Source organism: Glutamicibacter sp. NPDC087661 (assembly GCF_044743275.1).
In the GTDB taxonomy this organism is placed as follows: Bacteria; Actinomycetota; Actinomycetes; order Actinomycetales; family Micrococcaceae; genus Glutamicibacter.
In genome coordinates this window covers 1-112,326 of record NZ_JBIUWE010000002.1, presented here as the reverse complement: position 1 = coordinate 112,326, position 112,326 = coordinate 1, and the positions used below count along the sequence as shown (strand labels likewise).

Below are 112,326 nucleotides of genomic sequence, written 5' to 3'. Positions count from 1 at the left end.
GGGGTGCATCCGATGACCCAGCCGCCGGCTGGCTATCGCGCCCATCCAACGGCTCGTCCGTGTCCGAGTCCTTGCGCACGTCGTCGAATTCAGAATTATTCAGTGACATTCCAGCTCCTTCTCGTGTTTCCAATCGGAAATGATTTCCAAGGTGGTCTTCAGCTTCTGCCGATGCTGCTTGCGCATGAATTCCAAGGTAGTCCCTTCGAAATCCGGGTCGGCCGATGCGGTGGCGTCGGTGGCCACCGCCACCGGCAAGTTCGCAGCGAAGGCATCGGCCGCGGTGGCGGAGATGCACGTCTCGGAGGAAACCCCGGCGAGTACCAGCGAACTAGCGCGGTGCTGCAGCAGCAGGTCCTTGAGCTCCGTATCCCAGAACGCGCTGTCCCGGCGCTTAACCACTTCGATGGCCCCGTCCAGTTCCAACTCCGCCAGGTACGCGGCCTGCTCCGTTCCTTCGAACAGGTAGCCCTGGTCGTCTTCGAGCATCTTCAGCGTCCAGGTGGATTTGTCTTCCTTGTGCACGGTGCGCACGCTGATCACCGGGTACCCGCAGGCCCTCGCCGCTACGGCCAGCTGGTTGCAGCGGGCTGCCAGATCCTGGCGGGCCAGCGCCAGTGCCGGGTCCTCGAAGAATCCTTCTTGCAGGTCAATGAGCAGCAGCGCGGGATGGCTGAAGTCGCTTGTCGCGCTCATTGCTCAGCGTGTTCGGCGCAGTGCTGGCAGCAGTACGCCTCCTGGCCGTGGTGTACGGCGTGGCCCAGAATGGCGCAACCGCAGTGCGTGCATCTTTCGGCCATGGCGTGGATGGCGCATTCGAAACTGTCGAAGCGGCCCGAATGCCCGTTCCGGCTGAGCGTGAACACCGTTTCGCTCGCATTTCCGCAGATATCGCAGGTCTGCATGGTTTGCCTCCTGAACTCGGTTTGGCCATGGGACAGCTAGCGGTCCCCGTCGCCTTCGGAATACTGGTCTTCCGGGGAATCGTCGAGGTCCGGGTCGGCTCCTTGGACAGGAGGCAGGTGATTGCCGGGCTGCTCCAAGCCCTCTTCTGCCGGTTCCCCGGAATCGGCTGGCAGGTGCTCGTCGTCGGGTTGCCCCAGCGGCCAGAGATTCTCAACCAGGTCCTTGTCGGGATCCTTGAATCTGTCGGCAGCATGCGAAATGGCATCTTTGGCTTTGTCGATGAATCCCATGGTCATTCTCCTCACGTTGCGTTTCCCGGTGCTCTACCAACTACCAGCTATCGGCTGCACAAGTACATGATTAATCGGCTGTTGCCAGAGTCGAGGGGGCGCATCTGCAAGCTCGCTGGCAATGGTTGAAGACGTGCTTGCTGTGCTGGAGCGTGGAGGGTGTCCCACAAAAATACGCGAAAGGAGCACGATCATGGTTGCAGCCAAGGAACTAATGACCTCGCCTGCCAAATGCGTCAAGGAGCAGGACTCGATTCAAGTGGCCGCCCAGATGATGAAGGACTTGCAGGTCGGCATGCTGCCCATCTGCGGCAAGGATGACCGGTTGGCCGGCACGATCACCGACCGGGACATCGTCATCAACGCCGTGGCCGACGGTGTGGTCACTTCCAGCACCAAGGTCGCCGATTACGCCCAGGGCAAGCCGGTCACCATCGGAGCCGATGATTCGGTCGAAGAAGCCATCCGCACCATGCAGGAGCACCAGGTGCGCAGGCTTCCGGTCATCGACGGGCATTCGCTGGTCGGAATGCTCGCCCAGGCTGATATTGCCCGCTATTACGACCAGCAGAGCACCGGCAACCTGGTCGAAGGGATTTCCCAGGACTAGGATCTCCCAGCCCAGCCGGACCACAACGCAGAGCGTCCGGGAAAACCATGGTTTTCCCGGACGCTCTGCCCTTGTTCTGCTGCGATTCTCCTGGAGGGAGCGCCGTCACCGTCCGTTGGCGTCGGTGCCGGCGCGTGGATCATCCAGGGAGCTCGGTCCGCGAATGATGCGGTACAGGCCGTAGATGAAGACCAATGCGCCCCAGCCGGCCACGATCCATAGCGGCCCCGAGGTGCTGTCCGGCGCTGCGAGCAGCGCATAGATGGCGAATCCTACTGCCACCAGTCCGCCCACAATCGCCAGCCATAGACCAGGCCGACGCCTGCGGGTGCTGTCCACTGGTTTGCCAGTCATGGCTTTTCCCTTCGCTGGAGGGAAAGTTCAGCCCGCGTCATAGCGTTCTTCCCTTTCCTCGGATTCATCTTCGGTGTTCTCGTTGATGCTGCCGCGGCGAACCACGCGCTCGTCCCTGGCTGGGCATCCTCATCCGGTTGGGTGGTGCGAGCCGGATTTTCAGGCTTCTCGCGTTCACTCATTGCTTCTCCTTCCATGGCGGTCTGCTACGAATTACGCAGGGCTTCGATGAGTTCGGCCTTGCGCATTTTCGAACGGCCATTAATCCCGATTTCCTTGGCCCGGTCCTGCAGTTCCCGGACCGTCCAGTCCTCGTAGTCCCCGGCCTTGCCTCCGCGCTGGCCCACTGCTGACCGGCCATCGCGGGCGGCGGCGTTGGCGATGCGCGCCGACTTCTGCTTGGAGTTCCCCTCCTCGCGCAGCTCCTCGTAGAGTTCTTCATCCTTGATCCGGCTCTTGCCTGCCATGGGTTTCCTCCCTCGTACGCTTCGCCAGCTGGCTCCTTGCAGTGCCAGCACTGTGCGTTCCACGCTAGCCACTTCACTGATCAGGGGACAGTGCCCCTGCCGGACTTTGCGCTGAATCCCAGACTTCAGCGGTAGCACAATTCATGCAGCGGGGTGCGAAACTGGATCTTCGCAGAAAAAAGTCTGGCTGTTGCCGCCGAAGGTGGAGGTGATCCTCGCGCAGCGGAAGGCCCGGAGCAAACTGGAATTGAACCCGGACGCCGCTGAGCGCACCGCGCCGGCGTCCTGCCGCAACAGCAGGAGGAGATCCCATGCCCGAGAAGAATCCCCAGGACCGCACTGAGCCGCTCGGTACCGGAAGCGAAGGCCGCGCCGGCAAGGAAAAGATCAGCCCGCCCGAACAGCGCCAGGAGGAACCCGGCCTGGACCGGGACCTGAAGCCCAAGGCGGATCATGGCGAGCGCAGCTACAAGGGCCGGGACCGGCTGGCCGGAAAACGCGCCCTGGTCACCGGCGGCGACTCCGGCATTGGCGCGGCGGTGGCTATCGCCTTTGCCCGCGAGGGAGCCAAGGTCGCCTTGGCCTATCTGCCCGCCGAACAGCCTGATGCCGACGCCATCGCCGGGGTCCTGGAAGATGCGGGAGTCGAAGTCCACCTGCTGCCCGGGGACCTGCGGGACCGCAATTACCGCGATTCATTGATCGATGAGGCGGTGACCGCGCTGGATGGCTTGGACATCCTGGTGAACAACGCCGGCAAGCAGATCAGCGTCGAGTCCCTGGAAGAGCTGAGCGACGAGCAGGTCGAAGCCACCTTCGATGTGAACATCTTCGCGATGTTCGCCTTGAGCCGCGCAGCCCTGCAGGTGCTTCCCGAAGGCGGCTCCATCATCAACACCACCTCCATCCAGGCCTTCGATCCCTCGGATCACCTGATGGACTATGCCGCCACCAAGGGCGCGATCAGCAACTTCACCAAGTCGCTGGCGTCCCAAGCAGCGAAGAAGGGCATCAGGGTTAATGCCGTGGCGCCCGGCCCCATCTGGACTCCATTGCAGCCTTCGGATGGCCAGCCGATCGAGGCGCTGCCTGAGTTCGGCCACGATACCTGGCTTGGCCGGGCCGGCCAGCCGGTGGAAGTGGCCCCGGCCTATGTGTTCCTGGCCAGCGATGAGGCTTCCTACGTGGTCGGTTCCACGGTGCACGTGAACGGCGGCAAGAACCAGCCGTAGGACGGTGAACCGGTCCCCGGGCGATTGGGCCCGGGGATCATTCCACGTCATCCTTGCTGATGGTGAATTCCATATTCCTCCGCTCGTATTCGCGCTGGCTGAAGGTGGCGCGCTGGACTTCCTTGACTTCGTCAAAGCTGGAGCCGATGGCCCCGCCCATGGTTCCCAGCGAGGATGCCAGCCAGGCAAGGTTGATGTATTCGGCCAGCGTGACATCATGGCGCAGCTGGTAGGCGAGATATTCCTGGTCAATGACAATCAGCGAGCCTGCCAGCAAGGCAAGGAACAAGAGCAGGTACATGACCGTCGCGGCAAACCCGACCGTCAGCACGGTGGCCGCGTTGTAGACGACCATCCGCTCGCGGCGGCGGTTGCCCTTGGGCCTCTCCCACAACCGGTTGTGCAGCAGCAGCCAGAGCGTGAGGATCAGGATGCTTGAGACCGTGATCAGCGAAAGCCGCCCGGCAGGCAGGTAGTCGGCCATGGCCCAGATGCTCGTGTAGAACACGCCGAAGGCACCGGTGGCCACCGCACCTGCCATCGCGGAGGAAAGCCGCGGCACCAGTTTCCACGGCTGGTTGCTGCGCACCATCCCGGCAATCAGCAGCAACCGCCCGCGCAAACCTTCGATGCTCGAGATGCGGTTCTGCTCGTTTTGCCCGTCCTGCCGGCTGGCGTGCACGCTCATCGCCCGTCCCAGCGGGGTCGGAGGCGGAGCCGGCTGCTTGCCGGTAGCCAATTCCCTGACCAGTTCGGCCAGTTCCCGTGCCACGGTGCGCGGCCGGGCCAACCCGAGGCTGGGCATGGAAAGCACGGCCGAGGCATCCTCGACGGAAATCACCGAACGCACGGGCCGGTTCTGCACATAGTGCGGGGCATCGGTGAGGTAGATGATGAAGTCCCAGCCATGCTTTTCCCGCAGCCTGGGCACCTTGTCGTTCAGCGCGACCCGTCCGCTCTCCCCCAAGGGCAGGGAAAAGGGAGCTACCTGCACGTCCCATTGCTGCTCGTGCTCCTGCAACTTCTCTATGACCCCTTCCAGCCGGGCAGCGATCCGATTGGCCATCGCGTCGGCTATGCCAGGGTCGGCAATTAATCCCACCGTGCGCTTCTCGGGCTCTTGCACGCTCATCAGCACCTCGCAGCTCTCAGGGCAGCAGTTTGGCCCGCTCCCACAGCACACACTAGGAAGTCGCGCCCGCGCCTGCAGTGCCGTTCAGCAACCTTGCAGGAATCAGCCCCGGCAGTGCACGCTTGATCCCCGGAATTCCGGGGATCCCCGACTCACAGGTAATGCCCATCAAACTTGCCTTGTTGCCTGCTGCCCGGTGTGGAATGGTCGGTGCCATCGCCCATCTGATGAAGAAAGGACCATCCATGGAATCCAACCAGCCAGACGAAGAGCAGCACCCGGGGATCGTTCCAACGCCCGATGAGCCCACGGAGGAAAAACAGAATTCTGTCGGGGACCACGAAGACGCGTTCGAGCAGCCAGCCGAGGAGCAAGACCCGGACCAGGTTGACACCGACCAGTTCAATACCGACTGATCCGCGTTTGTATTCCGCCGGCAACGATACGACTAGGAGATAACCTCTTGAAAGCATTGACATGGCAAGGCAAGCGAAAGATCGGTTTCAGCGATGTCCCGGATCCGGTGATTCAGGATCCCGGGGACATCATCATCAAGGTCACTTCCACCGCGATTTGCGGATCGGACCTGCATCTCTATGAGCTGCTGGGCCCCTACATGCATGCCGGCGACGTGCTGGGCCACGAAACCATGGGCATCGTCCAGGAAGTCGGCAGCGGCATAACCAAGCTGTCGGTAGGCGACCGGGTAGTCATCCCGTTCAACATCTCCTGCGGCCACTGCTGGATGTGCCAGCACGACCTGCAGTCGCAGTGCGAGACCACCCAGGTGCGCAAGCACGGCAAGGGCGCCCAATTCTTCGGATACTCCGAACTCTACGGACAGGTGCCCGGCGGCCAAGCCGAATACCTGCGCGTGCCCCATGCCGATTACGGTGCGGTGAAAGTTGGCGACCAGCTGCCCGACCACCGCTACCTTTTCCTCTCCGATATCCTGCCCACCGCGTGGCAGGGCGTGCACTATGCCAATGTCCCCGACGGCGGAACTCTCGCGGTCTACGGGCTCGGGCCGGTGGGCCAGCTCGCCGCGCGCATCGGCCGGCACCTGGGCTATGAGGTGCTGGGCATCGACCCGGTGGCAGAACGCCGCGCCATGGCTGAGCGCCACGGCATCCAGACCCTGGACTTCACCAAGGACACCGTGGGCGAATTGCGCGGGCGCACCGGTCGAGGCCCCGATGCCGTGCTCGATGCGGTGGGCATGGAAGCCCATGGTTCCCCGGTCTCCTCGATGTTCCAGCAAGCCACCGGGTTGCTGCCGGACAAGGCCGCGCAGCTGGCCATGGAGAACGTCTCCGCGGACCGCACCAGCGTGCTGGATTCGGCCATCGATGCCGTGCGCCGCGGCGGCACCCTGTCGATCAGCGGCGTCTATGCCGGGGCCGCCACCCCGATGCCGATGGTGAAGCTGTTCGACAAGCAGATCCAGATCCGACAGGGCCAATGCAATGTGCGCTCATGGACCCAGAAGCTGCTGCCGCTGGCCGAGGATGCAGCCGATCCGCTGGGCCTGGACGACTTGGTCACCCACGAGCAGCCGCTCTCGAACGGTCCGCAGATGTACGAGACCTTCCAGAAGAAGCAGGATGCGTGCATCAAGGTGGTGCTCAAGCCCTAGCGGCTAGGCGCTTTTCTTCCCGGAACCGGAGGCCTTCTTCTTGTGTGGCGAGGAGGAGGCCTCCTTTGCCGTTGCCTTCTTCGTGGCCGGCTTCTTGGCTGCCGTTTTCTTCGCAGGTTTCTTCGCTGCTGGCTTCTTCGCCGCCGCGGCCTTCCCATCCTTGGCTGCCTTGGCCGGGGCCTTGGCCTTGCGCCCGTCGATGCTGCGCTTGAGCGCCTCCATCAGATCGATGACCTCCCCGGACTCGCTGCTCTGGTCCGGGGAACCGAAGGTCGCCTCGGTATCCAGGTCCTCACCCTGCTCGATTTTCGCTTCGATCAGCGCCTGCAGCTGGACTTGGTAGTCATCCTGGAACTCGTGCGGCGTGAAATCACTGCTGTACTGGTCTACCAGGGAGGCAGACATCTTCAGTTCCTGCTCGCTGATCCGCGGTGATTTCTCCGGTGCCACTGCCTCGGCATCGCGCAGCTCGTCCGCCCACATGACCGCTTGCAGCACCATCACCTTGGATCGGACACGCAAGATGCCCAGCCGGGTCTTCTGGCGCAGGGCGAAGCGCACCACTGCCAGCTTCTCGGTGTCCTGAAGCGTTCGGCGCAACAGCTCGTAGGCCTTGGGCGATTTGGAGTCCGCCTGGAGATAGTAGCTCTTCTCCAGCATCAGGGGATCTACTTGGCTGGCCGGGACGAACTGGACCACCTCGATTTCGCGGCTCTTCTCCGCAGGCAACGCGTCCATGTCCTCATCGGTGAGCACAATGGTCCGTTCTCCGTCCTCATAGGCCTTGTCCAGATCCTTGTAGGCGATTTTCTTCCCGCACACTTCGCATCGGCGCTCGTAGCGGATCCGTCCGCCGTCCTTGTCATGGACCTGGTGCAGGTCGATGTCGTGGTCCTCGGTGGCGCCGTAGGCCTTGACCGGCACGTTCACCAGGCCGAAGGCAATTGATCCAGTCCAGATAGCTCGCATGGGCATAGTGAAGCATCTTTCCAGCCAGTGTGTCACTGCCCTAGTGATTCTGGCAGGCGGCGCTGAGGTTCGGCAGCGCGAAACGCAAAGCTTGCTTGGAACGCTGGATTCCCCGGCGCCGCTCGGGAAGATTGGTCCTCATAAGGCAAAGCAAAGGACAGCGCATGGCACGCAGGGAGCAAACCGTCACCGTCGCGGGGAACACGCTGAAGGTCAGCAATCTGGATAAGGTCCTGTACCCGCAGACCGGGACCACCAAGGGCGAAGTCATGGACTACTTCCAGCAGGTGGCCCCGGTGCTGATTCCGCATGCCGCGTGGCGCCCGGCCACCCGCAAGCGCTGGGTGGACGGCGTGGGGACCCCCGAAGAACCGGGCAAGGTGTTTTTCCGCAAGGATCTCGAGGACTCTGCCCCAGGCTGGATTCCCTCGGCCAAGCTGCAGCACAAGACCCACTCCAATATCTATCCGCTAGTCAACAACGAGGCGGTGCTGGCCTGGATGGCCCAGGTGGCTGCGCTGGAAATCCATGTTCCCCAGTGGCGCTTCGATTCCTCGCTGGAACCTGCCAATCCGGACCGGCTGGTGCTGGACCTGGATCCCGGTCCGGGCGCGGGCTTGGAGCAGTGCGCTGAAGTCGCCTTGATCTGCCGAGAGATTCTCGACGGCATGGACCTGCCCAGCTTTGCGGTGACCTCCGGTTCCAAGGGCATCCACCTCTATGCCGGACTGGATGGCAAATACACCTCGGAGCAAGTCAACGAGGTGGCCAAGGAATTGGCCTCCACCTTGCAGAAGGAGCATCCGCAACTGGTTCTCGCCAGCATGAAGCGCTCGCTGCGCGAGAACAAGGTGTTCGTGGACTGGAGCCAGAATAACGCCTCGAAGACTACCGTCTGTCCGTATTCGCTGCGCGGCCGGGCACGGCCCACTGTCGCGGCCCCGCGAACCTGGGAAGAAATCGAAGCGCCGGGTTTGGAGCAGCTGGACTTCCACGAGGTGCTGGACCGCATTGCTGATGGAATCGATCCGCTGGCGCAGCTGGCCTCGGGACAACAGCAGGACCCGGATCGTCTGGCGGTCTACCGCTCCAAGCGCGATGCGGCGCTGACACCTGAACCGGTGCCGGAGCAATCCGGGAATTCCCAGTCCGGTCAGCCGGGCGGAAAGGACGGCACCGGGCTGTCCTTTGTCATCCAGGAACATCATGCCCGCGCGCTGCATTGGGATTTCCGCCTGGAGCACGAGGGAGTGCTGGTCTCCTGGGCGGTGCCCAAGGGTCCACCCCTGGAACCCGGAATCCAGCGCTTGGCGGTCATGACCGAAGACCATCCGCTCTCCTACGCAAGCTTCGAAGGCAGCATCCCCAAGGGCCAATACGGTGCCGGGGAAGTATCAATCTGGGATTCGGGCAGTTGCACCATCGAGAAGTGGCGCGAAGGCAAAGAAGTCATCGCGGTGCTCACCGGCTCCCGCGAGGGCGGGCTGGGCGGAGTGGACCGGCGGTTCGTGCTGATCCAGGCCGCAGGGATGGGCGGCAAGGACAATTGGCTGCTGCAGCTGGCCAAGGAACAGCCGGCCGGAGCCGAGGCGGGAACGTCCGCTGATTCCGGTGGCGGAGAACCGGAGGCTGCTCGCGAGCCTAGCGCCAAGCAGGCCGTGGCTGATCTGTCGGGCCAAGCGTTGCGCCCCATGCTGGCCACTGCCGGCACTGCTCGGGAGATCTCCGGCGAGCGGGGTTGGAGCTTTGAAATGAAATGGGACGGCTACCGCGCGTTGGCAGTAGTCGATGGCGCCAAAACCAAGCTGATCAGCCGCAACGGCCACGACCTGACCGGAGACTTCCCGGAACTCGAAATCCTCGGTTCGCTGCTGCCGGAACGCTGTGTGGTGGACGGGGAAATCGTCGCCCTGGATTCTTCGGGCCGCCCTGACTTCTCGCTGCTCCAGCAACGGGTGGCCCACCAGCGGAAGAAACGCACGAAGCAGGCCTCGGCCATCAGGATCCAGTACCTGGTCTTCGACGTGCTGCAGCTGCCATATGACAAGGATGCAGGACTGGTGGATCTGACTGCTCTGACCTACGAACAACGCCGCCAACGGCTTGCGGGCCTGGATCTCGACCACCAGTACGTGCAGGTGCCACCGGCCCACACCGGGACCTTGGAGCAGGCCATCGAGACCAGCCGTGCGCTGGGCCTGGAGGGCGTGGTGGCCAAGGAACGCGACTCCGTCTACGAGCTGGGCCGGCGCAGCACCAGCTGGGTGAAGCTCAAGCACCAGCGGCACCAGGAAGCTGTGGTGATTGGCTGGCGGTCTGGACAGGGGTCGCGTAGCCGCAGCCTGGCATCGCTGCTGCTGGCCATTCCGGGAAATGGCGGCTTGGAATACGCCGGCCGGGTGGGCACCGGATTCAGCGACGCGCAACTGGCCGAAATCCGCGAGCGGCTTGAAAAGATCGAACGCAAGACTCCCCCGGCCAAGAACATCCCGGCAGCGCATCAAAGCGATGCGCACTGGGTGAGCCCGAAATACGTGGCAGAAGTCCGATACAGCGAACTGACCTCGGACCGCCTTCTGCGCCATCCGGTGTGGCGTGGCTGGCGCGATGAGAAGCAACCGGATGAGGTCCGCTGGGAACCGGCGGAGCCGACCGGGAACCAAACTCCAACTAACCGCTAACAGAGGAGCAGAACATGAAATTGCTGGTAAAGATCTTCGGAACCCTGATTTCGCTCGGTGCAGGCTGGCTCGGAGCCAAGCTCGTCTCCGGGGTCTGGCATAAAGCCATGGGTGAAGAACCGCCATCGCTGGCCAACCCCGAAAAGCAGCAGCAGGCCGCCGTAGGCAAGGTGCTGGCGTTCGCCGTGATCTCGGGGGCAAGCGCTTCTGCCATCCAGGCCATGGCCAAACGGTGGACGCGTTCCCTCGAAGCCAAGGCCGCCAACCGCTAGCAGGCCGCATTCTGGCCGGTAACCGGATGCACCGGGTCGCGCAGCTGTTGCCAGTTGCCCGCCTCGGTGTTTTCGTTGGTGCAGGGCAGCTTTCTGCGCGGTGTCCACTGCCCTAGTGCATCGCGGATGGCTGAAGGCCTGCGGGACTCGCATGGTGATCAATTGGCCGGGCGACAGTTTCGCCAGCACGCAGAACTGCCAACGGGAAAGCAATCTTTTGCACCAGCCAAGCCTTCCTTGATGCCTTGTAAGCGTGCCTCACGGTCAATGGCGAGGTTGTTGCCTTCCAGAAGTCGTTGGATCGCTCCCGGCTGGCGTTCTGCTCTGGCAGGCAGGAACACCCCGGAAAGTTCGGTAACCGCGAGGACACCAGAGCATCAGGGCGCGAATGCTCAGTGGTCCAGTCCGTTGGAAATATATCCCAGAAGTCTCTGGCATTGAGTGCATCCACTGAATTAGAATGAAAACAAAATATCACTATATGAAAGTTGAATCGATGACTGCCCATTCTTCTCCGCTCACCGCCGGCCAGCCAGCGCCAGCCTTCTCCCTGCAAGATGCCAAGGGAGAGACCATCTCGCTTTCGGATTATTCAGGGCAGAAAGTCATCGTGTATTTCTACCCCAAGGCCGCGACTCCCGGCTGCACCACCGAGGCCTGCGATTTCCGCGACAACCTCAATTCGCTGCAGGCCGCAGGATTCTCCGTTCTGGGCATCTCCCCGGACGCGCCAGAAGAGCTGGCAGCCTTCGCTAGCGATGAATCGCTGAACTTCCCGCTGCTTTCCGACCCGGGCAACGAAGTTGCCAAAGCCTACGGCTCCTACGGTGAAAAGAACATCGGCGAAAAGACCGTCGTGGGCACCCTGCGCTCCACCGCTGTCATCGATGAAGACGGCAGCATCCGCCAAATTGAATATGCCGTGGATGCCCAGGGGCATGTGGCGCGACTTCGCGATTCCCTCGGAATCTAGAGGATTCCGCACCCGGATCTTTCCGGTGCCAGCCCGGATGCTTCGAGCCGGGGCCAGCTTTCACCGGCCCCGGCCACACCCTGCAGTCTGCAGTCTGCGTTGAGGATCCCTGGACGGCAAGCTACATCTGCATCTCGGAATGGGCATTGGCCAACAGATGCGTGAAAGCACCACGCTCGAATGCAGCCCGCTGGCGAACCGCTCCATTGCCTGTCTCCAGCATGTTCCTGAGTGAAATCACGGCATAGTCGTAATCTCCATGAGCCCTCAATGCGTCCTCAATGAGTCGGAGCATTCTGCGGGCCAGTTCCTCCACAGCGACCTGCTCTCCGGTTCGCGTGTCCACGTGCACTCCGGTGATTCCGTTCTTGGCCGCTTGCCACAATGAGAGGTCCAGGACTTCGGGCAGATACTCGATCGCATCGAATTCGCCGGCCACCGCAGTCTCGACCAGCCCTCGCATGAGCACGGCCAGCAATACCGAATCCTGCGCTCTCAACTGCGAGTCCGCGACCCGAATTTCGAGTGTCGGGTACTTTTCCGACAACCGGGCGGACCATCCGATGTGGCCTGGGTCGGGAACTGCATCGGTTCCATTGATTCGCGCAAGCCGAGTCCCATAGTCTTTCGAATCCTTGAAGTACGGCGGAATTCCCTGGACGGACCACTTTCGATAGTGAATGGTTCTCCACGATGAAAAGTTGCTGTCGCCCCCTTTCCAATACGGAGAATTGGCGCCCAGGGCGCAAAGAAATGGCAGCCATCCGCGCAAGAAGTTCAGCGCACGAATTCCCGCTTCGGAATCAGGGATGGACACATGGACGTGCAAACCGCACATGTAATGCTCTGACGCTATTCCGGAAACGAAGTTGCCGATTTCCCGATACCTTGCATTATCGGTCAGCTCCGGAGCCTGCTGGGCAATCATCGGCGCCGCGCCCAAACCCGCGACCAGCAGGCCGCGGGAGGCCGCTTCGCTTGCCAGAGCACTGCGGAAACTTCCCAGCTCATGCAGGGCCTGATCCCGGTCTTCGCAGATGGCGCTGGCATGTTCTACTTGGCAAGCAAGCAGTTCGTTCTGCACTTCGCCATCGCGTTGCGAATCCAGCGCTTGCCGTAACGCTTCTTTATCCGTGCTGGCCGGCAACCCTGTTTCTGCGTCGAACATGAAGAATTCTTCTTCAATGCCAAAGGTGCTCATTTCGTGCCTCCCGGAACATGGCTGCTAGGGCGTCGGACCAGCAACCGGCCTGTGTTGACTTACTGCTGGCTAACCTGGTCTGCCTGATGCGAACTAGCGGGGAACTGCTCATCATTCTTCTTACGCGGAACGGATTGCCGCATGATCAATCCCCTTTCAGCTAGGCTGCGAATATCCGGATGGCCGCAGCTTCATCCGCCTCGGCGGCTTGCGTTCTGCGTAAGCGGATTCTGAAACAGTAGATCCCGCAGGTTGGCTGCATCTGCTTGCCCAGTGGATTCTCATGGTTTTCCCATCAACCCAGAATGAATCGGACATGAAATCTGAACTAGCTGTGAGGTCCAGGGACATTGTTTAGTCGGGCGAAGGGTGCGCAGCCAATCGCTGAGTGGTGTCGGTGGTGGTTGTAGAAGTGGAGCCAGCCGGGCAGAGCCAGGCGTCGCTCGGCGTTTGAACCGTAAAACTTGGCATAAGCCCACCCGCCCCCGAGTGTGCGGTGGAACCGCTCGATCGTCCCGTTCGTCTGCGGCTGGTAGGGAGGTGCTCGCTTGTGTCTGATGCCAAGCCGAGCGCAGAAGTCCCTCCAAAGGTGGGATCTGTAGGCCGACCCGTTGCCGGATAGGACTCGCTCGACGGTCACGCCCCGTTCAGCGAACCAGGCCACAGCGCGTTCGAGAACTCCCACCGCTGTGCTTGCCCGCTCGTCCATGCAGATCTCTGCATAAGCGGCTCGGGGGTGGTCGTCGATCACTGTGTGAACGAACGCCGTTCCGGTCCGCGGCTTGTGGTCTTTGCCTCTGGGCAGTCCCGGAGTGGCGGCTCTGTTCCGTGCGCCTTGCTGCCGACCAACGTAACGATGTCCACCACCGTCGGGGATATTCCCGAACTTCGTGACATCGACATGGATCAACGATCCCGGATAAGGGTGCCCATGTCGCCGCAAGGGCTCACCAGTGACACGATCGATATGGGAGAGGCGGTTCACGCGGCAACGGGCGAGGACCGCGTGAACCCTGGACGCCGGGAGACCAAGTCACGCAGCGATCTGGGCTGGACCAGCCGAAGTCGCAAGCGCAGATTGATGATCTGCTTCTTCTTGGCATGCTCGGGCGTCCTGCCTGGACTGCAATGCGGCCTGCTGGAGCGATGCTGCATCCCATGCCCACCCTCTTCCCGTCAACGACCGGCCCCCTTCCGGGCAGTGATCGGAGAGAGCATATACATCTTCGCTGCCATCGTGGCCGGATAGCCGTCTTCAACAATCAGACGGGCTATCCGAAGACGGGTACGAGGCGTGAGCAGCGCATTTGGATCAGTCATCGATTGGCCTCCGCAGTGGTTTCCAAAAGCGTGCGCCGGCTCAGCACCATGGTCAAGAGCGCGGCCGCCGCCAAAGCCGCGGCCACCCAGACCGGCGCGAGCACCCCCAACCCTGCCGCGAGCCCGGTCGCGCCAAGCACAGGACCCGCCGCGGCACCGAGGTTCAATGCCGCGGTTGCGTACGAACCGCCCATCGTTGGAGCAGCCGACGCTGCATACAGCACACGTGTGATCAAGATGCTGCCAACGCCGAACGACAGGAAGCCCTGAACGAAGACGAGGACGATAAGCGCAACGGGATGCGACGCGACCAATGCCAATCCGATCCATCCTGTCAGCAGCAGCGGGCCGCCGACTGCAAGCACGACGCCGGGGCGTTGATCTGACAGTCGCCCAGCGATCGTGACGCCAAGGAATGATCCGACGCCGAACATCACCAGTGCGAAGGACACCCACCCATCAGCCATCCCCGCAGTCTCGGTCACTACGGGGGCGAGGAAGGTGAACGCCGCAAAGGTCCCTCCGTTGATCAGCGCTCCAAGTGCCATGGCCAGGATGAGCCGCGGCTTCGCCAACTGGCTGAGCTCGGCACGAAGCCTTGGCGAGGACCCGGCAGTTGCGGTCTGACCGGCATTGTTCGTGATCCCTCGAACGACTCCGAAGACCGCCGGAATACAGAGGATGGCGACTGCCCAGAACGTCGTTCGCCAGCCCAACGCTGTGCCGAGCAGAGACCCAGCGGGGACACCCGCGACGGTTGCGATCGTCGTGCCGGAGAGCAGGATCGACAGTGCACGCCCCTTCTGGTTCGCTGGCACGAGAGTAGTGGCCGTGCTCAGTGCTACGGCGAGGAATCCTGCGTTTGCAAGAGCGCTGAGCACCCGGGTGATGAGGAGGATAGCGAACACGGGTGTCATCGCTCCGATGACGTGGCTTCCCGCGAACACGAGAAGGCAGACGATCAACGTGAGCCGCGGTGGCCAACGGCGAGCGAATGCCGCCATCACTGGCGCGCCGATGACCATACCGATCGCGAAGGCCGAAGTCAGCAGGCCCGCCGTGCCGACCGAGACGTCAAGCTCGGTCGCGATCGCGGGGAGCAATCCCGCGAGCATGAATTCTGAAGTGCCCATGACGAAAACCGCCAAGGCAAGCATGTAGAGAGCAAAAGGCATCGAGTACTCCGAGGTGAGAAATCAAGAAATGGTTCTTCTTGTCACCACGGCCAGCACCCCGGGTACGCCAGACATACGCCAACACAGATCGTGGGCGTCGTAACTACTGGTTGAAGGGGCTGGCGGTGTGACCGACAACCCCGGACTTGTCTGACTCGGGACTCGACATATCCCGAACTCTACAGCGCTCGACTGCGCGTGGTGTGGATAGACACGTCCCTAATCGGCACGACGTCGTTGCGCGCGGGGGCAGAACACTGTCCCTGGACATCACAACTGGCTCTGGAAGCGGCAACGATCTGCCCGCAGCTGCGGCGAACAGCAAGCACGGCTGTGGACCTTGGAAATGCGGTCCGTTCCGGCGTACATACGAAGCCTAGCGACGGGCAGTCCGCGGCAGACCAAACAAACTACTGACTAGGCCGGAAGCTAAGTTCAAAAAGCTCTCCTCTGAGCCTGAAAATTAGCTGAGAACCCAGGGGCACCCCTCCCGGTCGTAGACCAAGTGGCCTAGATTTAAAGCACACTCCGCTTCTCAACGACGGCGAACCTTGCCTGCTGGCAGACTCATCGGCAATCTGCGAAGTGGCGTGACTTATGGGGTGCACTCGAGAGTTACGAACAAAGTGGAGGTAGTACTAATGCCAGGACGTATAGTCAGGTCCAAGACTGCTGAACGTGTCGCCGAACTCCTGGGGTCGCGCGAAGGACGCTCCCATCTGAGCGAGTACGGGTGGATCCAAGGAATGCCCGTGATCATTGCACAACTCAACGAGCCGGTAGATGACGTCATGGGCCTCGCTTCCGTTCACAATTGCGCTGTTCTCGTGGCGATACTGGACGCCCAGGGCGAGCAGCTTCGTTTCATCCATGTCTCGCCTCCCAACGGTGCTCTTCGGATCGTCGATGAGACTCCTGCGAATACCCGGATCTGCACGCTCTTCGAGCAAGCGGAGGAAAGCGGCATGCTGGCCTTCCGAGTTCGGTATTGGACCCACACGGCAATTGCCAACGCCCTGCCAGTCTTCACCCCGGAAGAACAGTGGCCGGTGGCGATGACGCGCAGCTAGCTGCCGGGGCACTGGAGGCCCCGCCCAGGTGCCGCTGATTCAACGGCTCGCTGCTAACCGCATATAGGCCATTTTCGACTGACGGTCCTGGCTTACCCGGAATTCTCCGGGGAAGCCAGGACCGCTGCCGCAATCCCCTGTTCTTAGCGCCCGGCGATCTTCACCAGCTTGTGGTTGATGAATTCGTCCATGCCGTACTTGCCCAGCTCGCGGCCGATGCCCGAGCGCTTCACGCCGCCAAAAGGCAGCTCAGGGTAGGAAGCCGAAGGCTCGTTGACGGCCACCATGCCGCTTTGCAGCTGCACGGAAACGCGCTCTGCGCGTTCCATGTCCTGGGTGTGGATGGAAGCTCCCAGCCCGTAGTCGGTGTTGTTGGCCAGGGCCACGGCTTCTTCTTCGCCATCTACCTTGTAGAGCACGGCGACCGGGCCGAAGAGCTCCTCGGAGAAGGCACGCATCTCGGGGGTCACCCCGGCAAGGATGGTCGGCTCGTAGAATGCGCCCTCGCCCTGGATCGGCTTGCCTCCGGCCAGGACCTGGGCACCCTTGTCGATGGCGTCCTGCACCTGTGCGGCCAAGCCGTCGCGGGCCGCGGCCGAGGACAGCGGGCCGAGGAAGTTCTCCGGCTGGGCCGGGTCGCCCACCTTGATTCCGGCCACCTGCTCCACCAGCGCCTGGGAGAAGTCCTCGTAGACCGAGGAATCGATAATGAAGCGCTTGGCCGCGTTGCAGGCTTGGCCGGTGTTCCCGAAGCGGGCGCGCATGCCCAGCTTGGCGGTGCGCGCCACGTCCGCGTCGTCGAAGACCACGAATGGATCCGAGCCGCCCAGTTCCAGCACCACCTTCTTCAGGTTGCGCCCGGCAATCTCTGCCACGGCCGCTCCGGCGCGCTCGGAACCGGTCAGGGATACTCCCTGCACCCGGCGGTCGGCGATGATGTCCGCGACCTGGTCATTGGTGGCGAAGATGTTCACATACGCGCCTTGCGGGGCTCCTGCTTCCTTGAAGATCTCCTCCATGGCCAGCGCCGACTCCGGGCACTGCGGCGCGTGCTTGAGCAGGATGGTGTTGCCGTTCATCAGGTTCGGACCGGCGAAGCGTGCCACTTGGTAGTATGGGAAATTCCACGGCATGATGCCCAGCAGCGCGCCGACCGCTTCCTTGCGCACCAGCGCCTTGCCGCCCGAAGCGATCTCCAGCTCCTCGTCGGCCAGGTACCCCGGACCGTTCTTGGCATAGTAGCGGTAGATCGCCGCCACGATGCCGATTTCCCCCAGCGACTGCTTGATGGGCTTGCCCATCTCGCGGGTGATGATCGCGGCCAGCTGATCGGCGCGTGCCTCGTAGATGTCAGCCACCCGCTCCAGCAGGGCGACGCGTTCCTGAAGCGCGGAGACCGACCACTGGGTGTAGGCGTTGTGCGCCTCGGCGATGGCATCCTGGATCTGCGCATCGGTGGCAGTCGGGTAGGTTGCTTCGACTACGCCGGTGGCGGGATTGGTAACGGCATAAGTGGACATGGTGCTCCTTCGAAGATTCGCTTGTTGGACACTTAGCGCCCAGTCTTCCAGCTCCCGTCGCCAATGCCCCGGACTCGTCGGGTATTGGCGTGTTCGCCACGGAAACTGCCGCTGCTCCTCCAAAGCTGCGAACTGGGCCGCAGCAGGGATTGCAGTACTGCTGGACTCCTCGCAGCTGCGCCGGGTGGTGCGCTGGACGCTCGGGATCCGGCTCGATCCTACTCGCTTGCCTCCTGCTTTCCTGGAAGCTCCGAGCTGTCGCCACCGAACCTGAATGCTTCCTGCGGATTGGCCGCGATCTGTGACCTGCGGCGCGCTCTTGCCTAGCGTCGTAGGCAACCAGCAGCGCTCCGCACGGACTGCGGAGCCGGATGCGCGGCCACCTGCCGCGCCACCCGCAGCTGACGACAGCAGCAGAGGAAGGGAAGACATGAGCACCAACGATTACACCAGTTCGAATCCATTCCCCGATGACCCGCGCAGCACCCCGCAACCCGGAACCGTCCGCCACGGCTTGAACGATCCGGATCCGTTGACCGAGCCGCAAACCGACCTGTTCCCTTCGGGCACTGTCGAACCGGTACCGGCCGACGCGCATGATTCCGATGACCGGCAGTCCGCAGGAAGCGGCAGTACGTCGGGCAAAGCGCAGGCAGCCCAGGATCTGGCGCGCGAGGGCCAGGAATCCGCCACCCACGTGCTTGACAGCGCCAAGCAGGAAGCCTCGATGCTCGCTGAGCAGGCCAAGGACCAGGCCACCCACCTGTGGGATGAACTCGGCTCCGACCTGAAGGAGCAGACCTCCGCGCAGCAGCGGAAGGTCGCGGCCAACCTGCGCGACATCAGCGATGAGTTCCGCGCCATGCTCGACCAGTCCAGCGCGAGCGGAACCGCCTCCATGCTGGTGGACCAGGCTTCGCATCACAGCGGACAGGCCGCCGATTGGCTCGAACAGCGCGAGCCGCACGACTTGCTGGATGCGGTCAAGGGCTTTGCACGCAAACGCCCTGCGGCCTTCTTGGGGCTGGCGCTGGGCGCCGGCCTGCTGGCAGGACGCATGACCCGGAATGCCAGCGAGCCGAAGGAAGGCACAGTGCACCGCGACCAGGAACCGCGCCCCGGCACCACCAGTGCACCGAACGCGTCGGCCGGAGATGGGCCAGGTCCGGTGCGGGTTGACCCGTCCTTCCAGGGAACCACCCGCGTGGATTCGGCAGGCAACCCGCTACATGACGATTCGGTGGACGTTGACCCGCTGCGCTCCTACCCTCCTGGAGATCCGCGCAGCACCGACTACCGCTAGGAGCATTCGATGACTCACACGACGCCAGATCCCGATTCCGATTCCGCCGAACATGAACGCAGTTCCCTCGGCGCCCTGTTCAATGACCTGACCCAGAACGTATCGCTGCTGGTTCGCCAAGAGATCGAGCTGGCAAAGACGGAGTTGAAGGAGTCGGCCAGCTCCGCCGGCAAGGGTGCAGGCATGTATGCCGGTGCCGGTGTTGCCGGCCATTTCGTCTTGCTGTTTCTTTCCGTTGCGGCTTTCTTCGGATTGTCGCTCTGGATTGGCTACGGCTTCTCGGCCTTGGTGGTCGCCGCCCTCTGGGCGGTGATCGGTCTGGTCTTGGCAAGCGCAGCCAAGAAGAAGATGCAAGAGATCAAGGGACTGCCTAATACCGCCGAGACAGTCAAGAGGATCCCATCAGCTTTTACTCCGAAGGATGATGCACCATGAGCAAGAATTCAGAAGAACTCCGCGCGGAAATCGCCCAGACACGAGGCGACATGCAACAGGATGTGGATGCGATTGCCGACAGGGTCAGTCCCAGCCACATTGCCCACCGCCAATCCGAAAAGGTCAAGGACTCATTCAGGAAGGTGAAGGACTCCGTCATGGGAACCGGTGAATCAACAAGTGACCAGCTGCACCACTACAGTGAAGACGCCACGGAAGCCGTCAGGGACGCACCGCACAGGGTGGTGGAGCAAACCAAGGGCAATCCGCTGGCCGCCGGAATCATCGCCTTCGGGGCAGGACTGTTGGCCTCGTCGCTGCTTCCGGGGACCCAGAAAGAAGCCGAGCTGGTCCAGCGGGTCAAGGACAAGGCAGAACCGCTGGCCGAAGAGGCCAAGGATGCGGCGAAGCAGATTGCCGAAGACCTGCGGGAGCCTGCGCGGCAGGCCGCCGAGGACCTGCGGGATTCCGCCCAGGAATCCGTGCAGACCGTGAAATCCGAAGCCAACTCCGAAGCCGAGCATCTGCACGGCGAAGCGAAGGACACGGCCAAGGAGATGGATCACGGCTCCTGATCCCTAGGCGCGGCAAGAGGCTGGTGCGTGCAATCTCTGATTGGAACCACCAGCCTCTTGCTCTGCCCGGTAGGCGCTGAACCAGTCGGGGAATCCAACGTGATTTAGCTAGCTAAGCTAAATAACCACTAGGATGAGTCCATGGAGAATCCCAAATGACTCAGTCTGCTTTGCCTACGCATCTGGTATGGTTCCGCGATGATCTGCGCACCAGCGATCACCCCGCGTTGGATGCCGCGCTTTCTTCCGGTCCGGTAATCGCGGTCTATGTCCTGGACCAGGAATCTGCCGGCATCCGCCCGCTGGGCGGCGCGGCCAAATGGTGGCTGCATCAGGCGCTGGAGGACCTTCGCAGATCGCTGGAAAAACTGGGAATCCCGCTCATCCTGCGCCAAGGCCCATCCGCCGGGATCATCAGCGAACTCGTGCACGATGGCAACGTGCAGACCGTGCACTGGAACCGCCGCTACGGCCACGCCGAACGCGTCGTCGACATGCAGATCAAGCAGGACCTCCACGCGCGAGGCGTCCACGCCCACAGCTACAGCGGGACGCTCCTGCATGAGCCCTGGGAGCTGCTGACCAAGAACAACACCGGCTACAAGGTCTTCACGCCCTTCTACAACGCGTTGCGCGACAGCGAGATCCGGCCTCCGTTGCCCGCGCCACAGGCACAAGAACCCCTCCCGGACACTAATCTTCCCGCCAGCGACGAGTTGGAGAGCTTGGAATTATTGCCGGCTTTGGACTGGATTCACGGGCTCGCCGCGCAATGGGAACCCGGAGAAGCGCCTGCGCGCCAACGCCTGGAGCAGGTGCTGGAATCGATCGCCGAAGACTACCCGGAGCACCATGACCGCCCCGATCTGGACGGAACGTCTGCCCTCTCCCCCGCCTTGCGCTGGGGGCATGTCAGCGCAAGCCAGATGTGGGAGGCGCTGGGCCGTCTGGCCGCCGTAAATCCCGAGGCTTCCGACGGTGCCACCGCGATGCGCCGCCAGCTCGCCTGGCGGGATTTCTGCTGGCACCTGTACTACCATCACCCGCAGCTTCCGGAGCGGAATCTGCGTGCGCAGTTCGATCATTTCGACTGGGCCTGGCCTGAGGCAGACCCGCAGGCCGCGGAATATATGAGCTGTTGGCAACAAGGACGCACCGGTTTCGGTCTAGTGGACGCCGGCATGCAGCAGCTTTGGCAGACCGGATGGATGCATAACCGGGTGCGGATGGTGGCAGCCAGCCTGCTGGTCAAGAACCTGCAAGTGCATTGGAAGGTCGGCGAGCGCTGGTTCTGGGACACCTTGGTAGATGCGGATCTCGCCAGCAATACTGCCAATTGGCAGTGGGTCGCTGGAAGCGGCGCCGACGCGGCACCGTACTTCAGGGTGTTCAACCCGGAACTGCAGGCCAAGAAATTCGATCCCCAGGGAAGCTACACGGCTCGATTCGCGCCGCTGGCCGCGGAGCCCATTGTGGACCTGAAGCAATCGCGGCAGGCTGCATTGGATGCTTACGAGCAGATGAAACTCAGCTCATAGTCGCGAAGCGTCTGGCAGCGAGAAGATGAAGCCCGCAGATCCACGATGACCTGCTATTCGCTGTTTCGGCCCAACGCATCTTCGGCTCGCTCTCTCAACGCATCAGCTTCCTTGCCGAGGGATCCAGAGCGTCCCCAACCGAACACCAATGCGAAAACGCCTACCGCATCCTTGGGTGCCTCCGGTGCCGGCAAATAAGTCCAATCAAGACCAATCCGCCTTCCGTCCTTCTCCGAAGAACTTCTACAGGGTTCCTTCCGGAACCCGCAGAACTCGACACGGACTAGAATCCGTGTCCCAGGAAGGACTGATTGCCATGCGCACATCGCCTAACCGCTTGCTCGCAACGATTTTCGGGGCCGTGTACCTCCTTGTCGGCCTGCTCGGGTTCCTTGTCACTGCCGGCGTGGATTTCTTCGCAACAGAGGGCGGGAAGCTGATCATTTTCGAGGTCAATCCACTTCACAACGTCATCCACCTGGCCATCGGCGCAGCACTGCTCATCGCTGGGCTCGGATCCGTGCGTGCTTCCAAGCTCGCCAACACCACGGTGGGCGCCGTCTACCTCCTGGTTGGCATCCTCGGCCTCTTCTTGGCCTCTACAGCACTGAACATCATTGCCCTGAACGGTGCGGATAACGTCCTGCATCTAGCCAGCGCGATTGTCCTGCTGTCGGTAGGCCTGTCCCAGGACCGGACGCCAGCAGCCCATACTGCACGGTCATGATTTCCCATGAGGCCACGGAGCCTGCCACCGAACCTGCCATCCAAGGGCGAGATGTAGTTGCGAGCTCCGTTGCCTTCGGCGGCCTCTATGCCGGGATCGCCGGACTGGGAGTCGCGGCGCTGGCCGCGGCCTCCTCCGCCAGCCTGGCATCGGCATTCGGGGTCGGGTCCGCCCCGGCACCGTGGTGGGCGTGGCTCGGCGCGATAGCATCCGCGGCCTGGGCCGGGGTGGCGCTGGTGTACGCCGTTGCCAGCCTGCTGAAGGCAGCGGCCCCTGCCGTGAAGCTTGCGGTCCCCTGCCTGGCGCTCGTCTCCTCCGTGCATTTAGCCAGCATTGTTGCCGGCCTTTGGGGGTTCCCGGAGGGAGCGAAGAATCTGGATCTCACGATTGCTTCCTTGCTGCTGCTTGAGCTGTCGGTGCTGGCGGTCTTCGTGTGGCAGCGCAAGCGGCGGAAGAACTATCCGCACCGGGCAGTGCGTTCCAGCAGCCTAGTTGTCCTCGGGAGCATGTTTGCCGGTTCGGTTGCGGTTGCGGCGGTTGCCAGTTTGGGGTTGGCAGCTTCGTCCGCTGGAGAACTCGCGGTACCGCATTCCGAGCACGGCGCTCATCGTTCGGGAGACATCGACCCGGGAATCATTGGGAAAATGAAACAGGCAGACCACCACCACTAGCCGCAGCCAGGGGGCCAGTGCCAGTGATCCAACTGGCCCCGATAGCTGCAGGCTAGGCCCGCGGATCAACAATGATCTTCACGTGTTCCTCATTGTTGTTGATCAGCTGGTCGAACCCTTCGGAAACCAGCTCGTCGAGCCCGATGCGCCCGGTGATGAACGGGGCCAGGTCCAGTTTGCCGCTTTGCACCAGGGCAATGGTGTCCGGATGGTCATTGGCGTAGCCGATGGTGCCGCGCAGGTCGATTTCCTTCAAGACCAGCTTGGGCATGTCCACTTGCGGCTTATGCCCCCAAATCGAAACGTTGACGATCACCCCGCCGGGAGCCACCGCGTCCAGGAGCATATCCAGCACCACCGGGACCGAGGAGCACTCGAATCCGGCATCGGCCCCGCGTCCTCCGGTCGCCTCGCGCACCTTGTCCGCCACGTCCCCGTCCCTCGGATCAAAGACCTCGTCGGCAACCCCGGTTTCCCGCGCCTTGGCCTTGCGGGCCTCGGAGAGTTCCGAGATGTAGACCGTCAGCCCTTTGGCCTTAAGCACCGCTGCGGTCAGGAGGCCGATCGGGCCGGCACCGCCCACGATGGCTATCTGCCCTGCCTGGACGCCGGAGCGGACGAAGGCGTGGTGGGCCACCGACAGCGGCTCGATCAGCGCGGCCTCATCCAGGGGAATCTTGCCGATCGGATGCACCCAGCGGCGTTCCACGACAATTTTCTCCGATAGCCCTCCGCCGCGACCGCCCAGGCCGATGAAGTTCATGTCCTCGGAGAGCTGGTACTGCTGGCCCTTGCCGGTGTCCACATCTTCATGGATGATGTACGGTTCCACCACGACGTGCTCGCCGACTTCAAGTCCGGTGACGCCCTCGCCCAGGGCGGTAATGGTTCCGGAGAACTCATGGCCCATGGTCACCGGCGCGCTCTCTCCCGAGATCGGGTGCGGATGCCCGGCCGGCGGGATGAAGATCGGGCCCTCCAGGTATTCGTGCAGATCGGTGCCGCAGATGCCGCACCAGGCCACGTCGATGGCCACCGTTCCGGGCTTCAGCACCGGCTCATCGATGTCCTCGATCCGGATGTCCTTCTGGCCGTAGTACCGTGCTGCGCGCATGGCTCCCCCTCGATTCTTCTGCCTGTTGCCGACCGGCCCGATCCCGGCCGGCCATTCCAGCTCCAAGCTACTGCGGCAGCCAAGGTTTGGGAACCGTTGCAAGAGGTTTCATCCGATGGCACCGGCAAGCCATCCAGCCAAAGCCCAGCCAGCAGTGCGCGGCCTGTTCGCGGCGCACAATGGACTATGGACATCATGTCGGCGGCGCAGCGTTCGGCGCTCATGTCGCGCATCTCCAGCAAGAACACCGGACCGGAACTGGTCCTGCGCCGGTTGCTGCATGCCGCCGGGTACCGCTACAGCGTGCACGGCGTCCTGCCCGCACGGCAAGTTGCCCAGCTGCGTGCTGCGCATCCCGGCATCCCGCTGCGGGGCGGAAAGCTTCCCGGATCCCCGGATCTGGTCTTCAGCGCCCGGCGCAAGGCCATCTTCGTCAACGGCTGCTTCTGGCACGGCCACGACTGCCCGGTGGGCCAGCGGCGCCCCGCATCCAATACCGGGTACTGGAACCCCAAGCTGGATGCCAACATCGCCCGGGACCAGCGCAATCGCGATAGCCTGGCGGCACTTGGCTGGGAATCGCTGACGCTCTGGGAATGCGAGCTGAAGGCGATGGATGGCGTCTTGGACAGGGCAGCAAGTTTCCTCGGACCGGTACGGATCCTGCCGGGCAGCCCCGGCGGGCAGGACCCGTCCCAGGGCACCGGTGTTGGCTAAGATCAAAGAGTCCGCCCGATCTGCCCGCAGCGCACCTGCCCGTTCCCCGAGGTCCATGAAAACCAGCACGTCCCGCTTCGAAGTCCCGGTACTGCTGGGAACCCAGACGCTGTTCAATATCGGCTTCTACGCCGTGGTTCCCTTTCTTGCCGTAGTGCTGGCCGACGACTTCCTGCTGGCAGGCGCCGCGGTGGGCCTGATCCTGGGCATCCGGACTTTCGCCCAGCAGGGCCTCTTCCTGGCCGGAGGCAGCCTGGCCGATCGCTTCGGCGCCCGGCGCATGATCCTCATTGGCTGCGCAGTGCGCGCCGCCGGGTTCTTCACGCTGGCCGCCTCCCTATCCTTGGGTGACCCGAAGCTCTGGTTGTTCATCCTTGGCACATTGCTCACCGGATTCGGCGGGGCACTTTTCTCTCCGGGCCTGAGCATTCTGGTGGGTGCGGCCCAGACCGCGCGCGACAGGGGCCAGCCCACGGGAGCCAAGCGGGCCACGCTCTTTGCGTGGCTGAGCGTCACCGGAGAAATCGGCGCGGTGGCCGGACCGTTGGTGGGAGCGGCACTGTGGGACTGGGGGTTCGTGGCCGTTGCAGGTTTCGGGGCAATCTTCTTCATCGCCATCGGACTGTTCCTGGCTGCGGCATTGCGCCGCTACGCTCCGGAAGGCACTTCACCGGATCATGCCGGGCCACGAGCCAAGCGGCAGGCCCGGCCTGGCAGCCTGCGCCGATGCCTGGCGGACCGGAAATTCGTGGCCTTCTGCGCCTTGCATGCCTCTGACCTGCTGGCATACAACCAGCTCTATTTGGCCATTCCCCTGGAATTGGAACGCACGGGTCTGCCCACCCAGTGGCTGGGACTGGTTTTCGCGTGGATCTCCGTGCTGACCCTGGGCTTGCAATTGCCCATCGCATGGCTCGCCGCACGGATCGGCGCGGCAGCGACCCTGCGTTGCGGATATGTCTCCAGCGCCCTGGGTTTCGGCGTACTCGCCTTTCTCCCCGCCACGGCTTTTGGCGAGAATACCGCGGCGGTACGCATATTGTGCGCGGTCACCCTGCTGGCCTTGGGGCATATGAGCGTGCACCCTGCAGCTCTTTCGCTCGTTCCCGGATTCGCCGGACACCGGGGTACCGGATCCTACTTCGGCTTGCTGTCCAGTTGCGGCGGCCTGGCGGTGCTACTGGGGAATTTGCTGGTGGGCTGGCTCTTGTCCCAGGCCGGCCAGGGCCACGTCCCCGGATTCCTGCCGTGGCTGGTTCTCATCATTCCGCTGGTCGTTGCTTCTTGGCTTGGCGCATCGCTCCTGAGGCGTTCAGGCCTGCAGACCCAGGGTGCGTGAACTGCGACACATGACGCGCTGCCCTCGCAGAATTTCCACGGGGCACCCCAAGTTTGCACTACTCAGCTTCCACTCTTTCCAGGCTCTCTGCGGGGGCTTTTCCTCCGCTTTCCCTGCCGGGTCATAATCAGCAAAACGAGGCAACTAATTAGGGTACGCTTACCGAGGTTCTATTGCATTAGATGCCAATCCATCACGTAATACCGAAGGATTTCCATGAAACTTGGACGATTGAGCGTTGCCGCAGGTTTTGCGGCCATTGCCCTGGCGCTGACCGCCTGCAGCTCCACCTCTGCGAGCTCCGCCCCGGAACAAGCCGCGGACTCGGAAGCCCGCGTGGTCGTGGCCAATTTCCGGGCCCCGGTATCCAACTGGGCGTTGGAAAGCGACGACGCCTATGTGCTCTCCATCGCCGGTTGCTTGGAAACCCTGGCCAAATACAACCAGAGCACCAAAACCGTTGAACCGATGCTCGCTGCTTCCTGGAAGCAGTCCTCGGATACCGAATGGGATTTCGAGCTGCGCAAGAACGTACTGTTCCAGGATGGCACCGCCATGGATGCCAAGGCCGTTGCCGGCTCGCTGAACCACGTCCTTGAGGCCACCGCTCCAGCCCGTGCGGTGAACCCCAAGACCATCAAGAAGGTCCAGGCCCTCGACGCTGATACCGTGCGCGTCACCACACCCGCCGCGGATCCGTTGCTGCCCTACCGCATGGCCAGCGTGAACGCCGGAGTGCTTTCCCCTGCCGCGTACACCGGCAAGGGCATCGACCCGATGAAGCACTGCACCGGACCATTTGCCCCGGTCTCCGAAAAAGCCGGGCAGTCCCTGACCTTGGACCGCAACGCGAATTACTGGGACGGAGAGGTGAAGCTGGCCGGCGGCGAAATCCGCTACATCACCGAAGGCGCCACCCGCGCCACCCAGGTCCAGACCGGAGAAGCGGACATTTCCATGTCCATCCCGACCACCAGCCTGGCGGCTCTGGAAGCCGATAGCAAGATCAGCGTGCTCAAGGCCGACTCGCCTCGCACCTCGACCTTGTACCTGAACAACTCGCGCGCTCCATTCGAGAGCCGGGAGCTGCGCAAGGCCGCCACCATGGCCCTGGATCTACCGGCCATGGCCGCCAGCATCTACGAAGGCGCAGCGCAGCCTGCCACCGGCCCCTTCGCCCCGAGCGAGCCCTGGGCCAACCCGGATCTGGCCGTACCGCAGGTGAATATCGAAGAAGCCAAGAAGCTGGTGGAAGCTTCCGGATACCAGCAGGACAAGCCGCTGGAAATCATTGCGATCACCGAACGCGCGGAGTTCGCCGGCGTGGGGGCCATCATCCAGGAGCAGCTCAAGCAGATCGGCTTGCAGGCCAATGTGGTGACCAAGTCCTACGGCGCCGCAGAACCCGATGTGCTGGCCGGCAACTACGACATGATCCTCAGCCAGCGCAACCGGATGATCGACATTGCCGATCCGATCGGCTTCCTGCAGTCCGACTACACCTGCGAGGGCGGCTACAACCTGAGCCACTACTGCAACAAGGACTACGACCAGCTGATCGGCCAGGCAATGGCAGAGAAGGACGAGGCCCAGCGCCACGACCTGTACCGCCAGGCAGGCAATCTGCTCGCCGACGATGCAGCGAACGTCTGGCTGGTCAACGAGCAGGCTATCGACGGCGTGGGAGCCAAGGTCCAGGGCTACGTCCAGGACCCGCTGACTCGCTACGTGCTGACCAAGGATCTGGCGAAGACCAGCTAGCGTGTCTCCTCTAGCCACCATGCTGCGCCGGGCCATTGGACTCGGCGCAGCAGTTCTGCTTTCATCCTTCGCGGTATTCCTGGTCCCCTTCGTTTCCCCCGGGGACCCCGTGCGGTCCTTGCTGCGCGCCCGCATGGACATCGGGGCCGCCGACGAGGCAACGGTGCAGGCCTACGCACAGCAATTCGGCCTGCACGACCCGATGCTGGTGCAGTTCGGACGGTGGCTGGGCCGGTTCGCCACTGGAGACATGGGCATCTCGCATATCAGCGGCACCCCGGTAGCCGACCAGGTGCTGCCGGCCATTGGCGTCACCCTGTCCTTGGCCGGCAGCGCGTTGGTGGTGGCCATCGCCGTGTCCATTGTCTTGGGAGTGCTGTCGGCCACCCGTGCCGGGAGGTGGCCCGATAGGCTGATCACCTCGGCGACCCATGCGTTGATTGCCATCCCCGAATATGCGCTGGCTCCGCTGCTGGTCCTGCTCTTCGCGGTGCGCTTCTCGCTGCTTCCCTCGGCCGGTTTCGAATCCCCGGCCTCGATGGTGCTGCCGGTCTTCATTCTGGCCTTGCGCCCCATCAGCTTCTTCACCGTCGCGGTGCGCTCTGGGGTGCGCCAGGCATTGGACTCCGAGCACGTGCTGGCCGCCCGCGCCCGCGGGCTGAGCAGCACCCAGGGGCTGGTCCGCCATGTGGTTCCCCACGGTTTGCTGCCGCTGTGGACCATGGTGGGTGTCTGGTTTGCCGGGCTGCTGGGCGGGTCGGTCATCGTGGAAGTCATCTTCGCCATTCCCGGAATGGGCCGGCTGATCTTCGACTCCATCGTCGATGCCGATATCCCGGTCGCCCAGGGTGGCGTGGTGGTGGTCGTCACCTGTGCTGTAGTGGTGACCGGAATCGTTGACCTGGTGCACAGGATCAGCGATCCCAATGTGAGGATTGGTGTACGACATGGCTAGGAATCATTCCAGGGAAATCCTGCTTTTCCCTCCCGCGTTCATCTTGCTGGCGGTGGTCGTCCTGACCATCGCCGCTCCGTGGATTTCCCCCTACAACCCCGACGCCCAGAACCTGGCGGACCGGTTGCAAGGTCCCAGCCTGTCCCATCTGCTGGGCACCGATGCCCTGGGCCGCGACACCTTGAGCAGGGTGCTGCACGGTGGCCGGTTCTCGCTATCGGTAGCACTGATCACCACGCTGTTCGCACTGCTGGTTGGCACCGCACTGGGCCTGCTCAGCGCGGTGCGCGGCGGGTGGCTGGATGAGGTCTTCCTGCGCGTGAACGACTTGCTGCTCGCGCTGCCCGAAATCGTGATTGCGCTGCTGATCATCGCGGTCATGGGCCCCGGATTCTTCACCATGGTGCTTTCCGTGGGCGTGGTGGCATGGACCCCCACCGCACGGTTGGTGCGTTCCATGACGGCCCAGGCCTTATCCACCCACCATGTCGAAGCCTCCAGGCATGTCGGTGCTTCGCGCTGGTTCATCCTGCGCCACCACGTGCTGCCCTTCGTGGCTGGACCGGTGCTGGCCCAGGCGGCATTGCGCTTCGGTCTGCTGCTCGTATTGCTCGGCTCCTTGTCCTATCTGGGCATCGGCGTCCAGCCGCCGCAGTCCGACTGGGGTTCAATGCTCGCCGAAGCCCAGCCCCATGCCATCCGCTCCCCTTGGGGCCTGATTGCGCCGGGCGCAGCCATCTTCCTGGTCAGCTTCTGCGTCACCCTGCTGGGCAATCGAATCACCCACGTGCTGGGCGGGCAGGACGTGCTGGCCACCGACGCCAAGGCGGAAGCCCATGACTAGAGAACTTGAATTCATTGACCTTTCGGTCAGCTCCGGCGATCAGCGATTGCTTTCCGAGGCACGCGGCGCCCTGCGAGCGGGCGAATTGGTGGCGGTTGTCGGGCGTTCCGGTTCCGGCAAGACGCTGCTCACCAAGGCGATCATCGGCCTGCTGCCCCAGCAGTTGCGTGCCGAGGGGCAGATCCTGCTTGACGGCCTGCGCCTTGACCAGCTGGGCGAGAAGGCCATGGACTCGGTGCGCGGACGGCGTATCAGCATGCTGTTCCAGCAGCCCAAGCGCGTGATGAACCCGCGGCTGACCATCCGCGCGCATCTGCTTGAAGCCCTGGGAGCCCACGGCTGGGGCAAAGCCCGCCAGCACGAGCAGCAGGTGCTGTCCTTGCTCGAAGAAGTAGGCCTGTCCCCTGCCCAGCAGATTGCCGGCCAGCGCCCGGACCAGCTTTCCGGCGGGATGGCCCAACGCGCCATGCTGGCCATCGCCTTGGCCGCTGACCCGGAGTTCATTTTGGCTGATGAACCAACGTCATCCTTGGACTCGATTCTCAAGGCCGAAGTGCTGCAATTGTTGCGCCGCAAGCAGCAGGAACGTGGAGTGGGCGTCCTGTTCATCACCCACGACATCGCCAGCATCCAGCACATCGCAGACCGCGTCGTAGTAGTCAGCGACGGGCAAATTGTGGACCAGTGCCCCACCGCGCAGATCTTTTCCAGGGACCGTCACGCCAAGACACGCGAGCTGGTGGAAGCCAGCTTGCCTCCCCTGCGCACGCCACGCGTTAAGGATTCCGCATGCTTGCTGGAAGCGGTGGATGCGGGCAAGAACTACACGCGCCGCGCGAAGGGACCGGCAGCATTGAATCCCACAAGCTTGCGCCTGCACGGCGGCCAGGTCTTAGGAGTGGTGGGCCGCTCCGGCTCGGGCAAGAGCACCTTCGCCCGGCTGCTGGCCGGGTTGGAAGAGCCGACGACCGGACGGATCATCGATACGCACCGCAATGGCGAAGCAACACGGGTGCAGGTCATTGCCCAGGAACCGTACTCGTCCTTCGATCCTCGGCTTTCCCTCCGCACGTCGATGAGCGCGGCGGTGCACCGGCTGCCGGCAACCCAGGCCGGCGAGCGCATGGCGCAAGCCATGGCCCAGGTGGGATTGGCCGAGCAATTACTGGATCGTAGGCCGGGCCAGTGCTCCGGCGGCCAGCTCCAGCGCCTGGCCATCGCGCGGGCGCTGCTGACCGACCCCCAGGTATTGATCTGCGATGAGTCCACCTCGGCACTGGATTCGGTAGCCCAGCGCCACATCCTCGACCTGCTGCTTGATTTGCGCGAGCGCATGGGGCTGAGCCTGGTGGTCATCTCCCACGACATGGACGTGATCCGCTACGTGAGTGACGACGTGGCAGTGTTCTACGAGGGCGAGCTGGTGGAGCATCGTCCGCTCAACGAGTTCCTGGGCAATGCGGAACACCAGCACAGCAAGGATCTCGTGACCGCACTGGATATCACTGCGGCGGTTCCTGCTGCCGGCTGATTTCTGCTCGCGTAAGAAAACCCGGAACTCTTGTGCCCTGACTTGGACCGCTTATAGATTAATGGACTATGACCGACAGTTCGCAGAAGAATCCGTCCATTACCCGCCGGTTGCCATTGCTGGCCCTATGCGCAGCCTTGTTCCTTGCAGGCTGTTCGGCTCCAGCCCCGGATTCCGGCGACGCCCAGGAGCCAGCTTCCGAGAGCACCCGACTGGCCAGCGTAGCTGAAGCCGGAACGCTGAAGGTCTGCACCACCGGGGACTACCGGCCGTTCACCTATCTTGACCCGGACACCGGGCAATGGTCGGGAATCGACATCACGATGGCCAAGAATCTTGCCGAGTCGATGGGCGCAGAGCCCGAGTTCATCCAGACCTCATGGAAGGACTTGATGCCGGACTTCCTCTCCGAATGCGATATCGCCGTGGGCGGGGTATCCATTTCCATGGAACGCGCCCAGCAGGCCTACTACAGCGAAGCCACCCTGGACGAGGGCAAGACGCCCATCACCTTGTGCGAGAACGTGGAGAAGTACGACACGGTCAAGGAAATCAACCAGCCCGGGGTCCGTTCCATCACCCCGATTGGCGGGACCAACGAGAAGTTCGCTGATGCGAACTACCCGAAGGGCGAGATCATCCGTTTCGAGGACAACAACAAGATCTTCGATGAGATCATTGCCGGGCGTGCCGACGTGATGACCACCGACGCCTCGGAGACCCGCTGGGTGGCCAACGAGCACCCCGAGCTGTGCGCGGTGCACCCGGATCAGCCATTCAATTTCTCCCAGAAGGCGTACCTGCTGCCGCTGGGCGATGACGAGTTCCAGGAATACGTGAACCAGTGGCTGAACATGGCCAAGAACGATGGGACTCTCGCGGCTGCCGAGAAGCCCTGGTTCGGATAGCCGCCGCCAGAACATGACAATAGGCCAGCGGCCACGCCCCGAACTTTCTCGGGGCGTGGCCGCTGGCTTCTTCTTTTCCTTGTACTGGCACAAGTCAGGAACTGCTAATGCATGTGGCTGCCACCGTTGATGTCAATGGTGGTGCCGGTCAGGTAGGAAGCACCTTCTGAGGCTAGGAAGCCAATGACCGATGCGACTTCCCCAGTGGCTGCGGTGCGCCCAATGGGGATGCCCGCGGCAATGGCCGCCTCCTGCTCGTCGGTGCTGCCAACACGGATGTTGGTATCCACAGCGCCCGGCGCAATCGCATTGACGGTGACGCCGCTGGCCGAGATTTCGCGGGCCAGCGCCTTGGTGAACCCGAGGATTGCCGCTTTCGCCGAGGAATAGGGGACTTTGCCGAAGACTCCGCCGCCCCGCTGGGCAGAGACAGAGGACATGTTGATCACACGTCCCCATCCGCTCTCGATCATTTCCGGCAGGAATGCCTTAGTCACCAGGTACGTGCCCGTGGCGTTGACGTTCATGATCTTGTTCCAGATCTCCAAAGTCGTATCCAGGAAATCCACCGGGGAGGTAATCCCCGCGATGTTCACGACGGCACCGGTAGGAGGCAGTTCCCCCGCGGCGACGCGGGCTGCCACCGCCGCCTGGGCCGCGGCGACCGAGGATTCGTCGGCAACGTCGATCTGGTGGCCGAATGCCGGCACGCCAAATTCCTCTGCAATCTCCGTGGCTACGCGCTCGGATGCGGAGTGGTCCAGATCCAGAATCGCTATGCCCCAGCCTTCCCGGGCCAGGTGCCGGGCGGTTTCGATGCCGATCCCCTGTGGCGAGGTGGCACCGGTTAGTACTGCAGTGCGCTGGGTTTGATTCATCGGATTCCTGCTTTCAATACGGCCCGCCCGAACAACGATGAGGCGAACTTGGTGGTTGCGGTGCTCTGCTCTGGACAAACGCACCAGAAGTTTGTGGTGCACACCACGATAGTTTTGTTTACTGTTGACAGTCAACTGTTAAATTTTCTCTTGACAGAACTTGTGCCGTCGCTCACACTTCTATTAGTGTTGACTGTCAACAATGAAAATTGCCCGCATCCCACAACTCACGAAGGGAGCCACTCATGAGCAGCGAAGCTCTAGAAATGCGTGGCCCGATCCACGGCACCAAGGACGCCAAGCGCGTCGCGATAGGCTCCAGCGTTGGAGCCACCATTGAAACCTACGATTTCATCGGCTTCGGCACCGCGGCCGCCCTGTATTTCGGACACGTATTCTTCCCCGGCGCTGACCCGCTCACGGGAACGCTTGCATCCTTCGCCACTTTGGGCGTAGGTTTCGCTGCCCGGCCCTTGGGCGGGATCATCGGCGGCCATCTCGGTGACAAGATCGGGCGCAAGCCGGTGCTTGTCACCTCGCTGATCGTCATGGGCCTTGCTACATTCTTCATCGGCGTGCTGCCCACCTACGAGCAGGTCGGCGTGCTGGCTCCAGCGCTTCTGGTCTTCGTGCGCATTGTCCAGGGCCTGGCCTTCGGCGCCGAATGGGGCGGGGCAATCCTGATGACCTACGAACACGCGCCATGGAAGCAAAAGGGCAGGTTCACCGGGATTGTCCAGTCCGGATTCCCGGTAGGGCTGCTGCTGGCCAATCTGGTGTTCCTGGTCAGCGTGCAGTTGCCTGGCGACTGGGGATGGCGTGTTCCGTTCCTGGCCAGCCTGCTGCTGGTGATCGTGGGACTGGTCATCCGTTCGAAGGTCCCGGAGTCCCCGGTCTTCGATGACGTGAAGAAATCAGGGCAGATCGTCAAGTCGCCGATCAAGGATGTCATCCGCACCGACTGGCGCAATATCCTGCGCGGCATCGGGCTGCGCATTGCCGAGACCGCGGGCTACGCGGTCTCCATCACCTACATGATCTCCTACTTGCACACCACTGGCTTGGCCGCGAACTGGCAGACGCTGACCGCCTTGAGCATCGCCTCGGCCATCGGCATCTACGCGACCTACCGCTGGGGCCGGCTCACCGACCGCGTTGGACGTCGCACCGTCTACCTCTTCGCTTGCGCCTTTGCCGCGCTCTTCGGCATTCCGATGTTCCTCATGGTCAACACCGGCTCGTTCCTGATGATCATTGCCACGATCGTGATCTCCTATGCCATCTGCCAGAACTCCATGGCAGGTGCCCAGGGGGCCTGGTTCCCGGAGCTCTTCCAGGCCAAGACCCGCTCCTCCGGCGCCTCATTGGCTTACCAGATTTCGGCCATGGTTTCCGGTTTCACCCCGTTCATCACCACTTTGCTTTTCATGCAGTTCGGCTGGATGGGCCCGGCCGCGCTCTTCATCGGCTACGCGCTAATCGGCCTGTGGGCGGCTCTGGTGACCAAGGAAACCTGGGGCCCTCGCGAACGCCACCTTGCTGACCAAGCCATCGCCGAGAATCCGCAGGCAAGTTGCGTCTGACCCGGTGAGCCAACCCGAACCCCGACCCGTTGAATTCCTGAAAGGACTTCCCATGGCAATTGCAGCCACCGACAACCAGACGCTGACTTTGGGCCAGCGCACCGAAAGGGTCCGCGACGCCGCCTACCGCATCCGCCACCACTCGCTGAACATGGGCGAGGTGCAGGGCCAAGGATATGTAGGTCAAGCATTGGGCGCTGCGGACATGTTCGCGGCCGTCTACGCGGACCAGCTGGACTTCCGTCCGGCAGAACCTGACTGGGAAGACCGCGATCGCTTCCTGCTTTCCACCGGCCACTACGCCATCGGCTTCTATGCCGCATTGGCCGAAGCGGGCATCATCCCGGTGGAAGAGCTGGAAACCTACGGGTCGGACGATTCGAGGCTTCCGATGTCCGGGATGTCCACCTACACCCCGGGCATGGAAATCTCCGGCGGCTCGCTGGGGCACGGCCTGTCCATCGCGGTGGGCATGGCCCTGGGCCTGCGCCACCAGAACAGGACCCAGCGGGTGATCAATTTCCTCTCCGACGGCGAACTCGATGAAGGCTCCACTTGGGAAGCGGCCATGGGTGCCGCACACCACCAGCTGGGCCATCTGACGGCCATGGTGGACATCAATGCCCTGCAAGCCGATGGCGCGACCGCCGGCGTGCTGCGCACCGAACCGGTCACCGAGAAATGGGAAGCCTTCGGCTGGTATGCCCAGCGGATCAACGGCAATGACCCGCGAGCGCTGCTGCAGGCCTTCGACAACATCGCGGCCCAAGCGGCCCTCGCCTCGCGCCCCTCGGTCATCCTGTGCGACACCAAGGTAGGCCGCGGCGTTCCGCTGCTGGAAAACCGCGAGAAAGCCCACTTCATGCGCATTGAAGACAACGAATGGCAGATCTGCCGCGACCAACTCACCGAAGGCTTCGAAGGGATCAACTCCTAAATGTCTGCCACCGCTAAACCACGACTGAAAACCTCGGCCATGATTGCCTCCTTCGCGGAGCCCGGCCAGAAGACCGCGCCAGCGCCTTTCGGCCATGCCCTGGCCAAGGCGGCCGAGCAGGATCCGCGCATTGTGGGCCTGACTGCCGATCTGGGCAAGTACACGGATATGCACATCTTCGCCCAGCAGCATCCCGAGCGCTTCTTCCAGATGGGCATGGCCGAGCAGCTGCTGTTCGGGGCCGCCGCGGGCTTCGCCGAAACCGGCATGATCCCCTTTGCTTCCACCTATTCGGTGTTCGCGGCCCGGCGGGCCTATGACTTCCTGTGCCTGGATATCGCCGAGCCGAACCTCAATGTGAATATCGTGGGCGGCCTGCCCGGGCTGACCACCGGCTATGGCCCGAGCCACCAGGCCACCGAGGACATTGCCATCTTCCGCGGGATGCCGAACCTGACCATCGTGGATCCCTGCGATTCGGTGGACATCGAGCAATCGGTGCCGCAGCTAGCGGCTTCTGAAGGGCCAACCTACCTGCGCCTGCTGCGCGGCAAGGTGCCTACCGTCCTGGATGAATACGACTACAGCTTCGAATTGGGCAAGGCAAAAGTACTACGCGGTGGACGTGACGTCGTCTTCGTCTCCAGCGGCCTGATGACCATGCGCGCGCTGGACGCCGCGAAGGAACTGGCCAAGCACAACGTGGATGTTTCGGTGGTGCACTCCCCCACCATCAAGCCCTTCGACTCGGAAACAGTCCTGAAGGAGGTCAGCGGGGACCGCCTGGTGGTCACACTGGAGAACCACTCGGTCATCGGCGGGTTGTTCGAAACTCTGGCTTCCACCATGATCCGCGGCGGTGTTTCCTCTAAGGTCGTTCCCATCGGCCTGCCCGATGAGTTCTTGGATGCGGGCGCATTGCCAACACTCCATGACCGCTATGGGTTGTCGATCAGCGCGATTGTGTCCAAGGTCCTCTCCGAACTCGGCTAGCTCGCCGGGTAATCCACCAGAACGATCGCCTTTGGCGGGTGCGTTGCTCTCGACGCACCCGCCAAAGGCGCTAAAATCAACAGTTAACAATCAACAGTTGATCTCCAAGATTGAGGGGCGCTTTATGGCTATGGCCGATTCTTCCTTGGTGGGGCTTCGGAAAAAGAGCCTGCGCGAGCAGGCTCTGATCGCCCTGCGCCGCGCCATCACGACCGGTGAACTGGAGCAAGGCACCCATCTGGTGGAAACAGAGCTGTCTGCCTCCATGCAGATCAGCCGCGGCACCTTGCGCGAAGCCTTGCGCCAGCTGGAGCAGGAAGGCCTGGTCTCCGCAGGCGAACGCGGCCGGTTGTCAGTTCGCCACCTGGACAACAAGGAAATCCAGGACATCTTCGCGGTGCGTGCCTCGCTGGAAACCCTGGCGGCAACGACGTTGCTGCAGCGCGAAGACCTTTCAGACGCTCTCGCGCAACTGCGCTCCGCGGTCAGCACCATGGAGCAACTCGAGGGCCATGAAATCGAGGAGCGGATCGAAGCGGATCTCGAGTTCCACCGCACTCTGTGCCGGCTGTCTGAGAATGACACCTTGCTGCATGCCTGGGAGCAGCTTGAGGGCTCCATCCGCATGTCAATCATGTTCGGCGGCTACGAACGCGGGGTGCGCAATATGGATGTCGCACGGCATTTCAAGCTGGTGGACACCATCGAAGCTGGCGACAGGGCCGCGGTCAGCGCGGAAATCTCCGAGCATATGCGCATTGCCGCCGAAACCCTGATGGGCTCATAGGAATCTTCTGCGGTCTGCCCATCTCGCTCCTCGAGGTGTTTGTGCTACGCCTCGATGCGGCGGGGCCCAACCGGACTTGTACCGGTTACGGTAATACGGTCTGGAAAGCCGGACGTTCATCGAACAAAGCGTTCAGTCGCCCCTGACAATGGTGCCGGACGGGATCGTTGATCCGCTCCTTTTTCCACGTGCTGCTCCTCGACTGGTTACGTCGCCACCACGAACCACCAAGCGGATAGTGATAGCAACACGGATCCTTACTATCATTTTCTAAGAAAGTGATAGTAAGGGGAATGCATACCATCGCTTTGGAGGGACCCATAGCCGGCTCCCTTTACGCCTGGCCTGCGTTCAGCTCCCCTATTTTGAGGTACCAAGAGCACTTCTGACTGCCGAAAATCCTCATACTCTTTTCCGGTGCTGAAGTTCGGCGATCGTGATGACCTGGACTTTGCGCAAATGAAAAAGCTCATCAAGAGCGATTTAACGCAAAAGCTTTCGCTATTGAAACCTCCCTGTTGCCCAGTGACCTAAGCCTACGCGCACGTTCATTCACATTAATCAATGTGAACAAACGTATACTTTCGTAAAAGTGTACGTATATTCACCTTCTTGATTGTGCACGTACGTTCACTTATAATAATGTGTATATACGTGCACAACAGGAGGTTTCATGAATCGCGACGTTTCGACCCAAAAGGAACTCGGAGCATTCGTGCATGATGCCCGGATGAAACTCGGCCTCACTCAAGAAGCCCTAGCCGACCGCGCAGGCGTTTCGCGCAAATGGCTTATAGGCCTGGAGCAGGGTGTACGCACGAGAGCTGAACTCGGCAAGGTGTTAGATACCTTTGAAGCACTCGGGATATCAATAAATCTTTCTTTCAATGCTGAACCCGAAATCGAGTCATCAGATGAAGACCGCTACCATTCGATAGCTCGTATCTCTCCGGCCGCGTCGGAAGCAATTAGAAAAGCCTCGAGTTTGGATCAGTCCTCTTTCCCAAGATTGGCACCCTCGAACATAGGTCAATCGGCCTTCCGAAAACTAGCCGCATCGGGGCTCGGCGAATCCTCATTCCAAAAGTTCGCCAAAGAACTGCGCAACCAAACAGGCATCCGAAACCTAGCCGCCTCCGATCTCGGTCAATCGGCGTTGCAACAGTCCCTTAGAAAAGGGTTGCCTAGTTCAGATGCTTCGACTTTCGATCGCAACTCAAGCACCGCGAACGACGTAGAAAGCGAGCAGGATCAAGCACTTCTTGATAATGACGAATGCAATGAACCGGACAATAAAGATGAGAACAACGAACAGGGCCCGCGATGAAAGAACTCGTGACCTTTTTATACGGGCAGCCTGTCGGAATCCTTCAACAAGATCATTCCGGTAACAGAAAATTTTAATTCGTCCCACAAGATTCTAGACAAGCCAGATTATCCCTGGCAATGCCCTATCGAGAGACCCCTTACCAGCGCTCTATTACTGATCCGTTCATCGAGGGGCTAATTCCGGAAGGCGAAGCTGTCCGCCAGTCGTTCGCTGATGACTTTGGCATTTCGGCAAAGAATCCCTTCGCCTTACTTGAGCATATTGGGTTTGAATGTGCAGGAGCAGTGCAGTTCGTACGGCCGGATGAAATTGACGAGTTAACGCGTTCCGCAGGTGAACTCGTGGCTTGCAACGACAATGAAATCGGTCAACGCATCAGGGTTTTATCTTCGTCTCCGAAAGGATCGTGGACTGTCGGTCGTGAACGGTGGTCACTAGCTGGAGCTCAAAGCAAATTCGCTTTGAGATGGCAGGACGGATGGCATGAAGCCACTGGCAGCGAACCGACAACCCACATTTTCAAGCCCGGCATCCAAGATTTTCGAGATCAAGCACTCAATGAGCACCTATGCCTGAAGACTTTGGGACGCATGGGATTACAAGTTGCCGAAACCAACTTCACGCAGTTTGACGGGCAATCGACAATCGTGGTGAAACGGTACGATCGGCTTATTGAGGGAAACAACGTCTATCGGGTCCATCAAGAAGACTTCTGCCAGGCCACTTCGACCTTACCTACAAACAAGTACGAGTCGAACCGAGGACCCAGCGCACTCAAGATCATTAAGACCCTTCGAGAAGCTCGTGCTCCTGAAACTGAAGTTCAAAAATTCATTGAAGGCCTAATAGGAAATTACCTTTTGGGAGCTCCCGACGCACACGGCAAGAACTACTCGATACTCCATCTCCCTGATGGCCGTGTGCAGCTTGCGCCATTTTATGACATCGCATCTGGCTTGCCCTACGAACACGTTAGTAACGACGGTTTTCCGAAGAAAAACGATGGATTGCGGAAGGCCGCCATGTCCATCGGGGGCGAGCGACAGTTCGGGAGAGTCTCATCAAAGCATTGGTCAAGATTTGCTCGTGAAGCAAAATAGATGAAGAGTGGTTGCGGATGACAGTGAGTGCGATGACGTACGCTCTGCCTATCGCCATGGCAGAAGTTTTCGAAAACGAATCCGAGGCCATAGGCAACAGCGAACTACCGAGCAAGCTTTATCCAAAGGTCGAACATCTCTGTGCGACAACTCAAACTCTTCTAGAGCATGACGTGTAGCTCGCTGGATCTGGAGAAGCCACCGCTTCCGTTTACGAACGGAAGCGGTGGCTTCATCTAAACTAAGTCAGAAGTTTTAGAGGCTAGTTCTCCCAGAATGGGTAGTCGATGTAGCCCTTTGGACCTTCAGTGTAGAAGGTCGCAAAATCTGGTTCATTCAGCGGCAGCTGTTCCTTCCAGCGGCGCACCAGATCCGGGTTGGCAATCGCAGGGCGTCCCACGACAACCGCTTCGCCCCAGCCTTCGGAAGCCACGCGTGCGGCTTCCTCATAGGTGGTGATCTCCGCGAAGCCGGTGTTCAGCAGCACCGGTCCGCCAAATGCCTCGCGCAGCGACTGGACCAGCTCGCCGGCTGGGTCATGGTGCAGGATGCTCAGGTTGGCCAGCCCCAGTGGCGCGATGCCCTGGACCAGCGCAGTGTAGGTAGCCAGCACATCCGCACGATCGTTTTCCACGGCACCCTGGACATTGTGTTCCGGCGAAATGCGCAGGCCGGTCTTGCCAGCGCCAATGGCGTTGGCTACTGCGGTCACGACTTCGATGACAAAGCTGGCCCGGTTCTCCGGGGAACCACCGTAGTTGTCGTTGCGGGTGTTGGCCGAAGGCGCCAGGAACTCGTGCAGCAGGTAGCCGTTGGCCCCGTGAAGCTCCACGCCGTCGAATCCGGCGGCGATGGCGTTGCGCGAAGCGGTGACGAATTCTTCGATGATCCTTGGGAGTTCTCCGGTGGCCAGGGCATGCGGAACCGGGTACGCGTGCTTGCCGGTGTAGGTGCGTGACTCGCCTTCAACTGCTATGGCGCTTGGCGCCTCGACGTAGTTTGCACCGGTGGTTTCCGGGTGGGTGACTCGTCCGGCGTGCATGATCTGGGCAACGATGAGGCCGCCTTCGGCGTGCACCGCATCGGTGACCTTCTTCCAGCCGGCAATCTGCTCCTCTGTGACCAGGCCCGGCTGGCGGACGAAGCCCTGGCCGGCAAAGCTCGGGTAGGTGCCCTCGCTGACGATCAGGCCCAGGGACGCGCGCTGGCGGTAGTACTCGACTACATCTGCGTTGGGCACGCCGTCCTTGCCAGAGCGAGAGCGGGTGAGCGGTGCCATGACCAGGCGGTTGGACAGCTTGAGGTCGCCGAGGGCGAGAGGGGAAAACAGATCCATGGGGCGGGACTCCTGAATTGGAAATTGTAGTTGCACAGCGTAACTACCTCCGCAAGCAACTTATTCCGTTTCGGCTAAAAACATGAGCTGGCTAACGGCTCCAAGGCATTGGAATCGCCTGAGGCTCATTGCTTGGATTCGCGGGCTCGCCAGGAGCAATAAACCAGCGGATGCGGCACAGCTCCGCACCGCATCCGCTTGATCCGACGGGCTATACGGCGGTGTAGCCGCCGTCGACCAGGTGGTAGCTGCCGGTCACGAAGGACGCGGCATCGCTGGCCAGGAAGGCCACGAGCGCCGCCACTTCTTCCGGCTTGCCCAAGCGGGCAATCGGGTGCTTGTCGACCAGCGCGTCATAGGCTTTCTTGGGCATCTGCTGCAGCAGCGGGGTGTCGATGAAGCCCGGGGCCACGCTGTTCACGCGTACCCCTGAGGTGGCATACTCCACGGCGGCCGTCTTGCTCAGGCCCACCACGGCATGCTTCGTGGAAACGTAGGCGGAGCTGCCGGCGAAGCCCACCGAGCCGAGGATCGAGGCCATGTTCACGATGGACCCTCCCCCGTTCTCGCTCATGGCGTTGGCCTGGGCGCGGGTTCCGCGGAAGACGGCGTTGAGGTTCACGGAGATGACCTTGTCCCAGTCCTCGTCGGTCAGCTCGCCCACCTTGGCGGCGCGGCCGCCGATGCCTGCGTTGTTGACGCCGATCTTCAATGGAGCCATGGCGTTGGCGGCCTTGATGGTTTCGTCGATGACAGCCGAAGAGCTGGCATCTCCTGCAACAGCTACAGCTTCTCCGCCTGCGGCCTTGATGGTTTCCACGGTAGCGCCCGCGGCCTCGGCATTGAGGTCCTGGACCACCACTTTGGTTCCGTTGGCGGCTAAGAGGATGGCGATAGCCTGGCCGATGCCCGAACCGGCGCCGGTGACTACTGCCGAACGATCTGCTACATCATACTGAGCCATGATGGACCCACTTTCCGTTTCAAGATGGTCACGGGATTTCCGTTGGCCTCATACCTTGGACGCTACTCCGATCCATCTCGAAAGTCGATGACGTGTCAATCAAAGGTCTATGAGCTCAGTCACTGCTCCGCAGAGCCAACCAGGCGACGCAGGTTGCTGCACGCCAGCATTGCCCGGACCTATTCCCCGGTCATCGAAACGATGCGTCGGCGTACCATCTTGGCGCCTTCAAGCAGGCCCTCGATCTTCTGCATTTCCAGCTTTTCGGTGTCCACGCGGTGGCGCGGTGCCATGTAGGCGAGCATTCCGATGAGATCGTTGCCAGCGCCGCGGATCGGGACCGCCACGGAAATGATTCCCACTTCCAGCTCGTCAATGGTGCTTGCCCAGCCGCGTTCGCGAATCTGATCCAGCTCGGCGTCCAAGGCTTTCCATGTGGTGATCGTTTGGCTCGTCAGCTTTTCCAGCTTGCTTCCGGTAGCAATGCGGATCGATTCCTTATCCAGTTCGGAAAGGAGCAGCTTTCCGGTAGCCGAGGCATGCAATGGCCAGCGCTGGCCCTGCAGCTCGGTCATCGACATTCCAATGGCGCGCGGAGACGCTTGCTGCACGAGATCCAGGTCGTACTTCCCGTGGCGCACGCTCAGCGTCACCGTTTCGTTGAGCATGTCGGCGATCTCCACTACCACGTCACTGACCCTGGATAGCAACCCCGGTGTGGGATCAACGTCCTGGGCAATGCGGGCCAGATCCCAGCCGAGGGTGTAGTGCGTGTCCTGGCGGTCGACGAACCCTTCTTCTTCCAGGGTCAGCAAGAGGCGGAAGACCGTGGCCCGGGCCAAGCCGATCTGCTTGGCGATCTCCGTGACCGTCAAGGGTTCCCCCCTGGCGGCAAGGGCGCGCAGCACCGCGATTGCCCGTGAAACCGACCGGTTTGCCGCCATGCCGCCAGAGGATTTTCCACTTGTTTCTCCCATGGAGGGGAACCAGCCTTTCGAATAGTCTTCTATTCAGCCTAGCCGGTTGACCGCAGGGTGAACACTCTGCCCATAAATCGAGCCAAGGCCCGATTACCCTTCGAGTGCGGCGCGCACCTCACGGGATACCCGCAACCCGCTCTCGATAGCACCGTCGAAGAAGCCGGCCCAAAGGTTGGCCAGGTCGCTGCCGGCCAGGTGCACTGCCCCTTCGGCACGCTGCAGCTCGGCTTGGCCCGTGGTGTAGGCCTGCGGCCGGTGGATGAGCCAGGTTTCCTTGGCGTAGGGATCCGCGTTCCAGTCGTGGGCCGCGATTTCCAGGACTTCCAGGTCATCGCGCCAGGCACGCAGCGCTTCCTGCACGTCCTCGATACTGGTGATGTCCAAGCGTGAGGCGTCGGCGCCGAAGGAGACCAGAACTGCATCCTCTTCGCCCACGAATTCCGTGCGTACCACCGAGAGCGGGTGCTCCTGCGTGGAGTACGCGAAGAATGGCTTGATCGGACCCTTCACCCGGATCCAGAGCTTGAGCCCCTGTGATGCGGTACCTGCCTGGCTCACCTCGCGCTTGACCGGCGACAGCGCAGGCTGGATATCCAGCTCGTGCAGGATGTTCAGCGGAACGGTGACAATGACCCGGCGAGCGCGCAAGCTCTCGCCGCTTGCCAGTACCACGGTGGCGCCCTGCTCATCGTGGGCAATCGAGGCCACTGGCGCATTCAGGCGGATCTCTCCGGGAACGTCGGATGCAATGGCCTTGACCAGCTGGTCATTGCCATCTTCCAGCCGGTAAACGGCGCTGGCCTCATGCATGACGCGCCATGCTCCGGAGGTGGCCGCGGTCCAGCGGATCGCTGCGCTGAAGCCGACCTGGTCCAGCGGCCCATTGCAATGCCCCACCCAGGCCGCTTCATTGGCCTGCCGCTCGTCATCGCTCAGATCCAGGCGGTCAAGGGCCTGCTGCAAGGTCAGCTGATCGGCCTGCGCGAACTGATCGTCATTGGAGACCAAGTCGGGGCGCGGCAGGAGCTTTCCGCTTTCGCCTACCAGGGCGTGCATGCCGTGGTCGATCAGGTCCATGAAGCCGGCCAGGTCCCCGCGCTGCACCTTGCCATCGGCATACCAGAAGGTCTCCTCGGACTTCGGGCCGCGGCCCGCGCGCAGTCCGTAGCGGGTGACCTCGGCCCACACGTGCGGCTGGGTCCAGTGCAGCCAGTTTCCGCCCAGCTCCAGGTGCTTGCCCAGGCGGTCCTCGGTGTAGAGGCGGCCGCCCATGCGGTCGCGCGCTTCGAGCACGGTGACCGAGTAGTCGGCTGCGCCCAGTTCGCGGGCGGCGGTCAGTCCGGCCAGGCCGGCGCCGATGATGATGACATCTGAGTCGTAAGTGTTGTCCATGGTTTTCCGGTCCTTTTCATGTGCCAGTCGTGTACTGGTAGCCACTGTATGGTGCGGCATCCCGGAGATCACTTATGCGGATGTATGATATTCATACTATTTTCATCACTGCGCACAAAACCCTGGAGAAAAGATGGCGGAACTGCTCACGATCGCCAAACTCATTTCTGATCCGGCCTTGGATACCAAGGTGATCGCCGGCCAGTCAGGCCTTGGACGCATCGTGCGCTGGGCGCAGACCAGCGAATCCGCTGAGCCGTGGCGCTGGCTGGGTAACGAGGAACTATTGATGTCCCTGGGCCTGAATATCCCCGCGGAAGCCCAAGAGCAGGCCGATTTCGTCCGCAAGGCGGATGCTGCGGGGATTGCAGGGCTGATCATTGGCCAGGATGGGCTCGCACCCGAGCTCACACGCGAGATGCTGCAGGCGGCCGATGAACTGACCTTCCCGGTGCTGTCCACCGGACCGCAAACCCCCTTCGTGGTGATCGCCCGGACAGTGGCCGCCGTGACCACCAACCAGCTGAACCGCTCGGTCCTGCTACTTTCCCGGATGTACCAGGAAGCCGGATCGCAGAACCGGAAGGGCAAGCGCAGCGGCGACTGGGTGGAAAAGCTGTGCTCGGTGGACATTGCTGTCCAGGACACGATGACCGGATGCCCAGTGATCGGCACACTGCCCACGAATGCGCATCGCCGCCACTCCCTGTCCACCATCCGCCCCACCCAATTGCTCGTCCCGGCCGACGCGCAACTGGATGCCCTGCTGCTGGTGCACCTCAAGCAGATCCTCGCGGTCGATGCCAATTCGCTGCTCCAGGATGCCGGCAATGCCGTCGCCGCGGCCGAAACTTCCCTGCGGCTGGGCCTGGCCGGCAAGCTGGGCGAACAGGATATCGATGGCGGTGCATGGATCGCTGGGGAGCCCGGATTCCGGGTCGCCTGCGCCCCGGGAAAGCTGCTCGATGCCGTGGCGATGTCCCTGTCCTTGCACGGGTTGATGCCGCTAGCCACGTCGTGGAAGAACAACTCCATCGCCGTAGTGCGCGAGAAGGATCTTCCGGTGCTACGGACGATCGCCAGCGAATTGCAGGCCACTTTCGGACTAAGCTCACCGCAGCAGCGCTTCGCGGACCTCGAAGGCGCGGCGCAAGAAGCGCAGGGGGCGATTCCTTCTGAACCCCGGCCCGGAGAACTCGTTGAATTCTCCGGACTGCAGGTGTCACTGCTGGCCCGATCCGCCTCGGAAGCCGAGCGAATCGTCAGCATGGTGCTCGGCCCGCTGGCAGGCTCCAGCAACCAGGTAGCCGTGTACCGGGATTCCCTTTTCGCCTTGCTGGACCGCGACCTGCAATGGCAGCACACCGCGAATTTCTTGGGCATCCACCGGCAGACCTTGGCTTACCGCATCAAGCAAGCCGAATTGCTGACCGGGCGCAGCGTGCGCAAAGTCGTGGATATCTCTGATTTCTACCTCGCACGCAAAGCCTGGCCCATCACACAGACCGAATCAGCACGCACCAACTACAGCGGATAGGCCCCCGCAACGCGAACCGCCCGATACGCGTTCCCTCCGTCGGGAACGCCCACCGGGCGGTTGCTGCAATGCTTTTCGATTCTAGCTGCTCGTTTCTGGAGCTCGGGCTGGCACCGGGGCGAGAAGCATGGTGGAGGTATCCAGCAGCTCATTTTCATCCTGCCCATTGGCCAAGGCGAGCGCTTCTTCGCGCGTGCGCACCACGGGCGCCGAACCGAGCAGCGGACGGGATGCCGTCTCGCGCAGCTTGAAGGTGGCAAAAAGCGCGATGACCGAGAAGAACATGATGTAGTAGGCCGGTGCGAAGTGGTTGCCGGTGGTGTTCACCAGGATCTGGCTGACCAGCGGCGTGGTTCCGCCGAAAATGGAGATCGACAGGTTGTGTGTGACTCCCATTCCGCCGTACCGCGAAGCGGTGGGGAACAGCTCGGACATGACAGCTCCGGTCATGGCCAGGAAGAACGCGCTGGGCAGGGCCACCATGAACAGCGAGAGGTACAGCGACCACATCGTGCCAACATGCATCAGCGCGAAGGCCGGCACCAGTAGGACCAGGTTGCCGATGGTCGCGATCATGTAGATCGGCCGCCGACCGATCTTGTCCGACCAGTTGGCTATCACGGGGATCAGCACTGCCTGGAGGACCAGCACCACCACAGCTGCCACCGCGGTATGCACCGCTGGCGAGCCGATTTCCGCTTCGAGATAGGTGGGCATGTAGCTGGTGAGCATATATCCGGAGGTGCCGTCCGCGGCGATCAAGGCGCAGCCGATGAGGATCTGCGGCCAGTAGTGGCGGAAGATGTTCGGCAGATTGTGGCGGACGAACATTGGATGGACCTCGCCGACCTCGGCAGCCTCGCGGGCCGCTTCGAAGGTCGGGGATTCCGGGATCTTGCTGCGCAGCGAAATCGCCACGATGCCCAGCGGCAGTGCCACCAGGAACGGAATGCGCCAGCCGCCGGCGAGCATCGCATTCTCGCCCCACGCCGAGGTGGTGATCGCGGAGGTGGCAGCGACAACTGCCGCACCGGCAGCGAAGCCGAGCATCGATCCCGAGTTCAGCAGGGAGGTCATGAATCCGCGGCGGTCATCCGGGGAGAACTCGGCCACGTAGGTTGCGGCGCCGGAGTATTCGCCGCCGGTGGAGAAGCCCTGCAGCATCTTGAGCAGGTACAGCGGGACGATCACCCACAGGCCGACCTGCCCAGCGGTGGGAAGCAAGCCAATCAGCGTGGTGGCTCCGGCCATCAGGGCGATGGTGAAGAACATGACCTTGCGCCGGCCGATCTTGTCCCCGAGCGGGCCCAGGATCATTCCGCCCAGCGGGCGGACGATGAAGGACACGGCGAAACCGAACAGCGTCACCAGCAGGCCCATGCTCTGGTCCATGCCTTCGGTGAAGACCGCGGTCATGGTCACTGCCAGATAGCCGTAGACCCCGATGTCATACCATTCGATGAAATTGCCAATGCCCGCGCCGATCTGTGCGCGGCGCAATTCCTTCTTGTCGACGACAATGCAGTCATCGGCGCGGAGCCTGCGCGATACCTTGGGCAACGCGGGACGCTGCATTCTCGATGATTCGCTCATCGTATTCTCTTTCCTGCCGGGAATTGGTTTCGAGATCTGATGCTCTCGCTGCGCATGAACTGCTGTGGAATTTTCACTTGTAATAGCGAAACAAGAACTTCATAACGTTCACCAGATGATCATGCTAGTTATCTAGTGAACACGACACTCCGGTGATGCACAACACATTCAGCAAAACATTTCATCGTCGGACCCAGCTCCGGGGCCCGGAAATTCAAGGAGTTCAGCTGCACGAACGGAGCTGACAAGGAGACTGAGATGATTTTTGCCGCCCTGGGCGTTGCGCAGAAATGTCCCGGATTAAACCCGCGACGGCGCAGGAGCATTGCCCATATGACCGGGCCCATAGCGGCACGAGGGCACCAAGGCAGCGCCACAAAGCCGCGCGAGACAGCGGGATGATCCCGCGGAGATTCGCGCGGCTTAGTTGGAGAAGGTACCAGGAATTTTGCCGACGGCGCGTCAGTGCCGCGGCGTCCAGCGCCTGGGAGCCAGGGGCCCACTCCAGCGCGCCCGGTCGCTGCAGGAAGCTACTTCCCGCTGTCCATGTAGTGGATGCAACGGCGGGCCAGGCTCTTGCTCACCCCGGCTTTTTGCGCGATGCGCTTGGCATCGCGGATCGGCACCGGGATGCCCTGGCGTTCAATGACGGTCGCCACCCGCTGCACCGCCCAGGACGGCGGCGCAGCCGGGGGCGCCATTGCGATCCCGCTCATGCAAGGACGCTTTCCCGCAGCTGTGCCGCGCGTCGCGTCTCGGCCACATCCCGATGCAGCTGCTCCACCAGGGTTCCAGCATCCGCATATTCAACTTGCGGGCGCTGGAATTCCAGTAGGCGCACCACCAGGTGCTGACCGTAGAGGTCCCCGGAGAAGTCGAGCAGATGCGCTTCGAGCAGCACCTGCCCGCCGGTGCGGTAGAACGTGGCGCGCCGGCCGATGGACACGCAGGCAGGCACCTGGCGCCCATCGGGCAGCTGCACTTCGGCACCCCACACGCCATCGAGCTGGTCATCTTGCAGCATGGGGATATTCGCGGTGCGGAAGCCGAGTTCTCGCCCGCGGGCGTCTCCGTGCTCGACGATTCCTTCAATGGCATGCATGGGCTCTTCCCTCCTGGTGGTACTTCGCGGTTCCGGTCAGCGGCCGCGCGGCTGGCCGTTGACCAGCTGCGGAACGCTGTCCGGGTTGGCATCCTGCAGCTGTGCCGGGAGCAGATGCTGCGGGAAGTTCTGGTAGGCCACCGGGCGCACGAACCGCTCGATGGCGGCGGCACCGACCGAGGTGGTCCCCACCGCGGTGGTGGCCGGGTAGGGGCCGCCATGCTGCTGGGCGTAGGTCACCGAAACCCCGGTGGGCCACTGGTTCCACAGCACGCGTCCGGCCTTGTTCGCCAGCACCGCGACCAGCTCTTGGACGCGGTCGCCTTCTTCGCCGTGGATGGTTGCGGTCAGCTGGCCCTCGAAGGTCTGCGCCGCAGCCACCAGCTGCTGCTCGGAGTCGTATTCCACGACCAGTGCGGTCGGCCCGAAGCACTCGGCCTGCAAGGCCTGCGGATCTGCCAGCAGCTCGTCGATGCCGGTGATCAGCAAGGTGGGCGATGGCTGCTCGCCCAGCGGTTCGCCGCCCTGCGCGAGCACCTCGACACCGGGGTGCGCGGACAGCTGGTCCAGCACCTGCCCGTAGCCTTCGCGGATGCGCTGGTTCAGCAGCCCGGCCCCGGCCGGGAGCGCGGCCTCGGACAGCAACGGGCGCAAGCCCGAGCCGCGCGGGATGAACAGCGTTCCGGGCTTGGTGCACAGCTGGCCGGCGCTGGTGGTGAAGGAGCCGATGAAATCGGCGACGATCTGCTCGCCGCGTACGCTGGCAGCCTGCTCGGTGACGAACACCGGGTTGTTGCTGCCCAGCTCCCCGTAGAAGGGAATTGGTTCATCGCGGGAAACAGCCAGGTCCATCAGGGCCCGGCCCCCGGGGATGGAACCGGTGAATCCTGCGGCCTTGATCCGCGGATCCAGCAGGACGGTGCGCCCGGCTTCGGTTCCGAAGACGACCTGGAATAGCCCGTCTGGCGCGCCAGCCCCGGCCAAGGCCTCGTTGACCACCTGGGCGGTGAGCCGCGAGAGTTGAAGATGCCCATGGTGCGCCTTGACGATGACCGGGTTGCCAGCCGCCAGCGCCGAGGCGCTGTCGCCGCCGGCCACCGAGAAGGCGAAGGGGAAGTTGCTGGCCGCGAAGACCACGACCGGACCGAGCGGAATGCGGGTGCGCCGCAGATCCGGGCGGGCGGCTCCCATGGGCCACTGCGCATCGGCATGGTCGATGCGCGCGTCGAGGTATCCGCCATCGCGCAGCAGTTCCCCGAAGAAGCGCAGCTGGAAGGTGGTGCGCTTCAGTTCCCCGCGAAGACGCGGCTCGGGCAGGTTGGTCTCGGCCATGGCTACCGGAACCAGCTGGTCTGCGGCGGCATCCAGCGCATCGCCCACGGCGTCCAGGATTCCGGCTCGCTGAGCCGGGCTGGTTGCGGCCCAGGTGCCGAAGCTGTCCTGCGCAGCGGCCAGATAGCCTTCCAGCTGCTCGGTGCTGGTGTTTTCGGTAGTTGGCGCAATGCTCACGGCCATTTTCAAGCTCTTTTCTACTCTGTGTTTCGGTTCAGGAATGCGTTACGGAACTGGATTCCGGCGTGTAGTCGAAGGAGATTTCTCCCCAGCCTTCGAAGCGGCCGGTGATCGATGTGCCGGGAACCATCTTCTCGGCAGCCAGGCAACTGCCTGGCAGAATGAATTGGCCGGCCTTCAGGGTGATTCCGTATTCTGCGATGCGCCGGCATAGCCAGGCGATGGCCGATACCGGATTGCCGTGGATGGCGTTGGTGTTCCCGCGGGCCACTTCTTGGCCGTCGAATTCAATGCAACCGGGCTGGTTCGCGAGATTGACCTCGGAGAGCTTGCGCGGCTGCCCGCCGAGAATCACCCCTCCCACCGAACCGTTATCGGCCAGGGTGTCGAACAGGCCGATCTTCCAGTCCTTAATCCGGGAGTCGATGATTTCCAGTGCGGGCACCACGAAGTCGGTGGCGGCCATGACGTCCGCTGCGGTGACATGCTTGCCGCCCAGGTCCTTCTTCAGCACGAAGCCAGGTTCAAGCTCAATGAAAGGCTCGATGAAGTCGGCGGCGCTGATCGGCAGGTTCTCCGGGTAGAACTGGCTGGCCAGCAGGTAGCCGTAGTCCGGTTCATCCACCCCGAACTTGCTCTGCATGGCCTTGGCGATGTTGCCCAGCTTGAAGCCGGAGATGCTGTCTCCCGCTTCGACATTCAGCCGGATGATCTCCTGCTGCACGCGGAAGGCATCGGCCACCGTGGGGCCTGCGGAATGATCGATCAGGCTTTCCAATGGCTGGCGTGATTCCTTGGCGGAAATCAGGCGCTGGGCAGTCTGGGTAATGTTGATTGGCAAAGGGATCTCCATCCTCACCTCGGGCGGCGCGGGCCGCCGGAATGTCTTGGGCAGACGGGGCGGCGGCTTGCCTGCCGCCCCGTCGCTGCTGCTTGCTACTTCTTGATCCGCTGGTCGCCCAGATGCCAGATGCTCATGGCCGAAAGCATTTCGCGTGGATCCCAGACCACCGATTCTTCGGTGACCTTGCCATCGCAGTGGCTGATGAAGGTCGCGCCGGTCACGGTCACCGTGCGGCCGGTCGGCGGGACGCCCATGAATTCGCCGGTGTGCACCCCGGTGCTGCGCCAGTGGATTGCTGCCAGGTTGTCGTCCTCGATGGCCCGCAGGATTTCCATGTTGAAGTCGCTGAAGGCCTGGTGGGATTCGGTGATCTGGTTCAACAGGTCATCGATGCGCTCTTCGCCGGTCTTGGAGTAGCGCACGTAGTCTTCGGATACCAGATCCGCAAAAGCCGCGGTATTGCCCTTGCTCCACGCCTCGGTCCAGGCGGAGGTGATGCGTTCCAGGATTGATGCCATGATGCTAGGCCTTTGCAATTGGGGCCGGTGCCGGCCAAAGGTTGAAATCTCCGAATTTTCCGCCGCGGAAGAGCAGCGCTTCGCGCTCTGTGGCTTCCATGGTTTCCACTCCGCCGACAATCATGTAGTGGTCTCCGGCGACGACTTCCGAAAGCACTTCGCAGTCGATCCAGGCCGAGGCCCCGGCGATGCGCGGGGTGCCGTTGGCACCGATCTCGTAGTCGATGCCCTCGAACTTGTCCACGCCCTTGCGGGAGAGCGCCCGGCTGACCGGAAGCTGCTCGGTGGACAGGATGTTCGCGGTGAAGCGGCCCAGGGAGCGCAGGGTCGGCCAGGTGCTCGAGCCCTTGTCGACGCAGAAGGTGACCAGTGGCGGTTCCAGCGACAGGGACATGAAGGTTCCCACGACGAAGCCCATGGGCTTGCCGGCGGCGGTCATGCCGGTGATGGCGGTGACGCCGGTGGGCAGGGCGCCGAAGACCTTGCGGTATTCGGCCGGATCAATCCCCGTGTTCTGCGGGGTCACAATGATGGACATGGGGAACTCCTAGCTGGCTTGTGCGGTGGTCTGCTGGTTCAGTGCTGCGCCTGGGTGGTCCAGGGGCAGCCGGGCGTTGCCTTCTCCGAAGAGCGTCTCGCGCAGGGTGGACCCGGCGAAGGAGGTGCGCATGGCGCCTCGGCGCTGCAGTTCGGGAACGACGAATTCGGCGAAGTCCTTGATGTCCTGGAACTTGATGGCATTGGCCAGGTTGAAGCCGCTGGCCCCGGTCTGCTCCATCCAGGAAATTAGCTCATCCGCGCAGGTTTCCGGTCCGCCCACGATGACCGGCGAGGTGCCGCCGATGCCGATGTACTCGGCGATGTCACGGGTGGTCCAGTCCTTGGACGGGTCCATTTTCAGGAAGAAGTTCAGCATGGTCTGCCCGGCGTTCGTATCGATGTCCTTCAGCGGGACATCCGGGTCGAAGGCCGACAAGTCCACCCCGGCCCAGCTGCTGTAGCGGGCCATGGCCCCGTCGTAGGAGACCAGCTTGAGGTACTCCTCGTATTTGGCCTGCGCTTCTTCATCGGTGGCAGCGCTGATGACGGTGATCATCTGCAAGGTGGCGATGTTCTCCGGGTTGCGCCCGAATTCCAGCGCCTTGGCCTTCAGCCCGTCGACCTGCTTCTTCAGCGCTTCCTTGGTCATCGCGTTCAGGAAGACAGCCTCGGCTGTCTTGGCGGCCAGGGCCACGCCGCGCGGGGATCCGCCGGCTTGGAAGATCACCGGTGTGCGCTGCGGCGAGGGTTCGCACAGGTGGATGCCCGGAACGCTGAAGTGCTCGCCCTGGTGTTCGATATTGTGCACGCGACTGGGGTCCACGTAGGTGGAGGTCGCGGCATCGCGCAGCACTGCGTCTTCGTCCCACGAAGTCTCCCAGAGCTTCATGGCCACTGTGATGAATTCCTCGGCGCGGGCGTAGCGGTCGTCATGGGCTTCGGCGGCTTCGAGCCCGGCGATGTTCCGCGCTGCGCTGTTGGTATAAGAGGTGACGACGTTCCATCCCACTCGGCCATCGGTCAGGTGATCCAGAGTGGAGAACTTGCGGGCCAGCTTGTACGGGGCGTCGTAGGCGGTGGAGGAGGTGACGCCGAAGCTCAGGTGCTTGGTTACCGCGGCCATGGCCGGAATAAGGTATGAAGGATCATTGGCCGGGATCTGCGCGCCGTCCTTCAGGGAATCATTCACCGAGCCCTTGTAGGTCTCGTGATAGCCGTCGTTGTCGGCAAAGAAAATCCCGTCAAAGCAGGCAGCTTCGAGGAGTTTCGCGTACTCGACCCAGTAGCCGAGCGACTTGTATTCACCACCCCGGTCCTTCGGATGGCGCCATGTGCCAGCGGAAAGATGCGCCGGGCCGTTGAAGTCGAACGCGAAAACGCGCATCTCCTTTGTCATGTTGAATCCCTTCAATGTGTTCACTAGATGAACTATGTGTTTATTCAGTGATCACAGACTAGGGTGTCGAAGGCCACACCGTCAAGCGGTAAAGGAGTTCTATTTCACATGGATCGGCAATTGTGACAAGCAAGCTCGCAGGTGGGCTTTGCAGCAAAAGCCAGCCGCTTCGGATTCCTCCACGTCACTTCGCGTAGGCGAGGGATTGAAGGCATGAAATCTGGTGACGCCAAGAGAATGTTGGTGCGAGGAGGAGCCAGCGGAGCAGTCGGAGCAGTCGGAGCAGTTCTCTCGATGAGCTGACCTACGACTGCGTTTTTACCTTGGTTTGGGGACCAATTCCTTGCACGGCCGGAATGATGACTCAGCTCGCGAGGTGCAATAATGGCTGACCGAATAGACGAGTACCCACAATCCACCGGGGCAGAAGGGTGTGAATTCACCGTACGGCGTGCATGGCGCAGAGACTTGATTACCTTGGAGCGCACCGGGAATAGGCTTGGCCCAGACGCGGGCGCCTATCCCGCAGCAGAAAAATTGCTACGACAGCTGGTGCACCCTGTGCGCGGTGGACGACATGAACCGCTCATCGTGGGAGGAGAACAGCACCGCTCCCCCGCGTTCGAGTACGGAATCGATGGCCCCGTGCAGGCAGTGAAGCCCCGCCGAGTCCAGCGCTTCGGTTGGCTCGTCAAGGAGGAGCAGCTGCGGTTCGCGCACCAAAACGGTGGCCAAGGCAACGAGCCGGCGGGCCGAAGCCGGCAGCTCATAAGGATGGGTCTGCGCAAAGGATTCCAGACCCAGCTGTGCAAGCACCAACGGCACGCGGTCACGTTGGATGCTCTTCTTGGGAAGGCCAAAGGAGACCTCCCGGGCAACTGTACGCTCGAAAAGCTGGTCCGAAGGGTTCTGCAGGAGCATCCCAGCATCACCTGCCACCCGCACTTTTCCGGCAGTTGGCTTGATTAGCCCTGCTGCGGCTTTGAGCAGTGTCGTCTTGCCCGTACCGTTGGCGCCGGCCAGCCCCACGCATTCACCGGCACGGACTTCGAGGTCAAGGTTGGAGATGACCGGGGCGCTGGCGCCTTTGTATCCGAGTTGCACGCCGGCAAAGTCCAGCAGGGGCTTTGCTGCTGCGATGGATGGTCTTCTTGGCTTGGAAGGCAACGCAGTACTTCCAGCACCTTCAGATGCAGGCCGCAAAGTTCCGTCCGCCAAGTTCCACAGAGCATCCGCTTCGGCTTCCCATGATTCAGTTGTCCGGCTCAGCACCACAATCGCGGTGCCTTCGGCGCGCAGTTTCGTGATCATCGAGGTCACTGCCTTAGTTGCCTTGGAATCCAATCCGGCCAGCGGTTCATCGAGCACGATGATGGACGGTTTCGCTGCGGACAACGCGGCCAGTGCGACCAGGTGTTCCTGGCCTCCTGAAAGCTTGGCGGGGTCGCGTTCCAGCAGATGTTCCAAGGACAGCCGCGTTGAGAGCTGGGTGATGAGCTCTGTCATCTGTTCGCGTGGCATTCCTTCGTTTTCCCGGGCGAAGACCAGCTCTTCGGCAACCGTCTGGCGAATCCTCGAAAGGTAGAGGCTGGCATCCTGGGGCAGCAATCCCACATGGCTGGCCCAGCCAGCTATGTCGATTCGCGGCGAATGCTCCGGAGAATAATCGATCCGTTGCCCCGCCAGGGTGACCGTTCCCTCGCACTGGTCGGCTCCCGGCCGCGGCAGCATGCCAGCTAGTACTCCGCCCAGCGTAGACTTCCCGGATCCCGAATCCCCTGCAATGACAGTCAGGGACCCCGGGGAGAATTCCATCTCGATCTCGCGCAAGGTCTCGGAGTGCGCCTCGGAGTAGCGGAAGCTTTCCAGCCTGAGGTGCAGCACCGCCGTGATCCCGGCACATGCACGGTGCTCCATGTCCATCATGAGGCTCCCCCGATAGGCACCAGAATCGCTACCGGCACCAGCACCGAACACAGCAGGGCAACCCAGCGGACGCCCCGCTGTATCTGCGAGTCGGCGACTAGGCGCAACCTGCTGTGCTCACCACGGGCGGGAAAACCGCGTGCCGCCAGATGCACCGAGCGGTCATGGGCCTCTTGCACCGAGGAGAGCACCAGCGGCACGGCTCGCAGCCTCAGGCGCTGCAGCCAACCGGCCAAGCCACGGCCGGTTCCTGCCTTCCGCAAGGCCTGGGCTTCGCCGATGGCATGCTGCTTTTCCATCATCTGCGGAAGAAGGAACAGCGTGGATGCCAATAGGTATCCCGCCTGCGGCGGAGCCGGAGACAAATCGATGGCTGCCACCAACTGGTGCTTGTCGATCAGCAAACCGCAAAGCAAACCGGCCACCACCAGCACGGCGGTACGCAAAGCCAGGGCCATGGCGATCTCCACTCCCCCAAGCGTCAAGCTGATTGGTCCCCAGGCCGCGATCACCGCCGAAGTTTCCTGCGAAGCCAGTCCATGGATCATCAGCAAGGACAGGAGAGTAGGAAGCATGATGGCACCGCTGAGCGCCGCGAGTTTACGGGCCTTGCCCGCAACCGCGCCAATGACAAGGCAAAGGACTATCACCGCACAGGTCAGCCACCAGCGGCTGGCAGCTGTGGCCACCGAAATGGTGAGCACGGCTAGGCAAAGCACGGTAAAAGGATGCAGGTCAGCGATGCGGCGCTTCATTAGTGGCCTACTCGTTTCCGCTCTTGCCCAGCACCTTGTAGCGGCGGATGAATTCGAAAGAACTGCTCAGGCGCTTCGGCAAAGCGAAGACCAACAGCGCTGCGATGAGGAAGACAATTGCCTTGTCTCCTGGGTCGGAGATCAGGGCCTGCTTGGTGACTGCGGAGAGCAGCGAATCACCCATGGAGCGGAAGGCCGCAACCACTGCGCCGGTACCGACTCCCGAGGTGCCGCCGTAGACGAAGGCAGCCACCGGGGAAGAGACTACGCCAACCAGTACACCGGAAACCAGGCCCGCGATTGGGGCCAGATATGGCCGGCGCAAAGCGCCGTAGCGAGCGACGGTTCCCGCAAGGAAACCGACCAGCGCGGCTCCGGCAGCAAATGGCAAGACGGTGGGGGCAAACAGCGACCAGATCAGCGTGCTGAGCACGCCGGTGGCGGCACCAGCACGGCGGCCGGCCAGGAAGCCCACGAGAACAGTACCGATGGAATCCAGGTAGAGCGGGACCATGACGGACCCGACGAATTGGCCCAGGATGATGTTCAGTGCCAGCGCGACCGGGATCAGCGTCAGAGCGGAGACCGGCAGATCCGGCAGCACAGCGAGCAGCAGCAGGACGGCTGCAGTCAGGTAGGCGGCGAAAGTTGCCAAGGCAACTCCCTGTCCCAAGCCCTCGACGATTCCCGCGGGTTGGGTGATGACCAGGAACAGGTAGGTTCCCACGAGCAGCAGGGTTCCAGCGGCGCCGAGCACCCTGCGGCGCAGGAGCTGGGTCGCTGATGCTTCGGGCAAAAGAAGGTTCGGTGACATGATGAGGCAATCCTGGGGATACGAGTTTGGCTGCGCGCAGGATTGCTCCCGCAACGCGCGAATGGCGGGTCTATGTCACCTCGACCCGGTAGACGATTCTAGCCCACCTGCCTGTGCTCAGGAATTCTCGTTGAGTTTCCTTGCCAGCGCACCGACACGCTGGACCAGCTCGGCAAACCCTGCCTCAGGATCATTTGCCACAACCACCTGGGCATTCGCCGGCTTGCCCCACAGCCCGCGGAAATCGGCCACGGTTGTACCAAAGAGCAATTGTGATTCTGTCTCAACGTCCACCGTTGCGGGGCGGGTTTCATAATCGAGGGTTCCCGCGGCAACGCCAGCGGCAAAGTAGTCGTGCACGTGGGCGATATAGCCCTGGTCGTAGTGCCTGTGGAATTCGAAGTAGAACCGCAGGGCGTCGGAGAGGTAACGCACCAGCGGATTGGAGGACTTGCTCAGGGTCCCTTCCGGGTCGCTAGCCTGGACGATCTCTGGTTCAGCGCATCCAGCTTCTTCGGAGAGCTTCGTCAGGAAGTCCGGCTGCATTTCGAAGCGTTCCGTGGTGTCCAGCGAACAGACGATCGGCAACTTCGAAGAGTCCAATCCTTGTTCAGCGGCAGCCGTGTAAGCAGCAAAGACCTCCTTTGCCGCATGCGGGTCCACGTGAGTGTTCCACTCAGCGGTAGGCGTGGTGTTGCCTTGGTAGTAGAAGGCGCCGCCCATGATCACTACCTTGCGCAGCATCCAGGGGAGGCGTGGTTCGCGGCGAAGTGCCAGAGCGAAGTTGGTCAGTGGCGCGGTCAGAAGTACAGTCAGTTCGCCCGAGTTGCTCCGTGCAGCGTCGATCCAATAATCGATGGCATCGGCACCCTCCAACACAGAGGATTCCGGGTCTGGGAGCGTTGCATAGCCAACACCTTGTGGCCCGTGGGTTTCCGGCGTCGTCACTAGGGGGACCTCTAGGGGCTCGCGTACGCCAATGAGCACAGGAATGTCCGACTTTCCGCAGAGCGTAAGTAGTGCGCGATTGTTCGCAGCGACCTGCTCGACTTCGACGTTGCCCGGGGTACTTGTAACAGCCTCTATCCAGACATGCTCGAGCGAGCAGAGATGGGCCAGCGCCAAGGCATCATCTATGCCGGTGTCGCAGTCAACTAGAAGACGGACGAGATCCACGAATTACCTCCCAACACACCTCAATATTTCATTGAGCCTCAGAAAAGACGACATTTAGTATTTGACTATGCAACAGGTCCGCGCGCAAGTAAGGACTACGCCGTGTATGTATCCGGCGAGATCTGAACGGTTGGGACTATCGCAATTAGATGATCAGGCTAGCCAAAGATTGGAAGCTTTGAGAGTTCTTCAAAATTAGTGGTGCAATACCGGTCTAACCCGCCAGGCTTCAACAGGGATCTCACTATGAAATTCGCGAGGATTCTGAATCCCAAAGCCGAACCGCCAAGATTCTCCAACCGCCCAATGATCACCTCGTTCGGCTCGATCGACGAACCCACATGACCAAAATACGCCAAAATATCCAAAGCCCGCTTCGTCAACGTTGTCACCAATGCCGTCAACTCGATTGAATCCTGAGGCAAGACCGCTGCCAGCCATGGGTCAATTCCCACAACCGTTCTTTCCCCACCTGTAGCGGGGAGCCTGGCAATCGGCCACCAAGCGCTGCTGCACCTGCCACGTCGCTTCAACTACTTAATGGCTTAGTACAGCAAACCACGCCTCCAGCTAGCATTCCCCGTCGTTGAGCAGTTCGTCACCGATCTGCAGCGTCTTTGGTACCCGAGACAACGGTTCCTTGCTCCGGTCCCGCCGGGTCAGGGTCTCAAATTTGAATCGATGTCAGGCTTTCTCCAACGCAGTCCCTACCAGCTTCACCATGTGGAACGGATCCAGCCCTTCCACCACTAGTAGCAGCTATTCCACCGCCGCGGTCTTGAACCCGGCGGTCCCGTCCGTCGCAACAATCTGCACCCCGGCACGCCAGGCATGCTCCCGGTGTTGCAGACAGGAATTAAAAACCTGCTTCGACCGTCCATGGACCATGCTGTACAGCAGACGTATTTGGAAGCACCTGTGCGCCCATCGGATAGCACTGATGTAACGATCGGGTAGCGCATCAATGCAACCCGAGCAGAGCTGGCCCGAAGCACGAAAAGTCCATTGGATACGATGCGCGGGCAAAGTCCTCCGAACCGGGCTCATGGCGACCACCATGGGCAAGCTGCGGCATTCTCTCGGCTTCTGGTCGGCAATGCGAAGCATTGAGACGAAAGCCGAAGATGAGCAAGTCTCAGCCGGTCAAGCCCAACGCGGTTGGGTCGACAGGCGAAGCTTCCCGCAGACGCTTCCATGCCGTGATACCCGGAATGACTCTGGAGCGGGCTGGGCCGCCCCAAGGACGCGTCTTCTACGCTGGTCGGTTATCGGTTGTATCGGATCTTCGGTGCCCCGTGCAGCTATTGGGCCCGCGAGGTGAAGATTTCCGGGTGCTATCCGAATCGCGCACGCATGCTTCACTTTCGATACACATGCGCTGCCAACTGCGTCTGCTGAACACCATGCCCAGCATTCATGCTGGTCCTATCCACTGATGCACCGGGGTTAGGGCAATGATGACGGTGGCGTAACTCTAGTCCTGGAAAACTTTGCATTCTATGACCGCGCGGGTTTCGGTGACGTGCTGTCGTGTGGAGATCAGATCTGGGGATAGTAGGTGGCATTGTTCATCAAGGGGAGCAAACTACAGTGTTCACGCAGGAATTTTCATTCTCGTGATGCCCTCGGCTTTATCCGGACCGTGGCGCACCACCTGCTTTCCGGAATACGTTTAAGCTAATACGGTCTAAAATTTCGAAGGGAAGGTAATATCTCATTGAATCTCCAGACGATACTTGCAAATCATCTATATTGAGCATTAGCTTGTTACAGAAGACAAACAAGCAAAGTCATCCAGCCTTGAATTTCAGGATTACAGTACATTGAATATTCACGATAAAATTAAAAACGAATTAAAAAAGGGGAACTATGAGCCGTACCTCAGGCATATCAGGTTCCCTCTTTATAAGAATATAACCCCTAACACAAAGATTGAATTCACCCATCCCATTACAGCCATAGTAGGACCCAATGGTGCAAGTAAAACATCAATCCTTCGAGCCATTGAAGCCTGCCCCGATCAGGTTAGTCTTGGAAATTATTGGTTCACAACATCCCTGGACCCAATCTCACCTTCACAACGCTACCGTTACATCCATGGCTATAATGCAGGCAGTAACAGACTAGTCGAATCCGTCAAATCTAGAATATCAAGAACTGGCAATCCTGATATCTGGGAACCCTCCCGCCCATTAACAGGCCCTGATGACCAAATGGAGCGAATGCCGGATATTGGTGATACCGAAGAAGCCGATTTAGATTTTCGCGTGAAAACCAGATGGAAAGCCATCGACAAAAACGTGAAATATATTGACTTCAGAAAAGATATACCTGCCTTTGATTTATTTTACCACTTTAATTACAACGGAAAATATGAGACAACCCTTAAACGTAAGGATTTCCTGCGAACTCGCGCTGAGAAAGTATCCAAAATTTTCGATGAAAACTTAAGCAATTTCATATACTATAAGTTAGAGAGAGTGGTGGAACGGCCCGTCACTTTTTCCGCGGAAGAGGTGGCTGCTATTGAGAAAATACTTCAGAAAAAATATTCTCAAATCGATTCACTTAAGCATTCACTCTATGGGATGGAAGGTCACACCATCCGCCTTCATTCCCCCAATCAGGACTACACGGAAGCTTTTGCTGGTAGTGGAGAGTATGCGGTAGTAATGCTTGTACGGGAGATTATTTCTGCACCCAAAAATTCCTTAATAATCTTAGACGAACCGGAGGTCTCACTCCACCCAGGTGCTCAGCATAAACTTATGGAATTTATCTCGCAACAATGTGTTAAGAATAAGATTCAGTTTGTATTGGCAACGCATTCTAACGAAATAATACGAGATCTCCCGAGTGACGCAATCAAGGTTCTGAGCAATAATCCTGCGACCAACCTTACTGAACTGTTGTCACAGTCCTGCGTGCCCGATGAAGCCTTTAGAGTCTTGGGGTTGGATGTACCAAGTAAGGTAATTTATGTTGAGGATAAACTCGCGCAAGCCATCGTTGAGTTTGCAATTAAATGTATCGGCCCTGGTTACGGTAAAGCAGAGGTCCGACCGCTCGGCGGTGCTGATTCCATTATGGGAAAATTCGTGCCTCTGCTTGCGCGTTCCAATAATAAGAGCCTCGTCATACTTGATGGTGACCAGGAAAAATTTATACTCAATAGTTCAACGGAAGAATACTATGTAGGTCTCAATACAAGCGAAGATTTCGTGCAGCCCGAACACGTTAGCACGAACACTCATGCTTGCACTTCGGACTGCGATATAATGAAGAGCATTGAGTGGGTCAGTACTTGGCCTCGGGAACCGCATGAAATACCAGCTAATCTCAAACGCCTCCCGAGGAAGCTAGATGAGCTAAGCGATAGCAAGGTTGAACTAGAGTTAAGTCGGCTTTCTATTACAAACAGCCTCCTGACATTCAGTGGCGGCGCGCAAGGAAAGCGAGAGTCACTAACAAATGGAAAAGAGATAATACAATGGATACGCTCAAATGTTAAATACCTCCCTTTCCAAACCCCTGAAATTTTTTTGGCTGAGGCCGCATTCAATATTAAGTCATTAAACAGAGAAAATTTTGCGAATAAGTCAAATAAGGATATTTGGGTAAAACGTGCATTAGATATCTTTATTGACCGAACTGCTGAAGATTTGTCTAGTGAAGATATTTTGTCAGCGCAAAGAATGCATATTAGAGATGTTAAGGACACCAAGGAGTTCTTTGACCTCATGGAGACTATAAAAGAATTTCTGTCCTGAAAGTTTATACATGAAAAACCTTGGAAGCATCGACAAATATAAGGTTGTTGACTTTTTCTCCGGATGTGGCGGGACTAGCTCCGGGTTCGAAGCAGCTGGTTTCGAAGTTCTTGCTGGAATCGACAATGATCCATCGGCAGCAACAACCTTTCGGCAGAATTTCCCTGATGCTTTATTTTTAGAAAAAGATATAAATGATTTGATGGTTGACGAGGTGAAAGCGATTGTTGGTGTTCCAGAACGGACTCTTTTCGCTGGCTGCGCGCCATGCCAACCTTTCTCCAAACAACAGCAGTATTCGGATTCCTCGGATCCTCGTCGCGGCTTGCTTTTGCATTTTTTGAAGTTCATACAAGGCATCAAACCTGCTTTTGTTTTCGTAGAAAACGTTCCAGGAATACAAAAAGCTGATTTAGACAATGGTCCTTTTGCGTTATTCGTAAGAGGCCTATTGGACAATGGATACAATATTGAATATCGAGTAGTAAAATCCAGTGATTTTGGTGTTCCTCAAACGCGAAAACGGCTCATGTTGATGGCTTCTCTTTATACCGAGATCTCAATCCCTCAACCAACTCACGGCGACTTACTACAGCCTTTAGTTACCGTTCGAGATGCGATTGGTTCTCTGCCTCCAATTGCAGCGGGAGAGCAATGCGAAGATGATCCAGATCATCAATCCGCGAATCTCTCGCAAAAAAACCTCGAAAGAATAAAGGCAACTGCCGAAGGAAAAGGGCGGGAATCGTGGCCTGAGGAATTAATGCTTGAATGCCATCGAACTCACCTGGGACATAGTGATGTGTACGGTCGGCTCGCGTGGGACCGTCTTGCATCCGGGCTGACCACAAAATGCATCAGTTATTCGAATGGTCGTTTTGGCCATCCCGAACAAGACAGGGCTCTCAGCGTCCGTGAAGCAGCTCTATTGCAAACGTTTCCCCCAACCTTTCGATTCTTTGGAGGTATCTCGCACAAAGCAAAACAAGTTGGGAATGCAGTACCACCTTTACTAGCCCAGCGTGTTGGAGAGGCCTTCCTTAAATCTGCTGCGTCGAAAACCTAATTTCAATCCATCGTTTGTTAATTCTGCAGAACCACGGAAGAGTCGAATTCTCACTATTCGCAGGTTCATTCTGTACCAGGTGGTCCAGCATTGGAGGACAGAAATATATGTATCTAAAAAAATTTGAATTTCAAGTAATGGATATGACGATCGACTTTTCTATTCTTTTGCCGAATAGGGGTTGAAGGTACTTCAGTTCCAGCGTGTTGGTACCGTTATTCCACCCTCATGGAACTGTAAGAATGCCATTGACGCACTGTGCTTCCTGCGACAACAAGTAAGCATCGAATGCAGCGCGGCCTATAGAACACCACCCCGGCCACTGCTGCACTACACAAGACATGGAATGTCCATACTGCCTCGTTGAGTCTCCTCAGCGAACTCGATTTGCCTCGCTGACGACATCGCAAGTCGTTTCGCCGAGGTAACCCAGGCGCAATGGTCGCACACCGGATGTCCCCGCGCCCTGTGAAGGCAGGCCCGAAGCGTGTTCCCACGAGCTGCCTTTGCGAGGGGCTGGGCTCAGCCCACGCACCGCAGCAGAGGTAGATTGAGTCTTCACGCCTGGGTATCTGGAAGCACGCCTGCTGAACGACCCGGAAAGCGGCGTGAAGTTGTTGGCCTGATCGGTAGTGGCGTTCATCAGACCGCCGGCAGTACCAGCAACCCGTTATCGGAGTACCCGATCGGAGGAATGGAGCGGTACCCAGTAGCCGGAACAGCCGTACCAACTCGCACTATTCGGCACTTTTGAGCTGATGTTCATTTTTCCAATTTCGCGAATAGGTAATCCGATGAATTTTCTGATCAATCAATGTCATGACTTAGAGTTGACGTAAAGGCAGTACTTTGGCGTGAGAAAAGCGTCTGAGCAGGCTAGGTCAAACACTTCGTCCTCCGATCCGAGCCGTGAACACTCGGCGGTCATGTCAATCAACTGAATATTATCAGCTACGCGCTATTTTCAGTTATTCGATAGCTTATCTACTCTAACTCACCCTGTTTGGCGGCGTGGATGTGGATCCTGCCAACTACGGGCATCAACCGCACCCGCGCACGGCGGCACAGCCGGAGCGGGACCTGCACGACATGGCTTTGGCCGCCGCCGCGCTGGAGCGGGCCGTTCCGCTGTTCGCCATCTGCCGTGGCGCCCAGGTGCTCAACGTGCAGCAGGGCGGAACCCTGAACCAGCACCTGCCCGATGTCCTTCCGGATGCTGCCGAAAAGTACCAGCCAGCTCCCGGGGTCTTCGGCACAGTGGATTTCACCACCGCGCAGGGTTCTCTGGCGGAGCAGATCCTGGGCAACCAGGCCAGTGCTCCGTGCTACCACCACCAGTCCCTGCAGGAGGTAGCCAAAGGCCTTGAGGTCACCGCCCGCGCCAGCGACGGGACGGTGGAAATCGTTGAAATGCCGCAGGCCCGAGGCTGGGTTCTGGGCACGCAATTCCACCCGGAAGAGAACTTGGAAGATATCCGGCTCATGCAGGCTTTCATCCAGGCTGCGCATGACTACGCCACCAGCAAATCTATTTCGACACCACAGGAAGCGCTATGAGCACTGATACCGCAGTGAAAGACACCTTTACCGTGATCAACCCGGCGACTGGGCAAGCAGTCCAGGACGTCGCGCTGGCTGATACCGCGCAGGCGGATGCCGCAATTGCCCGGGCCTCCGAGGCTTTTCCCGCCTGGAGCCAGGTCGCTCCTGCTGAGCGCGCCGCGCTGCTGCGCAGATTCGCGGCCGCAGTAGACCGCGATCTGGAGAATCTGGCCCAGCTGGAAGTGCTCAATGCCGGGCACACCATCGGCAACGCCCGCTGGGAGGCCGGAAACGTCAGGGATGTGCTGAACTACTACGCAGCAGCCCCGGAACGGAACTTCGGCAAGCAGATTCCCGTCGCAGGCGGAGTGAACGTTACCTTCCACGAACCGCTGGGTGTCGTTGGGATCATCGTTCCATGGAATTTCCCCATGCCGATCGCGGCGTGGGGGTTCGCCCCAGCACTGGCCGCGGGCAATACTGTCGTGCTCAAGCCAGCGGAACTGACACCCTTGACCGCCATCCGCCTGGGCGAGTTGGCCCGCGAGGTCGGTATCCCCGAGGGTGTCTTCACCGTCATCCCGGGCAAGGGCTCGGTAGTCGGCGAGCGCTTTGTCACCCATCCCGACGTCCGCAAGGTTGTTTTCACCGGTTCCACCCAAGTGGGCCAGGGCATCATGCGCGGATGCGCGGACCAGCTGAAGCGTGTCACCCTGGAGCTGGGCGGCAAGAGCGCCAATATCATCTTCGCCGATGCCGACCTCGACAAGGCAGCCGCCCAGGCACCGGGCGGTGTCTTCGACAACGCCGGACAGGACTGCTGCGCACGCTCCCGGATCCTGGTGCAGCGCAGCGTTCTGGATGCGTTCATGGAGCGATTCACCCAGGCCGTCGCGGCGGTTACTGTCGGGGATCCGAGCGACGAAGCTACGGTGATGGGCCCTTTGGTCTCCGCCAAGCAATTGAAAACGGTGTCTTCGTTCCTGCTCGATGAACAGGGAAACCCCCGCAGCGATATCGCCTACCAGGGAAAGATCCCCCAGGGCGAGGGTTACTGGTTCCCGCCTACGGTCGTGGTTCCCGAAGATCCGCAGGACCGGATCCTGCGCGAAGAGATTTTCGGCCCGATCGTTGCGGTAATCCCATTCGAGGACGAGGCCGATGCCATCCGCATTGCCAATGACTCGGAGTACGGGCTCTCCGGATCCATCTGGACCCGGGATGTGGGCCGCGCCCTGCGCGTGGCCCGCGCAGTCGAGGCCGGGAACCTGTCGGTGAACTCCCATTCCTCGGTGCGCTATTCCACTCCTTTCGGCGGCTACAAGAAATCCGGACTCGGCCGCGAGCTGGGACCAGATGCTCTCGAAGCCTTCAGCGAGGTCAAGAACGTCTTCATTGACACCGAAAGCTGATTTATCGCAAAGCATCATCCAACTAAAACAAATCACTAGCAAGGAGAACCATCAGATGAGCGAAACTGCCCCATACAACGGCTTGGTCACCAATCGGCTTGCCGGACGAGTCGCCACTATTACCGGCGGAGCCTCCGGCATCGGCCTGGCTACGGCCAAGCGCCTGGCCCATGAAGGCGCCAAGGTGGTTATTGGCGATATCTGCGCCGAGGAAATCGGCCAGAAAGCCGCCGAAGAAGTCGGCGGGCTTTTCGTCCGCACCGATGTCACCAATGAGGAAGACGTCAAGAACCTGTTCGCCACAGCCAAGTCGACCTACGGCTCGGTGGATATCGCATTCAACAACGCGGGGATTTCCCCGGCAGACGACGCTTCCATCCTGGATACCGGCATCGATGCCTGGCGCAAGGTCCAGGAGGTCAACCTGACCAGCGTGTACTACTGCTGCAAGCACGTGCTGCCGTACATGCAGGAACAGGGCCAGGGCTCCATCATCAACACCGCGTCCTTCGTCGCTGTCATGGGTGCGGCGACCAGCCAGATCAGCTACTCGGCTTCCAAGGGCGGGGTGCTTTCCATGAGCCGCGAACTCGGTGTCGAGTTCGCCCGGCAGGGCATCCGGGTCAATGCGCTTTGCCCCGGCCCGGTAAATACCCCGCTGCTAAAGGAGCTCTTCGCCAAGGACCCGGAGCGAGCAGCACGTCGCTTGATCCATGTGCCGCTAGGTCGCTTCGCAGAACCGGATGAGCTGGCGGCCTCGGTAGCCTTCCTTGCTTCCGATGATTCCTCCTTCATCACCGCGAGCCAGTTCCTGGTGGACGGCGGCATCGCTGGAGCCTACGTGACCCCGCTGTAAATAGCGAAATGCTCCCCAGAAGCTGGCAACTGATTGTCCAGTTCTGGGGAGCACTCGTGCCTACTATTTCTTTGCCAACGCCCTTCTGCCAGCTCGATGTGCTCCAGCATCCCCAATTAATCGGCGGGCAACGGCCCGAGGGCTGCCGGATGAAACGTCCCAGTCAGTGAGGCTCATCCCGGTCTTCTCCTAAGCCGAGAACTTGGCCCCCGAATTCGGATTGGGCTTCAGTGTAGCGTCCGCCGAAGAGCTGGTTCGCAGTTCAAAATGACCGGAACCCAGAGCTGCCAGCCAAGGTCCATTGCCGGCAGGCTTCGCCCGCAGAAACGCACGCTCGGGTTTGTTTCCAGCCAGCGACATGGCAATCGCAAACTCCAACCAAGCGGCTTCAACTCTCGCAACACATAGCAGCAGGACTCCCCTCGGGTTGCAGGCAACACGCGGTAACTGCACGCGACTGCTGGATCGCATAGCGGCCTCCAGTCTGCACAATGCACCTAGCCGGGACGGGGAAGCCAGCCCGAGACAAGCCGGCCCGCACCGATCTTCATGAAAGTTCTTTCCTTCCAGCCGATAGCCAACGCCAAACTCAACCTTTACACTGGTGTGATACTCAGATCAGGCTTCCGCCGCCACCAACAAAGGATGCTTCTTGCGCATTGGAGAACTGGAACAGAAATCCGGGGTGCCAGCCCGAATGCTGCGCTACTACGAGGAGCAAGGCTTGGTGACACCACGCCGCCTGAGCAACGGCTACCGGGAATATGACGAATACCTGGTGGACCGGGTTGGGAAGATCCGCGGACTCCTCGACGCTGGCATCCCGACGCGGATCATCAGCCTCATCCTGCCTTGCCTGAACCAGCCGCAAACGGTCGTTGTCGACGATCCGGATCCGGGACTTCTCGTGGTCCTGCAACGCGAACGGGACCGGATGACAGAAAAGATCGATGTCCTGTCCCAGAACCGGGATGCGATCACCCGCTATATCCAGGCGCTGGAGGCCGCATCCAGCGCCCAGGAAGGCGCCACCTCGGACCGAAAAGCGTCGTAGCAAGGCTCCCGATTTGACCTTGACATTGGTGAGAGGGTTGCACAATGGGTAGGTGATTTCCTCCTACCCACCTTCGACCGCCGGCGGTAGCCGTTTTCGAGCAGCCTCTGCACGGGCTTCCGTCGCGCCCGCGCAGTCATGGGGCGCGCTTCCGCACCCGAACGAGTCGACTCTCCGGTCCCATATAACTGATGACGCCGATAGCGACGGCGTCCGCCGCGTTACGCCCGGACCCCGCGTTGAACGCAGCGCCCTTTGGCCGGGCGGAAGCCCGCGCCATGGCTATTGCTTGTACTGCCTTGCGCTGCGCAAGAAGCCCCACGGCTCATCCGCGCGATCCTCGATGCGACGAGCATTCTCGCCCCGACTTTCCCCAGGAGAACCCTCTTCGTGGGCAAGACCACGACTCACTACTGCATCCGGCCGCAGAACCTGTCGTTCGCGGTCGCAGCAACCCCGGTATTTACACCCATTAACTGCCCAAGGCCCGCATGAGGGCCAGAAATGGAACACCCATGTCAACTTCCCAAATGATTCTCGGTATGCAGCTGGGCAACGGGTTCGGAACCCATGGCGCGGCCTGGCGTGGCACCGGCGTGGACCCGGCCAACTACGCCGATTTCGACGCACACGTGCGCTACGCCCAGGCGGCCGAACGCGGCAAGTTCGCGTTCCTGTTCCTGCCCGACTTCCTGGCCTATAAGGCGGATGGGATGCAGGAGGCGCCAATGCTGACCCTTGAACCGGTGCTGACCCTGGCCGCCATCGCCCGCGCGACCGAGCGCATCGGCCTGGTGGCCACCGGATCCACGACCTTCAACGAGCCCTACAACCTCGCCCGCCAGTTCAAGGCCCTGGACGTGATGAGCCACGGCCGCGCCGGATGGAACGCCGTGACCACCAGCGACCCTGCCTCTGCCGCGAACTTCGGGCAGGAAATAGCACCCCGGCCGCAACGCTACCAGCGGGCGCACGAGAGCATCCAGATCACCCAGGCGCTCTGGGGCAGCTGGCAGCAGGATGCCTGGATCAAGGACAAAGCGAACGCCCAGTTCATCGATCCAGCGAAGATCAATGCCGTCAACCTGCAAGGTGAATATGTCGCCTCCCGCGGGCCGCTGCCCATCCCGCCCTCGGAGCAGGGGCAACCGGTGATCTTCTCGGCCGGCGGAGGTGCAAACGGCCTGGAGATTGCCGGCCGGTACGCCAGCGCCGTCATCGGCGCCGTGTTCACCATCGAGGAAGCGCGCGCCCAGCGTGAAGCCGTCCGGGAGGCGGCGCGCAAGGCCGGACGCAACCCCGACGAGGTGAAGTTCATCGCCGGAGTCATGCCGGCCATCGGCGCCACCAAACGAGCCGCCGTGGATCGCCGAGTTGCCTTGGGCGATCGAGCCGCCGTGGCTCTGGTTCCTTATCTGGGCTCCATGCTGGGGCTGGCTCTCGATGAGAGCCAGCTCGACGAGCCGCTGCGGAGCGCCCAATTGGAGCGTGCCCAGCCCAGCCCCTTCGACCCACGTGCCCCACGTGCTCTCGAGGTGGCACGTGAAGGGTGGACACTGCGTGAGGTTTTGGCCCACGGAGTTATCGATTACCACCCCACTCCTGTTGGTCCAGCGTCGGTCACTGCGGATCACATGCAGCAGTGGTTCGAGGCGGGCGCCTGCGACGGCTTCTGGGTATCCATAGATGTCTACGAGGACGGAATCGATACCTTCGTCGACGAGGTTATCCCGCTGCTCCAGCAGCGCGGCCTGTACCACGAGGACTACGAAGGCAGTACGCTGCGCGAGCACCTCGGCGCCCCGGCCCAGTACGGCCTGGATACCCGACTGGCGAACCCTGCGCAATGAGTGCCACCGAGGGCAACCACATCCACGAAATTGACCAGGATATATTCCGCAGTACCGTCGGCAGCTTTGCCCCTGGCATCACGGTCATCACCGGCCACGATAGCCACGGGCCCGTCGGGTTCACCTGCCAATCGTTCTACAGCGTCTCCATCGATCCGCCGCTGGTGTCCTTCAGCGTGATGAAAACCTCCGCCAGCTATCCGCGGATCCGCGACACCGGAAGCTTCGCGGTCAACGTGCTCTCGAGCGGGCAGGGGGCAGTCGCCAATCAGTTCGCTCGAAAAGGCGGAGACAAATGGGATGGCATCCAATGGAGCACCGCGGTACGGGGAAACCCGATCCTCGATGGCACCCTGGCGTGGCTGGACTGCACCATCTTCGCCGAGCACGATGCCGGGGACCACTGCATTGTGCTCGGGCGTGTGACAGAGGTGGGAACCTCACCTAGCGGCCACACTGAACCGTTGCTGTACTTCCAAGGCAAATTCCGCGAACTTCGCTGGTAGCACCACGTTTTGGTCACATTCGCAGACTCGGGACTTGACCTTCACATCAATGGCAAGGTTGAGAATTGAGAAGCACAGATCCCGCAAAGGAGAATTATGGAAATCGGAATCATCGGCGCCGGCTCGATCGGCTCGACCATCGCCCGGCGGCTCAGCCGCCACGGACACAGCGTCACCATCGCGAATTCCCGCGGCCCGCAGACCATCCCCGCCGCGGCCTTGAGCGCCGGTGCGCGAGCGGTCAACGCCGACGAAGTTGCCAACGGCGTTGATGTCCTGATCCTTTCGGTTCCGATGAACCGCAACAAGGACATCGCCGCCTACGTCCGGCGCGCCCCCGGATCCGCGGTGGTCATCGACACCTCCAACTACTACCCGTTCCGTGACGGCATAATCCCCGCCTTTGAAGCCGGGCAACCTGAGAGCGTCTGGTCATCCCAGTTGTTCGGCCGCCCCGTTGCCAAAGCCTGGAATGCCATCACCTCCCAGTCCTTCAATACGAAAGCCACCGAGGCGGGCCATACGGACCGGGCGGCCATTCCGGTGGCGGCCGACCGTGAGGACCACCGGAGCCTCGCGATGTCCCTGGTCGAAGAAACCGGCTTCGATGCCGTCGATGCCGGGGTCCTCGCCGAGTCCTGGCGCCAGCAACCCGGCGCACCGGTCTACTGCACGGATCGTACGCGCGAGGCGATGCCCGCCTTCCTGGCAGCCGCGGACAAGGAGCGCGTGCCGCAGCGCCGGGATCTGGCCATGGAGGCCATCGGCGGCTACATCGCCGCCGGAGGCACCCCGGATGGCAAGTTCCTCGTCGCGATCAACCGCGCCTGCTACAGCTGACGCGGCAGACGCCACACTTCACCCTACAAGCCAGGAAGAATAACGAGTGACTCCTCACGAATCGACAGCAATACAGGAAGTCGGCGGCCGATCATCCTCCGGCAATCCAGCCCCGGCGCAGAGCGCATCATGGGCGGCGGTAGCCTCGCTGGGCGTGGGCGTCTTCGCCCTCGTGATGGCCGAATTCCTGCCGACAAGCCTGCTCTCCCGGGTTGCCGCGGATCTGTCGGTGACAGAGGGCCTGGCCGGCCAGTCCGTCGCCATCACCGCCGTCGTCGCAGCGGTTTCCGGCCTGCTCATTCCCGTCCTGATCCCGCAAATGGACCGTCGGCGCCTGATGATCATCCTCTCGGCCCTTGCAGTGGCTTCCAACCTGCTGGTGGCGTTCGCCCCGGCTTACCCGGTCCTGCTCGCGGCCCGCGTCCTGCTGGGCATCGCGATTGGCGGCTTCTGGTCGCTGGCGATCTCGATCACCGCGAGGCTGGTTCCGCCCGCGAAGCTCGGACTGGGCTTGACGGTCGTGAACCTCGGCGTCTCGCTGGCCACCGTTGCCGCCGTCCCGCTGGGCACGCTGCTCGGCGAGGTGTGGGGCTGGCGCGCGGTATTCGTGCTGGCCGCCGGCGTGAGCATCCTCGCGGTCATCATCCAGGCAGTCACCCTACCATCGGTCCTGGCCGGCCCTTCGGGAGGCTTCCGAGCACTGGGGCAGACCCTGCGTTCCCGGCTGATTGCCATCTGCCTGTTCACCCTGGCCCTGATGGGTGCCGGGCACTTCGCTGGCTTCACCTACATCCGCCCTGCAGCCACCGGGTTGGGCGGACTGGATCCGGAGCAACTCGCGGCCCTGCTGCTGGTGTACGGTCTGGGAATCGTGGGCGGCAACGTGGTCGCCGGGCCGCTGGCTGACCGCATGCTGCGCGGCGCTTCGCTGATCTTCCCGCTGCTGCTCGGTCTAGCAATGATCGGCTTCGCCCAGCTCGGCAGCAGCACCGGTCTGCTCTTCGTCGCCGCCGCACTCTGGGGAGCCGGTTTCGGCGCTCTGCCTACCATCTTCTCGGCCTGGCTAGCACGAGCCGAACCGGACCGCCTCGAGAGCATCGGTGGGCTCCAAACAGGGGTGTTCCAGGTGGCGGTCGCCCTCGGTGCATTCCTGGGCGGGCTCCTGGTTGATGGTGCGGGCGTGCAAACCGCTCTGGTTTTTGGCGGTCTCACCGCCGTGCTCGGCGCCGTGATCCTGGTGCTGGTCAAACCCCGGCCACTGGCAGGTTGATCCCAGAATCATAAACGCGGAATGCGGTAGGAGTGCTGGGTTAACCTCCTGCCGCATTCTGCGCAGCCCTCCGATATTCCGGCCCATCGGCGCACAATCGTGCCAGTTCAAGAAGTTATTGTCCAGCGCGGGGTCGTCGGTGGGCCTGCCTAGGCCGGCCACTAATTCGCACCGTTCACCTCGGGCGTTCAATCAGGTGCATCACCAACGGATGGCTCTTAGTGGAGCATCCCCCGCGCCAAATAACGCAAACAGCTCCACTGCGGCGGGTAGCGGAGGCCCAAAGGCCGTGCGCTCGAGAATTGCAGCCAGTCGGTCGCACGACTTGCATCCGCGGCGCCCGGTGGGATTCTCGACAGCACTTAAACCAGATCCGTTCACGAGTAGCCGAATCCACTTCGCGGTTGGCCCGAGGGCACGCGATACCGCAAGCCATGCCTGCTGCCTTCACTACAGTGGAGAATTCCAACACCTTGAAGCACCAGCTGGCATCGGATGCCTGCCGCAAGCAATGATGCGGCAAACTACGCCTACGTCAGCGTTTTTCTATCTCACTTTATTGGGCATTGCCATCCGCGGTCAGCCGACGCAGCTGCCGCGCAGGCACAAGCGCAAGCACTCATTACCCCTCCGACGATTATTGCCAGCGCAGATCACGACTTACGCGACTCACAGGTGAGCCAGCAATTTCGATCAGATATTTCCAACATTTGACGGACCCCACAGTGACTGCGGGACCTCGCCGGAAATGCGGTATTCGCGATCTTCCAATGCGCCGGTCACGGCAGCGGTCAGGCTATTGACGATGTGGGCATGAGACAGTTCAGCAGCACTCATAGCGTCGCCGGCAATCACCAGATCGAGAATCTCGTAGTGCTGGTTTAGATCGAGTGTTCTTGGCTCATTTCCGGCCGGCAGCTCCAGTCCCACGCGGCGATACCTGTCAGTCTTATCCCATAGGTCATCGAGCAGCCGGATCATGACGTCATTATGCGACGCGACATAAATTGCACGATGAAACGCCCGGTGCGCAGCGACCGCTTCCTCACCCCAGGTACGCGTTACGGGCAGGAGCTCGGCTGCAGTTCTCTTCATTTCCTCAATATCACGGTCAGTACGACGCAGCGCCGCGAGTTGTGTCGCTGCCGGCTCCATTGAAAGGCGAACTTCAAGCAGCTGACGAGCCTCAGAACCACTCATAGGCGACACGCGAACATCGCGGTGCGTATCCATCTCCACCCAGTCCTCACTGGCCAGCTGCCTGATCGCTTCGCGCAATGGGGTGATACTCATGCCCATCTCTTCAGCGAGGTCGTACTGCGATAGACGCGAGCTTGGCTTCAATTCGCCTGAGACAATCCGGCGGCGCAATTCGCTGTATGCCATAGCACCCTTGCTGCTGAAGGTACTCGTTGCACTCATTTTTCCCTACTTGTTCTTATATGGACTCAGGGGTTGTGCCCCGCATCACTTTCAGTATAGTGTACCTAAATATCTTATAAGACTCTTATAAGAGCCTTATAAGCGGAACTCCCGAGAGAAGGAAACATCGTGAAAATTGTCTCTGCACACACCGGAACTATCCCTATCAGCTCGTCCATGCGCAACGCATACATCGACTTCAGCAAAATGGACTGCACGATTCTTGCACTCGTCAGCGACGTCATCGTTGACGGAAAACCGCTGGTTGGTTATGGATTCAATTCCAATGGACGCTATAACGCCACGGCGATCCTCGAAGAACGCATGATTCCACGACTGCTCAATGCCGCACCTGAGGATCTACTGGACGATGCAGATGAGCTGTCCCCCGAGAAGGCTTGGGACATCATGATGGGCAATGAAAAGCCCGGCGGCCACGGCGAGCGCTCGGTTGCGGTGGGCGTAGCGGATATGGCACTGCATGACTTGGCCGCGAAGATCGCCGGAGTGCCTCTATACCGGTGGATCTCCGATCATTACGGCGATGGCAACCCGGATGAAGACGTCTTTGTCTACGCCGCCGGCGGCTACTATGCCCCGGGCAAGACACTGGAAGACCTGCAGAACGAGATGCGCGGATTCCTGGACGCAGGCTACGACATCGTCAAGATGAAAATCGGTGGCACTGACCTCGCCGATGACATCAAGCGCATCGAAGCTGTCTTGGAAGTCCTCGATGGTGACGGAACCCGCCTGATGGTGGATGTCAACGGAAAATTCGATCTCGAAACCGCGCTGGAATACGGCAAGGCCATCGATAAGTACAATCTGTTCTGGTACGAAGAAGTCGGCGATCCGTTGGACTACTCGCTGAACGCCACGCTGTCCGAGAACTACAAGAACCCCATCGCCACCGGGGAGAATCTCTTCTCCCTCCAAGACGCCCGCAACTTGATCCGCCACGGCGGAATGCGCCCGGATCGCGACTACATCCAGGTGGACCCAGCGCTGAGCTACGGACTAACCGAATACCGACGGATCCAGGACATGCTGGCCCAGCACGGCTGGTCCTCACGCCGCTGCATTCCGCACGGCGGGCACCAGTTCTCCCTGCACATCGCCGCAGCCCTCAAGCTCGGCGGCAACGAATCCTACCCGGGCGAGTTCCAGCCCACCGGCGGCTTCACCGACGACGCAGTCATCGTCAACAGCCGAGTGGCACCCGGCGAACTGCCAGGTATCGGGCTCGAAGGCAAGGCAGAGTTCTACGAGCTCCTGCGTGCTTTGCACACTAAGCAGCCGGTTCTAGCTCACTAATCAACGGCGATTCCCGTTGCCATCCGGGTCTACGGGAATCGCCGCCCCCAGTTCTTCTCGAATTAAGTTTTTCCTGCACGCTCTAGTGCCCCTCTGAACGCAGCCTGGCCACTCCCGTTCTCGGTACGCGGCTCCGTTTCGTTTTCAGCTGCCCCATCAGCTCTCCCGCATTCCGGGAACCTTTACGCAAAGTTCGGCCTATTCGTCATACCCTTCTAACAACCAATCTTAGAAAGTGCCGCCATGGAAAATCCTACTCTGCATTCCCTCTGGGGAAGCCTATGGAACTCGCACCGACAGACCAAAAGCCTGCTATCCCTTCCCAAATTCCGGCACCGCGCTGAATCCCAACTTGTCATGAGTAATCAGGCCGCGCAGCTCCTGCAGGGCGACGACGCCCCAGCAAAGAGTACCGACCTGCTTCCTGGTGCCAACGCCAACCCCGAAGGCCCCGGCCCCGGTTATACGCCTTCACGCATTGTCGGCCTGATTCTCGGACCCCTGTTGTTCATCGTGGCAATGTTCTTCTTCTCCCCCGAAGGCCTTTCGCCGCAAGGCCAAGCGGTACTTGCCGTGACGCTTTGGGTCGCCACCTGGTGGATCACTGAGGCCATACCCATTCCAGTTACCTCCCTCTTGCCAGTGGTGCTCCTTCCCCTGACGGGTGGCCTGGACGGGGATCTGGTTGTCTCCGCATACGGCAATGACATTATCTTCTTGTTCATTGGCGGGTTCTCCTTGGCGATCGCAATGGAGAAGTGGAATTTGCACCAGCGCATCGCCCTGGCGATTGTCTCAGCAATCGGCACCAGCCCTAAACGCATTGTTCTCGGTTTCATGGTGGCAACAGCATTCTTGTCGATGTGGGTTTCCAATACAGCGGCAACAATGATGATGATCCCCGTGGGCTTGGCGGTCGCCTATCAGGCCGCGCGTTCCCTTCGTGGCGGTGAGCATGCTGCAGATTTGTCGAAATTCGAGAAATCCATAGTTTTCGGTATTGCCTACGCGGCTACTCTCGGTGGCCTCGGCACCCTCATTGGCACACCACCACTGGCCATTTTCGCCGCAACTTCAGGCGAGCTTTTTGACCAATCAGTTTCCTTCGGCGGTTGGATGCTCTTCGGAATCCCTATCGTTATCCTGCTTCTGGCTTTCACCTGGTTCTACTTGACCCGTGTGGCCTTCAAAGTGAAATTCAAGCATCTTCCAGGCGGTGCGGAACTCATTAAAAGCGAACGCAATGCACTGGGTGGCATGTCACGCGAAGAAAAGGCTGTCATGTCGATCTTCCTCGGAGCTGCCTTCTTGTGGGTCACCCGTTCATTCATCTGGGAAGACTTATTGCCGGGAATCAGCGACGGCATTATCGCCATCATGGCGACAGTGGTGCTATTCATGCTTCCCACACGGCAGGCCGAGCAACCGAAGATCTTGAACTGGGATGATTCGAGGAAGATCCCGTGGGGAATCCTCCTGCTGTTCGGCGGTGGCCTAGCCATTGCCGCAGGCTTTGTCGAAAGTGGCCTGTCGAGTTGGATCGGTGACCAGCTGCGCGTGCTCGACGGTGCCAATGTAGTGGTCATCATCATCTTGGCAACCGCTCTTGTCCTCTTCCTGACCGAAATCACCTCGAACGCCGCCACTGCAACGATGATCCTCCCCGTTATGGCAGCTTTCGCGCTGGCACTGGGAATTCACCCATATGCGTTGATGGTCCCTTGCGCTATGGCTGCCAACTGCGCGTTCATGCTTCCCGTTGGCACTCCACCAAATGCGATCTTGTACGCCACCGGAAAAGTGAAGATCACCGAAATGGTCAGAGTTGGAATGTGGCTCAACTTCATCGCGTTGGCCCTGATTGTCATCGCCGCTCTTTACCTACTTCCTGTGTTGTGGGGTATCGATCTGATGTCCGTTCCAGCTGACTTCCAGTAAGCCCATGGCGGGCCACGAGTATCAGATGATTCTCAGACCGCCACTGGGGCAGGGCTGCTGCCGTGAAACTATTGATTCCCGGCAGCCGCCCTGCCGGGGTCCCGAAGTTGTATTCCCAACGTTCAGACTTGCAATGAATATCAATTTTTACTTTCAAAGATGGAGAACCACTAATCATGGGCCGCGTGCTAATCACCACGGACTACCTTCGCCCCAACGACGACATCGACAATTTGCTCAAGCAGCACGGTCACGAAACAACTTTCGCCCCGTTTGAATCGAAGCGCGATACTACTCAGCAGATGTCCTTGCTCACCGGTTTTGACGCCGCAATTATTGCCAGTGAACCAATTACCCGAGACATGCTGGCTTCAGCACCCAGCCTCAAGGTACTGGCCCGCAGCGGCGTCGGCTACGACTCCATTGATGTCCAAGCCGCAAGCCACTATGGGGTACGAGTCTGCAACGCTCCAGGCAGCAATCATTATTCCGTCGCTGAAATGGCCATCGGCCTTCTCATCATGTCAGCACGACATTTGGCGAATGTCACCAGCGCAGTTCGGCTAGGGCAGTGGCCACGCAAAGCGGGCCACGAATTGCATGGAGCAACCTTGGGCATTATCGGGTACGGGCCGAGCGGGCAGGCCACAGCAAAGCTGGGACTCGCACTGGGCATGAAAGTCTTGGTAAGCACAGCACATCCGAGCAGCTCAGATAGGGAAATTAGCTTCACCGACCTCGATACAGTGTTCAAGTCCGCCGATTATCTATCCCTGCATTCTCGTGCAAGCGGTACTGGCCCGCTTGTCGATGAGGCGAAGTTTGAGCTGATGAAGGATTCGGCGATCATCATCAATACTGCACGTGGATCGCTGATCAATGAGTCCGCTCTGGCTGCCGCACTTAGCAATGGCACGATTGCAGGTGCCGCGCTCGACGTTCTCGACCACGAACCAATGACGGATTCCAGCCCCCTTCGGGGACTGGAAAATCTGATAATCACATCCCATCTGGCAGGGCAGACCGTGGAAGCTCGATTACGCGCCGGGATGATCGCCGCCCAGGCAGTCATCGACGTCTTGGCCGACCGCCAACCGGATCATCCTGTCAACTAGCAGTGTTCTGCCCCATGCAACAAGCAGATTGGAAAATCATGTCAAAAATTCATCGCGTCGCTGTCATTCCTGGCGACGGAATCGGAACCGAAGTGGTACCGGAGGGCCTGCGTGTCCTGGATGCCGCTGCAGAAATATTCGACTTCAATCTCGAATACGAGCACTACGATTTCGCATCAGCAAACTACTACAGCCAGCATGGCAAAATGCTGCCGGAAAACTGGTTCGAACAGCTCAATAGATTCGACACCATCTTCTTCGGAGCAGTTGGCTGGCCGGACGTCGTTCCCGACCATGTTTCGCTTTGGGGAAGCCTCCTGCAGTTCAGGCGACATTTCGACCAGTACGTGAGCCTGCGGCCAGTCAAGCTTCTGGAGGGTGTGCCTAGTCCGTTGGCTACTCCTAAGCCCGGGGACGTAGATTTCTATGTCGTGCGGGAGAACACCGAGGGCGAATACTCCAGTATCGGCGGAAAGCTCTTCGACGGAACCGACCGTGAAATCGTCATGCAGGAAACCGTCATGAGCCGCACGGGAGTAGACCGAATTCTCAAGTATGCATTCGAGCTGGCCCAAAGCCGTCCGAAGAAGCATCTGACCTCGGCGACGAAGAGCAACGGAATTTCTATCACCATGCCGTACTGGGACGAACGTGTTCAGGAGATGTCTTACGCATATCCCGACGTAAACGTCGATAAGTTCCACATTGATATTCTGGCTGCCAATTTCGTTATGCATCCCGAGTGGTTCGACGTCGTTGTCGCCAGTAATCTCTTTGGCGACATTCTCTCCGATTTGGGACCTGCCTGCACCGGAACCATCGGCATCGCACCCAGCGGGAACATCAATCCGGAACGCAAATATCCGAGCTTGTTTGAGCCCGTGCACGGCTCAGCACCCGATATTGCCGGCAAGGGGATTGCCAACCCTGTCGGACAAATCTGGTGCGCTGCCATGATGTTGGATCACCTAGGTGAAACCAAAGCCGCCACTGCTATTACCGATGCCATGGAGTCCGTGCTGTCCCAAGGGCAAGCAGTGCTTACACCGGATATGGGCGGCAAAGCGTCAACCGCAGAATTAGGGGCAGCCGTAGTCTCAGCTTTAGTCAGCTCCAAGCATTGAACCGCGGAACCCGGCTCACTCGTTGAATGATGACCGGGTCATGCTGATTTCTTCAATCCCCATGGCCCCGCTCAGTGCACTTCACTGTGGCTCTCGACGCGAACCAGCTACGCTTGGAAGCAAGCAGCGCACTATCGCAGTCGTGGATGCTTCGACCAGTTGGCCGTACGTTACTTCTGCCAAGGAATCCAAGCCGGCGCCGGCATCCAGATCGATGCGTGCGGTACCTTTTCCATTCTTGATCGCAATGCAGCGGCAATAGGCAGCCGCCACCGTAGCTGCGGCTTGGCAACCCGTGAGGGCCAGGACTGCGAGGCCGAGCAGGTTCATGGGAACCAGTGCGGGGTGGCGCAGGAGGCGGACCCTTTAGAACGGTGCGAGTGTCCTCGATTTCGAGATCACCAATACTCAAACACCGGAAAGTGACAACGAATTACGAGACTGCCGTACTCGTGAGGAAACTCAGGATGAACGACTAGTAGCCACCCCGCCAGGCAGCACGGCGATCGGCTCAATCTTGCACCGGGGAACTACTGATGCGCGGCGATGGCTTCGGCCAGCTCGTCGAATCCGAGCCGGCGCGCATTCTCCAGGGCGGTGCGCCCCTGCGGGTCGGTGATCCCCGGATCCGCCCCGGCGGCCAGCAGCAGCCTGGCGGCCTCTTGCTGGTTTGGCCCTCCATCGCCAAGCAAGACGGCTTCTTGCAGCGCGGTCCATCCCGGATTGTTCACATGGTCAAGCGGAACACCTGCCTCGATGAGCATCTTCACGGTCTCCACATGGCCGTGCTCGCTGGCCGGAATGAGCGCGGTCCCTCCATAGCGGTTGAGGCTTTCAACGTCCGCCCCGTTCTCCAGCGCTAGTTCCAGAACCTCGTTGAAACCCTCGGCCCCGGCATAGAGAAAGGTCGAATCCTCAAGATCATCCTTGGCATTGACGTCCCCACCGGCGGCAATCAGTTCCCGCACCAGTTCCACGTCATCGTCCTTGGCCGCGCGGATCAGCCGCTGATCCAATTCATCCTGCTCCACGGCGGTGAGGCTCGCTTCCGGTGCCGTGGTTTCTGGGGATGCGGATTCGGTACTGGACGGTGCCGGAGGACCCACGAGTTTAGCTTCAGGCGCTGCCATGGAACACCCCGCGAGAACAGCCAAACCCGCAAGAGACAGTGCTCCAATGCCCAAGGCCCTTCTTCCATGGCCAGTAGCTTTGATCTCCGTGGCAGTTGATGGGTTCTGGTTCTTGCTCATGAGCGCTCCTTGCTGGGGATCTCCCGTAGTCCGGAAAACGGGCTTCCTCCCATCATCCAGCACCACGGCTGCTGCGGGCATCGTCCGATATGCGATGAAAACCATCCAGAAGGCGGAGCACAAAACCTGTCCCAGGTCCTACCATGGGGAAAGCATCTACATCACGACAAAGGTCTTGCCATTCCTACCGCTACTGCTCCCCCTAAATTCATGCTTGCGCCACGAGCCAACATCGACACCCTGGTGCATGTCGGCTTTGCCGTGCTCATGTTCACCGCACTCATCCGCTACGTCCTGCGCCATGATCCGGTGGAAAATCTCTGGATTATGGTGCTCGCCGGCGTGGTCTGCGCGCTCTATCTGGTCACTGCATTCCTGGTGAACCGAGGAACGGGCCAGGGCCGGTGGGTCATCGTGCTGGTAGCGACTTCCTCCGTTCTGGTGCTCCTCGCACCGAGTTTCGCCTGGTGCTCCTTCGGACTCTTCTTCCTGTGCCGCAGGACGCTGCGCGGATTGGCCGGGTACCTGGCCGGCGGGCTGGCCATCCTGGCCGCGGCAGTGAGCTGGTTCAGGTTCAGCGACGACAAGGACATCGTGATGCTGCTCGGGCCCATCGCCATCGGGGCAATGCTGACCCTGATCTTCGACAGGATGGAACAGGATGCGGCGGAGCAGCGCCGGCTGAACCAGGAGATCTCCAGTGCGCAGCTGCAGCTCGCGGCCAGCGAGCGCCGCGCCGGGATCATCACCGAACGGGCACGGGTCTCCCGGGAAATCCATGACACGGTGACCCAGGGCTTGGCCAGCAGCCTGCTGCTGCTCGAAGCGGCCAACCGGATTTGGCCTACCGCGGCCTCGCAGGATGAAGTCCGCCAGGCCAGCGAATTGCTCCGGCAGAACCTCATGGAAACCCGGCGACTGGTCCACGACTTGGCTTCGCCTGCCACTGATGCCGGTCCGCTGCCCGAGGTGCTCCGCGAAGCCGCGGCCACCTACCTCCCGGATCTCCAGCTGCATGTCGTGGGCACCGAGCGCGCAGTATCCCCCGAGGTCCGCCATGCCCTGCTGCGCGTGGTGCAAAGCGCCGCCGCCAATGTGAAACTTCATTCCGGGGCAGAACAGGCCACCGTCACTATCGGTTTCCTCCAGGACACCGTCACCTTGGACATCCATGACAACGGCCGGGGCTTCACCCCGGAGAAGCTCCAGGCCCCCTCCCAGTCCGGCGGCTACGGGTTGCGCGCCATGAGGCAGCGCGTGGAACAACTAGGCGGGGAATTCTCGGTGGAAAGCACCCCGGGTTCCGGGACCGTCATCGCCGCGCAGATCCCCAGCGAGGAGAACATCTCATGAAAACAATTTCGGTGCTTTTGGTCGATGACCATCTCGTGGTCCGCAGCGGCCTGAAGGCGCTGCTTGATACCCAGCCGGATATCGAGGTCATCGCCGAGGCCGGCTCCGGCGAGGCCGCCCTGCGGATCCTTGAAAATCTTTCCCCCGATGTTGTGGTCATGGATTTGGCCATGGGCGCGGGCATGGACGGCATCGACGCGATCAAGGAAATCCGCCAGCGCAACGCCAAGCAGGCGGTGCTGGTGTTCACCACCTATGATTCAGATGCCGATATCGTGCGGGCCGTGGATGCCGGCGCCATGGGCTACCTGCTCAAGGATGCCGCTCCGGAGGAGATCTTCAGCGCCGTGCGCGGTGCCTCCAATGGAAAGAGCGTGATGAGCGCCCCGGTGGCCTCCAAGCTCTTCCGCAGGCTGCGCAACCCCGACGAGGCACTGACTCCCCGCGAGGCGGAATTGCTCAGCCTGCTGGTCGACGGGCTTGGCAATAAGGAGCTGAGCCAGCGGCTGTTCATCTCGGAAGCTACGGTCAAGACCCACCTGGCCCATATCTATGCCAAGCTGGGCGTGGAAACACGCGTCGAGGCGATCACCACCGCCCTCCGCCGGGAGGGCATGCGCTAGGTACCGCAAGGCGCTGGAAGACTCATCCACCAGGCCGCCAGTCCCAGCTTGATGGCCGATGTCTTTGCTGGCTTGAAACGACAAGATTGATTTATCACCAAGCCCCACCGGGCCTTAGTGGACATCATCTTTTGTGAATCGAGGCAGAACCCATGAAGAAGCACATCAATACCTCCAAGCTGCTCATGTCGCTGGGCGGCGTATCCTTGGCCATCGGGCTGCTGGCCGGGTGCACCTCCGGTGTCGAGGCCGGGCAGGCCAACGCAGGCAGCACCGCCGAAGCCACGCAGGGCGCAGCAGCAGCCACCGGCACCATGACCCCGTCCGAGATCCTGTCCTCCACCGCATGGGAAACCACCGGTGCCACGGATGCCCAGGGCGAAGCAGTGGAGCTCTCCGACAAGGATGTCAGCAACTTCGTGGGCAACGCCTACTTCCGCGCCGATGGCACCTTCGACATGTACAACCTGGATGACTCTCCCAAGATGCAGGGCGATTGGACCGTCAGCGACGATGGCAAGACCCGCAGCATCGTCGCCAAGGATGACGCTGGCAAGGTGCTGTTCACCCGCGATTCGCAGATCGTCACGCTCGCCGGTGAAGAATTCACCTACCGCGTCTTCCCAGATCCTGAAAAGACCGATGTCTACTTCGATATCGTCCACACCCCGACCAGCCACCCCGAGCCAGCTGTCTCCTGACGATCATATTAAGCAATCCATCAGCCCACCACTGCTAGGAACCCTCCGGAAGTGGCGGGCTGATGGACAGTCGGCAAGCAAGTTAGATTCAGCCAGTCCTCGCCAGCGCTCCAGCCTTGCCCAAGAGTTAGTCCAGTTCAAGGATCCGGGTCATGAAGATGCTGTTGGGGTCCTCCAGATAGGAACCGAAGGGCTGGCATTGCTGGAAGCCGTGCTTTCGGTACAGCGCGCGTGCAGGTGCGAAGAACTCCATCGCTCCCGTTTCAAGGGATACGCGCGATAGCTTGCGCTCTGCTGCATCCTCCAGCGCATGGAGCAGCAACCGGGAAGCGACGCCTTGCCCGCGGAAGTCCGGGTCCGTCCGCATGCTCTTGAGCTCCTCGTGGCCCGGCTCCAATACCCCCAACGCGCAAGTGCCCACGATGCGCTGGTCCTTCTGCGCTGTCCAGAGCCGGACGGTTGGCTGGCGTAGCGCAGCCAAGTCCAAGGCATGCTGGGACTCCAGCGGCGACTGCGGCGCCATGTCAGCAAGGTGGGCTTCGAGGAAGGCTCTCAGGGAGGGATCCTCGAAGTCTGCGGGTTCAATGGACAACGTCATGAGCGACAAGATATCAGCAGTTTGTATCGCAGATGTTACGGGCAGCTAGTTGCCCTATCGCCATCAGACCTCATAAATGCTCGGGCCCGGCTTCTTCTGTGTGGCCTCCCGATTCTCCGGCGATGCCCTCCTGCGGATACAAGTCCGCTCCGGTGCGATCCTTCAAGGTCAGGGTTGCGATCAGCGAAGCGCCCACCCAGATGAACAGGTAAGTCGAGACCGCCACAGTGGTATTGAACTGGCCCACCAGCGCCGCGGCAATGGTCGGGGCGAACGCGCCACCGATCACCGAGCCCAGGGCGTAGCTGATCGAGGAACCGCTCAGGCGGATGCGGGCCGGGAACAACTCGGCATACAGCGCCGGCAACGGACCGTAGGAGAAGCCCATGAAAGCGCCGAAGACCACCAGGGACACGGTGACCCAGGCCAGGTTCCGGGTTTCGATGAGCAGGAACAGCGGGAAGAGCCAGGCCAGCAACAGCACCCAGCCGATGATGAACATCTTCTTGCGGCCAATGCGGTCCGAGACCACTCCGCCGATCCAGGTGGAGATCAGCCAGGCCAGCGAGCCGATGGTGATGATGTTCAGGATGTCGCCAGCCTGCAGTTCCAGCTTGTTCGTTGCATAGCCCAGGATGAAGCCGCCGGTGAGCATGTACCCGGCAGTGTTGTTGCCCATGAAGACCAGCGTCGCCTGGATGACCTTCTTGGGGTGCTTGCTGAACAGCGTGGACAGCGGGGCCGACTCGGTCTGCTTGGTCCGGGCCATCTCCTCGAAGACCGGTGATTCCTCCACGCGCTGGCGGATGTAGTAGCCGATGAGGATCAGCACGAAGCTGAGCAGGAACGGGATGCGCCAGCCCCAGGCCATGAACTGCTCCGGGGAGAGAGCGGCGGCGATAATGGCGCTGACCGCGGAGGCCAGCAGCATGCCGGCCGGTACGCCGAGCTGCGGGAAGGCACCGAATTTGCCGCGGGCATGATCCGGCGCGTGCTCCACTGCCATCAATGCCGCACCGCCCCACTCGCCGCCGGCGGAGAAGCCCTGGACGATGCGCAGGAAGATCAGGAGAATCGGAGCCCAGATGCCGATGCTCGCATAGGTGGGCAGCAAGCCCACCAATGTGGTGCCGACGCCCATCAGGACCAGGGTAATGATCAGCACCGCTCGGCGGCCGTACTTGTCGCCCACCCGGCCCATCACGATCGCGCCCAACGGGCGGAAGAGGAAGCTGATGCCGACGGTGGCGAAAGCGATGATGGAGCCCAGCGACGCTTCGGCGGGAGTGAAGAATTGCGGGGCCAGGACCAGGGCCGCCGCATTGGCGTAGATGAAGTAGTCGTACCACTCCACGGTGGTGCCCACCATGGTCGCTCCCGCGACGCGTTTCTGCTCCTTGGTCATGCGCCCGGGTACTGCAGCTGGAGTGCTCATGGTTCCCCCTCGATGTTGCGAGTATGCAGGAATCACTTTCCTCCGCCCCAGCACCCCAGTGCTGGCCGTTCATGCAGGATCGACTCCCTGCCTTGATAGTAGGCCTCTGCCGAACCCGCTACAAGCGGTATTTCTCCATGCGCGCCGCTCCCCTGGTTGTTCGCGTTGCTCCTGCAAAAACCTGTCAGGCTTGCGCGAACAGCTTGGCGGCATCAGCCACGACCTGCTTCGTCCCGCCCTGGTTCCAGCTCTCGAGTTGGCGCGTGGCACCATTGCCGAGATTCGCGAGCGAGTCCAGGTAATCGGCCACGAACTGTTCATCGCCATTGCGCTGCAAGTGCCGGCCCGCGTAATCGAGCACCCGCTTCATCATGGCCTTGGCAGGCACGGGAGTCCTGGATTCGCTATCGACATAGGTGCCTTCCACTCCCGACTTGGCCGCTTGCCACAGGCCCAGGTCGAGAACCTCGGACGCTGCCGTGCTGGCGGGGTTCTGTGTTGCCGAGGCAGTATCCACAATGGCCCGGATGAGCAAAGCCAGGGCCACGGATTCGCCGGCTGCCATCTGCGTGTCCGCCGCCCGGACTTCAATGGTCGGATGGTTCACCGACAAGCGGGCGAACCAGCCGATATGTCCCGGATCAAGCAACGCCCCGGAGGTGATCATGTCCTCAATGCGCTGCTGGTATTCCTGCGCTGTCGCAAAAGCCGGCGGGATGCCTGCCGCAGACCATCTGCGGTAGTGCACCGTCCGCCACGACGCGAAGCCGGTCGGCTCCCCGTTCCAGATGGGAGAGTTCGCGCCCATTCCCGCAATCAGCGGCAACCAGCCGCGCAAGGCATTCAGCGCCCGGACTCCGGCGGCGGCATCCGGGACATGCACATGGATGTGCAGTCCGTTGATGAAATGCTCGCGGGCGATCCCCGGGACGAACTCGTGGATCGTTGCGTAGCGCTGGCCCTTGGTGAACTCCGTAGTACTCGGGAGCCCCAGCGCCGTTCCCGAAGCAAAGGGAAGCACCTGGTGTTCGCGGCAGATCCGCTCAATGGCGGCGCGCCGCCGCACCAGCGCTTCCACGGCTTCTTGCGCAGAGGTGCAGATTCCGGTGACGATTTCCAGCTGGCTGGCCAGAAGTTCGCGGTGGACCGTGGTGCCAGGCAGATCGAGGCCAAGCAGCTGGGCGCTGAGTTCATCGGCCATCGGCACCGGGGCGGCAGTTTCCGGATCCACGAGGAAGAATTCCTCTTCGATCCCAAAGGTCCTGGTCATGGATGCTGGTTCGCCTTCCTTGGGCAGCAATACGAACTGAACATTAGACGGCAGCTGGCCAGGGACGGCCGTTCCCGGCAGGAAACCCAGCGATTTTCCAGCTTCGCAGCAGTTGCGGACGCGGCTATTCTCAGGCGCCCGTTCACCCGCCTCGCCCTACGCCCGATAGCTGCCCCGGGCACCTGCTGACCGCTTTTCACAGCTGCTACTGAGCTTGCGGCCATGCAAGCACAAGCCCCGGCGCAAGGGCTTGCAAAGTGTGCCACGCTCTAATCACCGCGGCTCGGCAAAGCACTGCAAGAAGCCAAGCTGCGGGCCGTCACGCCCACTTGGAGGCGCAGCTTCAGCCGGCCGGCCACTGGCCAGCCGGACTGGAATGACTGGATTGATCCGAAGTCGAACGCAGCAGGAGGACAGACCCATGATCAGCACAGAACAACTTCAGGAACTCAGCGCAATTGGCGGCACCGTCATTGGACCCGACGGCCAGAAGATCGGCAAATTCGGCCAGATTTTCCTTGACGACCGCAGCGGGCAGCCGGAATGGGCGACCGTCCGCACGGGCCTCCTCGGCCTCTCCGAGAGCTTCGTTCCGCTCAGCCAGGCAACCGTCGCCGGCGATACGCTCTCGGTGCCCTATAACAAGCAGACCGTCAAGGACGCCCCGAACATCGATCCGGAGGGCCAGCTCACCCCAGAGCAGGAGCAGGAGCTCTACCACTACTACAGCCTGTCGTACCAGGAAGCGGACCAGACCGCCGTGCAGCCCGGCGTCCCGGAGACCGATGCCCGCGCCGAGTATTCACGGGAAGACGTGCGCGATCCGGTGGCCGGCACCTCCCAGGCCTCTGCCATCCGTTCCGAGGAGCGGCTGCATGTGGGAACCGAAAGCGTGGAAACCGGCAAGGTACGCCTGCGCAAGCACGTGGTCACCGAGGATGTGGCCACCACGGTGCCGGTGAGCCATGAGGAAGTGCGGCTTGAGCGCGAGCCCATCACGGATGCCGAAGCCGCCGGCACCAGCGGAGAATTGGCTGAAGACGAGCAGGAGGTGACCTTGCATGAGGAACGCCCCGTCGTGGAGAAGACTGTTGAGCCAGTTGAGCGGGTCAGCCTGGAAAAGGAAACAGTCATCGAGGAGGAACGCCTCGAAGCGCAGTTGCGCAAGGAACAGGTGCAGGCCGAGGGCTGGGAAGGCGGCCGGCAAACCCGCTAGCGCTGGCGCGCTGGCTTTGCGCAGGAGCTGAACCTGCACGCAGCGGTGATCGGGGCGGATTCCGGCGGGTGCCGGGTTCCGCCCCGATCCACGCACCGCCGTTGCTGGACGTTCCCTAGGTACTGGAAGATTCCCGTGCCATCCAGTCGGCAATCCCCTAGCGTGGCTAGCATGACGGCGGCCAGCATGCCGGGCCAACGTTTCCTTCCGATCGCAACAGCCAGAATGAAGGAGCAAGATCATGGAACATCCAAAAGATCCTGTCATAGCAACACGTCCGATGGTGCAAAAGGCCGCGCTGGCGGTCGGCATCGTGTTCTTCCTGGTCGGTGTCCTCGGATTCATTCCGGGAATCACCACCAACTACGGATCGCTCTCTGGTGCCGGCCACCACTCTGAAGCCAAGCTGCTGGGAATCTTCCAGGTCTCGTACCTGCACAATGCCGTGCATCTGCTCTTCGGTGTTGCCGGCTACCTGATGGCGCGAACCGTGCCTGCTGCCCGCAGCTACCTCATTGGCGGCGGAATCATCTACCTGGCCCTGTGGGTCTACGGGCTGGTCATTGATTTCGACAGCGCCGCCAACTTCATCCCGCTGAACGATGCCGATAACTGGCTGCATCTGGGGCTCGGTGCGCTCATGATCATCTTGGGATTGCTCCTCTCCCGCAAGGCGACCGGACAGCATCGGGACCCGCACGCGGCTTGACCAGATGCTCAATTGCTGAGGCGGGCACCCCGGCATGCCGGGGTGCCCGCTCTGTCCATGCAGTCCATGGCAAAGTCCTCAGCGTCATCGCCATACCCAATTCCTTGGAACGCCAAGATCGCCGGACGCCGGGAATCCCAGGATTCCGGGATTCTAGGCGAGTTCGCTGGCGCAGTCGCGGCAGATGACGCCTAGGCCAGTCTTCTGCACGGCTTGGCTGCGATGGCGGATAGTGAAGCAACTGGCGCAAAGGAACTCATCCGCTGCTTGCGGGAGGACTTCAACGCTCAGCTCTTCCTCGACGATAGCACCAGGGAGCTCCACGCCATCGGAAAGGTCGGTTTCTTCAAGCTCGGCCGCATCGCTCTTCGCGTCGGGGGCATCGGCTTGTTGCACGTCCTTGAGCGTCTTCTCGGACGCCGCGGCGAAATCCGGACGAACTTCGTCATAATCTGCAGCCATGTTCCTGCCTCCACAGGTGGGAGAATACGCGACAACCACAACGTAGTGGCGTGCCACTGGTTCGCCAAGGCCCCGGATGGCGGGCTTTGGCCCCAGCGCAGCGAAGCCGCCGTCCGGAAGGCTGGCTTCGACGGCGGCTTGGCCGGCTGGCGGCCAATTGCTAGGAGCTGAGCTCCGCGGCAATGGCGCTGTTGAACGCATCAAGGTCGCCTGGATTGCGCGAGGTAATCAGCACGAAGCCGCTTGCCGGGCAGCGGAAAACCTGTTCGTCCTTCCAGGTGCCGCCGGCATTGACGACATCGGACTTGATCGAAGTGTATGAGGTCAAGGTCTTGCCCGTGGCCAATCCGGTTTCCACCAGCAGCCATGGCCCATGGCAGATGGAAGCGATCGGCCGGCCCGAACCGGCAAAGGACTTGGCAATGCGCTGGGCATCGGCATCCAAGCGGAGGTGGTCGGCATTCAGCGTTCCGCCGGGGATCAGCAGCAGATCGAAATCCTGCTCGTTCACTGCTGCCAGCGCTTCACTGGCTTCGAAGACCTCCCCCAGATCCCAATCGCCGACCAGCGACTTGACCTGGCCGGCCTCCGGGGCCGCGATCACCACTTCCGCACCGGCTTGGCGCAAGTGCTCCACCGGCTTCTTCAGCTCATCCTGCTCGACTCCGCGGTTGGATACTGCCGCAAGTACTTTCTTGCCTGCTAGGTCTGGCATATTCATGCTCCTTTCATCGTCCACAGCCCACTGTGCTCTGGGCAGCTACCGCAGGCAAGCCGCAGTCAGGAAGCATCCAGCCGCCGGCTTCGGATCGGGCTTTCGCCGCGCTGCCATGCGCCTTGAACGCGCACAGCAGGCCTTGCCGCGGTGGAGGCGGCAAGGCCTGCTGTGCTGGGAAGCAGATGATCAGGCGTTGATCAGCTCGGCGTCTTCCTTGGCCTTCTTGCTAGCACGCACGTGCTTGTAGGCGGTGAATGCCAGCGTCAGTGCGAGGATCGAGTACAGGGTAATCGTGATTCCGCTGGAAACCAGGATGCCCGCGTCGCCTTCCGAGACGGTCAGTGCACGGCGCAGTTCTGTTTCGGCCAGCGGGCCGAGGATCACTGCAATCAGAACCGGAGCCAAGGGGATCTCGTAGCGTCGCATCACGAATCCAACCAGTCCCACACCCAGCAGGATCCACAGATCCAGCAGCGCGGCGCTGATGGCGTAGACGCCGAGGACCGAGAGCACGGTAATGCCTGCGTACAGGTAGTGGCGCGGGACCAGCAGCAGCTTGGCCCACAGCACCGCGAACTGCATGTTCATGACCAGCAGGATCACTAGTCCGATGAACAGCGAGGCCAGCAGGGTCCACACCATGGGGCCGCTGCGTTCGAACAGCAGCGGGCCTGGCTGCATGCCGTACTGCTGGAAGGCGGCGATCATGATGGCCGCGGTAGCACTGGTGGGCAGGCCCAGGGCCAGCAAGGCGCCCATGGCGGTGCCGGCGGTGGCGTTGCCAGCGGCCTCCGGAGCAGCCACGCCTCGGATGGAACCGATCTGGCCGAATTCGATATCGCCGCGGCGCTTGGCCAGGCGCTTTTCGGTGCCGTAGGCCAAGAAGGTCGGCACCTCGGAACCGCCAGCAGGGATGATGCCGAAAGGCAGGCCGAAAGCGGTACCGCGCAGCCATGCCGGCAGGGCCTTCTTGATGTCGTGGCGGTGCAGGCGCGGACGGCCGCTTGGCTTGATTTTCACAGCTTCCGGATCGCGGTGGATGCGCGAGGCAATGTGCAGCACTTCGCCCAGGGCCAGCAGGCCCACGGTGATCACCACAATGGAGATGCCGTCGAAGAGCTGCGGCAGGCCCAGGGTGTAGCGGATGGTTCCCGAAGGCCCATCCACCCCGACCATGGCCAAGACCAGTCCGATGCCCAGGGCCACCAGGCCCTTGACGATCGAATCGGAGACTACCGAGGAGATTGCAAGGAAGGCGAAGACCGCCAACGCGAAGTATTCAGCCGGACCGAAAGCGGTGGCCAGCTTGACCAGGGTCGGGGCGAAGAACACCACGACGGTGGTGGCCAGCAGGCCGCCAATGAAGGCGCCCATGGCCGCAGTTGCCAGGGCCTTGGCGGCCAGGCCGTTGCGGGCCATCCGGTGGCCTTCGAAGGTCGAGGCGATCGCCGAGGAATTGCCCGGCGTATTGAGCAGGATGCCGGAGGTGGAGTCGCCGAACAGCCCGCCGTAGTAGACGCCGGCGAACATGATGAATGCCGCGGTGGGATCCAGCGAGAAGGTAATAGGCAGCAGCAGCGCCACGGCCATTGCCGAGCCCAGGCCGGGCAGCACGCCTACGGCGGTGCCCAGCAGGGCGCCAAGCAGCACCCACAGCAAGTTCATTGGGGTCAGTGCGTTTGAGAATCCCTCAAGCAGCAGATTGATCTGTTCCATCTAGAGCAGTCCTTCCAAGAATCCCGCAGGGAGGTTCAATCCCAGTCCGGCGTTGAAAGCCAGCTGGATCACGCAAGAGAAGAGCAGTGCAATGCTCACGTCGAATAGCGCTTTCTTGCTGCCCAGTGCGCGGGCAACGACCCAGAACAGGGCTGCCGCGCTGAGGATCCAGCCGGCATAAGGCAGGATCAAGATGAAGCCGACGACGCCGGCAACCACCATGCCCATGGTCTTCCAGTCCGACTGGGTCTTGTACTGCTTTTCTTCCGCGGCCGGCGCGGCTGCGCCGCCGCGCGGGGAGCGGAAAATCTGGATGGTGTGAGCGATGACCACGCCGTAGAGCAGCACGCACACAATGGTCGGGAAGAACTGCGGGCCGGGGACCGACTTGCCCAGTACTTCCATGGTGGCGGTCTGCCAAGTCAGGAAGAGCGCCAGGGCCAGCACCAGAGCCGGGACGACCAGTTCGCTGCGCCCGCTGAAGAAGCTCTGGGCAGGGGCGGCGTTACGGCGGGTGCCGATGCCGTTGCCCTCTGTTGCTTGGGGTGCTTGAATGCTCATAGTCCCAGTCCCTTGACGATTTGTTCCGTGACTTCGATTTCGCTGTCCACGTAGTCTTCGAATTCCTTGCCGATCATGAAGCTGTCGGTCCAGTTATTGCGCTCCAGCGCATCTTTCCACTGCTCGGATTCATGGATTTCGTGGACCATGTCCACGAAGACCTGCTTGTCCTCTTCGGTGATGCCCGGGGCACCGACGAAGCCGCGCCAGTTGGCCATGACCGCGTCAACTCCCTGTTCCTTGAAGGTCGGGACGTCGACCCCCGGCAGCCGTTCTTCCGAGGAGATGGCCAGCGCCCGCAGGTTTCCGGCCTCGATCTGGTCAGCTACTTCGTTATAGCCGGACATGCCGCCAACGGTGGTGCCTGCCAGCATCGAGGTCAGTGCCTCGCCGCCGCCGGAGTAGGCGATGTAGTTGGCCTTGGACGGGTCGATGCCCACTTCCTGGGCCACCGCACCGGTGAGCAGGTGGTCAATCGAACCCAGCGAACCGCCGGCAATCGAGGTTTTCCCCGGGTCCTTCTTCCAGGCCGCGATGAACTCGTCCAGGGTCTTGATCTCGGACTTGGCCGGCACTACCAGCACCGCGTAGTCATCAGACATGCGCGCGACCAGCTCCACGTCCTTCATGGTGGCTTCGGAGTTGGCCAGCTCGATTGCGCCGATCATCACCCCGCCGGTGGCCATGAGCATGTCGTGGCGCCCGGTCATCTGCACGAATTGGCTCAAGCCGATGGTGCCGCCAGCTCCCGGGATGTTCGTGACCTGCACGTTGTTCACTGCGCCGATGGACTTCAGTGCCTGCTGGGCTTCACGGGCGAAGCCGTCCCAGCCGCCGCCGGGCGAGGCAGGTGCCATGATGACCAACTTGTTCCGCGCCGAGGACTCTCCGCCCGACGCTGCCGCGTTGGTGAATGCGAGTCCCGCTACCGCCACGACGACAACGCCGTACAGGGACCGGCTCAAGATGCGTTTGCTCACCATTTTCCGTAACCTCATTGTTAGTGATTCACCTCACCGATTCCCGGTGCGGCCCTTCCCAGTGTGCAGTCAAAGTGAGCCGAAACACACCGGGAATGCGGTTCTGGTCATAACGGGCAATTAAGAAAATAAAAACAACGGGAGCAAGCGGGTCCACCATGCAATGGATAAAGAACAGCCAGCGCTTCCGCGTTCGCATCCTGTTCCTGCAATTAGCCATCGTGCTGATCACGCTGCTGGCAGTTTCGGTGATCGTGATGCGCTTCGAGATCAACCGGGTGGAGGACAGCGCTTTCAGCCGCGTCGCCCTGGTGGCCGAGGAAACGGCCCAGCTGGCCCCGATTGGCCACGCGCTGGCAAAAGATCCCGGAAACGCAGCCGAAGTCGTCGCCCCGCTGGCCCACCTGGCCGAATCGGCATCCGGAGTGGACTATGTGACCATTGCCGATTTGAACGGCATCCGCGTGGCCCACCCCGATCCCGGGTCCATCGGCCAGCCGGTTTCCTCGGATCATGAATCCATCCGCAACGGCGAAACCTTCAGGGGCGTGGAGGAAGGCCCCCTCGGCGTCACCCTGCGGGTGAAGCAACCGGTCTTCGATGAGGGGAAGATCGTTGGCACCATCTCCGTGGGCATCCTGCAAAGCAAGGTGCGCGCCAGCCTGGTTGATATCGTCTGGGCGTTCGCACCGTGGATTATCCTGGCCGTGGCCATCGGCAGCCTCGCGGCCGCGCTGGTCGAACGGGCCATCCGCAGGATCTACCGGGTTGATCCTGACGAGGTGGATTCGCTGAAGCAGGCGCAGCAGGCGGTGCTCTACGGAGTCAGCGATGGCGTACTGGGCGTGGATGGCAATGGCCGGCTCACCTTGGTCAACGGAGAAGCGCGCCGGCTGCTGGATCTTCCCGAAGACACTGTGGGCCAGCAAGCCGAAGAGGTCCTGGACCAGAGCCTGGTGGACCTGCTGCGCAGCGACTCCCCCGAGGCCGAATCGGTGCAGAACGTGCTTTCCGGAGAGCGTGTGCTGATTGCCACCCGCCGCGAGGCGATGCTGGGACCCAAGCACTATGGACGCACCCTGACCTTGACCGACCATACCGAGCTGGAAGAGACCTTGCGCGAGTTGCGCGGCCAGAGGTCCTTGGCCGATACGCTGCGCGCCCAGGCCCACGAATTCACCAACCGCTTGCACCTGCTCTCGGGGCTGATGTCCATCGGCGAATACGAAGAAGCCAAGGAGCATATCCAGCGTTTCTCCGGCGCTCGCGGCGAGCATCCGGAAACGCACCTGGGCGACCCCACCCTGTCAGCGCTATTCGTTGCCAAGCAGGCCGTGGCCAGCGAAGCCGGGGTCCGGCTGGAACTGCACCCGTTCTCCGCAGTGGTGCCCGGAACCGTAATTGACGACGATGCCATCACCGTCGCCTCGAACCTGCTGGCCAACGCCATCGAGGCTGCCGGCGATGGCGGCGTGGTGTCATTGCACTTGAACGCCGGGCCCACCGGCATGCGCATCGCGGTCAGCGATTCCGGCCCGGGCATCAAGGAAGGCGACGCGGCCCGCCTGGTGCAGCTTGGCTACAGCAGCAAAACCGGGGCGCCGGGAGCAGTCCACGGACGGGGCATCGGCTTGGCCCTGGTTGACCGCATCCGGACCCGGCGCGGTGGCGTGCTGAAGTTCGGGTCCAGTGATCTGGGCGGAGCCGAGGTCATCGTCGCCTGGCCTCCGTCGAAGCGACCTATGGTTAAGCAGAGCATTCCCGTTCCCGCGCAAGGAGATTACTTCAATGATTAAGACACTCGTGGTCGATGACGACTTCGCAGTGGCCGGGCTGCATCGCCGCTACCTGCAGGGCATGGAGCATTTTGAAGTGGTCGGCGTGCTGGAGCGCGGTTCCGGCGTGGTTCCCTTTGTGCAATCCGGGCAGGTGGATCTGGTCTTGCTCGATGTGCACCTGCCGGATCTGACCGGGCTGGAAGTCTTGGCCCAGCTGCGCGCAGCTGGGTCCGACGCGCATGTCATCATGATTACCGCCAACAATGAACGCGATGCGGTGCGCCAAGCAGTGGGCCACGGCGTCGAGGATTACCTGGTCAAGCCCTTCACCGTGGACGAGTTCAAGCAGCGTCTGGCGCTCTATGCCCAGCGCGTTTCGGAGCAGCCCGGAGCGGTGGCGCAGCCAGAGGAGCAGATCGACGAGCTGGGCCAGGCCGAGATCGACCAGCTGCTCCAGGCCGCCAGTGGACGAGGGGATGCCAGGATCCCCGAAGTCCTCGAACTGGCACCCGGGGCCGTCACCGGCGCCCAGACCGAACGATTGCCCAAGGGCTTCACCGCGCCCACCATGGCACTGGTCGGAGAAGCCTTGCGCAGCGCACCGGGCCATCCGGATGGCACCCTGTCTTCCTTGGAGGTTGCCGAAATTTGCGGGATCTCCCGGGTCAGCGCCCGGCGTTACCTGGACTTCCTGGTCACGGCGGGCAAGGCCCAGCTGCGTCCGCGCTACGGTTCGGCAGGCCGTCCCGAGCACCGGTATTCGTGGGTCAGCTGAATTTCCTGCACTCCACTGGCTTTTAATGCACATTAGTGTATACACTAATTTCGGATCCACGTTTTCCCACGTCTTCATTTCCGAAAGGTCATCCCATGACAACCCATGCTCAGGAAACCGCTGCCAACGTCGCAGACGTCATCGTGGTCGGCGGCGGCAACGCTGCCTTCACCGCAGCGCACGCGGCAGTGACCCGCGGCCGCAAGGTACTGCTCCTGGAGAAGGCACCCCGTGACCAGTTCGGTGGCAACAGCTACTACACCGCAGGTGCAACCCGCATCGCGCACAACGGCCTGGAAGACCTGCAGGACCTGGTCGAATTCGATGAGCGCCACCCGCTCTCCGAAGTTCCGCCCTACTCCGAGGCCGACTACGCCGGCGACATCGCCAAGGTGACCGAGGGCCGCAACGACAAGGAAATGACCGAGGTCCTGGTCAAGGAAGCAGCTCCCGGCCTGCGCTGGCTCAAATCCCTGGGCCTGAAGTACCGCCTGATGTACGAACGCCAGACCTACAAGACCCCCGAGGGCGGCTACCTGTTCTGGGGCGGCCTGCACGTGGGCAACGTCGACGGCGGCGAAGGCCTGATGAAGGACCACCTGGAAGTAGCCCAGAAGCTGGGCACCGAAGTCCGTTTCGAGCAGGACGTCTACGGCCTGATCGTGGAAGAGGGCAAGGTGGTGGGCGTCAAGGTCCGCGCCAACGGCGAAGAGCAGGAACTGCGCGCCGAGTCGGTCATCCTCGGCGCTGGCGGCTTCGAATCCAGCCCGCAATGGCGTCAGGAGCACCTGGGCGAAGGCTGGCAGAACGCCAAGGTCCGCGGCACCCCATTCAACAATGGCGAGATGCTGGCCGCCGGCCTGGAAATCGGCGCCGCCAAGGGCGGGGACTGGAGCACCTGCCACTCGGTCCAATGGGACGCGCTGACCCCGAAGAACGAATCCAACCGCGAGCTGACCAACCGCCTGACCCGCCAGTCCTACCCGTTGGGGATCATCGTGAACAACCGCGGCGAGCGCTTCCTGGATGAAGGCGCGGACTTCCGCAACCTGACCTACGCCAAGTACGGCAAGGTGATCCTGCAGCAGCCGGACTCCATCGCCTACCAGGTCTTCGACGCTTCGCTGCGTCCGATGCTGCGCGCCGAAGAGTACGAGATGCCGGAGATCTCCGAGGTCATCGCCGACACCGTTGAGGAATTGGCGCAGAAGATCGGCGTGGATCCAGCGGCGCTATCCAAGACCGTCTCGGAATTCAATGCTTCCATCGACACCTCCATCGCCTACGACCCGAACGTGCTCGATGGACGCGCCGCGAAGGTAACTCCGCCTAAGAGCAACTGGGCCAACCCGCTTGAGACCGGCCCGTTCTACGCCTACCCGGTCACCTGCGGCATCACCTTCACCTTCGGTGGCCTGAAGGGCAACACCGACGGCCAGGTGCTGGACGAGAACGGCGAGATCATCCAAGGCCTGTACGTCTGCGGCGAAATGCTCGGCGGCCTGTTCTCGGCCAACTACCCGGGCGGTTCCGGCCTGGCTGCCGGTGTGGTCTTCGGCCGGCGTGCCGGTAACCTTGCCTAAGTACTAAATCCCATTGTTCCGCCAGTACGCCTGTACTGGCGGAACAATGGTTTTACCCGCCATCCAGCCTTAGACGAGAATGGGGATCATGGCCAAGCTCGATTCGGATTCAATCCATGCCCAGCTCAAGGACGACTTGCTGCAAGGCGCATTCCAGCCCGGGGATGCCCTGCGCGAGGTCGCCCTGGCAGAACGCTTTGGAGTTTCCCGCACCCCGGTGCGCGAAGCCCTGACCCGCCTGCTTCATGAAGGGTTGCTGGAACGCCGCGCCCGCGGTCTTTTCGTCAAGGAAATCGACCCCGAGCAGATCATGCAGGTCTACGACCTGCGCATCCTGCTCGAGGGCCAGGCCGCCCAGGAAGCCGCCTCGGTGCGCACCGAAGTGGACCTCATGCGTCTGCAGGCCCTGGTTGACCGGGACCGCGCACTGTCCGAACCAGATGACGCCACCCGCTTGGCCACCAACATCGAGTTCCACCGCGCGCTCTGGCGCGCCGCGCACAACCCGGTGCTGGAGGATCTGCTGGAGCGCCTGGCCACCCACCAGATCCATGCCCCTACATCCACGCTCTCGGTTGGCTCGCGGTGGACCGAAGCGCTGGAGGAGCACCAGCGCATCGTGGAGAACATCCGCGAGCGCGACAGCGCCAAGGCCAGCGGACTCATCCAGGCGCACATGGCCACCGCCAAGGCGGTGCGCTTGAAGATGTTCGCCAGCCTGATGCATTAGCGTCGGGCCCACGGCAGCCGGGCCGTCACGGGTTAGGCCAATGCATCGCTGGTCTGTAGACTGGAAGCATGGCTCTGGTTGTCTCAACGCATGCGCAGCGGCTTCTCGCTGCCGTTTTCCCCAAGGGAAAACTGCTGACCAAGCTAGCCAGCGGCACCAATGGGTGGTTGAGTTCCTGGGGAACCAACGCCCACGGCGAGATCGCCGGCTGCCCGCCACCGCGCCATTAGTTGCGCGGTCCCGATTCCTGGTTTTTCTCCTGTGGATTCCGCGCGCCCTCGTGCCCTTTTCCCGGATCCCAGAAAGACCCGTTACTTTGCCATACCCCTCAACTGGCGTATCCCGCCAAGCACCCCACGCCCTGTGGCGTGGAATCCGCCAAACCCTCAAGCAGGACTCGATGGGCGGGCTGCTGCTGCTCTGCGCCACCCTCGCCGCCTTGGTCCTGGCCAATTCCCCTGCAGCCCCATGGTACGAGGGGTTGCGCGACTTCCGTTTCGGCCCCGAGTCCCTGCACTTGAATCTCTCGGTCGGAGCCTGGGCCGCTGACGGCCTGCTCGCCATCTTCTTCTTCGTTGTCGGCTTGGAACTCAAGGAAGAATTCGTTGTCGGCAAATTGCGCAATCCGCGCACGGCGATCGTTCCGGTGGCCGCAGCCGTAGGCGGCGTCGCGCTGCCGGCACTGTTCTACGTCCTTGTCATCTCCGCATCGGGAAGCTCCGCCATCAACGGCTGGGCAATCCCCGCAGCCACTGATATCGCCTTCGCGATCGCCGTGATCGCAGTGGTGGGCAAGTTCCTGCCCCCTGCCCTGCGCACCTTCCTGCTCACGCTGGCGGTGGTCGATGACCTGCTGGCCATTTCCATCATCGCCATTTTCTACACCGATGACCTGGCCTGGCTGCCGCTGCTCCTCGCGCTGCTGCCACTGGCGGCATTCGCGCTGGCAGTGCAGCGCGGGGTCCGCGCCTGGTGGGTCCTGATCCCGCTCGGCGCCACCGTCTGGGCATTGGTGCATGCCTCGGGAATCCACGCCACGGTGGCCGGCGTGCTGCTGGGCTTCATGGTTCCGGTGATTGCCACCCAGCGGGCGCATGTGCGCACCGGGAGCACCGAGCAGGGCGAAGTGATCCACGAAGGCCTGGCCGCCCACTTCGCGGACCGGTGGTCCATTCCCTCATCCATCATCGCCATTCCGGTGTTCGCCTTCTTCGCTGCCGGTGTTCCGGTCGGCGGCCTGTCCGGACTGGGCGAAGCGCTGGCCAGCCCGGTGGCACTGGGCATCATTGCCGGCCTGGTGCTGGGCAAGTCGATGGGCATCACCGCCGCCACCTTCCTGGTCACCAGGCTTCCGGGAATCAAGCTGGATGGCAGCATCAAATGGCCTGATGTGCTGGGGCTGTCCTTCGTGGCAGGCATCGGCTTCACCGTCTCCCTGCTGGTCGGCGAGCTGGCCTTCGGCCAGGGCGGCGAGGAAGCGCAGTACGTGAAGGTCGGGGTGCTGTGCGGTTCGCTGCTGGCCGCGGTCATCGGCGCGGCGCTGCTCGGGTCGCGAAATCGCGCGTACCGCGCGGCGGCCAAGACTGCTGCATAGCTAGCCCTGCTGCATCCTTCCTGCGGATGGATGCAGCAGGGCTGTTCGCCCGAATCAGGAACGCGCGGTGATCGAATCGATGGCTTCGCGGGCATCTTCGGCCAGCTGCTGCGGCATCGGTGCGCTCTTGGCCGAGTCGGACGCTGTCTTCTGCCCCTGGTCGCTGACGACGTACTGGCCGAAGGTCTTGGCCAGTTCCACGGTCTGCGGATCCTCGTAGCCGCTGCAGAACAGCAGGTAGGAGACCAGCACCATCGGGTACGCGCCGGCGGCGGTGGTCTTGCGGTCCAGCTCCAGGGCGATATCGTGCTCACCGCGACCGTGGACCCGTTCCGATTCGGCCACTGCCTTGGCCGCTGATTCCCCGCTGACTGCCACGAATTCCTCGCCGACCTTCAGCTTCACCTTGCCCAGCGACTTATCCACCAGGGAGTCATCGGCATAGGTAACCGCGCCCACGGCGCGGGTCACGGTGGTCACCACACCGGCATTGCCCTGGGCCTTCTCCAAGCCGGTGGCGTCCGGCCAGCCGCCATCCGGCTCGTGCGGCCAGGCTTCGGGAGCTACCGCATGCAGGTACTCGGTGAAGTTCTCGGTCGTGCCAGAATCGTCGGCGCGCGCCACCCCGGTGATCGGCAGGTCGGGCAGCTGCACCTGCGGGTTCAGCTGGGCGATGGCCGGGTCCTGCCAGGAGCGGATCTCACCGGAGAAGATCCTGGCGATCGTTGGGGCATCCATGTTCAATTCCTTGATGCCCGGCAGGTTGAAGGCGATGCTGATCGGGGAAATATACGCCGGGATATTGATCGCGCCCTGCGGGCCGCAGGTCTCGATGGAGCGCTGGACTTCCTCTTCCTTCAGGTAAGCGTCGGATCCGGCGAATTCGGTGCCGCCTGCCAGGAGCCCGGCGCGTCCGGCGCCGGAGCCCACCGAGGCGTACTGCACCTGGACCTGGGGGTGCATGGTGGAGAATTCGGTGGTCCAGGCATTCATGGCGGAATTCTGCGCGGTGGATCCGCCGCCGGTCAGCGTGCCTTGGAGGCTAGAGCTATTCGATTCAGCGGCCTTGCGCTGCTCTTCTCCCAGCGGGTAGTCCGACCCGCAGCCCGAAAGCAGCAGGACCAGGCCCATGCTGGCAATCGCGGTGAAAGCGGCGGTTCGAGGCAGAGGTGGCCGGGCAGGTCCGGTGGTTCGCAAAACTTCTCCTGGGGTCCAAGGTGAACGGCGGGTGTACTTGAAATTCCAGTGAATCATCATCCCTGCACTTTCCGAAATCATTCCTTGGTTACAGCCGATGAATACTCGGCGGGCGCCGTGGGCGTCGAATTGCTTTTCCAGACACCTAGTCCCCTCCGGTGCCAGTCCTCGAGTCAATGGCAGCGAGGTCCTGCGTAGCGGACCCGGTGAGCCCAGGGCACACGACGATGGCGTCATGGGTTGCGCCCGGCTGGAATTGGTCGGCTCCACCGGAAGAACGCTTCGCCTGCCATAACGACTCCATCATCGCTTTCTCCTCTTGCTCAGTTTGCTGCCGCACCCTGATTCCACGGTATGCACAAGCGCCGAGGTTCGGTACGGCCACGAAAAATTAGGCGAATTCACCCAGCTTGGCCAGCAGCCGCGGCCCGCCACGGCCGCCTTGCCGATTCCGCAGGCTGATTTGCGCTGCCGAGAAAACTTAAGTGATAATGATTCTCATTATGACTCTTGAAGAGCCCGGGCTCGCCCGCCAGCCCCGCGCCCCACTGCCGCCCAGCCCGGCCTTGTGCCTGCGTAACGCGCGCCTGGGACTGCCCGGCGCCGCCAGCCCGCTGCTCGACGTCGAGGAGTTCATGCTTCTTCCCGGCGAGCGCGTGGTCATCACCGGCCCGTCGGGTGCTGGCAAGTCGCTGCTGCTGTCGATGATCACCGGGAACTGGGCACCCGGACTGGAATTCACCGGAACCCGCACTCCCGGATCAACGCGCATCGGCTACATCCCGCAGCGCGGCCAGGACGCCCTGCATCCGCTGCTGCCGCTGGGACGGCAACTGCGCAAGGCCACCGGCGCCAGCGCGCAGCAAGTCCGCGGCATCCTGCAAGACGCCGGGCTGGGCGATCCGCAACTGCTCGCACGACGTCCCGCAGAACTCTCCGGAGGGCAAGCACAGCGCGCCGCCATAGCCCTGGCCGTGCTCAGCCAGGCCCCGGTGATCCTTGCCGATGAACCGACCAGCGCCCTGGACCACACCGCCCGGGACCTCATCCTGGAACTGCTGGGCACCCTGCTGGGCCAGCAACAGGCCCTGGTGCTGGTCACCCACGACGCGGCAGTTGCCCAGGCGCTGGCCACCCGGCACCTGGTCCTGGACTCCGGGAAGATCGCCAGCACCCGCGCGCCCCGGCTGGAACGGGTACCGGCTTGAGCATCCCCGCATTGGAAGTATCCGCGCTCAGCGCACTGCGCGGGCACGGCGCAGCCCGCCGACTGGTCCTGGAGCCCCTTGGCTTCACGCTGGCTCCGGGCGAATCGGTGGCCGTCACCGGGCCATCCGGCGCCGGCAAATCCACCCTGGCCGACATCGTGCTGGGCCTGGAACTGCCGGACTCCGGAGAAATCCGCGTGCTGGGCCAGCACTGGAGCGCACCGAAGCGCAGCCACGCGCCAGCACGCCGCCGGCTGGTCCAGGGCGTGCCCCAGGATCCTGCCGCCGCCTTCGTGCCGCGCTGGAGCATCCGCACCTCGCTGCAGCAGGCCATCCACCGGCTGGGTCCCCCAGCCGGCCCCGGAACGGGCATCGACCGGGCTGCCGAGCTGGCGCAATTCGACACGGCACTGCTGGATCGGCGCCCGCACCAGCTCTCCGGAGGACAGTTGCAGCGGGCCGCGCTGGCCCGCGCCGTGGCAGTGAACCCCTCGGTGCTGGTGGCGGACGAGCCGACCAGCGCCCTGGATCCGGACACCGCCCAGGCAGTCGCCGGCCAGCTGCTCTCCACCGCCGCCAACTCGGGCATTGCCTTGCTGCTGATCACCCATGACCCGCAGCTGGCCGCGCAATGCTCGCGCACCATCGCCATCCGCCCACCGTCCCGATAACCCGCCCACCAGCTGATCACCCATCACGGATCACCCATCCCCAAGGACCTCGCACCCATGAATCGACCCCGCCCCAAGACCCTGGCTTTGCTCACCATCCCGCTGGCCGGGGCACTTGCCCTCAGCGGCTGCTTCTCCGCGGCCGCCGAGCAGGCCGGAAGCACCGACCGCATCTCCGTAGCCCACATGCAGCCGCCCCGCTCCGGGCTCAGCCCGCTCAGCGACGACGCGTTCAAGCTCTCGCGCTGGTCCACCGCCGAAACCCTGGTCAATCTCGACGCGTCCGGGGACGCCCAGCCGGCATTGGCTACCAGCTGGGAACGCAGCGGCGAGCTTGCCTGGGACTTCGAGATCCGCGAAGGCGTCAGCTTCCACAACGGCCAGCCGCTGACCGCCCAAACGGTGGCGAACTCCTTGCAGCGGGCCATCGACTCGACCCCGGTGCCGCGCATCCTGAACGGAACCGCATTGAAGGTCGCGGTGCGCGGGGAGCACGGACTGCGGATCACCACCGCGGATCCCGACCCGCTGCTGCCCCAGCGGCTCTCCAGCCCGCAGCTGGCCATCTTCGCCGCCGAAGCCTACACCGCCAACGGGGTGGATCCGGCCGGCCACGGCACCGGCCCCTTCCAGATCGTGGACGTAGACGGGATTTCCGGGGCCACCCTGGACCGGTACGAGGGCTACTGGGGCGAAAAGGCCGCAGCCTCGGGCATCGACGTGAAGTTCGTGCCCGATGGCACCGCCCGCGCCGCCGCGCTGCGCACCTCGGAAGCAGATGTCATCGAGGCCATCCCCGCCGGGCAGGCCGCCACGGTGGACCAGGAGCTGCTCACCGAAGTACCGATGCCGCGCACCAACACGCTGTACCTGAACACCGAAAAGGGCCCGTTCGCCGACCCGGCGGTGCGCGCCGCGGCCCGCGAAGCCATCGACCGGGCGGCCATCGTGGAATCGGTGTACGAGAACCGCGCCGATATAGCCGAGGGCCTGCTCGGCCCGGCCCTGCCCTACGCCGCCGGGCTGCGCGATTCTGGAGAATACCGGCAGCTGCTGGCCCAGCGTGCCGAACCAGCCAAGGTCAAGGACGTGGAAATCACCCTGGGCACCTTCACCGACCGCGCCGAACTGCCAGAAGTCGCGGTGATCCTGGAGCAGCAGCTGGAAGCGGCCGGATTCATCGTGAAGCAGGATGTGCGCGAATACCAGTACATCGAGGCCGACGCACTGGACGGCGCTTTCGATGCCTTCATCCTCTCGCGCGCCACCGTGCTTGATTCCGGGGACCCGGTTGCGTACTTCGCCTCCGACTTCACCTGCGAAGGCGGCTTCGCCATCGCCCAGCTCTGCGACAAGGACGTGGACCAGGCCATCGCCCGGGCCTCGGAAACCGAAGCCGGGGAACAGCGCCAGCAGCAGATCATGCTGGCCGAAGCCCGGATCCTGGGCACCGACGCGGCCATCGCGCTGCTGCACGAACGCGTGATCCAGGGCGAGGGTCCCGCCGTGCGCGATGCCGCGCAGGATCCGCGCGAACGCGAGCTGATCACTGCGCAGACCCGACTGGACAGCGATCAGGAGCCGCAACGCTGATGAAGTGGTTCGCCCTGAAGGCGCGGCGCCTCTCCTGGCCGTCCTTCGCGTCCTGCCTGCTCAGCGCGCTGGCCCTGCTGCTGGTAGCCGGCGCGCTGCCCTGGCTTTCGCGCACGGACCCGGCCGCCGCGGTGCTGCGCGCACGCTATGCCGAACTGGAACCCACCGAGCAGGCGTTGGCCTCCGTGCGCGCGCAGCTGGGCCTGGACCAGGGCCCGCTGGCCACCAGCCTGCACTGGTGGTCCGGGGTGCTGCACGGGGATCTGGGCAGCTCCTGGGTCAGCGGGGCAGAAATCGCTCCCGGCGCCTGGCGGGCCCTGTCGGTCTCCGCCACGCTCACCGCCTTCGCCACCATCATCGCGCTCGCCGTGGCCTTCGCCCTGGTGCTGCCCGCCGCGCTGCGCGTGCTGCGCAACCGGCAGCATTCAGGATCCGGGCCGCTGGGCGTGGCACTGACCGCCTTGCCCGAATTCCTGCTGGCCAGCTTGCTGCTGGTACTGGTGGCGGTGCAGCTGCAATGGCTTCCGCCCTACGGGTGGACCGGGTTGGACACCGCGATCCTGCCCGCGCTGGCCCTGGGCATCCCGGCCGGCGGATTGCTGGGCCGGCTGCTGGCCGATGCCATCGCCTCGGTGGCCGCCGAACGCTGGGCCGGGATCTGGCACCTGGCCGGGGCTCCGGCCCCTGCCATCCTCTCCGGGGTGCTGCGCCGGGCCGCCGCGGCGGTCATCGACCAGCTCGGCTTGGTGTTCATCGGCTTGCTCGGCGGCGCCGTGGCCGTAGAGCAGGTCTTCGCGGTGCCCGGACTTGGCCGCTATCTGCTCGGGGCGGCCAATGCGCAGGATATTCCCGCCCTGCAGGCCGGGCTGCTGCTGATGGCGGGATCGGCGCTGCTGATCGGAATGCTCACCGCAGCGGCCCGGCGCGCGCTGCGCGGCGGCACCCTGCCCGCAGGATCGCTGCCAGCCCCGCCCGAGGCGCGCGGCAACGGCAGGATCCAGCGCTGGACGGCGGCGATCACCTGCACCGCACTGCTGGCCATTCTGGCTTTCGGCCTGCCGCGCGACCCCTACACCCTCGCCTTCCAAAGGCTGCAAGCCCCGGGGGCCGGTTTGCCATTCGGCGCCGATTCCAGCGGACGGGATCTGCTGGCCCGCGTGGCCCACGGAACCTTGGGCACGGTAGGCCCGGCGCTGGGAATCGTGGCCTGCGCAATCCTGATCGGCCTGCTGCTAGCGGCAGCAGGCGAGATCTCGCGCGGGCCGGCGGTAATCGCCAACGCGACTCCGCCGATTCTGGCCGGGGTGGTCATCGCGGCCCTGCTGGGCCCCTCGGTCGGCGGTGCGGCGCTGGCCGTGCTCTGGGTAAGCTGGCCTCCGCTGGCCACGCATGCTGCCTCGCTGCTCGACGAAGCCCGGGCCATGCCGCATATCCGCTGGCTTCCGCTCTCCGGGGTGCCGCGCGGCCGGATCTGGGTCCAGCATCTGCTGCCCGCGGTGCTTCCGGCCTTGCTGAGGCACGGGATGCTGCGGCTGCCCGGGGTGGCACTGGCTTTGGCTGCCCTCGGATTCCTCGGGCTCGGGGCGCAGCCGCCCACCCCGGAGTGGGGCCTGCTGCTGGCCGAAGGCATCGGCTATGTCGAGCGGGCTCCGTGGACTGCCATCGCCCCGGCTACCGCACTGGTGCTCACTTCCGTGTGCGCGGTGGCGCTCGCCGGAATGCCGGCCCCGCAGCGTGCCGGTACCCGAGGCACGGCAGCCCAGCAGGATCCGGCGGCCAGGAACACACCGGTCCCTGTGAGCTGATACGCGGTCCTATCCCGGGCCTGGAGGGAAAAATGGAGCCAAGGGGCAGCGCGACTTATGCCGCGTTGCCCCTTGGCTCCATCGAGTTTCCGTGGCGATCGCCCCTTGCCCAAGCTGGCTTACTGGGCGGCCACTTCGCTGTTGCCGTGCAGTGTTCCCGTGGCCAATCCCAGGCTCACCGGCTGCGGCGAGGTGCAGCAGCTGGCAGCTTCGGCGGGCTCGGTTCCGCAGGCGGTGTCGCTGGCCGCGGGGGCATCGCAGGAACCGCCCAGATCCGTGGAGCAGACCCCGGTTTCCGGCAGATCCAGTTCAACCCGGCCCGCCCCGTCGGCATCGCCGGACAAGCCAGCGGCAATGGAGCGCACCTGCTCGTAGCCGGTAGCCATCAGGAACGTCGGAGCCCGTCCATAGCTCTTCATTCCAACGATGTAGAAGTTCTTTTCCGGGTGCGCCAACTGCTTTTCGCCATGTGCACTGACCGTTCCGCAGCTGTGGAATTCCGGGTCGATCAATGGCCCGAGCTGGCGCGGGGCTTCAACGCATTCATCCAGGTCCAGGCGCAGTTCGGAGAGCATCTGCAGATCCGGGCGGAAACCGGTGGCCGCGATGATGCGGTCGACGCCCAGCTCCCGTCCGTCAGCCAACGATACGGACAGCCGCTCCCCCGCGCTCATCGAAGCGACGGAGACATTTTCCAGCAGTTCCACGTTGCCGTTCTCCACCAGCCGGCGCAGCGACGTGCCCAGCTGGCCCCGGGCTGGAAGCTGGTCAGCAGCTCCGCCACCGTAGAGCCGGATCGGGTTGGCCGCCCCGCGCAGGCCCCAGAGGATCCGGGTGTCCGGGAACTTCTTCTGCAACCGGCCCAGGGCAATGACGGTATTCGCCGCCGAATGCCCGGCGCCAAGCACCAGCAATTTCTTGCCCGCGAGCTCCTGCTCATCGGCGCCCAGCGGATCAGGCAGCCCGCAGATGAGGAAGCCGCGCTCGCGCGCCTGCGCTTCGCCGATGGCCTGGATTCCGGCCCGGCCTACCGGGCTTGGCTGGTTCCAGGTGCCACTGGCATCAACCACGGCACGGCCGAGAAGATCCACCGGGCCGCCAGGAGTTTCGGTGCGCACCAGGAACGGGGCTTCATCGCGGTGCGCGGTGCGTGCCTTGTCGGCACCGCGGCCGTCGGCCAGCACGCGGCTGATTTTCGCCACGCGGTGGCCGTAGCGGATGCGCGGTGACAGTTGGGGGTGGGCGGCCAGCGGTTGGAGATATTCGCTGACCAACTCCGCGCCGGTGGGAAGCTTGGTGATCCGCGGTGCTTCCCAGCCTCCGGCGTATCCCTCGCTGGGGGTTTCCAGCAGCCGGCGGGAGGCCGCATCGATATTGAAGCGCCATGGGGAGAAGAGCTTGATGTGGGACCACTGGGCTATTGCGGCGCCTGCGCTGTCCCCAGCTTCCAGGACAAGCACTTCCTGCCCTCGTTCGCGCAGGTGGGCGGCGGTGGCAAGGCCGATGGGGCCGGCGCCGATGACGATGACTGGAAGGTTCTCCTGCATGGGTTTCTCCTTGGCTGCTGGAATTCTGGAGACGGTCTGCGCCTAGCTGGCTGGCAGCAGGTCGGCGATGAGGTTCTCAATCCGGGCACGGATTTCATCACGGATTGGCCGCACACCGTCAATGCCCTGCCCTGCGGGGTCTTCCAGCTTCCAATCTTCATAGCGCTTGCCCGGGAAGAATGGGCAGGCATCTCCGCAGCCCATGGTGATCACCACATCGGAGTCCTTCACGGCTTGGGTGGTCAGCACCTTGGGGATTTCCAAGGACATGTCGATGCCGACTTCTTTCATGGCTTCCACGGCGGCCGGGTTGACCGAGTCGGCTGGGGCGGAACCGGCCGAGCGGACCTCGATGCGCCCTCCGGAGAGGTGGGAGAGGAAGGCCGCGGCCATCTGGGAACGCCCTGCGTTGTGCACGCAGACAAAGAGAACCGAAGGCTTTTCGGCAGCAGTCATGGGTGTTGTCCTTAGGAAGAAGTAGTGGAAGTGCTTACAGCTGGGAAGAATTTCCGGGACCACAGGGCCACGTAGACCAAGGCAACCAGGATCGGCACCTCGATCAGCGGACCGACCACGCCGGCCAGGGCCTGGCCGCTGGTGGCACCGAAGGTGGCGATGGCTACCGCGATGGCCAGCTCGAAGTTGTTGCCGGCGGCAGTGAACGCCAAGGTGGTGGTGCGCGGGTAGCCCAGCTTCAGCCAGTGGCCGATGAGCATTCCGGCGCCGAAGACCACCACGAAGTAGATCAGCAGCGGAATCGCCATGCGCAGCACATCCAGGGGCTTGGAGATGATGTTATCGCCCTGCAATGCGAAGAGCAGCACGATGGTGAACAGCAGCCCGTACAGTGCCCACGGCCCGATTTTCGGCAGGAATTTTCTCTCGTACCAGTCGCGGCCCTTGGCCTTTTCGCCCAGGGTGCGGGTCAGGTAGCCGGCCACCAGCGGAATGCCCAGGAAGACCAGGACCGAGGCGGTGATGGCGGCAATGGAGAACTCGGCGCTGGTGGTTTCCAGCCCCAGCCACGATGGCAGCAGCTGCAGGTAGAACCAGCCCAGGGCACCGAAGGCGATGACCTGGAAGACCGAGTTGATGGCCACCAGCACCGCGGCCGCTTCCCGGTCCCCGCAGGCCAGATCATTCCAGATGAACACCATGGCGATGCAGCGGGCCAGGCCCACAATGATCAGGCCGGTGCGGTATTCGGGCAGGTCTGCCAGGAATACCCAGGCCAGGACGAACATGAACGCCGGGGCCAAGACCCAATTGATCGCCAGCGAGGTGATCATCAGCTTCTTGTCGGCCAGCACGCGGCCGGTTTCGTTGTAGCGGACCTTGGCCAGCACCGGATACATCATGACCAGCAGGCCGATGGCGATGGGTACCGAGACCCCGGCCACGGTGAAGCGGTCCAGCAGCTCGCCCAGCTGAGGGAAGATGCGGCCCAGACCCAAGCCGACGCCCATGGCCAGCAGGATCCACAGGGCCAGGTAGCGGTCCAGGAAGGAAAGTTTTGCCGCCACGGGGGCAGTGTCTAGCGCAGGCGCGGGTGCCACTGATTCATCACTCCAAGAATAGGCATCGACGATTGTCGATGTTTTGAGTATGATGAAACATATCGACGTTTGTCAATCTCTGGCGCCAGCCAAGAAAAGAGCCAAGGTCCGTGAGCACAGCCACCGTGAATCCTGCCGGAGGAACTTCCCCAGCACCGGCAGCCGACGCCTGCTGCACGCCATCCCAAGGCGAGGCAATCCTCAATGCTGGGCAGGCCGAAGCGTTGGCGCTGCGCTTCAAGGCCCTGGGCGATCCCAACCGCCTGCGCATCCTATCCATCGTCTCCGGCAGCGAATCGGCCGAGACGTGCGTCTGCGACCTGCCCGAACCATTGGGCCTCAAGCAGCCGACGGTATCGCACCACCTGAAAATCCTGGTGGAGGCCGGAATCCTGCACCGCGAAAAGCGCGGGGTGTGGGCGTACTACTCCGTCGTCCCTGGCGCTTTGGAATCCCTAGGCGCCAGCTTGACGGCCAAGCCCTAGACAGGCTTGCCGCAACTGCATTCCAGGCGGCTGGGATCGCGCCACCCGGGATCCACCAACTAGCCGCATTCCCGCGTCCGCGCAGGCAGCTCGGCGAACGGCATCAAACGCTGCAGGTCCCGGATGCGCAAGAGCCCGCTGCGGACCAGATGCGCAATAGCCCATTTCAGGATCCAGTGCCCTACTTCGGGCGCTCGAACTTCATGAGCTTGTGCGTGCCATCGCAAAAAGGCTTGATGGCAGAGCCCCCGCAGCGGCATAGCGCGACGGGCCCTTTCCGGGCCTCGATGGATTGCCCCTCGGCATCCACGATTTCAAAATCTCCCCTGAGCAGCAAGGGGCCCTGCGGGCAAACGGTAATCATGGCGGCTTCCGAAGCGCTGCGCCCCTCGCTCATACCACTGCCCCCGCTCCGGCATGCAGTGCTGATCTGCCAGCTTCCCACGCGTCCAGGTACTTTGCGCCGGCCAACGCGTCAACAGCTGCCGCGGCTTGGGCTCCGAAGAGTATGTCGGGCACCAGATCCGGTTCGTCTTCAGCCAGTCCGCCCGCCAGGTCGCGGCCGGCGATTTGCTCATGGACCGCATCAGCTTCCACATGCTCATCGAAGTAATCGGTCACCGGGGATTCATATCCCAGGCGCCGGAACCCGCGGGCATAAGCCGCCTGGGGTATTGAGGAAGTCATCTCGTACAGTGCCAGGTGGCCAGTGATGGCTCCCCGCAGGCGCCGGTGCATGCCGAAGAGCGAAATCATGTTCACTGCCGCCAGCGTCACCGCCGGAATGCGGTCCACGTACGCGCCGAAATCATCACGCAACCCCAGGCCCTTCATGGTCTGTCTGAACAGCTCGCTATGCATTCGCGGCAGCTGCCCATTTCCGTATTCATCAGCCTGGATCTCCACCATGGCGGCTTTTGCCCGGCCCTCGAGTTTCGGAATCGCCCAAGTATGCGGATCAGCTTCCTTGAGCTGGTAAATCGACTTCAGTATCAGGAATTCGCGTGCTTGGCCGGCAGTGGCCTTGCGCTGGATGAATTTCGAGACCGACGGTCCAGCATCATCAGCTGCGAGCTCGAACAGGGCTTGGGCCACCTTCGCGGAGCTGGGTTCCACGCTTGGAATCGGGCCTGCCGCCTCGCGCAGCGCTTGCTCGAAACCCTCCTCGATCCGGGCCCGAAGCGAAATGAGCCCGGGGTCCCATTCCCAGCGGTCATCGACTTCTTCGAATCCCCGATAGTGCAGTTCGTAGAGCACGAAAAGGCTCAGCTGCAGGTCCCCGTCATCCAGCACATCCGAAGCCGCAGCCAACCGATCTCTTGCGACCGTTGCCAGATAGGCCGCGTATTCCTCCGAGGGGTTGCACAGCAACGCATTGTTCAGCGCTTGGGACAGGTCTCCGCGGGGTACGGGCAGATGCATGATGCTCCTTCGTTCACGCTGATCGCACGGTCAGCAATAGTGGCAGTAGGATGATCGTGCCAGCATCCCCGGGATATAACCACCATTGGGAGGAAAAGCCAAGGTAGCCCCTGATCGTGCTCCCCAGCTATGTTCTCGACAGCACCTTATCCCTGAGGAACATAGGGCTGTCGGCCGGCCAATCTCGACATGATGTCTTGTCCCAGCTTTTCCATAGCCAGTGGGAGCTGCGACCGGGATTGGGTTGGGATCATGATGGCAACCGATTAGAGGCAGAACTTACCGGAGTCGTCAGGGAGCACCTGTCGCCGCCCACTCTTATTGGCACATTCAATCTGGCAAGTAAGCAGGTCATGCCGTGTAAAACTGCCGACAATACTGGCGCCCAGAAGTTGCTCGCACCTCTGACAACAAACCCGGTCCAGAATCTTTTGCTCCATATCCACACCCAACTGCTAGGTGTCGACTCGTTCATTTCCCCAAGATGAAAAACAGGTTCCCTAGGGCTGTCGCGTTGCCACTTTAGTATCGAGTAGGCCCGTCTGCTACTCCAGCAAGGGACCAATTACTTGGCATCAATCACTCGCTCGCACTTTCTAATAACGAACTTTCAGGGCCGCACTGGTCGTCAGGTCCGTGCTCGCTAATCAAGGAGAGTCATGCCCCTAAGCCACTAATATCACAGCTTTGAAGCAGTGGGCCCGGGCACTTCAGAGGCACTGGAAGTTTCACAGAGTTACTACAGTTGCTCCATGGGCCCTACTGCGATCGATTATTCGGGCTCCAGCGCTGGGCGCTTGGCAGGCGCTGTATAACGAGAAGCTGCTCCCTCAATACCCTGCTAGGCTCAAGATGCTGCCGACGTTGCGCCGCGTGTACGGAAGAAACATCCGAATTTATCTTCATCGATGGGAATATCTCATGGGCAACAGCCCTGAAGCAGCACTAGGTATCGCACTACTGACATCACTGGTCCGCCAAGACCGAGAAGCCTTCCTGATCATCGCCTCCGAGCTGGAAGGAGGCAACACGCAAGCCGTGGCGATCCTTGCACGGCTAGGTGAAGCAATGGTCGCGATGATCGCTGAGCTGCTGCAGATCGGCAACGAGGAAGCGCTCACACGCATCGCAGCGTCACTGGCTCTCAAAGCTGGATAGAACTCAAAGAAATATGTGAAAGAGCAGAATCTGACAGCGGAAGAACAGCGAGAGCGGCCGTGAACCTGAGTAGAATGGGGGTAATAGGCTCGGTCGGGTAATTTATTGTTCACGACGCAGCGAGCTCTTTCAATCAAGGATTATATTTGCCTCGCAGTTCTCTGCTGGACGTTCCAGCACCCACCGTTAAACCCGGTGATCCTCAAAGTTTCTTCCACGTCAAGAAGTTGGTCACCGAAGCTGGACTGGTCGGCCGCCGCCGCGGGCACTATCTCGGGTTGGGCATCGTGCTGACGGTGCTGCTAGCCGGCACCGTTACCGGTTTCATCCT

The 112,326-nt window shown here is 61.8% G+C and carries 106 protein-coding genes and 3 pseudogenes (1 of these 109 only partly in view); 61 read left to right on the top strand and 48 right to left on the bottom strand.

Annotated elements, in window-relative coordinates; all coding sequences use genetic code 11:
* From ACIOTN_RS07340 to ACIOTN_RS07330, 3 genes are all read right to left on the bottom strand, one after another.
* Positions 1–109 carry the 5' portion of a hypothetical protein gene (locus tag ACIOTN_RS07340; protein ID WP_105656083.1) on the bottom strand. It extends 230 nt beyond the left edge of the window, so only the first 109 of its 339 coding nucleotides appear in the window; its start codon is at positions 107–109; its stop codon lies off the left edge, out of view.
* Complete coding sequence (locus ACIOTN_RS07335) at positions 100–696, bottom strand: cysteine hydrolase (protein WP_332727878.1); 597 nt, start codon at positions 694–696, stop codon at positions 100–102. The genes ACIOTN_RS07340 and ACIOTN_RS07335 overlap by 10 nt, the downstream gene beginning before the upstream one ends.
* Positions 697–941: 245 nt before the next feature.
* Positions 942–1,196 carry a hypothetical protein gene (locus ACIOTN_RS07330; RefSeq protein WP_146112202.1) on the bottom strand — a complete coding sequence of 85 codons (255 nt, stop codon included), beginning with the start codon at positions 1,194–1,196 and terminating at the stop codon, positions 942–944.
* 193 nt (positions 1,197–1,389) lie between these two features.
* Here ACIOTN_RS07330 and ACIOTN_RS07325 point away from each other — a divergent pair, with 193 nt between their 5' ends.
* A complete protein-coding gene (locus ACIOTN_RS07325; RefSeq protein ID WP_105662078.1) occupies positions 1,390–1,806 on the top strand; it encodes a CBS domain-containing protein in 417 nt (138 codons plus the stop codon).
* A gap of 105 nt (positions 1,807–1,911) precedes the next feature.
* Here the strand turns inward: ACIOTN_RS07325 and ACIOTN_RS07320 are convergent, their stop codons facing one another.
* Positions 1,912–2,160, bottom strand: a complete 249-nt coding sequence (locus ACIOTN_RS07320; protein WP_146112949.1) for a hypothetical protein — start codon at positions 2,158–2,160, stop codon at positions 1,912–1,914.
* Between the two features lie 206 nt (positions 2,161–2,366).
* Positions 2,367–2,627 carry a Rho termination factor N-terminal domain-containing protein gene (locus ACIOTN_RS07315; RefSeq protein ID WP_105662080.1) on the bottom strand — a complete coding sequence of 87 codons (261 nt, stop codon included), beginning with the start codon at positions 2,625–2,627 and terminating at the stop codon, positions 2,367–2,369.
* A 311-nt stretch (positions 2,628–2,938) separates the two neighbouring features.
* Here ACIOTN_RS07315 and ACIOTN_RS07310 point away from each other — a divergent pair, with 311 nt between their 5' ends.
* Positions 2,939–3,859, top strand: coding sequence for an SDR family oxidoreductase (locus ACIOTN_RS07310; RefSeq protein ID WP_105662081.1), 921 nt, complete (start codon positions 2,939–2,941; stop codon positions 3,857–3,859).
* Positions 3,860–3,896: 37 nt separating this feature from the next.
* Here the strand turns inward: ACIOTN_RS07310 and ACIOTN_RS07305 are convergent, their stop codons facing one another.
* Positions 3,897–4,991, bottom strand: a complete 1,095-nt coding sequence (locus ACIOTN_RS07305) for a hypothetical protein (protein WP_146112950.1) — start codon at positions 4,989–4,991, stop codon at positions 3,897–3,899.
* Between the two features lie 245 nt (positions 4,992–5,236).
* Between ACIOTN_RS07305 and ACIOTN_RS07300 the strand changes: the two genes are divergently transcribed.
* The gene (locus tag ACIOTN_RS07300; RefSeq protein WP_181149052.1) at positions 5,237–5,407 is read left to right on the top strand and encodes a hypothetical protein; all 171 of its coding nucleotides are present in this window, start codon (positions 5,237–5,239) and stop codon (positions 5,405–5,407) included.
* A gap of 47 nt (positions 5,408–5,454) precedes the next feature.
* A complete protein-coding gene (locus ACIOTN_RS07295; protein ID WP_105656074.1) occupies positions 5,455–6,627 on the top strand; it encodes an alcohol dehydrogenase catalytic domain-containing protein in 1,173 nt (390 codons plus the stop codon).
* 3 nt (positions 6,628–6,630) lie between these two features.
* On the opposite strand, the gene ACIOTN_RS07290 is transcribed toward ACIOTN_RS07295, so the two are convergent.
* The gene (locus ACIOTN_RS07290) at positions 6,631–7,602 is read right to left on the bottom strand and encodes a Ku protein (RefSeq protein ID WP_402735050.1); all 972 of its coding nucleotides are present in this window, start codon (positions 7,600–7,602) and stop codon (positions 6,631–6,633) included.
* 158 nt (positions 7,603–7,760) lie between these two features.
* Here ACIOTN_RS07290 and ACIOTN_RS07285 point away from each other — a divergent pair, with 158 nt between their 5' ends.
* The 3 genes from ACIOTN_RS07285 to bcp all read left to right on the top strand — a co-directional run bounded on the left by ACIOTN_RS07285 (position 7,761) and on the right by bcp (position 11,522).
* Positions 7,761–10,277 carry an ATP-dependent DNA ligase gene (locus tag ACIOTN_RS07285; RefSeq protein WP_105662084.1) on the top strand — a complete coding sequence of 839 codons (2,517 nt, stop codon included), beginning with the start codon at positions 7,761–7,763 and terminating at the stop codon, positions 10,275–10,277.
* Positions 10,278–10,291: 14 nt separating this feature from the next.
* Entirely contained in the window at positions 10,292–10,549 is a 258-nt protein-coding gene (locus ACIOTN_RS07280; RefSeq protein ID WP_105656071.1) for a DUF4235 domain-containing protein, read from the top strand.
* A gap of 496 nt (positions 10,550–11,045) precedes the next feature.
* Positions 11,046–11,522: a thioredoxin-dependent thiol peroxidase gene (gene bcp, locus ACIOTN_RS07275; protein WP_105656374.1), complete on the top strand. Its 477-nt coding sequence runs from the start codon at positions 11,046–11,048 to the stop codon at positions 11,520–11,522.
* A gap of 121 nt (positions 11,523–11,643) precedes the next feature.
* Here bcp and ACIOTN_RS07270 read toward each other — a convergent pair whose 3' ends face one another.
* The 4 genes and pseudogenes from ACIOTN_RS07270 to ACIOTN_RS07255 all read right to left on the bottom strand — a co-directional run bounded on the left by ACIOTN_RS07270 (position 11,644) and on the right by ACIOTN_RS07255 (position 15,293).
* Positions 11,644–12,723 carry a YbdK family carboxylate-amine ligase gene (locus ACIOTN_RS07270; RefSeq protein WP_402735049.1) on the bottom strand — a complete coding sequence of 360 codons (1,080 nt, stop codon included), beginning with the start codon at positions 12,721–12,723 and terminating at the stop codon, positions 11,644–11,646.
* A gap of 328 nt (positions 12,724–13,051) precedes the next feature.
* A pseudogene (locus tag ACIOTN_RS07265) lies at positions 13,052–14,043 on the bottom strand (IS481 family transposase).
* On the bottom strand, positions 14,040–15,218 hold the full coding sequence (locus ACIOTN_RS07260; RefSeq protein ID WP_402735048.1) for a Cmx/CmrA family chloramphenicol efflux MFS transporter: 1,179 nt from the start codon (positions 15,216–15,218) through the stop codon (positions 14,040–14,042). The pseudogene ACIOTN_RS07265 and the gene ACIOTN_RS07260 overlap by 4 nt, the downstream one beginning before the upstream one ends.
* Before the next feature lie 21 nt (positions 15,219–15,239).
* On the bottom strand, positions 15,240–15,293 hold the full coding sequence (locus tag ACIOTN_RS07255) for a chloramphenicol resistance leader peptide (protein WP_124770126.1): 54 nt from the start codon (positions 15,291–15,293) through the stop codon (positions 15,240–15,242).
* 677 nt (positions 15,294–15,970) lie between these two features.
* Between ACIOTN_RS07255 and ACIOTN_RS07250 the strand changes: the two genes are divergently transcribed.
* Positions 15,971–16,288, top strand: coding sequence for a hypothetical protein (locus tag ACIOTN_RS07250; RefSeq protein WP_402735047.1), 318 nt, complete (start codon positions 15,971–15,973; stop codon positions 16,286–16,288).
* Between the two features lie 143 nt (positions 16,289–16,431).
* Here ACIOTN_RS07250 and ACIOTN_RS07245 read toward each other — a convergent pair whose 3' ends face one another.
* Positions 16,432–17,808: an NAD-dependent succinate-semialdehyde dehydrogenase gene (locus ACIOTN_RS07245; RefSeq protein WP_332727745.1), complete on the bottom strand. Its 1,377-nt coding sequence runs from the start codon at positions 17,806–17,808 to the stop codon at positions 16,432–16,434.
* A 430-nt stretch (positions 17,809–18,238) separates the two neighbouring features.
* Between ACIOTN_RS07245 and ACIOTN_RS07240 the strand changes: the two genes are divergently transcribed.
* The 6 genes from ACIOTN_RS07240 (at position 18,239) to ACIOTN_RS07215 (ending at position 23,057) form a co-directional block, all read left to right on the top strand.
* Positions 18,239–19,111, top strand: coding sequence for a hypothetical protein (locus tag ACIOTN_RS07240; RefSeq protein WP_402735046.1), 873 nt, complete (start codon positions 18,239–18,241; stop codon positions 19,109–19,111).
* Positions 19,112–19,120: 9 nt separating this feature from the next.
* Positions 19,121–19,546: a phage holin family protein gene (locus tag ACIOTN_RS07235; protein WP_359185074.1), complete on the top strand. Its 426-nt coding sequence runs from the start codon at positions 19,121–19,123 to the stop codon at positions 19,544–19,546.
* Positions 19,543–20,121: a DUF3618 domain-containing protein gene (locus ACIOTN_RS07230; RefSeq protein WP_402735045.1), complete on the top strand. Its 579-nt coding sequence runs from the start codon at positions 19,543–19,545 to the stop codon at positions 20,119–20,121. The genes ACIOTN_RS07235 and ACIOTN_RS07230 overlap by 4 nt, the downstream gene beginning before the upstream one ends.
* Before the next feature lie 155 nt (positions 20,122–20,276).
* Positions 20,277–21,659, top strand: a complete 1,383-nt coding sequence (locus ACIOTN_RS07225; protein ID WP_402735044.1) for a cryptochrome/photolyase family protein — start codon at positions 20,277–20,279, stop codon at positions 21,657–21,659.
* 316 nt (positions 21,660–21,975) lie between these two features.
* Complete coding sequence (locus tag ACIOTN_RS07220) at positions 21,976–22,386, top strand: DUF4383 domain-containing protein (RefSeq protein WP_041650329.1); 411 nt, start codon at positions 21,976–21,978, stop codon at positions 22,384–22,386.
* Positions 22,383–23,057, top strand: coding sequence for a hypothetical protein (locus tag ACIOTN_RS07215; RefSeq protein ID WP_402735043.1), 675 nt, complete (start codon positions 22,383–22,385; stop codon positions 23,055–23,057). The genes ACIOTN_RS07220 and ACIOTN_RS07215 overlap by 4 nt, the downstream gene beginning before the upstream one ends.
* Positions 23,058–23,109: 52 nt before the next feature.
* Here the strand turns inward: ACIOTN_RS07215 and ACIOTN_RS07210 are convergent, their stop codons facing one another.
* Positions 23,110–24,171, bottom strand: a complete 1,062-nt coding sequence (locus ACIOTN_RS07210; RefSeq protein ID WP_105656062.1) for a 2,3-butanediol dehydrogenase — start codon at positions 24,169–24,171, stop codon at positions 23,110–23,112.
* Between the two features lie 186 nt (positions 24,172–24,357).
* Between ACIOTN_RS07210 and ACIOTN_RS07205 the strand changes: the two genes are divergently transcribed.
* The 7 genes from ACIOTN_RS07205 to ACIOTN_RS07175 all read left to right on the top strand — a co-directional run bounded on the left by ACIOTN_RS07205 (position 24,358) and on the right by ACIOTN_RS07175 (position 32,226).
* Positions 24,358–24,888, top strand: coding sequence for a very short patch repair endonuclease (locus ACIOTN_RS07205; RefSeq protein WP_219844105.1), 531 nt, complete (start codon positions 24,358–24,360; stop codon positions 24,886–24,888).
* A gap of 55 nt (positions 24,889–24,943) precedes the next feature.
* Positions 24,944–26,227 (top strand): MFS transporter, encoded by a 1,284-nt coding sequence (locus ACIOTN_RS07200; protein WP_402735042.1) that lies wholly within the window; start codon positions 24,944–24,946, stop codon positions 26,225–26,227.
* A 216-nt stretch (positions 26,228–26,443) separates the two neighbouring features.
* Entirely contained in the window at positions 26,444–27,988 is a 1,545-nt protein-coding gene (locus ACIOTN_RS07195; protein WP_402735041.1) for an ABC transporter substrate-binding protein, read from the top strand.
* A 1-nt stretch (position 27,989) separates the two neighbouring features.
* Positions 27,990–28,943 carry an ABC transporter permease gene (locus ACIOTN_RS07190; RefSeq protein WP_286134640.1) on the top strand — a complete coding sequence of 318 codons (954 nt, stop codon included), beginning with the start codon at positions 27,990–27,992 and terminating at the stop codon, positions 28,941–28,943.
* Complete coding sequence (locus ACIOTN_RS07185; RefSeq protein WP_402735040.1) at positions 28,936–29,787, top strand: ABC transporter permease; 852 nt, start codon at positions 28,936–28,938, stop codon at positions 29,785–29,787. Before ACIOTN_RS07190 ends, ACIOTN_RS07185 begins: the two co-directional genes overlap by 8 nt.
* Positions 29,780–31,318, top strand: a complete 1,539-nt coding sequence (locus ACIOTN_RS07180) for an ABC transporter ATP-binding protein (RefSeq protein ID WP_402735039.1) — start codon at positions 29,780–29,782, stop codon at positions 31,316–31,318. Before ACIOTN_RS07185 ends, ACIOTN_RS07180 begins: the two co-directional genes overlap by 8 nt.
* A gap of 68 nt (positions 31,319–31,386) precedes the next feature.
* On the top strand, positions 31,387–32,226 hold the full coding sequence (locus tag ACIOTN_RS07175) for a transporter substrate-binding domain-containing protein (RefSeq protein ID WP_181149055.1): 840 nt from the start codon (positions 31,387–31,389) through the stop codon (positions 32,224–32,226).
* Between the two features lie 104 nt (positions 32,227–32,330).
* Here the strand turns inward: ACIOTN_RS07175 and ACIOTN_RS07170 are convergent, their stop codons facing one another.
* Positions 32,331–33,104 carry an SDR family NAD(P)-dependent oxidoreductase gene (locus ACIOTN_RS07170; protein WP_105656057.1) on the bottom strand — a complete coding sequence of 258 codons (774 nt, stop codon included), beginning with the start codon at positions 33,102–33,104 and terminating at the stop codon, positions 32,331–32,333.
* 245 nt (positions 33,105–33,349) lie between these two features.
* Here ACIOTN_RS07170 and ACIOTN_RS07165 point away from each other — a divergent pair, with 245 nt between their 5' ends.
* From ACIOTN_RS07165 to ACIOTN_RS07135, 7 genes and pseudogenes are all read left to right on the top strand, one after another.
* On the top strand, positions 33,350–34,687 hold the full coding sequence (locus ACIOTN_RS07165) for an MFS transporter (protein WP_402735038.1): 1,338 nt from the start codon (positions 33,350–33,352) through the stop codon (positions 34,685–34,687).
* Between the two features lie 52 nt (positions 34,688–34,739).
* On the top strand, positions 34,740–35,624 hold the full coding sequence (locus ACIOTN_RS07160) for a transketolase (RefSeq protein ID WP_402735037.1): 885 nt from the start codon (positions 34,740–34,742) through the stop codon (positions 35,622–35,624).
* Positions 35,625–36,617, top strand: coding sequence for a transketolase family protein (locus ACIOTN_RS07155; protein ID WP_402735036.1), 993 nt, complete (start codon positions 35,625–35,627; stop codon positions 36,615–36,617).
* A 124-nt stretch (positions 36,618–36,741) separates the two neighbouring features.
* On the top strand, positions 36,742–37,404 hold the full coding sequence (locus tag ACIOTN_RS07150; protein ID WP_105656053.1) for a GntR family transcriptional regulator: 663 nt from the start codon (positions 36,742–36,744) through the stop codon (positions 37,402–37,404).
* Between the two features lie 673 nt (positions 37,405–38,077).
* Positions 38,078–38,731 (top strand): helix-turn-helix domain-containing protein, encoded by a 654-nt coding sequence (locus ACIOTN_RS07145; protein ID WP_105656052.1) that lies wholly within the window; start codon positions 38,078–38,080, stop codon positions 38,729–38,731.
* 104 nt (positions 38,732–38,835) lie between these two features.
* Positions 38,836–39,018 (top strand): annotated as a pseudogene (locus ACIOTN_RS07140) (HipA N-terminal domain-containing protein); the annotation flags it as partial.
* A complete protein-coding gene (locus ACIOTN_RS07135; RefSeq protein WP_402735204.1) occupies positions 39,019–39,834 on the top strand; it encodes a HipA domain-containing protein in 816 nt (271 codons plus the stop codon).
* Between the two features lie 262 nt (positions 39,835–40,096).
* Here the strand turns inward: ACIOTN_RS07135 and ACIOTN_RS07130 are convergent, their stop codons facing one another.
* The 4 genes from ACIOTN_RS07130 to ACIOTN_RS07115 form a co-directional block, all read right to left on the bottom strand.
* Entirely contained in the window at positions 40,097–41,170 is a 1,074-nt protein-coding gene (locus tag ACIOTN_RS07130; protein WP_359185044.1) for an alkene reductase, read from the bottom strand.
* 211 nt (positions 41,171–41,381) lie between these two features.
* A complete protein-coding gene (locus tag ACIOTN_RS07125) occupies positions 41,382–42,134 on the bottom strand; it encodes an SDR family NAD(P)-dependent oxidoreductase (protein ID WP_105662100.1) in 753 nt (250 codons plus the stop codon).
* A 179-nt stretch (positions 42,135–42,313) separates the two neighbouring features.
* On the bottom strand, positions 42,314–43,111 hold the full coding sequence (locus ACIOTN_RS07120; protein ID WP_402735035.1) for an IclR family transcriptional regulator: 798 nt from the start codon (positions 43,109–43,111) through the stop codon (positions 42,314–42,316).
* 93 nt (positions 43,112–43,204) lie between these two features.
* Complete coding sequence (locus tag ACIOTN_RS07115; RefSeq protein ID WP_286172303.1) at positions 43,205–44,566, bottom strand: flavin monoamine oxidase family protein; 1,362 nt, start codon at positions 44,564–44,566, stop codon at positions 43,205–43,207.
* A gap of 73 nt (positions 44,567–44,639) precedes the next feature.
* Here ACIOTN_RS07115 and ACIOTN_RS07110 point away from each other — a divergent pair, with 73 nt between their 5' ends.
* Positions 44,640–46,043 carry a PucR family transcriptional regulator gene (locus ACIOTN_RS07110; RefSeq protein ID WP_402735034.1) on the top strand — a complete coding sequence of 468 codons (1,404 nt, stop codon included), beginning with the start codon at positions 44,640–44,642 and terminating at the stop codon, positions 46,041–46,043.
* 81 nt (positions 46,044–46,124) lie between these two features.
* Here the strand turns inward: ACIOTN_RS07110 and ACIOTN_RS07105 are convergent, their stop codons facing one another.
* From ACIOTN_RS07105 to ACIOTN_RS07045, 13 genes are all read right to left on the bottom strand, one after another.
* A complete protein-coding gene (locus tag ACIOTN_RS07105; RefSeq protein WP_402735033.1) occupies positions 46,125–47,636 on the bottom strand; it encodes an MFS transporter in 1,512 nt (503 codons plus the stop codon).
* Positions 47,637–48,166: 530 nt separating this feature from the next.
* Complete coding sequence (locus ACIOTN_RS07100) at positions 48,167–48,352, bottom strand: hypothetical protein (protein WP_105659169.1); 186 nt, start codon at positions 48,350–48,352, stop codon at positions 48,167–48,169.
* Positions 48,349–48,738, bottom strand: coding sequence for a riboflavin kinase (locus ACIOTN_RS07095; protein ID WP_402735032.1), 390 nt, complete (start codon positions 48,736–48,738; stop codon positions 48,349–48,351). The genes ACIOTN_RS07100 and ACIOTN_RS07095 overlap by 4 nt, the downstream gene beginning before the upstream one ends.
* Before the next feature lie 36 nt (positions 48,739–48,774).
* Positions 48,775–50,247 (bottom strand): aldehyde dehydrogenase (NADP(+)), encoded by a 1,473-nt coding sequence (locus ACIOTN_RS07090; protein WP_402735031.1) that lies wholly within the window; start codon positions 50,245–50,247, stop codon positions 48,775–48,777.
* A 37-nt stretch (positions 50,248–50,284) separates the two neighbouring features.
* Entirely contained in the window at positions 50,285–51,091 is an 807-nt protein-coding gene (locus ACIOTN_RS07085; protein WP_402735030.1) for a 2-keto-4-pentenoate hydratase, read from the bottom strand.
* Between the two features lie 95 nt (positions 51,092–51,186).
* On the bottom strand, positions 51,187–51,612 hold the full coding sequence (locus ACIOTN_RS07080) for an ester cyclase (protein ID WP_332489374.1): 426 nt from the start codon (positions 51,610–51,612) through the stop codon (positions 51,187–51,189).
* Between the two features lie 4 nt (positions 51,613–51,616).
* The gene (locus ACIOTN_RS07075) at positions 51,617–52,150 is read right to left on the bottom strand and encodes a flavin reductase family protein (RefSeq protein WP_402735029.1); all 534 of its coding nucleotides are present in this window, start codon (positions 52,148–52,150) and stop codon (positions 51,617–51,619) included.
* 9 nt (positions 52,151–52,159) lie between these two features.
* Positions 52,160–53,548 (bottom strand): LLM class flavin-dependent oxidoreductase, encoded by a 1,389-nt coding sequence (locus ACIOTN_RS07070; RefSeq protein ID WP_402735028.1) that lies wholly within the window; start codon positions 53,546–53,548, stop codon positions 52,160–52,162.
* Between the two features lie 540 nt (positions 53,549–54,088).
* The gene (locus ACIOTN_RS07065) at positions 54,089–55,474 is read right to left on the bottom strand and encodes an ABC transporter ATP-binding protein (protein ID WP_402735027.1); all 1,386 of its coding nucleotides are present in this window, start codon (positions 55,472–55,474) and stop codon (positions 54,089–54,091) included.
* Positions 55,471–56,229 (bottom strand): energy-coupling factor transporter transmembrane component T family protein, encoded by a 759-nt coding sequence (locus tag ACIOTN_RS07060; RefSeq protein WP_402735026.1) that lies wholly within the window; start codon positions 56,227–56,229, stop codon positions 55,471–55,473. Before ACIOTN_RS07060 ends, ACIOTN_RS07065 begins: the two co-directional genes overlap by 4 nt.
* A gap of 7 nt (positions 56,230–56,236) precedes the next feature.
* Complete coding sequence (locus ACIOTN_RS07055; RefSeq protein WP_402735025.1) at positions 56,237–57,043, bottom strand: ECF transporter S component; 807 nt, start codon at positions 57,041–57,043, stop codon at positions 56,237–56,239.
* 117 nt (positions 57,044–57,160) lie between these two features.
* The gene (locus ACIOTN_RS07050) at positions 57,161–58,219 is read right to left on the bottom strand and encodes a nucleoside hydrolase (protein WP_402735024.1); all 1,059 of its coding nucleotides are present in this window, start codon (positions 58,217–58,219) and stop codon (positions 57,161–57,163) included.
* Positions 58,220–58,377: 158 nt separating this feature from the next.
* Entirely contained in the window at positions 58,378–58,674 is a 297-nt protein-coding gene (locus ACIOTN_RS07045; RefSeq protein WP_402735023.1) for a hypothetical protein, read from the bottom strand.
* A 1,368-nt stretch (positions 58,675–60,042) separates the two neighbouring features.
* On the opposite strand from ACIOTN_RS07045, the gene ACIOTN_RS07040 reads away from it, so the two are divergent.
* From ACIOTN_RS07040 to ACIOTN_RS06995, 10 genes are all read left to right on the top strand, one after another.
* Positions 60,043–61,989, top strand: a complete 1,947-nt coding sequence (locus ACIOTN_RS07040) for an ATP-dependent nuclease (RefSeq protein ID WP_402735022.1) — start codon at positions 60,043–60,045, stop codon at positions 61,987–61,989.
* 10 nt (positions 61,990–61,999) lie between these two features.
* Positions 62,000–63,055 carry a DNA cytosine methyltransferase gene (locus tag ACIOTN_RS07035; RefSeq protein ID WP_402735021.1) on the top strand — a complete coding sequence of 352 codons (1,056 nt, stop codon included), beginning with the start codon at positions 62,000–62,002 and terminating at the stop codon, positions 63,053–63,055.
* Positions 63,056–64,054: 999 nt separating this feature from the next.
* Entirely contained in the window at positions 64,055–64,612 is a 558-nt protein-coding gene (locus tag ACIOTN_RS07030; RefSeq protein WP_402735203.1) for a gamma-glutamyl-gamma-aminobutyrate hydrolase family protein, read from the top strand.
* Positions 64,609–66,009, top strand: coding sequence for an aldehyde dehydrogenase family protein (locus tag ACIOTN_RS07025; RefSeq protein WP_402735020.1), 1,401 nt, complete (start codon positions 64,609–64,611; stop codon positions 66,007–66,009). The genes ACIOTN_RS07030 and ACIOTN_RS07025 overlap by 4 nt, the downstream gene beginning before the upstream one ends.
* A gap of 55 nt (positions 66,010–66,064) precedes the next feature.
* Positions 66,065–66,865, top strand: coding sequence for a 3-oxoacyl-ACP reductase (locus tag ACIOTN_RS07020; protein WP_402735019.1), 801 nt, complete (start codon positions 66,065–66,067; stop codon positions 66,863–66,865).
* A 652-nt stretch (positions 66,866–67,517) separates the two neighbouring features.
* A complete protein-coding gene (locus ACIOTN_RS07015; protein ID WP_402735018.1) occupies positions 67,518–67,919 on the top strand; it encodes a MerR family transcriptional regulator in 402 nt (133 codons plus the stop codon).
* A gap of 515 nt (positions 67,920–68,434) precedes the next feature.
* Positions 68,435–69,769, top strand: a complete 1,335-nt coding sequence (locus ACIOTN_RS07010; RefSeq protein WP_402735017.1) for an NtaA/DmoA family FMN-dependent monooxygenase — start codon at positions 68,435–68,437, stop codon at positions 69,767–69,769.
* Positions 69,766–70,275, top strand: coding sequence for a flavin reductase family protein (locus ACIOTN_RS07005; RefSeq protein ID WP_402735016.1), 510 nt, complete (start codon positions 69,766–69,768; stop codon positions 70,273–70,275). Before ACIOTN_RS07010 ends, ACIOTN_RS07005 begins: the two co-directional genes overlap by 4 nt.
* Positions 70,276–70,371: 96 nt before the next feature.
* Positions 70,372–71,115, top strand: a complete 744-nt coding sequence (locus ACIOTN_RS07000; protein WP_400341507.1) for an NADPH-dependent F420 reductase — start codon at positions 70,372–70,374, stop codon at positions 71,113–71,115.
* Between the two features lie 46 nt (positions 71,116–71,161).
* On the top strand, positions 71,162–72,385 hold the full coding sequence (locus ACIOTN_RS06995; protein WP_402735015.1) for an MFS transporter: 1,224 nt from the start codon (positions 71,162–71,164) through the stop codon (positions 72,383–72,385).
* Between the two features lie 693 nt (positions 72,386–73,078).
* Here the strand turns inward: ACIOTN_RS06995 and ACIOTN_RS06990 are convergent.
* On the bottom strand, positions 73,079–73,771 hold the full coding sequence (locus ACIOTN_RS06990) for a GntR family transcriptional regulator (protein WP_402735014.1): 693 nt from the start codon (positions 73,769–73,771) through the stop codon (positions 73,079–73,081).
* Positions 73,772–73,936: 165 nt separating this feature from the next.
* On the opposite strand from ACIOTN_RS06990, the gene ACIOTN_RS06985 reads away from it, so the two are divergent.
* The 4 genes from ACIOTN_RS06985 to ACIOTN_RS06970 all read left to right on the top strand — a co-directional run bounded on the left by ACIOTN_RS06985 (position 73,937) and on the right by ACIOTN_RS06970 (position 79,301).
* The gene (locus ACIOTN_RS06985; RefSeq protein ID WP_402735013.1) at positions 73,937–75,124 is read left to right on the top strand and encodes a mandelate racemase/muconate lactonizing enzyme family protein; all 1,188 of its coding nucleotides are present in this window, start codon (positions 73,937–73,939) and stop codon (positions 75,122–75,124) included.
* Positions 75,125–75,481: 357 nt separating this feature from the next.
* The gene (locus ACIOTN_RS06980; protein WP_402735012.1) at positions 75,482–77,062 is read left to right on the top strand and encodes an SLC13 family permease; all 1,581 of its coding nucleotides are present in this window, start codon (positions 75,482–75,484) and stop codon (positions 77,060–77,062) included.
* Between the two features lie 176 nt (positions 77,063–77,238).
* On the top strand, positions 77,239–78,177 hold the full coding sequence (locus tag ACIOTN_RS06975; protein ID WP_402735011.1) for a phosphoglycerate dehydrogenase: 939 nt from the start codon (positions 77,239–77,241) through the stop codon (positions 78,175–78,177).
* Between the two features lie 38 nt (positions 78,178–78,215).
* Positions 78,216–79,301 (top strand): tartrate dehydrogenase, encoded by a 1,086-nt coding sequence (locus ACIOTN_RS06970; protein WP_400341904.1) that lies wholly within the window; start codon positions 78,216–78,218, stop codon positions 79,299–79,301.
* A 530-nt stretch (positions 79,302–79,831) separates the two neighbouring features.
* On the opposite strand, the gene ACIOTN_RS06965 is transcribed toward ACIOTN_RS06970, so the two are convergent.
* The gene (locus ACIOTN_RS06965; RefSeq protein WP_402735010.1) at positions 79,832–80,551 is read right to left on the bottom strand and encodes an ankyrin repeat domain-containing protein; all 720 of its coding nucleotides are present in this window, start codon (positions 80,549–80,551) and stop codon (positions 79,832–79,834) included.
* A 210-nt stretch (positions 80,552–80,761) separates the two neighbouring features.
* Here ACIOTN_RS06965 and ACIOTN_RS06960 point away from each other — a divergent pair, with 210 nt between their 5' ends.
* From ACIOTN_RS06960 to ACIOTN_RS06950, 3 genes are all read left to right on the top strand, one after another.
* The gene (locus tag ACIOTN_RS06960) at positions 80,762–81,904 is read left to right on the top strand and encodes a sensor histidine kinase (RefSeq protein WP_402735009.1); all 1,143 of its coding nucleotides are present in this window, start codon (positions 80,762–80,764) and stop codon (positions 81,902–81,904) included.
* Positions 81,901–82,527 (top strand): response regulator, encoded by a 627-nt coding sequence (locus tag ACIOTN_RS06955; RefSeq protein ID WP_402735008.1) that lies wholly within the window; start codon positions 81,901–81,903, stop codon positions 82,525–82,527. The genes ACIOTN_RS06960 and ACIOTN_RS06955 overlap by 4 nt, the downstream gene beginning before the upstream one ends.
* A 152-nt stretch (positions 82,528–82,679) precedes the next feature.
* Positions 82,680–83,228 carry a DUF4822 domain-containing protein gene (locus ACIOTN_RS06950; protein ID WP_402735007.1) on the top strand — a complete coding sequence of 183 codons (549 nt, stop codon included), beginning with the start codon at positions 82,680–82,682 and terminating at the stop codon, positions 83,226–83,228.
* Between the two features lie 127 nt (positions 83,229–83,355).
* Here ACIOTN_RS06950 and ACIOTN_RS06945 read toward each other — a convergent pair whose 3' ends face one another.
* From ACIOTN_RS06945 to ACIOTN_RS06935, 3 genes are all read right to left on the bottom strand, one after another.
* Positions 83,356–83,826: a GNAT family N-acetyltransferase gene (locus ACIOTN_RS06945; protein WP_402735006.1), complete on the bottom strand. Its 471-nt coding sequence runs from the start codon at positions 83,824–83,826 to the stop codon at positions 83,356–83,358.
* A 70-nt stretch (positions 83,827–83,896) separates the two neighbouring features.
* Complete coding sequence (locus ACIOTN_RS06940; protein ID WP_400341528.1) at positions 83,897–85,261, bottom strand: MFS transporter; 1,365 nt, start codon at positions 85,259–85,261, stop codon at positions 83,897–83,899.
* 184 nt (positions 85,262–85,445) lie between these two features.
* Positions 85,446–86,531, bottom strand: a complete 1,086-nt coding sequence (locus ACIOTN_RS06935) for a YbdK family carboxylate-amine ligase (RefSeq protein WP_402735005.1) — start codon at positions 86,529–86,531, stop codon at positions 85,446–85,448.
* Between the two features lie 421 nt (positions 86,532–86,952).
* On the opposite strand from ACIOTN_RS06935, the gene ACIOTN_RS06930 reads away from it, so the two are divergent.
* Together ACIOTN_RS06930 and ACIOTN_RS06925 are read left to right on the top strand one after the other, a co-directional pair.
* A complete protein-coding gene (locus tag ACIOTN_RS06930; protein WP_402735004.1) occupies positions 86,953–87,747 on the top strand; it encodes a YsnF/AvaK domain-containing protein in 795 nt (264 codons plus the stop codon).
* A gap of 241 nt (positions 87,748–87,988) precedes the next feature.
* The gene (locus ACIOTN_RS06925; protein ID WP_402735003.1) at positions 87,989–88,456 is read left to right on the top strand and encodes a DUF4383 domain-containing protein; all 468 of its coding nucleotides are present in this window, start codon (positions 87,989–87,991) and stop codon (positions 88,454–88,456) included.
* A 153-nt stretch (positions 88,457–88,609) separates the two neighbouring features.
* Here the strand turns inward: ACIOTN_RS06925 and ACIOTN_RS06920 are convergent, their stop codons facing one another.
* The 5 genes from ACIOTN_RS06920 to ACIOTN_RS06900 all read right to left on the bottom strand — a co-directional run bounded on the left by ACIOTN_RS06920 (position 88,610) and on the right by ACIOTN_RS06900 (position 92,896).
* Entirely contained in the window at positions 88,610–88,918 is a 309-nt protein-coding gene (locus tag ACIOTN_RS06920; protein WP_400341534.1) for a DUF4193 family protein, read from the bottom strand.
* Between the two features lie 160 nt (positions 88,919–89,078).
* Positions 89,079–89,633 carry a type 1 glutamine amidotransferase domain-containing protein gene (locus ACIOTN_RS06915; RefSeq protein ID WP_402735002.1) on the bottom strand — a complete coding sequence of 185 codons (555 nt, stop codon included), beginning with the start codon at positions 89,631–89,633 and terminating at the stop codon, positions 89,079–89,081.
* A 189-nt stretch (positions 89,634–89,822) separates the two neighbouring features.
* Positions 89,823–91,352 (bottom strand): tripartite tricarboxylate transporter permease, encoded by a 1,530-nt coding sequence (locus ACIOTN_RS06910; protein WP_402735001.1) that lies wholly within the window; start codon positions 91,350–91,352, stop codon positions 89,823–89,825.
* Positions 91,353–91,913: a tripartite tricarboxylate transporter TctB family protein gene (locus tag ACIOTN_RS06905; protein ID WP_402735000.1), complete on the bottom strand. Its 561-nt coding sequence runs from the start codon at positions 91,911–91,913 to the stop codon at positions 91,353–91,355. It lies immediately after the preceding gene.
* Complete coding sequence (locus ACIOTN_RS06900; protein ID WP_105658751.1) at positions 91,910–92,896, bottom strand: tripartite tricarboxylate transporter substrate binding protein; 987 nt, start codon at positions 92,894–92,896, stop codon at positions 91,910–91,912. The genes ACIOTN_RS06905 and ACIOTN_RS06900 overlap by 4 nt, the downstream gene beginning before the upstream one ends.
* Before the next feature lie 155 nt (positions 92,897–93,051).
* On the opposite strand from ACIOTN_RS06900, the gene ACIOTN_RS06895 reads away from it, so the two are divergent.
* The 6 genes from ACIOTN_RS06895 to nhaA all read left to right on the top strand — a co-directional run bounded on the left by ACIOTN_RS06895 (position 93,052) and on the right by nhaA (position 99,353).
* A complete protein-coding gene (locus ACIOTN_RS06895) occupies positions 93,052–94,689 on the top strand; it encodes an ATP-binding protein (protein WP_402734999.1) in 1,638 nt (545 codons plus the stop codon).
* Positions 94,682–95,446 (top strand): response regulator, encoded by a 765-nt coding sequence (locus tag ACIOTN_RS06890; protein ID WP_332595332.1) that lies wholly within the window; start codon positions 94,682–94,684, stop codon positions 95,444–95,446. Before ACIOTN_RS06895 ends, ACIOTN_RS06890 begins: the two co-directional genes overlap by 8 nt.
* Positions 95,447–95,541: 95 nt before the next feature.
* Entirely contained in the window at positions 95,542–97,029 is a 1,488-nt protein-coding gene (gene tcuA / locus ACIOTN_RS06885; protein ID WP_332595331.1) for an FAD-dependent tricarballylate dehydrogenase TcuA, read from the top strand.
* Positions 97,030–97,117: 88 nt separating this feature from the next.
* A complete protein-coding gene (locus tag ACIOTN_RS06880) occupies positions 97,118–97,759 on the top strand; it encodes a GntR family transcriptional regulator (RefSeq protein ID WP_286172299.1) in 642 nt (213 codons plus the stop codon).
* A 68-nt stretch (positions 97,760–97,827) separates the two neighbouring features.
* On the top strand, positions 97,828–97,989 hold the full coding sequence (locus ACIOTN_RS06875) for a hypothetical protein (RefSeq protein WP_166650850.1): 162 nt from the start codon (positions 97,828–97,830) through the stop codon (positions 97,987–97,989).
* Between the two features lie 86 nt (positions 97,990–98,075).
* Entirely contained in the window at positions 98,076–99,353 is a 1,278-nt protein-coding gene (gene nhaA, locus ACIOTN_RS06870) for a Na+/H+ antiporter NhaA (protein ID WP_332731193.1), read from the top strand.
* Positions 99,354–99,407: 54 nt separating this feature from the next.
* Here the strand turns inward: nhaA and pstS are convergent, their stop codons facing one another.
* Complete coding sequence (gene pstS / locus ACIOTN_RS06865; RefSeq protein WP_332595336.1) at positions 99,408–100,484, bottom strand: phosphate ABC transporter substrate-binding protein PstS; 1,077 nt, start codon at positions 100,482–100,484, stop codon at positions 99,408–99,410.
* 211 nt (positions 100,485–100,695) lie between these two features.
* Positions 100,696–100,857 carry a hypothetical protein gene (locus tag ACIOTN_RS06860; RefSeq protein WP_402734998.1) on the bottom strand — a complete coding sequence of 54 codons (162 nt, stop codon included), beginning with the start codon at positions 100,855–100,857 and terminating at the stop codon, positions 100,696–100,698.
* Positions 100,858–101,053: 196 nt separating this feature from the next.
* Between ACIOTN_RS06860 and ACIOTN_RS06855 the strand changes: the two genes are divergently transcribed.
* The 4 genes from ACIOTN_RS06855 to ACIOTN_RS06840 are packed head-to-tail and all read left to right on the top strand — an operon-like array spanning position 101,054 to position 105,827.
* On the top strand, positions 101,054–101,758 hold the full coding sequence (locus ACIOTN_RS06855) for an ATP-binding cassette domain-containing protein (protein ID WP_105662163.1): 705 nt from the start codon (positions 101,054–101,056) through the stop codon (positions 101,756–101,758).
* A complete protein-coding gene (locus ACIOTN_RS06850; protein WP_402734997.1) occupies positions 101,755–102,429 on the top strand; it encodes an ATP-binding cassette domain-containing protein in 675 nt (224 codons plus the stop codon). The genes ACIOTN_RS06855 and ACIOTN_RS06850 overlap by 4 nt, the downstream gene beginning before the upstream one ends.
* Positions 102,430–102,486: 57 nt before the next feature.
* Positions 102,487–104,022: an ABC transporter substrate-binding protein gene (locus tag ACIOTN_RS06845; protein WP_388023763.1), complete on the top strand. Its 1,536-nt coding sequence runs from the start codon at positions 102,487–102,489 to the stop codon at positions 104,020–104,022.
* The gene (locus ACIOTN_RS06840; protein WP_402734996.1) at positions 104,022–105,827 is read left to right on the top strand and encodes an ABC transporter permease subunit; all 1,806 of its coding nucleotides are present in this window, start codon (positions 104,022–104,024) and stop codon (positions 105,825–105,827) included. Before ACIOTN_RS06845 ends, ACIOTN_RS06840 begins: the two co-directional genes overlap by 1 nt.
* A gap of 119 nt (positions 105,828–105,946) precedes the next feature.
* On the opposite strand, the gene ACIOTN_RS06835 is transcribed toward ACIOTN_RS06840, so the two are convergent.
* Genes ACIOTN_RS06835 through arsB form a run of 3 tightly spaced genes read right to left on the bottom strand, consistent with a single transcriptional unit; the run spans position 105,947 to position 108,897 of the window.
* Positions 105,947–107,374, bottom strand: a complete 1,428-nt coding sequence (locus tag ACIOTN_RS06835) for an FAD-dependent oxidoreductase (protein ID WP_402734995.1) — start codon at positions 107,372–107,374, stop codon at positions 105,947–105,949.
* Positions 107,375–107,416: 42 nt separating this feature from the next.
* Entirely contained in the window at positions 107,417–107,830 is a 414-nt protein-coding gene (locus tag ACIOTN_RS06830; protein ID WP_105658709.1) for an arsenate reductase ArsC, read from the bottom strand.
* An 11-nt stretch (positions 107,831–107,841) separates the two neighbouring features.
* The gene (gene arsB, locus ACIOTN_RS06825) at positions 107,842–108,897 is read right to left on the bottom strand and encodes an ACR3 family arsenite efflux transporter (protein WP_402734994.1); all 1,056 of its coding nucleotides are present in this window, start codon (positions 108,895–108,897) and stop codon (positions 107,842–107,844) included.
* Positions 108,898–109,040: 143 nt separating this feature from the next.
* On the opposite strand from arsB, the gene ACIOTN_RS06820 reads away from it, so the two are divergent.
* A complete protein-coding gene (locus ACIOTN_RS06820) occupies positions 109,041–109,415 on the top strand; it encodes an ArsR/SmtB family transcription factor (protein WP_402734993.1) in 375 nt (124 codons plus the stop codon).
* A gap of 181 nt (positions 109,416–109,596) precedes the next feature.
* On the opposite strand, the gene ACIOTN_RS06815 is transcribed toward ACIOTN_RS06820, so the two are convergent.
* Both ACIOTN_RS06815 and ACIOTN_RS06810 read right to left on the bottom strand, forming a co-directional pair.
* Entirely contained in the window at positions 109,597–109,812 is a 216-nt protein-coding gene (locus tag ACIOTN_RS06815) for a CDGSH iron-sulfur domain-containing protein (protein WP_105662146.1), read from the bottom strand.
* A complete protein-coding gene (locus ACIOTN_RS06810; RefSeq protein WP_402734992.1) occupies positions 109,809–110,837 on the bottom strand; it encodes an iron-containing redox enzyme family protein in 1,029 nt (342 codons plus the stop codon). Before ACIOTN_RS06810 ends, ACIOTN_RS06815 begins: the two co-directional genes overlap by 4 nt.
* A 921-nt stretch (positions 110,838–111,758) precedes the next feature.
* Between ACIOTN_RS06810 and ACIOTN_RS06805 the strand changes: the two genes are divergently transcribed.
* Both ACIOTN_RS06805 and ACIOTN_RS06800 read left to right on the top strand, forming a co-directional pair.
* Complete coding sequence (locus ACIOTN_RS06805; RefSeq protein ID WP_105658704.1) at positions 111,759–111,995, top strand: hypothetical protein; 237 nt, start codon at positions 111,759–111,761, stop codon at positions 111,993–111,995.
* A gap of 146 nt (positions 111,996–112,141) precedes the next feature.
* Positions 112,142–112,326, top strand: a pseudogene (locus ACIOTN_RS06800) (acyl-CoA desaturase); the annotation flags it as partial.

What these genes read in the sequence shown, in the direction of transcription:
- ACIOTN_RS07335 (WP_332727878.1), bottom strand. Translation starts at nt 696, where the DNA reads ATGAGCGCGACAAGCGACTTCAGCCATCCCGCGCTGCTGCTCATTGAC.
- ACIOTN_RS07330 (WP_146112202.1), bottom strand. Translation starts at nt 1,196, where the DNA reads ATGGGATTCATCGACAAAGCCAAAGATGCCATTTCGCATGCTGCCGAC.
- ACIOTN_RS07325 (WP_105662078.1), top strand. Translation starts at nt 1,390, where the DNA reads ATGGTTGCAGCCAAGGAACTAATGACCTCGCCTGCCAAATGCGTCAAG.
- ACIOTN_RS07320 (WP_146112949.1), bottom strand. Translation starts at nt 2,160, where the DNA reads ATGACTGGCAAACCAGTGGACAGCACCCGCAGGCGTCGGCCTGGTCTA.
- ACIOTN_RS07315 (WP_105662080.1), bottom strand. Translation starts at nt 2,627, where the DNA reads ATGGCAGGCAAGAGCCGGATCAAGGATGAAGAACTCTACGAGGAGCTG.
- ACIOTN_RS07310 (WP_105662081.1), top strand. Translation starts at nt 2,939, where the DNA reads ATGCCCGAGAAGAATCCCCAGGACCGCACTGAGCCGCTCGGTACCGGA.
- ACIOTN_RS07305 (WP_146112950.1), bottom strand. Translation starts at nt 4,991, where the DNA reads ATGAGCGTGCAAGAGCCCGAGAAGCGCACGGTGGGATTAATTGCCGAC.
- ACIOTN_RS07300 (WP_181149052.1), top strand. Translation starts at nt 5,237, where the DNA reads ATGGAATCCAACCAGCCAGACGAAGAGCAGCACCCGGGGATCGTTCCA.
- ACIOTN_RS07290 (WP_402735050.1), bottom strand. Translation starts at nt 7,602, where the DNA reads ATGCCCATGCGAGCTATCTGGACTGGATCAATTGCCTTCGGCCTGGTG.
- ACIOTN_RS07285 (WP_105662084.1), top strand. Translation starts at nt 7,761, where the DNA reads ATGGCACGCAGGGAGCAAACCGTCACCGTCGCGGGGAACACGCTGAAG.
- ACIOTN_RS07280 (WP_105656071.1), top strand. Translation starts at nt 10,292, where the DNA reads ATGAAATTGCTGGTAAAGATCTTCGGAACCCTGATTTCGCTCGGTGCA.
- bcp (WP_105656374.1), top strand. Translation starts at nt 11,046, where the DNA reads ATGACTGCCCATTCTTCTCCGCTCACCGCCGGCCAGCCAGCGCCAGCC.
- ACIOTN_RS07270 (WP_402735049.1), bottom strand. Translation starts at nt 12,723, where the DNA reads ATGAGCACCTTTGGCATTGAAGAAGAATTCTTCATGTTCGACGCAGAA.
- ACIOTN_RS07260 (WP_402735048.1), bottom strand. Translation starts at nt 15,218, where the DNA reads ATGCCTTTTGCTCTCTACATGCTTGCCTTGGCGGTTTTCGTCATGGGC.
- ACIOTN_RS07245 (WP_332727745.1), bottom strand. Translation starts at nt 17,808, where the DNA reads ATGTCCACTTATGCCGTTACCAATCCCGCCACCGGCGTAGTCGAAGCA.
- ACIOTN_RS07240 (WP_402735046.1), top strand. Translation starts at nt 18,239, where the DNA reads ATGAGCACCAACGATTACACCAGTTCGAATCCATTCCCCGATGACCCG.
- ACIOTN_RS07235 (WP_359185074.1), top strand. Translation starts at nt 19,121, where the DNA reads ATGACTCACACGACGCCAGATCCCGATTCCGATTCCGCCGAACATGAA.
- ACIOTN_RS07230 (WP_402735045.1), top strand. Translation starts at nt 19,543, where the DNA reads ATGAGCAAGAATTCAGAAGAACTCCGCGCGGAAATCGCCCAGACACGA.
- ACIOTN_RS07225 (WP_402735044.1), top strand. Translation starts at nt 20,277, where the DNA reads ATGACTCAGTCTGCTTTGCCTACGCATCTGGTATGGTTCCGCGATGAT.
- ACIOTN_RS07220 (WP_041650329.1), top strand. Translation starts at nt 21,976, where the DNA reads ATGCGCACATCGCCTAACCGCTTGCTCGCAACGATTTTCGGGGCCGTG.
- ACIOTN_RS07215 (WP_402735043.1), top strand. Translation starts at nt 22,383, where the DNA reads ATGATTTCCCATGAGGCCACGGAGCCTGCCACCGAACCTGCCATCCAA.
- ACIOTN_RS07210 (WP_105656062.1), bottom strand. Translation starts at nt 24,171, where the DNA reads ATGCGCGCAGCACGGTACTACGGCCAGAAGGACATCCGGATCGAGGAC.
- ACIOTN_RS07205 (WP_219844105.1), top strand. Translation starts at nt 24,358, where the DNA reads ATGGACATCATGTCGGCGGCGCAGCGTTCGGCGCTCATGTCGCGCATC.
- ACIOTN_RS07200 (WP_402735042.1), top strand. Translation starts at nt 24,944, where the DNA reads ATGAAAACCAGCACGTCCCGCTTCGAAGTCCCGGTACTGCTGGGAACC.
- ACIOTN_RS07195 (WP_402735041.1), top strand. Translation starts at nt 26,444, where the DNA reads ATGAAACTTGGACGATTGAGCGTTGCCGCAGGTTTTGCGGCCATTGCC.
- ACIOTN_RS07185 (WP_402735040.1), top strand. Translation starts at nt 28,936, where the DNA reads ATGGCTAGGAATCATTCCAGGGAAATCCTGCTTTTCCCTCCCGCGTTC.
- ACIOTN_RS07180 (WP_402735039.1), top strand. Translation starts at nt 29,780, where the DNA reads ATGACTAGAGAACTTGAATTCATTGACCTTTCGGTCAGCTCCGGCGAT.
- ACIOTN_RS07175 (WP_181149055.1), top strand. Translation starts at nt 31,387, where the DNA reads ATGACCGACAGTTCGCAGAAGAATCCGTCCATTACCCGCCGGTTGCCA.
- ACIOTN_RS07170 (WP_105656057.1), bottom strand. Translation starts at nt 33,104, where the DNA reads ATGAATCAAACCCAGCGCACTGCAGTACTAACCGGTGCCACCTCGCCA.
- ACIOTN_RS07165 (WP_402735038.1), top strand. Translation starts at nt 33,350, where the DNA reads ATGAGCAGCGAAGCTCTAGAAATGCGTGGCCCGATCCACGGCACCAAG.
- ACIOTN_RS07160 (WP_402735037.1), top strand. Translation starts at nt 34,740, where the DNA reads ATGGCAATTGCAGCCACCGACAACCAGACGCTGACTTTGGGCCAGCGC.
- ACIOTN_RS07155 (WP_402735036.1), top strand. Translation starts at nt 35,625, where the DNA reads ATGTCTGCCACCGCTAAACCACGACTGAAAACCTCGGCCATGATTGCC.
- ACIOTN_RS07150 (WP_105656053.1), top strand. Translation starts at nt 36,742, where the DNA reads ATGGCTATGGCCGATTCTTCCTTGGTGGGGCTTCGGAAAAAGAGCCTG.
- ACIOTN_RS07145 (WP_105656052.1), top strand. Translation starts at nt 38,078, where the DNA reads ATGAATCGCGACGTTTCGACCCAAAAGGAACTCGGAGCATTCGTGCAT.
- ACIOTN_RS07130 (WP_359185044.1), bottom strand. Translation starts at nt 41,170, where the DNA reads ATGGATCTGTTTTCCCCTCTCGCCCTCGGCGACCTCAAGCTGTCCAAC.
- ACIOTN_RS07125 (WP_105662100.1), bottom strand. Translation starts at nt 42,134, where the DNA reads ATGGCTCAGTATGATGTAGCAGATCGTTCGGCAGTAGTCACCGGCGCC.
- ACIOTN_RS07120 (WP_402735035.1), bottom strand. Translation starts at nt 43,111, where the DNA reads ATGGGAGAAACAAGTGGAAAATCCTCTGGCGGCATGGCGGCAAACCGG.
- ACIOTN_RS07115 (WP_286172303.1), bottom strand. Translation starts at nt 44,566, where the DNA reads ATGCCGCACCATACAGTGGCTACCAGTACACGACTGGCACATGAAAAG.
- ACIOTN_RS07110 (WP_402735034.1), top strand. Translation starts at nt 44,640, where the DNA reads ATGGCGGAACTGCTCACGATCGCCAAACTCATTTCTGATCCGGCCTTG.
- ACIOTN_RS07105 (WP_402735033.1), bottom strand. Translation starts at nt 47,636, where the DNA reads ATGAGCGAATCATCGAGAATGCAGCGTCCCGCGTTGCCCAAGGTATCG.
- ACIOTN_RS07100 (WP_105659169.1), bottom strand. Translation starts at nt 48,352, where the DNA reads ATGAGCGGGATCGCAATGGCGCCCCCGGCTGCGCCGCCGTCCTGGGCG.
- ACIOTN_RS07095 (WP_402735032.1), bottom strand. Translation starts at nt 48,738, where the DNA reads ATGCATGCCATTGAAGGAATCGTCGAGCACGGAGACGCCCGCGGGCGA.
- ACIOTN_RS07080 (WP_332489374.1), bottom strand. Translation starts at nt 51,612, where the DNA reads ATGGCATCAATCCTGGAACGCATCACCTCCGCCTGGACCGAGGCGTGG.
- ACIOTN_RS07075 (WP_402735029.1), bottom strand. Translation starts at nt 52,150, where the DNA reads ATGTCCATCATTGTGACCCCGCAGAACACGGGGATTGATCCGGCCGAA.
- ACIOTN_RS07070 (WP_402735028.1), bottom strand. Translation starts at nt 53,548, where the DNA reads ATGACAAAGGAGATGCGCGTTTTCGCGTTCGACTTCAACGGCCCGGCG.
- ACIOTN_RS07065 (WP_402735027.1), bottom strand. Translation starts at nt 55,474, where the DNA reads ATGATGGACATGGAGCACCGTGCATGTGCCGGGATCACGGCGGTGCTG.
- ACIOTN_RS07060 (WP_402735026.1), bottom strand. Translation starts at nt 56,229, where the DNA reads ATGAAGCGCCGCATCGCTGACCTGCATCCTTTTACCGTGCTTTGCCTA.
- ACIOTN_RS07055 (WP_402735025.1), bottom strand. Translation starts at nt 57,043, where the DNA reads ATGTCACCGAACCTTCTTTTGCCCGAAGCATCAGCGACCCAGCTCCTG.
- ACIOTN_RS07035 (WP_402735021.1), top strand. Translation starts at nt 62,000, where the DNA reads ATGAAAAACCTTGGAAGCATCGACAAATATAAGGTTGTTGACTTTTTC.
- ACIOTN_RS07025 (WP_402735020.1), top strand. Translation starts at nt 64,609, where the DNA reads ATGAGCACTGATACCGCAGTGAAAGACACCTTTACCGTGATCAACCCG.
- ACIOTN_RS07020 (WP_402735019.1), top strand. Translation starts at nt 66,065, where the DNA reads ATGAGCGAAACTGCCCCATACAACGGCTTGGTCACCAATCGGCTTGCC.
- ACIOTN_RS07010 (WP_402735017.1), top strand. Translation starts at nt 68,435, where the DNA reads ATGTCAACTTCCCAAATGATTCTCGGTATGCAGCTGGGCAACGGGTTC.
- ACIOTN_RS07005 (WP_402735016.1), top strand. Translation starts at nt 69,766, where the DNA reads ATGAGTGCCACCGAGGGCAACCACATCCACGAAATTGACCAGGATATA.
- ACIOTN_RS07000 (WP_400341507.1), top strand. Translation starts at nt 70,372, where the DNA reads ATGGAAATCGGAATCATCGGCGCCGGCTCGATCGGCTCGACCATCGCC.
- ACIOTN_RS06990 (WP_402735014.1), bottom strand. Translation starts at nt 73,771, where the DNA reads ATGGCATACAGCGAATTGCGCCGCCGGATTGTCTCAGGCGAATTGAAG.
- ACIOTN_RS06980 (WP_402735012.1), top strand. Translation starts at nt 75,482, where the DNA reads ATGAGTAATCAGGCCGCGCAGCTCCTGCAGGGCGACGACGCCCCAGCA.
- ACIOTN_RS06975 (WP_402735011.1), top strand. Translation starts at nt 77,239, where the DNA reads ATGGGCCGCGTGCTAATCACCACGGACTACCTTCGCCCCAACGACGAC.
- ACIOTN_RS06970 (WP_400341904.1), top strand. Translation starts at nt 78,216, where the DNA reads ATGTCAAAAATTCATCGCGTCGCTGTCATTCCTGGCGACGGAATCGGA.
- ACIOTN_RS06965 (WP_402735010.1), bottom strand. Translation starts at nt 80,551, where the DNA reads ATGAGCAAGAACCAGAACCCATCAACTGCCACGGAGATCAAAGCTACT.
- ACIOTN_RS06960 (WP_402735009.1), top strand. Translation starts at nt 80,762, where the DNA reads ATGCTTGCGCCACGAGCCAACATCGACACCCTGGTGCATGTCGGCTTT.
- ACIOTN_RS06955 (WP_402735008.1), top strand. Translation starts at nt 81,901, where the DNA reads ATGAAAACAATTTCGGTGCTTTTGGTCGATGACCATCTCGTGGTCCGC.
- ACIOTN_RS06950 (WP_402735007.1), top strand. Translation starts at nt 82,680, where the DNA reads ATGAAGAAGCACATCAATACCTCCAAGCTGCTCATGTCGCTGGGCGGC.
- ACIOTN_RS06945 (WP_402735006.1), bottom strand. Translation starts at nt 83,826, where the DNA reads ATGACGTTGTCCATTGAACCCGCAGACTTCGAGGATCCCTCCCTGAGA.
- ACIOTN_RS06940 (WP_400341528.1), bottom strand. Translation starts at nt 85,261, where the DNA reads ATGAGCACTCCAGCTGCAGTACCCGGGCGCATGACCAAGGAGCAGAAA.
- ACIOTN_RS06935 (WP_402735005.1), bottom strand. Translation starts at nt 86,531, where the DNA reads ATGACCAGGACCTTTGGGATCGAAGAGGAATTCTTCCTCGTGGATCCG.
- ACIOTN_RS06930 (WP_402735004.1), top strand. Translation starts at nt 86,953, where the DNA reads ATGATCAGCACAGAACAACTTCAGGAACTCAGCGCAATTGGCGGCACC.
- ACIOTN_RS06925 (WP_402735003.1), top strand. Translation starts at nt 87,989, where the DNA reads ATGGAACATCCAAAAGATCCTGTCATAGCAACACGTCCGATGGTGCAA.
- ACIOTN_RS06920 (WP_400341534.1), bottom strand. Translation starts at nt 88,918, where the DNA reads ATGGCTGCAGATTATGACGAAGTTCGTCCGGATTTCGCCGCGGCGTCC.
- ACIOTN_RS06915 (WP_402735002.1), bottom strand. Translation starts at nt 89,633, where the DNA reads ATGCCAGACCTAGCAGGCAAGAAAGTACTTGCGGCAGTATCCAACCGC.
- ACIOTN_RS06910 (WP_402735001.1), bottom strand. Translation starts at nt 91,352, where the DNA reads ATGGAACAGATCAATCTGCTGCTTGAGGGATTCTCAAACGCACTGACC.
- ACIOTN_RS06905 (WP_402735000.1), bottom strand. Translation starts at nt 91,913, where the DNA reads ATGAGCATTCAAGCACCCCAAGCAACAGAGGGCAACGGCATCGGCACC.
- ACIOTN_RS06900 (WP_105658751.1), bottom strand. Translation starts at nt 92,896, where the DNA reads ATGGTGAGCAAACGCATCTTGAGCCGGTCCCTGTACGGCGTTGTCGTC.
- ACIOTN_RS06895 (WP_402734999.1), top strand. Translation starts at nt 93,052, where the DNA reads ATGCAATGGATAAAGAACAGCCAGCGCTTCCGCGTTCGCATCCTGTTC.
- ACIOTN_RS06890 (WP_332595332.1), top strand. Translation starts at nt 94,682, where the DNA reads ATGATTAAGACACTCGTGGTCGATGACGACTTCGCAGTGGCCGGGCTG.
- tcuA (WP_332595331.1), top strand. Translation starts at nt 95,542, where the DNA reads ATGACAACCCATGCTCAGGAAACCGCTGCCAACGTCGCAGACGTCATC.
- ACIOTN_RS06880 (WP_286172299.1), top strand. Translation starts at nt 97,118, where the DNA reads ATGGCCAAGCTCGATTCGGATTCAATCCATGCCCAGCTCAAGGACGAC.
- ACIOTN_RS06875 (WP_166650850.1), top strand. Translation starts at nt 97,828, where the DNA reads ATGGCTCTGGTTGTCTCAACGCATGCGCAGCGGCTTCTCGCTGCCGTT.
- pstS (WP_332595336.1), bottom strand. Translation starts at nt 100,484, where the DNA reads ATGGGCCTGGTCCTGCTGCTTTCGGGCTGCGGGTCGGACTACCCGCTG.
- ACIOTN_RS06860 (WP_402734998.1), bottom strand. Translation starts at nt 100,857, where the DNA reads ATGATGGAGTCGTTATGGCAGGCGAAGCGTTCTTCCGGTGGAGCCGAC.
- ACIOTN_RS06855 (WP_105662163.1), top strand. Translation starts at nt 101,054, where the DNA reads ATGACTCTTGAAGAGCCCGGGCTCGCCCGCCAGCCCCGCGCCCCACTG.
- ACIOTN_RS06845 (WP_388023763.1), top strand. Translation starts at nt 102,487, where the DNA reads ATGAATCGACCCCGCCCCAAGACCCTGGCTTTGCTCACCATCCCGCTG.
- ACIOTN_RS06840 (WP_402734996.1), top strand. Translation starts at nt 104,022, where the DNA reads ATGAAGTGGTTCGCCCTGAAGGCGCGGCGCCTCTCCTGGCCGTCCTTC.
- ACIOTN_RS06835 (WP_402734995.1), bottom strand. Translation starts at nt 107,374, where the DNA reads ATGCAGGAGAACCTTCCAGTCATCGTCATCGGCGCCGGCCCCATCGGC.
- ACIOTN_RS06830 (WP_105658709.1), bottom strand. Translation starts at nt 107,830, where the DNA reads ATGACTGCTGCCGAAAAGCCTTCGGTTCTCTTTGTCTGCGTGCACAAC.
- ACIOTN_RS06815 (WP_105662146.1), bottom strand. Translation starts at nt 109,812, where the DNA reads ATGAGCGAGGGGCGCAGCGCTTCGGAAGCCGCCATGATTACCGTTTGC.
- ACIOTN_RS06810 (WP_402734992.1), bottom strand. Translation starts at nt 110,837, where the DNA reads ATGCATCTGCCCGTACCCCGCGGAGACCTGTCCCAAGCGCTGAACAAT.
- ACIOTN_RS06805 (WP_105658704.1), top strand. Translation starts at nt 111,759, where the DNA reads ATGGGCAACAGCCCTGAAGCAGCACTAGGTATCGCACTACTGACATCA.